Origin of the sequence: Spirochaeta lutea (genome assembly GCF_000758165.1) — a bacterium.
GTDB classification, from domain to species: domain Bacteria; phylum Spirochaetota; class Spirochaetia; order DSM-27196; family Salinispiraceae; genus Spirochaeta_D; species Spirochaeta_D lutea.
The window spans coordinates 23,359-138,701 of record NZ_JNUP01000065.1; the positions used below are offsets into that span (position 1 = coordinate 23,359).

92 protein-coding genes and 1 tRNA gene (1 of these 93 running past the window's edge) are annotated in these 115,343 nt (G+C 55.9%); 45 read left to right on the plus strand and 48 right to left on the minus strand.

All coding sequences use genetic code 11. The features are described from left to right. Window positions 1–798: 798 nt before the first annotated feature. Entirely contained in the window at window positions 799–1,881 is a 1,083-nt protein-coding gene (leuB, locus tag DC28_RS09270; RefSeq protein WP_037547991.1) for a 3-isopropylmalate dehydrogenase, read from the minus strand. Window positions 1,882–2,030: 149 nt separating this feature from the next. On the opposite strand from leuB, the gene tkt reads away from it, so the two are divergent. Further along, a complete protein-coding gene (gene tkt, locus DC28_RS09275) occupies window positions 2,031–4,022 on the plus strand; it encodes a transketolase (protein ID WP_037547992.1) in 1,992 nt (663 codons plus the stop codon). A 5-nt stretch (window positions 4,023–4,027) separates the two neighbouring features. Here the strand turns inward: tkt and DC28_RS15580 are convergent, their stop codons facing one another. From DC28_RS15580 to DC28_RS09290, 3 genes are all read right to left on the minus strand, one after another. Next, on the minus strand, window positions 4,028–4,777 hold the full coding sequence (locus DC28_RS15580) for a histidine phosphatase family protein (RefSeq protein ID WP_052078702.1): 750 nt from the start codon (window positions 4,775–4,777) through the stop codon (window positions 4,028–4,030). Window positions 4,778–5,079: 302 nt separating this feature from the next. Then, window positions 5,080–5,445, minus strand: coding sequence for a hypothetical protein (locus tag DC28_RS09285; protein WP_037547993.1), 366 nt, complete (start codon window positions 5,443–5,445; stop codon window positions 5,080–5,082). A 493-nt stretch (window positions 5,446–5,938) separates the two neighbouring features. Further along, window positions 5,939–7,780, minus strand: coding sequence for a hypothetical protein (locus DC28_RS09290; protein WP_037547994.1), 1,842 nt, complete (start codon window positions 7,778–7,780; stop codon window positions 5,939–5,941). Between the two features lie 199 nt (window positions 7,781–7,979). Between DC28_RS09290 and DC28_RS09295 the strand changes: the two genes are divergently transcribed. Both DC28_RS09295 and DC28_RS09300 read left to right on the plus strand, forming a co-directional pair. Beyond that, window positions 7,980–8,408 carry a putative toxin-antitoxin system toxin component, PIN family gene (locus DC28_RS09295; protein WP_037547995.1) on the plus strand — a complete coding sequence of 143 codons (429 nt, stop codon included), beginning with the start codon at window positions 7,980–7,982 and terminating at the stop codon, window positions 8,406–8,408. Next, the gene (locus DC28_RS09300; RefSeq protein ID WP_037547996.1) at window positions 8,405–8,638 is read left to right on the plus strand and encodes a YlcI/YnfO family protein; all 234 of its coding nucleotides are present in this window, start codon (window positions 8,405–8,407) and stop codon (window positions 8,636–8,638) included. Before DC28_RS09295 ends, DC28_RS09300 begins: the two co-directional genes overlap by 4 nt. A gap of 92 nt (window positions 8,639–8,730) precedes the next feature. On the opposite strand, the gene DC28_RS09305 is transcribed toward DC28_RS09300, so the two are convergent. Continuing rightward, a complete protein-coding gene (locus DC28_RS09305; RefSeq protein ID WP_037547997.1) occupies window positions 8,731–9,447 on the minus strand; it encodes a hypothetical protein in 717 nt (238 codons plus the stop codon). Between the two features lie 303 nt (window positions 9,448–9,750). On the opposite strand from DC28_RS09305, the gene DC28_RS15585 reads away from it, so the two are divergent. Beyond that, window positions 9,751–10,161: a hypothetical protein gene (locus DC28_RS15585; protein WP_052078703.1), complete on the plus strand. Its 411-nt coding sequence runs from the start codon at window positions 9,751–9,753 to the stop codon at window positions 10,159–10,161. A 54-nt stretch (window positions 10,162–10,215) separates the two neighbouring features. On the opposite strand, the gene DC28_RS09315 is transcribed toward DC28_RS15585, so the two are convergent. The 3 genes from DC28_RS09315 to DC28_RS09325 all read right to left on the minus strand — a co-directional run bounded on the left by DC28_RS09315 (window position 10,216) and on the right by DC28_RS09325 (window position 13,411). Next, window positions 10,216–11,511 (minus strand): hypothetical protein, encoded by a 1,296-nt coding sequence (locus tag DC28_RS09315; protein ID WP_037547998.1) that lies wholly within the window; start codon window positions 11,509–11,511, stop codon window positions 10,216–10,218. A gap of 291 nt (window positions 11,512–11,802) precedes the next feature. Beyond that, window positions 11,803–12,279, minus strand: coding sequence for a thioredoxin-dependent thiol peroxidase (gene bcp, locus DC28_RS09320; RefSeq protein WP_156104643.1), 477 nt, complete (start codon window positions 12,277–12,279; stop codon window positions 11,803–11,805). Between the two features lie 55 nt (window positions 12,280–12,334). Then, window positions 12,335–13,411, minus strand: a complete 1,077-nt coding sequence (locus DC28_RS09325) for a M48 family metallopeptidase (protein WP_052078704.1) — start codon at window positions 13,409–13,411, stop codon at window positions 12,335–12,337. A 566-nt stretch (window positions 13,412–13,977) separates the two neighbouring features. Here DC28_RS09325 and DC28_RS09335 point away from each other — a divergent pair. From DC28_RS09335 to DC28_RS15595, 3 genes are read left to right on the plus strand one after another with little or no spacing between them, the layout of a single operon-like run. After that, on the plus strand, window positions 13,978–14,730 hold the full coding sequence (locus DC28_RS09335) for a hypothetical protein (protein WP_156104644.1): 753 nt from the start codon (window positions 13,978–13,980) through the stop codon (window positions 14,728–14,730). Continuing rightward, the gene (locus DC28_RS15590) at window positions 14,720–16,501 is read left to right on the plus strand and encodes a sensor histidine kinase (RefSeq protein WP_052078705.1); all 1,782 of its coding nucleotides are present in this window, start codon (window positions 14,720–14,722) and stop codon (window positions 16,499–16,501) included. Before DC28_RS09335 ends, DC28_RS15590 begins: the two co-directional genes overlap by 11 nt. A 40-nt stretch (window positions 16,502–16,541) precedes the next feature. Further along, the gene (locus DC28_RS15595; RefSeq protein WP_052078706.1) at window positions 16,542–17,417 is read left to right on the plus strand and encodes a diguanylate cyclase; all 876 of its coding nucleotides are present in this window, start codon (window positions 16,542–16,544) and stop codon (window positions 17,415–17,417) included. Here the strand turns inward: DC28_RS15595 and DC28_RS09350 are convergent. Beyond that, window positions 17,392–17,826: a hypothetical protein gene (locus DC28_RS09350; RefSeq protein WP_037548001.1), complete on the minus strand. Its 435-nt coding sequence runs from the start codon at window positions 17,824–17,826 to the stop codon at window positions 17,392–17,394. The two genes, DC28_RS15595 and DC28_RS09350, sit on opposite strands and share 26 nt — an antisense overlap. Beyond that, window positions 17,823–19,061 carry an ROK family transcriptional regulator gene (locus DC28_RS09355; protein ID WP_037548002.1) on the minus strand — a complete coding sequence of 413 codons (1,239 nt, stop codon included), beginning with the start codon at window positions 19,059–19,061 and terminating at the stop codon, window positions 17,823–17,825. The genes DC28_RS09350 and DC28_RS09355 overlap by 4 nt, the downstream gene beginning before the upstream one ends. Window positions 19,062–19,160: 99 nt before the next feature. Between DC28_RS09355 and DC28_RS09360 the strand changes: the two genes are divergently transcribed. From DC28_RS09360 to DC28_RS09395, 8 genes are all read left to right on the plus strand, one after another. Beyond that, window positions 19,161–20,360 carry a diphosphate--fructose-6-phosphate 1-phosphotransferase gene (locus DC28_RS09360; RefSeq protein WP_037548003.1) on the plus strand — a complete coding sequence of 400 codons (1,200 nt, stop codon included), beginning with the start codon at window positions 19,161–19,163 and terminating at the stop codon, window positions 20,358–20,360. Between the two features lie 10 nt (window positions 20,361–20,370). Continuing rightward, window positions 20,371–21,138 carry a PIG-L deacetylase family protein gene (locus DC28_RS09365; RefSeq protein WP_052078707.1) on the plus strand — a complete coding sequence of 256 codons (768 nt, stop codon included), beginning with the start codon at window positions 20,371–20,373 and terminating at the stop codon, window positions 21,136–21,138. 194 nt (window positions 21,139–21,332) lie between these two features. After that, window positions 21,333–22,361 carry an SIS domain-containing protein gene (locus tag DC28_RS09370; protein WP_037548004.1) on the plus strand — a complete coding sequence of 343 codons (1,029 nt, stop codon included), beginning with the start codon at window positions 21,333–21,335 and terminating at the stop codon, window positions 22,359–22,361. Next, window positions 22,345–23,331 carry a carbohydrate-binding family 9-like protein gene (locus tag DC28_RS15600; RefSeq protein WP_052078708.1) on the plus strand — a complete coding sequence of 329 codons (987 nt, stop codon included), beginning with the start codon at window positions 22,345–22,347 and terminating at the stop codon, window positions 23,329–23,331. The genes DC28_RS09370 and DC28_RS15600 overlap by 17 nt, the downstream gene beginning before the upstream one ends. A 258-nt stretch (window positions 23,332–23,589) precedes the next feature. Then, window positions 23,590–24,495, plus strand: a complete 906-nt coding sequence (locus tag DC28_RS09380) for a nucleotidyltransferase family protein (protein ID WP_037548005.1) — start codon at window positions 23,590–23,592, stop codon at window positions 24,493–24,495. Between the two features lie 40 nt (window positions 24,496–24,535). Next, window positions 24,536–25,015: an FKBP-type peptidyl-prolyl cis-trans isomerase gene (locus DC28_RS09385; RefSeq protein ID WP_037548006.1), complete on the plus strand. Its 480-nt coding sequence runs from the start codon at window positions 24,536–24,538 to the stop codon at window positions 25,013–25,015. 266 nt (window positions 25,016–25,281) lie between these two features. Further along, on the plus strand, window positions 25,282–25,920 hold the full coding sequence (locus DC28_RS09390; RefSeq protein WP_052078709.1) for a TetR/AcrR family transcriptional regulator: 639 nt from the start codon (window positions 25,282–25,284) through the stop codon (window positions 25,918–25,920). 13 nt (window positions 25,921–25,933) lie between these two features. Next, on the plus strand, window positions 25,934–26,965 hold the full coding sequence (locus DC28_RS09395; protein WP_052078710.1) for an SDR family NAD(P)-dependent oxidoreductase: 1,032 nt from the start codon (window positions 25,934–25,936) through the stop codon (window positions 26,963–26,965). A 117-nt stretch (window positions 26,966–27,082) separates the two neighbouring features. On the opposite strand, the gene DC28_RS09400 is transcribed toward DC28_RS09395, so the two are convergent. Next, window positions 27,083–29,623, minus strand: coding sequence for a glycogen/starch/alpha-glucan phosphorylase (locus tag DC28_RS09400; protein ID WP_052078711.1), 2,541 nt, complete (start codon window positions 29,621–29,623; stop codon window positions 27,083–27,085). Window positions 29,624–29,952: 329 nt separating this feature from the next. Here DC28_RS09400 and DC28_RS09405 point away from each other — a divergent pair, with 329 nt between their 5' ends. Continuing rightward, on the plus strand, window positions 29,953–31,050 hold the full coding sequence (locus DC28_RS09405) for a hypothetical protein (RefSeq protein WP_156104646.1): 1,098 nt from the start codon (window positions 29,953–29,955) through the stop codon (window positions 31,048–31,050). A gap of 197 nt (window positions 31,051–31,247) precedes the next feature. Here the strand turns inward: DC28_RS09405 and DC28_RS09410 are convergent, their stop codons facing one another. The 9 genes from DC28_RS09410 to DC28_RS09450 all read right to left on the minus strand — a co-directional run bounded on the left by DC28_RS09410 (window position 31,248) and on the right by DC28_RS09450 (window position 42,210). Then, on the minus strand, window positions 31,248–31,778 hold the full coding sequence (locus DC28_RS09410; RefSeq protein WP_037548008.1) for an ATP-binding protein: 531 nt from the start codon (window positions 31,776–31,778) through the stop codon (window positions 31,248–31,250). Between the two features lie 11 nt (window positions 31,779–31,789). Beyond that, complete coding sequence (locus DC28_RS09415) at window positions 31,790–32,134, minus strand: STAS domain-containing protein (protein ID WP_037548009.1); 345 nt, start codon at window positions 32,132–32,134, stop codon at window positions 31,790–31,792. A gap of 18 nt (window positions 32,135–32,152) precedes the next feature. Continuing rightward, window positions 32,153–34,093: a PP2C family protein-serine/threonine phosphatase gene (locus DC28_RS09420; RefSeq protein ID WP_052078712.1), complete on the minus strand. Its 1,941-nt coding sequence runs from the start codon at window positions 34,091–34,093 to the stop codon at window positions 32,153–32,155. An 89-nt stretch (window positions 34,094–34,182) separates the two neighbouring features. Beyond that, window positions 34,183–35,499, minus strand: a complete 1,317-nt coding sequence (locus DC28_RS09425; protein ID WP_037548010.1) for a glycosyltransferase family 4 protein — start codon at window positions 35,497–35,499, stop codon at window positions 34,183–34,185. 8 nt (window positions 35,500–35,507) lie between these two features. Further along, a complete protein-coding gene (locus DC28_RS09430; protein ID WP_052078713.1) occupies window positions 35,508–36,404 on the minus strand; it encodes an HAD family hydrolase in 897 nt (298 codons plus the stop codon). A gap of 44 nt (window positions 36,405–36,448) precedes the next feature. Then, window positions 36,449–38,002, minus strand: coding sequence for a glycosyltransferase family protein (locus DC28_RS09435; RefSeq protein ID WP_037548011.1), 1,554 nt, complete (start codon window positions 38,000–38,002; stop codon window positions 36,449–36,451). Between the two features lie 3 nt (window positions 38,003–38,005). Then, window positions 38,006–39,157 carry a glucosyl-3-phosphoglycerate synthase gene (locus DC28_RS09440; protein WP_238565801.1) on the minus strand — a complete coding sequence of 384 codons (1,152 nt, stop codon included), beginning with the start codon at window positions 39,155–39,157 and terminating at the stop codon, window positions 38,006–38,008. Then, the gene (locus DC28_RS09445) at window positions 39,147–40,355 is read right to left on the minus strand and encodes a M20/M25/M40 family metallo-hydrolase (RefSeq protein ID WP_037548012.1); all 1,209 of its coding nucleotides are present in this window, start codon (window positions 40,353–40,355) and stop codon (window positions 39,147–39,149) included. Before DC28_RS09445 ends, DC28_RS09440 begins: the two co-directional genes overlap by 11 nt. A gap of 16 nt (window positions 40,356–40,371) precedes the next feature. Continuing rightward, entirely contained in the window at window positions 40,372–42,210 is a 1,839-nt protein-coding gene (locus DC28_RS09450; RefSeq protein ID WP_052078714.1) for a sugar phosphorylase, read from the minus strand. A gap of 63 nt (window positions 42,211–42,273) precedes the next feature. On the opposite strand from DC28_RS09450, the gene corA reads away from it, so the two are divergent. From corA to DC28_RS09480, 6 genes are all read left to right on the plus strand, one after another. Further along, window positions 42,274–43,521: a magnesium/cobalt transporter CorA gene (corA, locus tag DC28_RS09455; protein WP_037548013.1), complete on the plus strand. Its 1,248-nt coding sequence runs from the start codon at window positions 42,274–42,276 to the stop codon at window positions 43,519–43,521. A gap of 107 nt (window positions 43,522–43,628) precedes the next feature. Further along, window positions 43,629–44,795: a methionine adenosyltransferase gene (gene metK / locus DC28_RS09460; RefSeq protein WP_037548014.1), complete on the plus strand. Its 1,167-nt coding sequence runs from the start codon at window positions 43,629–43,631 to the stop codon at window positions 44,793–44,795. A 4-nt stretch (window positions 44,796–44,799) separates the two neighbouring features. After that, window positions 44,800–45,861, plus strand: coding sequence for a methylenetetrahydrofolate reductase [NAD(P)H] (gene metF, locus DC28_RS09465; RefSeq protein ID WP_202962968.1), 1,062 nt, complete (start codon window positions 44,800–44,802; stop codon window positions 45,859–45,861). Then, window positions 45,854–47,635 carry a M30 family zinc metallopeptidase gene (locus DC28_RS09470; RefSeq protein ID WP_037548015.1) on the plus strand — a complete coding sequence of 594 codons (1,782 nt, stop codon included), beginning with the start codon at window positions 45,854–45,856 and terminating at the stop codon, window positions 47,633–47,635. The genes metF and DC28_RS09470 overlap by 8 nt, the downstream gene beginning before the upstream one ends. 65 nt (window positions 47,636–47,700) lie before the next feature. Next, window positions 47,701–48,108 carry a hypothetical protein gene (locus tag DC28_RS09475; RefSeq protein WP_037548016.1) on the plus strand — a complete coding sequence of 136 codons (408 nt, stop codon included), beginning with the start codon at window positions 47,701–47,703 and terminating at the stop codon, window positions 48,106–48,108. A gap of 28 nt (window positions 48,109–48,136) precedes the next feature. After that, window positions 48,137–49,744, plus strand: a complete 1,608-nt coding sequence (locus tag DC28_RS09480; RefSeq protein ID WP_052078715.1) for a sugar phosphate nucleotidyltransferase — start codon at window positions 48,137–48,139, stop codon at window positions 49,742–49,744. Window positions 49,745–49,773: 29 nt separating this feature from the next. On the opposite strand, the gene DC28_RS09485 is transcribed toward DC28_RS09480, so the two are convergent. Next, on the minus strand, window positions 49,774–51,717 hold the full coding sequence (locus tag DC28_RS09485; protein WP_037548017.1) for an ATP-binding response regulator: 1,944 nt from the start codon (window positions 51,715–51,717) through the stop codon (window positions 49,774–49,776). Between the two features lie 3 nt (window positions 51,718–51,720). Further along, window positions 51,721–54,069: an RND transporter family protein gene (locus DC28_RS09490; protein ID WP_037548018.1), complete on the minus strand. Its 2,349-nt coding sequence runs from the start codon at window positions 54,067–54,069 to the stop codon at window positions 51,721–51,723. A 210-nt stretch (window positions 54,070–54,279) separates the two neighbouring features. On the opposite strand from DC28_RS09490, the gene DC28_RS09495 reads away from it, so the two are divergent. Continuing rightward, window positions 54,280–56,229, plus strand: a complete 1,950-nt coding sequence (locus tag DC28_RS09495) for a PAS domain S-box protein (protein WP_037548019.1) — start codon at window positions 54,280–54,282, stop codon at window positions 56,227–56,229. A 40-nt stretch (window positions 56,230–56,269) separates the two neighbouring features. After that, window positions 56,270–56,644, plus strand: coding sequence for a response regulator (locus DC28_RS09500; RefSeq protein ID WP_052078716.1), 375 nt, complete (start codon window positions 56,270–56,272; stop codon window positions 56,642–56,644). 85 nt (window positions 56,645–56,729) lie between these two features. On the opposite strand, the gene DC28_RS09505 is transcribed toward DC28_RS09500, so the two are convergent. Both DC28_RS09505 and DC28_RS09510 read right to left on the minus strand, forming a co-directional pair. Beyond that, entirely contained in the window at window positions 56,730–58,187 is a 1,458-nt protein-coding gene (locus tag DC28_RS09505; RefSeq protein ID WP_037548020.1) for a PAS domain S-box protein, read from the minus strand. A 222-nt stretch (window positions 58,188–58,409) separates the two neighbouring features. Further along, window positions 58,410–60,215, minus strand: coding sequence for a methyl-accepting chemotaxis protein (locus tag DC28_RS09510; RefSeq protein WP_052078717.1), 1,806 nt, complete (start codon window positions 60,213–60,215; stop codon window positions 58,410–58,412). 285 nt (window positions 60,216–60,500) lie between these two features. Between DC28_RS09510 and DC28_RS09515 the strand changes: the two genes are divergently transcribed. From DC28_RS09515 to DC28_RS09525, 3 genes are read left to right on the plus strand one after another with little or no spacing between them, the layout of a single operon-like run. Next, window positions 60,501–62,006 carry a tetratricopeptide repeat protein gene (locus DC28_RS09515; protein WP_037548021.1) on the plus strand — a complete coding sequence of 502 codons (1,506 nt, stop codon included), beginning with the start codon at window positions 60,501–60,503 and terminating at the stop codon, window positions 62,004–62,006. Further along, complete coding sequence (locus DC28_RS09520; RefSeq protein WP_052078718.1) at window positions 61,987–62,985, plus strand: DHH family phosphoesterase; 999 nt, start codon at window positions 61,987–61,989, stop codon at window positions 62,983–62,985. The genes DC28_RS09515 and DC28_RS09520 overlap by 20 nt, the downstream gene beginning before the upstream one ends. Beyond that, on the plus strand, window positions 62,966–64,213 hold the full coding sequence (locus DC28_RS09525; protein ID WP_408020232.1) for a TraB/GumN family protein: 1,248 nt from the start codon (window positions 62,966–62,968) through the stop codon (window positions 64,211–64,213). The genes DC28_RS09520 and DC28_RS09525 overlap by 20 nt, the downstream gene beginning before the upstream one ends. Window positions 64,214–64,466: 253 nt before the next feature. On the opposite strand, the gene DC28_RS09530 is transcribed toward DC28_RS09525, so the two are convergent. Together DC28_RS09530 and radA are read right to left on the minus strand one after the other, a co-directional pair. Beyond that, window positions 64,467–64,895: a DUF2721 domain-containing protein gene (locus DC28_RS09530; RefSeq protein ID WP_037548022.1), complete on the minus strand. Its 429-nt coding sequence runs from the start codon at window positions 64,893–64,895 to the stop codon at window positions 64,467–64,469. Window positions 64,896–64,898: 3 nt separating this feature from the next. Beyond that, window positions 64,899–66,353 carry a DNA repair protein RadA gene (radA, locus tag DC28_RS09535; protein WP_037548023.1) on the minus strand — a complete coding sequence of 485 codons (1,455 nt, stop codon included), beginning with the start codon at window positions 66,351–66,353 and terminating at the stop codon, window positions 64,899–64,901. Between the two features lie 47 nt (window positions 66,354–66,400). Between radA and DC28_RS15605 the strand changes: the two genes are divergently transcribed. Then, the gene (locus DC28_RS15605) at window positions 66,401–68,716 is read left to right on the plus strand and encodes an adenylate/guanylate cyclase domain-containing protein (protein ID WP_052078719.1); all 2,316 of its coding nucleotides are present in this window, start codon (window positions 66,401–66,403) and stop codon (window positions 68,714–68,716) included. Window positions 68,717–68,830: 114 nt separating this feature from the next. Here DC28_RS15605 and DC28_RS09545 read toward each other — a convergent pair whose 3' ends face one another. From DC28_RS09545 to DC28_RS09570, 6 genes are all read right to left on the minus strand, one after another. Next, the gene (locus DC28_RS09545) at window positions 68,831–69,373 is read right to left on the minus strand and encodes a hypothetical protein (RefSeq protein WP_037548024.1); all 543 of its coding nucleotides are present in this window, start codon (window positions 69,371–69,373) and stop codon (window positions 68,831–68,833) included. Window positions 69,374–69,388: 15 nt separating this feature from the next. Then, window positions 69,389–70,528 (minus strand): ABC transporter ATP-binding protein, encoded by a 1,140-nt coding sequence (locus tag DC28_RS09550; protein ID WP_037548025.1) that lies wholly within the window; start codon window positions 70,526–70,528, stop codon window positions 69,389–69,391. Continuing rightward, window positions 70,525–71,637, minus strand: coding sequence for an ABC transporter ATP-binding protein (locus DC28_RS09555; protein WP_081942108.1), 1,113 nt, complete (start codon window positions 71,635–71,637; stop codon window positions 70,525–70,527). The genes DC28_RS09550 and DC28_RS09555 overlap by 4 nt, the downstream gene beginning before the upstream one ends. A gap of 9 nt (window positions 71,638–71,646) precedes the next feature. Continuing rightward, the gene (locus DC28_RS15610; protein WP_052078720.1) at window positions 71,647–73,041 is read right to left on the minus strand and encodes an ABC transporter permease; all 1,395 of its coding nucleotides are present in this window, start codon (window positions 73,039–73,041) and stop codon (window positions 71,647–71,649) included. Between the two features lie 12 nt (window positions 73,042–73,053). After that, a complete protein-coding gene (locus DC28_RS09565) occupies window positions 73,054–74,190 on the minus strand; it encodes an ABC transporter permease (RefSeq protein WP_052078721.1) in 1,137 nt (378 codons plus the stop codon). A gap of 143 nt (window positions 74,191–74,333) precedes the next feature. Further along, a complete protein-coding gene (locus tag DC28_RS09570) occupies window positions 74,334–76,175 on the minus strand; it encodes an ABC transporter substrate-binding protein (RefSeq protein ID WP_037548026.1) in 1,842 nt (613 codons plus the stop codon). A gap of 288 nt (window positions 76,176–76,463) precedes the next feature. Between DC28_RS09570 and DC28_RS16850 the strand changes: the two genes are divergently transcribed. Further along, window positions 76,464–76,592 carry a hypothetical protein gene (locus DC28_RS16850; protein WP_280938012.1) on the plus strand — a complete coding sequence of 43 codons (129 nt, stop codon included), beginning with the start codon at window positions 76,464–76,466 and terminating at the stop codon, window positions 76,590–76,592. A gap of 12 nt (window positions 76,593–76,604) precedes the next feature. Here the strand turns inward: DC28_RS16850 and DC28_RS09575 are convergent, their stop codons facing one another. The 5 genes from DC28_RS09575 to DC28_RS09595 form a co-directional block, all read right to left on the minus strand. Beyond that, entirely contained in the window at window positions 76,605–77,645 is a 1,041-nt protein-coding gene (locus tag DC28_RS09575) for a peptidylprolyl isomerase (protein ID WP_408020233.1), read from the minus strand. A gap of 69 nt (window positions 77,646–77,714) precedes the next feature. After that, entirely contained in the window at window positions 77,715–79,553 is a 1,839-nt protein-coding gene (locus DC28_RS15615) for an ATP-binding protein (protein WP_052078722.1), read from the minus strand. A gap of 293 nt (window positions 79,554–79,846) precedes the next feature. Further along, window positions 79,847–81,019 carry a phosphoglycerate dehydrogenase gene (locus tag DC28_RS09585; RefSeq protein WP_342585333.1) on the minus strand — a complete coding sequence of 391 codons (1,173 nt, stop codon included), beginning with the start codon at window positions 81,017–81,019 and terminating at the stop codon, window positions 79,847–79,849. Window positions 81,020–81,164: 145 nt separating this feature from the next. Continuing rightward, a complete protein-coding gene (aspS, locus tag DC28_RS09590) occupies window positions 81,165–82,982 on the minus strand; it encodes an aspartate--tRNA ligase (protein WP_052078723.1) in 1,818 nt (605 codons plus the stop codon). Window positions 82,983–83,068: 86 nt separating this feature from the next. Then, window positions 83,069–83,575 carry a hypothetical protein gene (locus DC28_RS09595; protein ID WP_037548028.1) on the minus strand — a complete coding sequence of 169 codons (507 nt, stop codon included), beginning with the start codon at window positions 83,573–83,575 and terminating at the stop codon, window positions 83,069–83,071. Window positions 83,576–83,615: 40 nt separating this feature from the next. On the opposite strand from DC28_RS09595, the gene rsmI reads away from it, so the two are divergent. The 4 genes from rsmI (at window position 83,616) to DC28_RS15620 (ending at window position 86,886) form a co-directional block, all read left to right on the plus strand. Continuing rightward, complete coding sequence (gene rsmI, locus DC28_RS09600) at window positions 83,616–84,320, plus strand: 16S rRNA (cytidine(1402)-2'-O)-methyltransferase (protein WP_037548335.1); 705 nt, start codon at window positions 83,616–83,618, stop codon at window positions 84,318–84,320. Window positions 84,321–84,370: 50 nt separating this feature from the next. Next, window positions 84,371–84,658 (plus strand): flagellar biosynthesis anti-sigma factor FlgM, encoded by a 288-nt coding sequence (locus DC28_RS09605; RefSeq protein WP_037548029.1) that lies wholly within the window; start codon window positions 84,371–84,373, stop codon window positions 84,656–84,658. A 178-nt stretch (window positions 84,659–84,836) separates the two neighbouring features. Continuing rightward, window positions 84,837–85,961, plus strand: a complete 1,125-nt coding sequence (locus DC28_RS09610) for an iron-containing alcohol dehydrogenase (protein ID WP_037548030.1) — start codon at window positions 84,837–84,839, stop codon at window positions 85,959–85,961. Window positions 85,962–85,974: 13 nt separating this feature from the next. Beyond that, window positions 85,975–86,886 carry a TrmH family RNA methyltransferase gene (locus tag DC28_RS15620; RefSeq protein WP_052078724.1) on the plus strand — a complete coding sequence of 304 codons (912 nt, stop codon included), beginning with the start codon at window positions 85,975–85,977 and terminating at the stop codon, window positions 86,884–86,886. A 60-nt stretch (window positions 86,887–86,946) separates the two neighbouring features. On the opposite strand, the gene DC28_RS09620 is transcribed toward DC28_RS15620, so the two are convergent. From DC28_RS09620 to DC28_RS15625, 4 genes are read right to left on the minus strand one after another with little or no spacing between them, the layout of a single operon-like run. Then, the gene (locus DC28_RS09620) at window positions 86,947–87,363 is read right to left on the minus strand and encodes an OsmC family protein (RefSeq protein ID WP_037548031.1); all 417 of its coding nucleotides are present in this window, start codon (window positions 87,361–87,363) and stop codon (window positions 86,947–86,949) included. Between the two features lie 40 nt (window positions 87,364–87,403). Continuing rightward, on the minus strand, window positions 87,404–87,634 hold the full coding sequence (locus DC28_RS09625; RefSeq protein ID WP_037548032.1) for a glutaredoxin family protein: 231 nt from the start codon (window positions 87,632–87,634) through the stop codon (window positions 87,404–87,406). Between the two features lie 60 nt (window positions 87,635–87,694). After that, window positions 87,695–89,182, minus strand: coding sequence for an HDOD domain-containing protein (locus DC28_RS09630; protein ID WP_037548033.1), 1,488 nt, complete (start codon window positions 89,180–89,182; stop codon window positions 87,695–87,697). A 44-nt stretch (window positions 89,183–89,226) separates the two neighbouring features. Beyond that, window positions 89,227–91,971: a Lon protease family protein gene (locus DC28_RS15625; RefSeq protein WP_081942111.1), complete on the minus strand. Its 2,745-nt coding sequence runs from the start codon at window positions 91,969–91,971 to the stop codon at window positions 89,227–89,229. A gap of 51 nt (window positions 91,972–92,022) precedes the next feature. On the opposite strand from DC28_RS15625, the gene DC28_RS09640 reads away from it, so the two are divergent. From DC28_RS09640 to DC28_RS09650, 3 genes are all read left to right on the plus strand, one after another. Then, window positions 92,023–92,790 (plus strand): Nif3-like dinuclear metal center hexameric protein, encoded by a 768-nt coding sequence (locus DC28_RS09640; protein ID WP_156104647.1) that lies wholly within the window; start codon window positions 92,023–92,025, stop codon window positions 92,788–92,790. 149 nt (window positions 92,791–92,939) lie between these two features. Further along, window positions 92,940–93,494, plus strand: a complete 555-nt coding sequence (gene lspA / locus DC28_RS09645) for a signal peptidase II (protein WP_081942112.1) — start codon at window positions 92,940–92,942, stop codon at window positions 93,492–93,494. Next, complete coding sequence (locus DC28_RS09650) at window positions 93,487–93,774, plus strand: hypothetical protein (protein ID WP_037548034.1); 288 nt, start codon at window positions 93,487–93,489, stop codon at window positions 93,772–93,774. Before lspA ends, DC28_RS09650 begins: the two co-directional genes overlap by 8 nt. A gap of 184 nt (window positions 93,775–93,958) precedes the next feature. Here DC28_RS09650 and DC28_RS09655 read toward each other — a convergent pair whose 3' ends face one another. Next, window positions 93,959–96,814, minus strand: a complete 2,856-nt coding sequence (locus DC28_RS09655; RefSeq protein ID WP_037548035.1) for a M16 family metallopeptidase — start codon at window positions 96,812–96,814, stop codon at window positions 93,959–93,961. 90 nt (window positions 96,815–96,904) lie between these two features. Between DC28_RS09655 and DC28_RS09660 the strand changes: the two genes are divergently transcribed. Next, entirely contained in the window at window positions 96,905–97,630 is a 726-nt protein-coding gene (locus DC28_RS09660; RefSeq protein ID WP_052078726.1) for a TVP38/TMEM64 family protein, read from the plus strand. On the opposite strand, the gene DC28_RS09665 is transcribed toward DC28_RS09660, so the two are convergent. From DC28_RS09665 to DC28_RS09675, 3 genes are all read right to left on the minus strand, one after another. Then, a complete protein-coding gene (locus tag DC28_RS09665; RefSeq protein ID WP_037548036.1) occupies window positions 97,624–99,228 on the minus strand; it encodes a hypothetical protein in 1,605 nt (534 codons plus the stop codon). The genes DC28_RS09660 and DC28_RS09665 overlap by 7 nt on opposite strands. Before the next feature lie 274 nt (window positions 99,229–99,502). Next, window positions 99,503–99,576 (minus strand) — tRNA-Ala (locus DC28_RS09670). Window positions 99,577–99,604: 28 nt separating this feature from the next. Beyond that, window positions 99,605–99,838: a hypothetical protein gene (locus DC28_RS09675; RefSeq protein ID WP_037548037.1), complete on the minus strand. Its 234-nt coding sequence runs from the start codon at window positions 99,836–99,838 to the stop codon at window positions 99,605–99,607. A gap of 96 nt (window positions 99,839–99,934) precedes the next feature. On the opposite strand from DC28_RS09675, the gene DC28_RS09680 reads away from it, so the two are divergent. Genes DC28_RS09680 through DC28_RS09690 form a run of 3 tightly spaced genes read left to right on the plus strand, consistent with a single transcriptional unit; the run spans window position 99,935 to window position 107,170 of the window. Beyond that, complete coding sequence (locus DC28_RS09680) at window positions 99,935–100,261, plus strand: Dabb family protein (RefSeq protein ID WP_037548351.1); 327 nt, start codon at window positions 99,935–99,937, stop codon at window positions 100,259–100,261. A gap of 2 nt (window positions 100,262–100,263) precedes the next feature. Continuing rightward, window positions 100,264–103,365, plus strand: a complete 3,102-nt coding sequence (locus DC28_RS09685) for a PD-(D/E)XK nuclease family protein (RefSeq protein ID WP_037548038.1) — start codon at window positions 100,264–100,266, stop codon at window positions 103,363–103,365. Next, complete coding sequence (locus DC28_RS09690) at window positions 103,352–107,170, plus strand: UvrD-helicase domain-containing protein (protein ID WP_037548039.1); 3,819 nt, start codon at window positions 103,352–103,354, stop codon at window positions 107,168–107,170. Before DC28_RS09685 ends, DC28_RS09690 begins: the two co-directional genes overlap by 14 nt. 42 nt (window positions 107,171–107,212) lie before the next feature. Here the strand turns inward: DC28_RS09690 and DC28_RS09695 are convergent, their stop codons facing one another. Both DC28_RS09695 and DC28_RS09700 read right to left on the minus strand, forming a co-directional pair. Further along, window positions 107,213–108,223, minus strand: a complete 1,011-nt coding sequence (locus DC28_RS09695) for a beta-ketoacyl-ACP synthase III (RefSeq protein WP_037548040.1) — start codon at window positions 108,221–108,223, stop codon at window positions 107,213–107,215. Between the two features lie 19 nt (window positions 108,224–108,242). Further along, window positions 108,243–109,508 carry a hypothetical protein gene (locus DC28_RS09700; RefSeq protein WP_156104648.1) on the minus strand — a complete coding sequence of 422 codons (1,266 nt, stop codon included), beginning with the start codon at window positions 109,506–109,508 and terminating at the stop codon, window positions 108,243–108,245. A gap of 202 nt (window positions 109,509–109,710) precedes the next feature. Here DC28_RS09700 and fabG point away from each other — a divergent pair, with 202 nt between their 5' ends. From fabG to DC28_RS15630, 5 genes are all read left to right on the plus strand, one after another. Further along, on the plus strand, window positions 109,711–110,454 hold the full coding sequence (fabG, locus tag DC28_RS09705) for a 3-oxoacyl-[acyl-carrier-protein] reductase (RefSeq protein ID WP_037548042.1): 744 nt from the start codon (window positions 109,711–109,713) through the stop codon (window positions 110,452–110,454). A gap of 87 nt (window positions 110,455–110,541) precedes the next feature. Continuing rightward, a complete protein-coding gene (gene fabF, locus DC28_RS09710) occupies window positions 110,542–111,786 on the plus strand; it encodes a beta-ketoacyl-ACP synthase II (RefSeq protein ID WP_037548043.1) in 1,245 nt (414 codons plus the stop codon). A 268-nt stretch (window positions 111,787–112,054) separates the two neighbouring features. After that, a complete protein-coding gene (locus DC28_RS09715) occupies window positions 112,055–113,362 on the plus strand; it encodes a ferredoxin reductase family protein (RefSeq protein WP_037548044.1) in 1,308 nt (435 codons plus the stop codon). Between the two features lie 403 nt (window positions 113,363–113,765). Beyond that, complete coding sequence (locus tag DC28_RS09720; RefSeq protein ID WP_052078727.1) at window positions 113,766–114,326, plus strand: DOMON domain-containing protein; 561 nt, start codon at window positions 113,766–113,768, stop codon at window positions 114,324–114,326. Window positions 114,327–114,338: 12 nt separating this feature from the next. Beyond that, a complete protein-coding gene (locus tag DC28_RS15630; RefSeq protein ID WP_081942114.1) occupies window positions 114,339–114,782 on the plus strand; it encodes a DUF3592 domain-containing protein in 444 nt (147 codons plus the stop codon). A 196-nt stretch (window positions 114,783–114,978) separates the two neighbouring features. On the opposite strand, the gene DC28_RS09730 is transcribed toward DC28_RS15630, so the two are convergent. Further along, a protein-coding gene (locus DC28_RS09730; RefSeq protein WP_037548045.1) for a response regulator crosses the window boundary here: on the minus strand, window positions 114,979–115,343 show its 3' portion. It continues 256 nt past the right edge of the window; the window shows 365 of its 621 coding nt (coding positions 257–621); its start codon lies off the right edge, out of view; it ends in the stop codon at window positions 114,979–114,981.

Sequence of the window (115,343 nt, forward strand, 5' to 3'; positions counted from 1 at the left end):
CACCCTGGCGACACCATACCTGGGTTGGTTCCCTGGCTGTGCCACTATATCTAGCGTAGTTTACAATCTTTTGCGCACTACCAAATCCTTAGATCAATATCGACAAAAAACACATAAAGAATGATGGCAAAAAAAACTCTATATTCTTGTGCATATTTGTTAAGAGTATTCTATACCTAATGCAAAGAAGTAAATCAAGCTTTATAGGGGTGGAACAACAAAAATATGGGAAAAAAACCGGGTAAACGAACATCTTGCTTTATAAAACTTGTTATTTTTTGTCTGCATCAAAAACCCGTCAATACTCCAGACCGGCTAGGATTTTGGGTGGCATGAGTTTCCCGTTACGGGTAGTCCCGTGAGTCTCCTGGGTACGGCGAATCCATTCATCGGTACAGGTGTGGCCGCTGCTTGAAACGCAGCAACCCGTTGTACACCTACCGTTACTTTGGGCAAAATGTTTTAAGTATTTGTACAAAATGTTTTAGCTAATGGTACAAAATGTTTCAGCAGGCAAAACATTTCTTTTCAGCTGCTAAAACATTTCGCTACAATAGCTAAAACATTTTGCATAAACTGCTGAACCTGCTACAGAACCACTCGCATTATAAAGAGCGCAACAGATTGCAAACTATCATCTCGGCAACACCGGCTGCAGGCCTGTTACGATCTGGCTGGCCGGTGTATCACCGAAAAGGTCAGGCTGCCCCTCGGGGCCCGGTTTCGCCCCCCGGGGTGCGGGTAACGAAACTGCTATGGCAACCGATCCAGGGGCACAGGTAATAGCTCCCCGGGCGTTTAGCCCAGGGCCCTTACAATGGCATCACCCATTTCCTTGGTATTCACCCGGGTGCATCCCGGGGTCATGATATCTCCGGTCCGAAGCCCCTGGGCAAGTACCGATTCAATGGCTTGGTAGATGGCATCATAGGCCTCACTCAAGCCGAAGCTGTATTTGAGCATCATGCCCGCGGATAGAATCTGAGCGATGGGATTTGCAATTCCCTGACCGGCAATATCCGGCGCACTGCCCCCGGAGGGCTCGTACAGACCGAAACTGCCCTCTGCCAGGCTTGCGCTGGGTAACATTCCCAAGGATCCGGTGATCATGCTGGCTTCATCGCTGAGAATATCACCGAACATATTGCCGCAGAGCAGGACATCGAACTGCCGGGGATTTTTCACCAGCTGCATGGCGGCATTATCAACGTACATATGATTCAGCTCTACATCCGGATAGTCCTTGGCAACCCCGGTTACCACCTCCCGCCAGAGCACCATACTTGCCAGAACATTTGCCTTATCAATGCTGGTTACCTTCTTGTCCCGCAGGCGTGCGGCCTTAAAGGCTACATGGGCGATGCGTTCTATTTCGGGTTTCGTGTAGACCAGGGTATCGAACCCCCGTTCCGCATCCCGACCCTTGGGCTGGCCGAAATAGATGCCTCCGGTAAGCTCTCTGACTACCAGGACATCAAAGCGGTCACCGATCACCTCCGGTTTCAGGGGCGAGGCATCCTTGAGCTGGGGGAAGATGATGGCAGGCCGTAGATTGGCATAGAGGCCGAACAGCTTCCGCAATGGAAGCAGCGCTCCCCGTTCGGGTTGCTCATCCGGGGGAAGGTTCTCCCACTTGGGCCCGCCCACGGACCCAAAAAGAATGGCATCGGCCCAGCGGCAGGTTTCGACGGTGCTGTCGGGCAGCGCTTTGCCCTCTGCATCAATACCTGCACCTCCCACATTCGCCCGGCGTTTTTCCAGGCTCAAGCCGTAACGGGGGGCAACAACATCCAGAATCTTTTCTGCTTCAGCCATCACCTCAGGTCCGATACCGTCCCCGGGGAGAATAGCTATTTTTTTGGTTTTTGTATGTGCATCCATGGCATCACTCTACCCACCGGCTGCCCTTTCTTCAAGGTTGACCCCAGGCTCTTACTCATATGTCTGGTGATTTTCCTGCCTTTCGGATAGAATACCCGCCTGGAAAAACCAAGCACTCCGCATGTATACCATCCGAGGGAGGAACCCATATGAATACCAAGGCCCTGGACGCCGTCGCATTATCCATACGAAGTCTGAGTATGGACGCCATCGAAGCCGCCAAGAGCGGCCATCCCGGATTACCCATGGGTATGGCAGAATTCGGGGCTCTCCTATTCGGGGAGATTCTAACCCACAACCCCCAGGACCCTGCCTGGATGAACCGTGACCGCTTTGTGCTTTCCGCAGGCCATGGTTCCATGTTTCTATACAGCCTGCTGCATCTCAGCGGGTACGATCTTCCTCTCTCGGAAGTCAAACGCTTCCGCCAGGTCGGGAGCCTTACCCCGGGACATCCGGAGTTTGGACACACCGCTGGGGTAGAAACCACCACGGGTCCCCTGGGGCAGGGCTTGGCAAACGCCGTCGGGTTTGCCCTGGGAGAACGCCATTTGGCCGCCCGACTTAATACCCCGGAGTTCCCGGTGATCGACCACTATACCTACGTGCTTGCCGGAGACGGCTGTATGATGGAGGGACTCACCAGTGAGGCAGCCAGCTTTGCGGGCCATCAGGGTCTGGGAAAACTGATTGTCTTCTACGATTCCAACCGGATCTCCATCGAAGGATCCACCGACCTGGCATTTACCGAGGATGTAGCAGGTCGTTACCGGGCCTTCGGATGGCAGGTTCTTGAGGTCAGTGCTTACGATTACCAGGGAATGAGGGATGCTGTTCATCAGGCGAAAAGCCAGGATAGCCAGCCCTCGCTCATTATTTTAACCAGCACCATTGGTAAGGGTGCGCCAACCAAGGCGGGGACAGCCGGCATTCACGGTGCCCCCCTGGGCGCTGAGGAACTCTCCGCGACGAAGAAGGCCCTGGGCATCCCTGAAGATCACCCCTTTTTCATTCATCCCGAGGCTCTGGCCTATTTTAAGGAAAAGGCTTCCGGCTGGGCCCAAGCTCAAAATGCCTGGAATGCCCAACTAGCTGCTTGGAAGAAGGCCCATCCGGAGAACGCTGCCCTGCTGGAGCAGTTAGGCAAGCGGGGACCGGAACTCTTGGACCAGGTAGAGTGGCCGGCCTATAAGCCCGGGGATACCGGGGCAACCCGATCCACCAGTGGAAAAGCCCTGAACGCCCTGGCCAAGGTGTACCCCGGAATCATCGGAGGCAGCGCCGATTTAGCTCCCTCAAACAATACGAACCTCCAGGGCTTCCCGGATATGGACGGCAGCAACCCCGGCGGCCGGAACCTGCATTTCGGGGTCAGGGAACACGCCATGGGGGCCATCAGCAATGGACTGGCACTGTACGGAAATCTACGCCCCTTCTGCGCCACATTTCTGGTATTTACCGACTATATGCGGCCGGCAATGCGTTTGGCGGCCCTTATGAAACTCCCGGTCATCTACATTATGACCCATGACTCCATATTTGTCGGAGAAGACGGCCCCACCCACCAGCCCGTGGAACATCTGGCTGTAGCCCGGGCCATTCCAAACATGGTGGTGCTGCGGCCCGGGGATGGAGATGAAAGTAATCTGGCTTGGATTATGGCCATGGAACGGACCAATGGACCGGTAGTGCTGAGCTTGACCCGGCAGAATCTGCCCGTATATGAAAAACCGGCAGGTTGGGAACAGGATGCCCTCCGGGGTGCCTACATCCTGTACCGGGGAAGCGACAATCCGGATATCTGCCTGGTAGCCACCGGTTCGGAGGTGCATATTGCCCTGGATGCTGCGAAGCGCTATGAATCAGCCAATCCCGGGAAGACCGTCCGGGTGGTCTCCATGATCAGCCGTGAACTCTTTTTATCCCAGGATAAGACCTGGCGTCGGGCCACCGTTCCCCCGAAAAGCAGGGTAATGGTGGTGGAAATCGCCAGTTCCCTGGGCTGGGAGGGGTTTGTTCAGGATCGGGCAGACCTATTTACCCTGGACAGCTTCGGCATCAGCGGACCGGGCAGCGAGGTCGCGGAGCATTTCGGTCTGGATGTTCATAGCCTGGTCCGACGGATGGAAGATCTTTCCTAGAATTCCTAGGGGATCTTATTTATGAGCTTCCATTCGGCGTAAAAGCCCGTGGAAGCTCCGTCCGACTCGGGTAATTCCGTCTGACCGGCACCGGAAGCGGCACCGGAAGCGGTTCCAGCCGAAGAAGGGGCGGCACTCGGCTGAATGGTAAAATGGAAGATCCCGCAGTTTCCTACCCTGATTACGGGCATCCAGCTATCCCAGCCCGAGGCAAGGCTGACCCGAAACAGCCATTGAATCAATCCTCCATGGCTCACGCACAACAGCCGGGCCGGCTCATCCATTTCACCGGCCCTGGCTATAAGGGTATTCCACACCCGTAGCGCCCGGGCCTCCAGTTCGGCGATGGTTTCCGCTCCTTGAACCCCTTCCCAGGAGCGGCGGCTGAATCGCCGCCATGCTTGGGGATCTTCCTCCCGGATTGCGGCTATCGATTTATCCGTGAAAACGCCGGTATCAATCTCCTGTAAATCATCCCAAGATTCCACCTCCTGGCCGGAAATCCCAATCTCCGAGGCAATGATACGGGCGGTTTCCATGGCCCTGCCCAAGGGGCTGGAGTAGATCTGCCGGATATCCTGGCTTGCAAACCACGACCCGGCTGCATGTGCCAGGGTCATGCCCGTTTCGGTCAGGGGGTAGTCGGTCCGGCCTTGAATAATATGATTCCGGTTCCCGAGGGTTTCACCGTGGCGAATAAAAAACAAGTCTACCCGGTGGGTAAGATTGGATATATCAAGATGGGGGTGATTCATAGTCCTTCCTTCCTGCCGAACTCTACCGCAGTTTTCATGAAACTGCCAACCCCAAGATTGTTCTGGCTCTCCACCGCCCAACCGGGCGTGCCCAATCCTGGAGGCGGCACTATTTCTGGGTTGGTCCCCATTGTTGGCGACGAATGGATTACACCGCCCTAACCGGCATAGAGTCCAGGGTGTTGCGCCTCATAGGTGGTTCCGAATCCTGGGGTAGCTCCAGAAATCCATCGGGCGGATTGCCAGCCGGGGCAAAAAAAAAGCTGCCAATTCCTTGGCAGCTAACCGAGTTTGCAATGGTCTTAGTGTTTATACCAAACCTGCTGTTCGTCAGCAAAAATATCGGACACCAGGGTGTTCCCTTCAAAGGTATAGGTAAATGCGCTGGAATCACTCTTCACAAAGAGGGCGTAATACCACCATTCGCCTGCGCCGTTAGAGGCGGAATACTCGGCCTGGCCCCCGAGGGTCCCAAGTATCATAAGTGCTCCAAAGAGAGAATCTTCATTGAATGTTACGGAACCGTCCGCACCAAGTTCAAAGTCCCAAATGGACTCGCTTGATCCCCATCTTCCAACAATGCCCTGATCTATAACACTGCATGATCCCAGAGCGAGAACCGCAGCAACCAGCAAAATCACAACCACGATTTTTCCTCGTGCCTTCATTGTGACCTCCTATTAAGGTAAGACGTAGTGTCAGTCATGATTTTACAACCTTAAATCTACCTTAACAAGAGAAATCTAAATTATTAAACCTAATTGAATTAGTCAGATTAGTCTAACTTTGAGACTGACTTCATCGGAAAAGAGGTAATAGCATCATTAAAATCCTAAGGGATTTTTTAGATGATAACGTTTCAATATATAAAAAATCCATAATGACGTTTTCGAGGGGCTATCTCATGGCAGGATACTGGCGACCCCACACCGACGGGGTCACCTCAAGGTGCCTGTTGCATGGGGGTGGGATTGCATTATTTTCTAAAAGTGCTGGGTACCAAGATAAAACGGGGCTGCAGGTACGCCGGTCAGCTGTCTTCCGGTTCTCCGAACCTCGGACAAGGGGCAGATCTCCCCAGCACTGGGATGCCCGCAAAGCTGTCGGCGCTCTATAGGGGCTGAGGATATCTGCCGCTTAGTCCTAAGTAAGAACCCCCGGCTAAAACCAGATTACGATATCCTCGTCGGGATCATCATCGTAGTATTTGATCATCAGGGTCTGGGAATCCGGGTTGTAGTACCGGCCCTTGCTGTAAACCTCAAAGTCCGGGGCGTTGCGCCAGGTAATGCCGAAGAGCTGCATGCCCGTGAGGGGGTCGACCCGGGGAATCCCATGGATCAGCATGTACTGGGTGCGGTTCCGGGTGGTGGTGGCGGAAAGGGTCAGCTGATTGCCGGAAAACTGTATATCATCCACCTGGGCTATGGTGTACCACCAGCTCCCCGGGCCAAAGTAGGGGTAGAGGCTTTCCATCCGGGGGTAGAAGGGATTCTGCTGGATGAGTGAGTAGATATCCTCGGGGCCCCGGAAGCGTAGGAAGGCGGAGATCTCGCCCCCGGTAATTTCGATTCGTTCGGGCAGGAATCCCTGGCTGTCCCCAAGGTTTAGGATGGACAGTACCATGGTCCGCCCGAGGTTCACCAGCCGGTCGTCATTCAGCTCCCGGCCGGCGGCTTGGAGCATCTTACCGGCCAGCACATTGAGCTGGCTATCGGCAATACCCGGTTCAGACTGGAAGAAGAATCCCTGGTCAATTCGGATGATGTTAGGCAGAACCATTTCTTCGATGAGGGGATAGAAAGCTTCCCGGAACTGGGCAATTTCTGTGGCGGGAAGATCGAAGATGAGCAGGTTGGCAAGCAGGCCCACCGCCTGGGACGGTTCCAGGGCAACGGTATTGATGGTATCGGTCAGATTCTTAAGGTCCGCGTATAAATCGGTGCCGCCATGGAAGGCTGCAAATGAAAATAGTTCGGGAACCAGGAAGACCTCCATGTTTCGTTGGGTAACCAGATTAGCAATCCTTGTCCTCAGGGCTTCAGTGTGGGCCTCTAACCCTGCGGTAACCCGGCGGAGATCTCCTAGGAAAACCGAGGAACGGTAGGTGAGGGCATCAGGATGGGCATCCGCTGCGGTGCGCATGCTGGTGTACACCCGGGTGTAATCGTTTCGCTGCCAGGCTTCTGCAAGCAGACTGATGAGGATTTCCTCATTGAAGGCCGAGTCACCGTTCCGGTGAGACCACATCCCCGTTCCTGCGTTAAACCGGTTGGTTCGCCACCCGAGGTAGGCTGCATCGATGTACTCCTGGATTCCCGCGGAATACGCGCTGGCGCTGACCTGGGGTACCTGGTCCTGGAACCAGAGTTCAAACACATCCTGATTCCCCGCTGCCCTCCGGGTGTACCGGGCCATGAGAGAAGCGGTATCAGCGGCGAAGACCATGGTCTGGGTATCGGTTTGTATGAATGACCGGGGCGGCAGGGAGAGGATGTACTGATCTCCGTTATACCCTACCTCCAGGCCCGGGTAGTTCTCGGTAATCCGGGCATCCGCACCGCGCTGCAGGCGGTAGGGAACCAGTACGCCCCGGTAGGGCTGCTCGGATTCCGGGATGATCGGGTTCAGAATGAACTGATCACCCTCCCCCTCGTAGGTAATTTCCAATTCTATTCCGGCCTCGAAGAGAATGCGGAATCCACCCGGGATGCTTTGGTAGCCCTGGAGATCGTAGTATTGCTGGGCGTCCTGCTGCTGGGTCAGGGCGATGGGGTTCCGATCGTCAAAAACGAACTCCAGGCCCTCCACCCCGATGGTCAGGGTGTCAATGGCCGGTGCCCGATCATCCTCAGCGAGTTCGAATACCCCCTCGAGCTGAATGGGTCCAACAGAGTCGGAGAAGAGGCTGCCTCCGGAGAACTGAATGTAGAGAAGCAGCAGCAGGATGCCTGCATAGAGCAGGGGTAAACCAAGGTAGGTTAGGGGGATTCGACGGTTCATAGCTTTAGAGCATATCAGCAGGGAACCAGAATTGCAATTTCTCCGGGCCCGATCCCGGGGATCATTTCTGTTCGAAGGGTATCCTGGGGACCTCTGAGAGGCCCCGGAATGTACTGAACAGTGAGGTTTTGTGGATCCAATTTCCCTCGAGCTACCAGGTGCATCTTGAAAATTATACGGTATCATATATAATACCTATATGGAGAAGGTTGAAGCAATTCTCGATACCAATGTCCTTTTATCTGGATTAGTGAGTAGAAACGGAAAATCCTTTAAGATTCTCCAGCTTTTAGCGGAAGAGAAATTCAATATTTCAATTTCTGTTCCGGTCATTCTTGAATATGAGGCGATACTCAAAAAGAAACTGAATAGGAAAGTTTATTCAGACCAGGATATTCATGCGATTATTGATTACATCTGCAAAATTGGACGACATATCAAAGTATATTATTTATGGCGACCAATCCTAAAAGATCCATATGATGATCATTTGCTTGAGGTTGCGGTAGCCACAAATGCAAAATGGATCATTACGTACAATGTGAAAGACTTCGAACGGGCCAGTACATTTGGAATTTCAGCTGTGACCCCAAATGAATTCCTTCGAGTGCTTGAGGAGGTAAAATGAGCACGTTGAGTATAAGAATCCCAGATTCACTTCATGCATCAGTGAAACGATTCTCGAAAGAAGATCATGTTTCAATAAATCAATTTATTGCTGCAGCCGTAGCAGAAAAAATTACCGCCCTGGAAACGGAAAATTATCTGAGTGAACGAGCACAGTCTGGCAGCACTGAAAAGTTCAAAGAAATATTAAAAAAGGTTCCCAATATAGAACCAGAACAGCATGATAAATGACCACGTATCAAGCGCTTCGAGACGGACTCGCCTATTGACATGGAGTTTGCTTGATCCGCCTGGCGGCGGGCAAACTCCACGCCAATTACAGCTCACCGCTCAAGCGGTCGTTGGGTAGATTTAGTCCGCCGGGTGGCAGCGGTACTGCTGCTTCGGGAAGAGGAAGTCCCGGAGGACCGGCTTGCGGTTGAGGAGCCTGACCCGGAATTCGATCCCGAGCCGAGGCTTCGGGCGACGCTTACCAAGGCACCGGTGATCTCGGCGAGGTAGTAGCCCAGGAGAAGCATGAAGAAGCTGCTCACTGCACCGAGGATCAATACCAGCATTCCGTTCAAGAAAGGACTGCTGGTTAATCGCAGACCGAAGTACATCATGAAGGGGGCCATAGCGGTAATAAGCCCTATGAGCATGGGGGCGAGCCAAATCGCAAAGGTAGTAATAAGACTGACCGCCAGAAGAATGAACACCACCGTCTCGGTTACGGTCTTCATAAGCAGCACGATAATGGGGGTTGCGCAGTACTCAAGATCCCGGGTTAATCCCAGAATATCCGAGCCCCGGACCCACAGCAGATTCAAGAGCAGGTAAAACAGGGCCAGAAATACGATCTGGGTTAGGATGAGAAACACCACAATCTCCACGGGCGGCTCGCTCCCCCGGATGGTACTCCAGAGATCCACGGAGTATTTGATTAACGGAATCACCGTCAGCAGACTGAGGATGCGGACCAGCCAGCCGTACCCGCGGTTGAACAACCGTCCGTCTTGAACGGTGCGCAAGAACGATGTGAACACCAGAATCTTATTCATGCCTTTCTCCTTAGGTAGTGCGCAAAGGATGGTAAACTACACCGGAAGTAGCGGTGCTACCAGGGGTTCGGCCCCAGGAGTATTGCCGCCTCGGGGCAATGGTACAATCTTCTGTGCACTAAATTCGTAGTAATAGCAGGCGCATTTGCCTTGGGAGCTTCTGTCCCCCGGTAAAGTATAGGTGCCCATACCGCATCCCGTAATTGGCCGATCGGCCAGTGGGTGTGGCCAAAAGACCGCCCTTCCCCCTGGATGAGGCATTAAAATCCCCGAAGGGAAAATAAAGAGTGATATACTGAGGGTATGAAGGAAACACAGGACGTACAGCAGCCCCTCGTAGAGAACAAATCGGTCCGGCAGCGCCCCGATGAGGGCTTCCGGCGGTGGTTCATGAACGACTACTTCGATCTTATCGTGTGGTACCGGGATGTCTCGGGTCCGGTGCAGGGGTTTCAGCTCTGCTACTCCCGCCACCGGGGTGAACGGGCATTTACCTGGCAGAGCGACAGTGCCGCCAGCCATTTTGTCAGTGACGGAACCGACGGCCAGGGAATCAGCCGCCTTGCCACGGGTATTCTGACCGGAGATGCCGGGCCGGTTCCACCGAGGGTACTCTCCCGGCTGGAGGCTGAGCAGGGCGATCTGCCCGATGAGCTCCTGACCCTAATTCTTCAGCATGTAGGTGATTATAACGACCGGCTCTCCCGGAACTGACAGCCAAACCCCGCCCGGGAAGGGGGCTGGTTTCCTCCCTGACCTCCACGACCCCTACTGGCCCGGCAAAAACTCCAGATGCGGCGCAGAAATCAAGAAGCTGCCGGCATCCTCGTTGGGGTAGCTGGTTTCCAAATCCTCACCCTGGGGATCGTACACCTGCTTGCCAATGGCGGCGGGAATAACCTGAATCCGGAGAACCTCATCATCGCCTGCCACCCCGTAGAGGCTGCCCACCAGATTTTCTCCTGTCAGCGTAAGCTTGGTCCAGCCCTCGGGCTGGGTGTAGCCCTCCTTGGGGTTGCCCTGCCAGAGGTCAAAGGTTTTGCTGGCGGACCCGGCGTTGCCCAGGATCTGGAGGGTAATGTACCGGCCGGGGTAGCGGTTTCGGCCGTCCGGGTCCGGGGTAACCACCGGGTCGGGGCGGACGTAGAGGGAAAACTCGTAAGATCCGCTTTGCAGGGGAAAATCCGCTCTCTTGGCATCATCCACCCGGGTCAGGCCGGTTTCCAGACTGTAGGAGAGATCCGCCGACTGGGTTTGCACGATCCGGAAGTTGTCAAAGTGCAGATCCAGGTTCGATGCGGTCTGCTCCAGGGAGAGGTAGCGCATGGTACCGGGGCCCAGGGTGACGGTGTTTGCGGTGTTCCCCGGGTAGAATTGGCCCGCTGTATCAATTGATGGAAATGTCCGGTAGATGGAAAGGTCGCTGTCCGGCTGAACCGAAACGGTAGCGGTGGGGTTGTAGGTGCCTCCGGGGCTATCCCAGAACCCGAAGCTGTAGCTGAATTGATCCCCGGGAAGCCGCATGGAAAAATGGATGGTGAACTCCCTGGCCGGGGTCTGGGCCGAGAAGGTGGACAGATGGTCGGCCAGGTCGATGTAGGCGTAACTGTCCTGGGCTGCTGCTGATTTATGGTGGAGTACCTGGCCGCTGAGCCACCAGAAGCTATCAGTTTCGGGGTTGCCGGCGGTTCCGAATACGAGGTCGGTACCAGGGTCTTCAGTTGACCACTGGACGGGAGGATTGCTGCCGTCCTCGAAGTCGCCGTTGGCCAGCTGGTTCTTGAGTTCCAGACGGTAGACGGCGCCTGAGGCTTCCGGGGGCGCGGCGAGATTCTGGCCGGTTACATCGTCGAAGGCCATGAGGGCGCCGGAGGTTCCGGGTGCTGTGGATTCATGAAGAACCCAGGATTCGGTTGAGAGGTTCTGGGATTCCAGGAGGTTCTGTCCCCGGTAGGCGGAGAAAATATCCAGGGGATCGCCGCAGGTCGTCAGGATCCCTGTTAGAACCGTCAGGATTAAGAGGGGAAGGATGGCTGGCCTTTTCGTATCCTGGGAATTGTTCACCGTACTGCTCCTGGTTCGGGACTAGAATCTTGGGGGTTCTAGTACCCTTCAAGATAACTATAGCACACCCCATGGGCCCCAGCCACATGGTACCGGGATTGATTCAGGAGGGTTACTTAGCGCGTACTATCCGTTGTATCCATACAAGACGGGCTGGATTGCGGGGAGTTTGGGGAAGAAAAAAAGCTGCCTCCCGCGCGCTTCAAGGAGGACCCGATGGTTGAAATCCTAAGAATCGGGTGAATCGCCGCAGGGGCAGCCGTATTACCAACAACGCGATACCGGAGGATGTTACAGGGCAGCTAGTACATCGCTGCCGTGGGTTTCGGTATTAACCCGGCGCCAGATCTTCTTTATTCGTCCCTGGGGATCAATAAGGAAGCTGGACCGAATAACGCCCATGGTTTTTTTACCGTACATATTTTTTTCACCCCAGGCTCCGTACCGGGTCATGACCTCTCCTTGAGGGTCGGACAACAGAGTAAAGGGCAGTTGGTACTTTTCTATGAACCGGCGGTGGCTGGCGGCATCGTCCTTGCTTATGCCCAGGATTACGGTGTCGGTATTTACAAAATCCTGCCAGGTGTCCCGAAGGCTGCACGCCTCCTTGGTACAACCCGGGGTGTCATCCTTGGGGTAGAAATAGACCAGAACGTGTTTTCCCCGGAGTTGTTCTAGGGTGACCAGCTGACCGTCTTGGTCTGCCAGGGTAAAATCCGGTGCTGACTGTCCTTCTTCCAGCCGGACAGGTTGGGGGTTTGCACTCATGATGCACTCCTTACTAATAAGTATAGAATAGGCTCGGCCGGTCTGCCATGGGGGCTTACCGGCCTTGTAGTTTTTTAAAAAAGTCTTCTAGGTTCTTGCCTGCGTCGGAGGCGGATTTTTGAAGCCGTTCGCCTAGATCAGCGGCGGCCTTTGCCAGGGGATCCTTGGAGCGGCGTAATTCTTCCTGGTACGCCTTGCTGGATTCCTCAAAGTCTCGACGCAGCTCTTCAAAGCTCGGCCTGCTGGGCCGACTGGTTTGTTCGCCGGGGTTTGCGGTGTCTTCACCGGCGGTTCGGGAAGCCGAGGCAGTTGAATCCCTTTGAAAATATTCCCCATCCAAGATGCGCTGGTAGGATCCGGAATCGATCCACGTTTTTAGTTCGGACACCCGGATGACCGGGAAGGGATGGGTTTGGCCGATGAGGTTGATGACCTTGTGTATGCTGTCGACCATGGTGCCGGCTGCATCGTAGTCCGCTGCCTGGGCAAGAAATGAGTCGATGTTCATCTGCCCGATCTCGCTGCCCCCGGCAAGCTTCATGAGTACCCGGTATTGGACATTGGGGTCCTGAACGGTGAGCAGTCCCGCCCGGTCTGCGGTGAGTTCGCTTTTTCGGTCCCATTCACGCAGGGCGGCGATGATGGCGTAGAGGGCAAGCTGGCCCACCGGGAGCTGGAGAACCAGGGCGGTGGAATTCACCAGGAGCCAGAGCAGGGTTTTGTATAGGACATGGTTGCTGGCGATGTGGCCCAGTTCATGGCCGATAATGCACAGTAGTTCCTGGTCGTCCATAGCTTGAACGAGGCTGGAGTTCAGGGTAATGAAGGGGCGGTCGACTCCCACTGCACCGGCGTTTAGTACGGGGTTCTGGGTTACATAGACCTCTGGAACGGGGTGGATGTCCAGGGTGCTGCAGGCCTGGATGGTCAGAGCATGGACCCGGGGAAACTGGTCGGGGCTTACCCGGACAGCTGAGGCTAAAAAGAGCTGACGCAGACTGGATTCTCCGGTCAAGCCGACAACAAAGCGGATCACCTCGTTTACTCCCGGTACCGCCCGGAGGGCGTTCAGGGCGGCCCGGTCAGCGGGATGTTCCCAGGTTTTTGGGTCAATGGATGGAAATTCGTTCATACCTTTGAATGTACTACCTGGAGGGGAGGGGGGCAAAGGGGAATTTCTGGAAATCGGCGGCGGTCCCGGGACGGGCGATTCCCGGCGGCGGGTTGATAGACGGCCGGGCTGGAGCTGTCTACGCAAGTTTGTTATCAGACGGCCGGCTTGGACTGAAAGAGGCACGGGTACCGAGGAGTACCGCCCCGACGGCTGGGACGTTCCCCCGGCAGCCAGGTTGGGATGGAAAGAGGCACGGGTACCGAGGAGTACCGCCCCGACGGCCGGCTGGGGCGGTCCCGGCACCGGCTGGCACGGAATGGTGCGGGGTGTACCGTGGAGTACCGCGCCGGGCGACGGCTGGGAGTAACCAATAGGTGAATGCGGGAGTGATGCAAACGCCGTGCGGTCCCCGGCGCCGGCTGGGGCGGTCCCGAGGAGACGGTCTCCCGAAGCCGGGGTCCCTGTCAGAAGTCCGGCTGGGGCGCTATCGGCAGGTTTGTTATCAGGCAGGCGCAACCCCGGGTACTGAGGCCATCTACTCCCGGGGTGGAAATTCCCGGCCCTTTAGTACTATGGTTTCGGATATGAAACAGAAAACATCCATGGCGGGTACGGCGGTACTATCGGGGCTTCTACTGATTTTGATTTTTTCAGGGTGCTCCGCGGAGCAGGGGGTTGCCCTGGGGGTTACCGGGGATGCCAAGTTGAACCTTTCCCTGGAGTTACAGCCCTTTTTCGTGGAGTATCTGCGCGATCTGGCTGCGCCAGGCGCCCACGCCGGGGTGGTATTCGACCCCCAGGCGATTCGGGCCGGCTTCGAGGCCTACCGGGGGGTCCGGGTTCAGGATGTCCGGGTGGAGGATGACCGGCGGCTGACGCTGTCCCTCTCGGTGGTGGATCTGGAGGAGCTCGCTGGTGATGAGCTCGAGCTTCCCGAGCTTCTGAGCTTTCTCCGGAGCTCCCAGACCCCCGGCTCCCAGGTATCCGGGGTAATCTTCCGGATTGACCGCGGGCTCGTACAGGCCCTTCTCGGGGTAACGCCCTTCGCGGATTCCGAATCGATCCGCTACCTGCTGCCCGGGGAGAACCAAATGGTACGGGCAGAGGATTATACCAGCGACCTGGTATGGATCTTTGAGGAATACGAGGAAAGCGCGCTGCTGGAACAGGTGCTCGGGGAATCGGCGGTGGTTCTGGAAATCTCCGTGCCCCGGGATATTACCCGGGTATCCGGCCCGGGGTTGGAGCGTATCGCTCCCCGGCGAGCCCGGTTGCGGCTTCCGGTCATTCCCCTGTTGACCGATGTTGAGCCAGGGACCTACCGTCTTGAGTTCTGACCGAGATCTCTCCCCAAACCGCGAACGCACCCTGGATGAGGGGCTCTCCCGGATGATCCGGCGTTTTGCCGAGACGGGGGGCTCGGTTGACGGGGAAACTGCGGGACCGCGGCAGGCATTGCTGGGGGCCCTGGAGGATACCGGGCGGCTCTGGGCCGGGACCTGGCGGGTCATCTGCGTGGAGGACGGTCTGCTGGTTCAGGCCCTGGGGCTGGATGACCGGCGGCCCATCTTGGCTGGGGGGGCTTCGGAGCAGTCCGGGGAAGAATGTATCCGGGCCATCTGCTGTATCGGGGATAGCGAGACCTCCCCATCCCCGAGCCTGGACGCTGCCCGGCAACGGATCCTTGAACGCTTGGCGGAGGATCCCGTGGCAATTCTGCCCGATACCGGGACCCTGGTTGTCAAGTTAGGGCGCCGGGATGAGCCTATGGGGTTTTTTATTATAGGGGGATTCGAATGCCTGCCCCATCGGGGGGAGCTGCTGCTTCTCCGGATGCTTGGGGAGGTCCTGGGCAGCTTCTTGCAGCGTATCCGGGGTGAATTCGCCGATAGGCAGCACCGGGCCGAGATCCAGCGGGATTTGGCGCGATGGGCCTGCCTGTACCGGATCGCCGGTCTTGCCCGGGGAGATCTGACCGAGCCCCGGGAGTACTTTACCCGGGCTGCGGCCCTCATTCGGGATGGTCTGGCGTATCCCGAAGAAAGTCGAGTGACCCTGCGGATCTGGGACATCCTCTGTGTTTCCCGGGGCAGTTTGGTGGATGAAGCCCGGGAAGACCCAGCGGGTCGGGGTGGCGGAGAGATTGCAATCCCCTTGGGGACCTCGGATGGCGGAGAGGGATTGCTGACGGTGGATCTGCCCCGGGGACTTACAACCCACGACCGTCAGTTGGTGGATGCCGCCGGGGCGGAGCTTTCCCTGGTCATCGAAAACTACCGGCTTCACGGCCAGCGGGATCTCATGGAGATTCAGCTGCGGCATACCCAAAAGATCGAGGCCTTGGGGCGGTTGAGTGCAGGTCTCGCCCATGAAATGAATACCCCCCTGCAGTATATAAGCGATAACCTTACCTTTTTATCTGCCTCCTTCAAGCGGGCGGTGGGGTACCTGGCGGAGCTGCGGCGCCAGATGCCGAGCCGGGGCATTCCGGCTGCCCTGAAGGATCAGATGGAGCTTTCCTACCTTCTCTACGAGGTTCCCCGGGCGATACGCCAGTCCAGAAGCGGGGTTGAGCATCTGAGCTCCCTGGTTTCATCCATGCGGGTGTTTGCCCATCCCGACTCGCGTTCCACCCGGGAGACGAAGCCCGAGGAGCTGGTGCTGAACGCCCTGAATCTATGCCGGTCCCAGGTTCGCCGGGTTGCCCGGATTCACCGGCGGATCGTTCCGGGTCTGCCGGCCATTCGGACCCTGGTGGGGGATGTTACCCAGGTTCTGGTGAACCTGTTGATAAATGCTGCCCAGGCGGTGGAATCACGCAATAAGATTACCGGCAGAACCCGGGGCCTAATCCAGATTACCGTCCGCCGGATTGAGGGGGGGACGGAGTTCAGGATTTCCGATAACGGTTCGGGAATCCCTGAAGATCTTCAAGGCAGGCTCTTCGAGCCCTTTGTGACCACCAAAAAACCCGGCAGCGGAACGGGCCAGGGATTGTCCATTGTCCGGGAGATTGTTGAACATAGGCTGGGGGGTGAACTTTTGTTCTGGTCCCGGCCCGGGGAAGGCTCGGAGTTTGCGGTAATCTTGCCTGATCGGGGGGAATAAGTGTGGAAAATCCGCTGAAATGGGAGTACAGTATAGGGCTATGAATGCCAGAGTGCTGTTCGTAGATGACGATCTGAACCTGTTGGAGAGTTTCTCCAGGAACCTGGGACGATCTTTTCAAGTCGATACTGCCGAGGGTGCGGATGAGGCGCTCCGGTGTCTGTCCCGGAATGGGGAGTACGCCGTATTGGTGGCGGATCAGCGGATGCCCGGGATGGACGGTGTCCGGTTTCTTCAGGAAGCGTCCCAGATTGCCCCCCAAACGGTCCGGCTAATGCTTACCGGGTATGCGGATACCCATACAGCCATTGAGGCGATAAATACCAGTCACGTGTACCAGTTTCTCGAAAAACCCTGTCCCCTGGAACGGCTTCAAGCGGTTCTCCAGGAGGCCATCCAGGTGTACGAAACGAAACGGAACCTGCATCAAGCATCCCTGTCGGACCCCCTGACAGGCTTGTACAACCGGCGGTTTCTGGAACAGCAGATTCACCGCCTGTTATCCCGGTCGAACCGTACCGGGGAGGGCTTCGGGCTCATTTTTATGGATGTAAATAATTTCAAGCAGATAAACGATACCTTCGGTCATGCCCTGGGCGACCTTGTCCTGGCCCGCATGGCGGCGGCCCTTACGGATGAGTGCCGGGAGAGTGATGTGTTGTGCCGCTACGGCGGGGATGAGTTTGTGGTGCTTTTTGATTACAGCAGCTCCCGGGGTGCGGAGCAGTTTTCCCTGCGGCTCCAGGAGGCGGTGGGGACGCTGATTATTCCTGAGGTTTCCGGCTGGCGGTGTTCGGTTTCCGCAGGATGTGCATCCTATCCGGACGACGGCGCAGACTGGGAGGCCCTGATGGATGTGGCTGACCGCCGGATGTACAGTCAGAAAAAATCTATTCTTGACCAGACTCCGGGGTAAACATGGTTCCCGGAATCCGGACCTTCCATCGGCCCTCGGGGTTCTGAACCAAGTACCACACGTCAATTACCCTTCCCATAGAATCCCCGATGGTTACCTCGCGTATACCGGCTGAGTCCGGGGGATCTATCCCCAATACCCTGGCGTCCGGGGGCGGGATGGGAAGGTCCAGGGGCTGTCGGGTGGTTTCCGAGGCCTCGAGCATGGTTTGCAGCAGTTCCAGGTAGGCGGCGGTATAATCCTCTGCATGGGCAGCAGCGGCAGTAAAATCACCCTGAACAAAAGATTCAAGAAAGGCCGTTGCGGTTTTTTCCGCTCCCATGGGGGCGGAGCAGCCGTGAAGGCTTAAGAAGGCCGACAGCAGGATGAGTACCGCCAAGCTTCTGTGTCGGGATTGAAGGATGGTCATGATTCGGCCTCCTGGTCGTAGTGGAGAAGGGCGTGGTCCGCGGCGATTTTTGCGGTACCCAGGGCCATGTTCTGTTTGTAGGCGCTGCTGAACCGGATACGCTTCCGGTAGAAGTCGTAGAGCCCGGGGACAGTGTAGGGTTTCAGGGATTGGGTAACCATGGTATGGAAGGCGGGGCCCATTTCGCCCAGGGGGCCGGTAATAAAGAGGGCCTCGGGGGCCAGAAGGGTGAGCAGGTTCGCGCAGAGCAGGGCCGTTTTATCAGCCATGCCCTCCAGAATTGATTGAGCGGCAGGGAGTTTCTGGGCTACCAGATGGGTCAGGAGTTCATAGGCGTATTCTTGAGTCCAGGGCAGGTCGCCGGTAGACGGGGTGCTGCCCGCGGGTTTTGCCGTCGAATCGGGCCGGAGCGTCTGTAGTTCGGAGAAAAGGGCTTCCCTGCTGATGTAGGCCTCCACGCTGCCCCTGGGTGAACCGGATTTCTGCTTTCCCTGGGGAACCATGATCAGGTTCCCGGGCTCTCCCGCTAAATTTTGGAATCCTTGGTATGCAGTGCCGTTGACGAATATTCCCAATCCGACACCCTCCTCAATAAAGAGGCTCAAAAAATGGTCCAGGTACCGGGCCTGGCCGCAAAACCGTTCAGCCGTGGAGATCGCATGGGAGTCGTTCACCACCACGGTGGGCAGGCTCAGTCGGTTTCGCAGTTCTCCTGCGATGTCAATATCTAATAAGAAGGGCTGATTGTTGGAAAAGATGAGGCGGTGGGTATCCAAATCTACCCGGCCGCTGACGGTAAACCCCAGAGCTAACAGACGCCGGGGATCCTTCCTTTGAATATCCCGGATGGTGCGGCTGATTTGGTCCAGGAAGTCTGCTCGGGTGTCCAGGGAGATTTCCATGAAGAAGCCTTCTTCCAGGTTCAGTGAAAAGTCGGATTTCCGGAAGATGAGCCGGGACCCGATGAACTCTCCTGAGAGCAGGTAGCCGAGGCTGTGTTTCGGGTAAAAGGTGATTTTCCGCCGTCTGCGTTTACCTTCTTTGGTTTCCTGGGCCAGAATATCCTCCGGGTAGTCCTGGGGCGTCCGTTCTTCCAAGACCCCGTCGTTGAGTAAGGGGCGAAGTATTTGGGTAATACTCGCCGGAGAAAGCTGAAAGTGGTTTGATAGTTCCTGGTTGGATAGGGGACCGAGACGGAGGAGTTCGCTGTAAAGTTGACCGGTTCGTCGGATCATAAAGAAACTATACACTAAAAACTACCGCCCTGCAATGTATTAATTTTTAATTTATAAAAATTACTTGTGTAATTCCCAGAGTGGGTGTACTATGAACCCATGAAACATGGAAACCTAGTCATTGGCCAATCCGGGGGACCTACCTCGGTTATAAACAGCTCCCTCGCCGGGGTAATTGAAGCTGCACTGGAGTCAGGCAGTTTCGACCGGGTCTTGGGAATGAATTTCGGTATAGAAGGCCTCATGGAGGAGCGTTTTTTCGATCTGGGCAAACAGGGTCGGGAGGTTATCCGGGGACTGCGTTCTACTCCGGGATCGGCCCTAAGTTCATCCCGGCATAAACTCCAGGAGGAGGATTTCCCGCGGATACTTGAGGTCCTAAAGAAGTATGATATTAGGGTGTTCATGCTCATCGGCGGCAATGACACCATGGATACTGTTCATCGGGTGGAAGCCCATTGCCGGAAGGCAGGCTATGAACTCCGGGGAATAGGCATTCCCAAGACGGTGGACAACGATTTGTTCGGGACCGACCATACCCCGGGATTCGCCAGCGCCGCCCGGTCCAATATATTGAATGTGCGCCAGGGCGGTGTTCTTGCCCGGGATATGCGCAGGGTGGATCAGTTTGTGGTTTACCAGACCATAGGCCGGGATGCCGGGTGGCTGGCTGCGGCTACGGCACTGGCCCGGCAGCAGGAGGGAGACGGCCCGCATCTCATCTACATGCCCGAGCGTCGGTTCACCACGGAGCGGTTCATTGCCGATGCAGAGGCGGCATATGCGGCCCATGGCTGGGTTTCGGTGGTCTGTGGTGAGGGTATAACCTATCCCGACGGGATGCCGGTGAGTGCCAGCAAGACCCAGGACCGGTTCAGCAATACTGAGTTCGGCGCCATGGGGGGGGCTTCGGTGGCCCTTCAGCTGCACCGGATGCTCCGGGAACACTTCGGTTGGCGGGGTGAGTTCCAGATTACCGAGAGCCTGATTATGAGTGACGCCGCCCGCAGGGAGGAGCAGGATGCCCAGGAGGCCTATGAATGCGGACGTAAGGCGGTGAGCCTTGCCCTGGATGGGGTTTCGGGGGTCATGGTGTCCATCCAGCGAGTGTCTGATAATCCATACAGTATCGAGCTGGGAACGGCGGCATTGGAGGATGTGGCTGTGCGTGCTAAGCCCATGCCCGATACCTTTATTAATGAAACGGGGAACTATCCCAGCCAGGCCTTTATCGACTACTGCACGCCCCTGATCAGTGCACTGCCGGAATTCACCCGCCTCGAAGATAAGATGGTATAGGAGACAGGCTATGAGTACAGAATTTGCCCGAAACATTGTTGTGTTTGCCGCTCACCCCGACGATACTGAGATTTTTGTGGCGGGAACCCTGAAGCTGCTCGCCGACCGCGGCTGGAATATTACCGTGTGTACCATGACCGCCGGGGGAATGGGGGGGATTGGAAGCTCCGAGGAAAAAACCATCCGCCTTCGAAAACGGGAGGCCCAGAAGGCTGCCGCACTCTTGGGGGCAGACTACCGGTGTTTGGATGGGCGTGATGGGTACCTGTTTGATACCGAGGCGCTGAGGATCAAAACCATCGATCTGATCCGGGAGAAGAAGGCCGGAGTGGTAATTACCCATTTACCCATGGATTACCACTCGGACCACCGGACCACAGCATCCATTGTGGATGCCGCTGCGATGTTGGCTACCCTGCCTAATGTCCCCAGCCGGTTCGAGCCCTTGGATGTGACCCCGCTGTTTTACCACAGCGCCACCCTGGGGCTGACTGACCCCTTGGGAAATGCCATAGCTGCACCCCATTTTTATGTGGATATAACCTCCGTGGAGGATACGAAGATGGAGATGTTAGCCTGTCACCAAAGTCAGATTGAACTCATGCGGATCATGCATAAAATGGATGATTTTTTCGGAGAGATGAAAAAGCAGGATATTGCCTGGGGCAGGAAAGCCGGGGTTCAGTATGCTGAGGCCTACTGGCAGCACCTGGGTGGCGGGTACCAAAAGCAGCCTCTCTTACAAACCGAGCTGGCCCAGTACCTTATAACCAAGTAGTAAACTCCGGGGCTGCTCCAGGGAGCTCCCCGGGCTAGATAGGTTTTGTAGTGCGCAAAAGGTTGTAAACTACACCGGATGTAGCGGAGCAATCTATAAGTCCACCCATGGGTGGTGCCGCCGGGGTGCAATGGTACAACCTTTTGCGCACTATGAATAGTTTTGCACACGAGAAACAGAATAAGGAGTTGAAGATGAATAATTCAGAACCGCGTTACACTGCCTACAATCTGAGCCGGGAAATGCTGGAAACCCCGGGGGTTGTACGGAGATTCAAGATTGATGGGGTACGGGAAATCGCCGAGGCCGCCAAGGGTTTTTCGGCATTTTTTCTAACCGGTGAAGGTTCCAGTCGAATCTTTCCGGCAAAACGGGCCATGTATCAGAACTTCTCACGTTCGAATCCCCTTTGGATGAGTACCGAGGGATCCACCCAGGCCATGGAATACAATCTGGATCATAGTGCCGTGTTCGGCGCTTCAAACTCCGGAAAAACCAAGGAATTGCTCCGGCTGTTCTACCAGCTGAAAGACCATGGCCACACCGGGTTTTTTGGGGTTACCGCCAACGATGGAACGCCCTTGGTAGAGGTGTCTAAGAAGGCGGTGGTATTGTCCTGCGGTCCCGAACAGGCCGTTGCGGCAACCAAGAGCGTGATGGAACAGGCTCTGGTGTACCACGGCGTGTTTTCTCTGATCCGGGGCGAGGATACCGGGGCATTTGAGGCGGGCTTGAAGGAGCTTGCCGATGCAATGGAGGAGGTGTTGGGCGCTTCCCTGGGGGCTGACAAGTATCAGGGGCTGGTTGAGGGATCCATGATCTATTTTGCCGGCCGGAATAACGGGGTCGCCGAGGAACTGACGCTAAAAACCAACGAAATAACCCGGAAGAAGTCTTCCTTTCTGGAGGGAACCTACGCCGTCCACGGTATTGAAGAGGTCATGCGGGCCGGGGAGGCGCTGGTGCTAGTTGACCCCTTTGAGGCGGAGGAAGAAAAGTTCGAGGAGTGCCTGGTTACCGGCGCCGGAGTAGTTCCGGTAGCCATTTCCCACCGGGAAACCCGGTTCCCAACCATCCGTATACCGAAGATTGCCGACGAGTTCATGCCCTATCTGCAGATGGCAGCGGGATGGAGTCTGCTTCTTGAAGCCGGTTTGGATCTCGGAATTAATCTGGATAAGCCCGAGCGCGCCCGGAAGGTTGGCAATGAGTTTTCGCTCTAGGGCTGCCCGCAGGGACGGTGAGGACCACGGCGAAATGATCCCGGAAACTGTGGATCAGGAAGGTGTGGGACAGACCCGGGAGGGACAGTGGCCGCCCCTGTTGCGGTTGCGGGTTCCCAGGGTGCCGGCTCTGGCGGACCTGGGGAGGGGCCTCGTCGCTGCAGCCGGCGGCCGGGCAGTCATCGATCCGGGGCTGGATCCCCATGGTTCGGCCCTGGGAGATGCTATCAGCCTGGTGTTGGCGGGCCAGGGGTGCCCGGCGCCCATCGCCCAGCGGAATTGGCTCCCTCCCGGGCATACGGGTGTCTCAGGGGTGGGGCAACCGGGGGCAGCCACGCAAGTCCATTCCGGATACCCCGGCGGCTCGCGGATAATCGACCCGGTACAGTGCCAGGCCCTGATGGCCCACGATGGGACGAACCTGTACCTCCAGTACCAGGTCTTGGAACCCGAGATTCGCTGCATTCACGACAAGGATCAGGCGCCGGTCTACCAGGATTCCTGTGTGGAGCTATTCATCAGTCCCGGGGGGAATTACCGGAATTTCGAATTCAACGCTATCGGTAGCTGTCTACACTACATCGGCCCGGACCGGCACAACCGCCGCCCTCTGCCCCCGGAGGTGGTGGGACGGATCCTCCGGATTCCGAGCCGGGGAGCCAGGGCTCAGCACCAGCATCCCGGTGACGGGCCCCACCGCTGGTCCCTCCTGGTTATGATACCTGGAGATGTATTGGGTCTCGATCCCGGCACCGGGACGGTTCCGCGAAGCTCGGAACCAGCCTCGGCTGATTCGGTCCCCCCGACCGGGGAACCAGCTCCGAACCTGTCAGGAACAACCTGGCGCGGAAACCTGTATAAATGCGGCGACAGCCTGGAACAACCCCATTATCTGTCCTGGTCCGCCATCGATACCCCGAAACCGGACTTTCATGTCCCTGAATTTTTCGGAATTATTGATTTTCAATAATCACAGTGCTACTATATAAGAAGGCAAGGCACGCTAACTTGAAGGTTAACGGATTTTTCTAGACCCGCGGACGGACCGTTCGCGGGTTTCTTTTTTTACTCTGGGGTGCATCCTGTCCCTGCCCTGAGCGGACGGTCCTTCCATGGATATTTTCCGGGTGACAATCTCAGAATTAACCCGATTTCGGGTCAGAACAAGTATTCAATACCGGGGTATGCTATACTCCCGGAGCATCAACGGAAATAGAAGGAGAAAACCATGAAACCCGCACTACTTGTCTTGGCCGCCGGAATGGGGAGCCGGTACGGAGGCATAAAGCAGATTGAACCGGTGGGCCCCTCGGGTGAGATCATCCTCGAATACTCAGTATACGACGCCATTCGCGCGGGATTCGACAAGGCGGTTTTTGTTATTCGCCGGGATATTGAACGGGACTTTACCGACCACGTGCTTACGCGATTCGACTCCAAGATACAAACCGAGGTTGTCTTCCAGGATTTGCATGATTTGCCCCGGGAATACACCGTTCCCGAGGGGCGGCAAAAGCCCTGGGGAACCGGTCATGCCGTTTTAAGCGGATCACCCGCCCTCTCTCAGCCCTTTGCGGTAATCAATGCAGACGATTTTTACGGATCCCAGGCCTTCGATGCTGCCGGTCAGTTTTTGTCCCGGGTGGATTCCCATGCCCTGGAGCTCTGTATGGTGGGGTATCGTCTCGATAAAACCGTGAGCGACCACGGAACGGTCTCCAGGGGACTGTGCCAGGTGGACGCCCGGGGATACCTCCAGGACGTGGAGGAGCACACAAAAATTGAAAAGACCCCCGAAGGTATTGTCAGCCATCTGGCCGATGGAACTGCCCAGGAGCTTACCGGTGATGAAACTGTGAGCATGAATCTCTTTGGCTTTACCCCGCCCCTGTTAGATCGGGCCAGGAGCCAATTCAAGGATTTCCTGGACCAGCATGGGAATGATCTGAAGGCCGAGTTTTATATTCCCAAGGTGGTGAATACCCTAATCCATTCCGGTGAGGCACAGCTTTCGGTTCTGCAGACCGACGCCCAGTGGTTTGGCATCACCTACCAAGAAGACCGGCCCCGGGTTATTCAGAGCATCCGTACCCTGGTTGACCAGGGGCGGTACCCAAGTCCGCTTTGGTCCTAGCCGGCTTGCCAAGGTGACGACTTTTCCATACCTTTAGACCATGATCGCAACAACAAATAAACAGGTCACTATTACATATAGCTTTTCCACCGCCGACGGCCGATCCCTGGGCTCCAGCGAGCAGTCCGGCCCCTTCCAGTTTGTTCTCGGCAGGGGCGACATTATTCCCGGTCTCGACCGTCGCCTGGAGGGCGCCAAGGTGGGCGATTCCTTCCATTTCGAGATTCCGGCATCCGAAGCCTACGGAGAATGGCAGGAGGACAAAGAGTTCCGGCTTGATCCCTCGGCCCTCGCCTCTCTGGGAGAAGCAAAGCCGGGAATGCGGGTCACTACCACCATGCAGGGGCAGCCGGTCGAACTCGTCATCACCGCCATTACAGACCAGGAGGTCGTCCTGGACGGGAATCATCCCCTAGCCGGGCATGACATCGTCTTCGATGTTCGGATAGAAGGTGTGGAGGATGCTCCCCTGGAGGATGATCATGGCTGCGGCTGCGGCGGAACCTGCGGCTGCAGCTGATTTTTCCGTCTTTTCTCTAGGCGGTTCACCAGGCCACCGGCCACGGGTGCCAGGATATTCGTGGTTTTACTGTACCAAAATCATTACGTAGTGCGCAAAAGGTTGTAAACGACACCAGATGTAGTGGAGCAACCTGTAAGTCCATCCATGGGTAGTGTCGCCGGGGTGCGATGTTTCAACCTTTTGCCCACTATAAAAGCATTGACTTCCCTGGCTGATGGTAGTAGGTTATCAAAAACAGAACGGTTGTTCTGAAAAGGAGCAGTATGCCGCGTCAACGGGAATTTGATCCCCAGGAGGTATTGTCCCGGGTAATGGTGCTGTTTTGGCAGCGGGGATACCTGGATACATCGATAGACGACATCGTTCGGATTACCGGGGTAAGCCGCTACGGGTTGTATTCCACCTTCGGAGATAAATATGAGTTATTTGTCAAGGCGATGGATTACTATTCCCGCACCACCATCCAGGGGTTGTTAGGTCCCATGGAGGGTCCGGATGGGGGGCGTGAGGAGATTCTACACTACTTCGATAGGCTGCTTGCCGCCCTGGATCGACCCGAAGACCGGCTGGGGTGCCTAATCGGCAACGCTTCGGTTGAGCTGGTGGATGCCGGTGCGGAGGTTTCCCGACGGATTGCCGCACATTTTTCCCGGATGCGCAGGGCATTTGTCCATGCCTTAACTAATGCCATGGCTAAGGAAGAAATCTCCCGATTCTCCGAGGATGGGGGGGCGGCCCTCGGGAAGACCAGCCAGGCGGACTCGGACGATACCAGGGATGTTGAATCCCTGGCCGATTACTTGGTGGGGGTTGCCACGGGGTACCTGGTCTGTATCCGCGGGGGTATTCCTGATGACCAGGTTCGGCGGTTCATCCGGACTGCCCTTGCCTGGTTGTACTAGTGGGGGGGCGCCGATGGGTGAACCATTGTCCCCGACGGTGCTGCCCCTGGGGCCGGTTGCCGGCAGCTTCGCGGGATTCGGTGCAGGGTATGGGCCGTTACGCACTATCCTGGGTGTCGCCGCCATGGAGGGGTACGTGATTTTGCACCCCGTGGGTTTTTTTGCATCAAAACAGAACGAACGTTCTGAAAAAGGAGTTAGTATGGGATTGAGGAAGATCACCCTTGATACACATCAATACGGGCCCTGGGCAATCGTTACCGGGGCATCATCAGGAATCGGTCTGGAGTTTGCCAAGCAGCTTGCGGCCAACGGGATCCACCTAGTGTTGGTAGCCCGGAGAGAGCAGCTGCTTCGGGGAATCAGCCGGGATCTGTCCGCCCGGTGGGGTATAGAGACACGGGTGGTCCCCCTGGATTTGACCCAGCCTGATATGCTGAAGGTACTCGGAGAGGCCGTGGCGGATCTCGACATCGGTCTGGTTGTTTCGAACGCCGGGGGCGGCGGGCCGAGGGAGTTTTTGGAGGAGTCCCTGGAGTCGCTTCGGAGGGTAGTGGAGCTGAACGCCGTGGCGCCTCTTCAATTGGCCCGGTATTTCGGTGAGAGGCTGGTCGCCCGGGGCCGGGGAGGGCTGGTGTTTGTTTCCGCCATGGGCGCCCAGGTCGGGTTGCCGTTTATGGCGAATGAATCGGGGACCAAAGCCTATAACTCGAGCCTTGGGAAGGCCTTGAACTGGGAGTTCCGGGGCAAGGGGGTCCATGTGACGGTGCTCGAACCTGGGCCGACCCAAACCCCCATTGTGGAGGAGTTCGGGTTCACAGCGGAAAATCTGCCCATGAAACCCATGGCGGTGGAAGCCTGCGTAGCCGAGGCCCTTACGGCCCTGAAAAACAATAAACCGTCCATACTCTCCGGGCGGATCAACCGCGCCTTCAATAGACTGCTTCCCCAGGGTCTTCTTCGACGGATTAACGCCGGGATGCTGGGATCGGCTGCCAGGATACGGGCCGGCCGGGTTGCTGATACAGGTTCGGTGTCGGGTTGAGGTTGGTTAGGGGGATTCTCATGTCCGGCTAAAGGATACAAAAAAAAGCTACCGGGGATTTCTTCCCGGTAGCTCAGGGTAGATCCTATTCGTCGGATCCAAGGGGCCGAATCGGCCTTACTTGCGCTTGGTTGCTTCAATAAGGGTTTCTTCGCCCTCGGTATTCAGATCGATGGCGCAGGGCTTCACATCCCAAATGTCCTTGGCATACTCCGCAATGGTTCGGTCGGAACTGAACTTACCGCTGGTGGCGACATTGATGATGGCCTTCCGCACCCAGGTATCCTGATCGGCATACTGGGCAACCACCTTATCCTGGGCGGCTGTGTAGCTGGCGAGATCGGCTAGGTGGAAATAGTTGTCTCCTCCCTCAAAGAGGGTGTGGCGGATGGGTTCGAAGATATTCGGTTCGCCGAAATTAAAGTGTCCGCTGAACAACAGATCCAGGGCATCCTTAATCTCCTGGTTTTCCAGGTAGTATTTGTAGGGATCGTAGGTCGGCCGAAGTTCTTCCACCTCATCAGCGGTTAAACCGAAGATAAAGCAGTTTTCATCCCCGGCTTCTTCACGAATCTCAATATTCGCGCCATCCAGGGTTCCCAGGGTCAGGGCTCCGTTGGCCATGAACTTCATATTCCCCGTGCCGGAGGCTTCGGTTCCGGCGGTGGAAATCTGCTCGGACACATCTGCAGCAGGGATGATTTTTTCCGCCAGGCTTACCCGGTAGTTGGGGAGAAAGTAGACTTGGAGGTACTTGTTCACATCCGGGTCGTTGTTCACCACATTGCTGATGTTGTTAATGAGTTTGATGATCAGCTTGGCCATGGCATACCCGGGAGCAGCCTTTCCCCCGAAGATGAAGGTTCTGGGAAGAAGTCCCTTGGTTTTGCCCGCCTTAATCCTGTTGTAGAGGATGATGATGTGCAGGGCATTGAGCAGCTGGCGCTTGTATTCATGGATCCGTTTAATCTGTACATCGAAGATTCGGTCGGTTTCAATGACCCAGCCGGTTTCCCGCAGAACCTGATCAGCCAGGGCCTGTTTGGCCTGGGCCTTAACCGCGGCAAACTGCTTTCTGAAGGCAGTATCTTCGGCGTAAGGCAGGAGCTTTTTCAGCTCGGCCATGTTGGTAACCCAACCGTTTCCGATGGTGTCGGTGATTAGTTTTGCCAGGGGAGGATTCGCCTTGAGTAGGAAGCGCCGCTGGGTGATGCCGTTTGTCTTGTTATTGAAGCGGTTCGGCCACATCTGGGCGAAGTTGGGAACCAGCCGGCTTTTGAGAAGCTCGGTATGGAGGGCTGCAACCCCGTTGGTGCTATGGCTGCCGACGATGGCGAGGTACGCCATGCGAATCTGCTTTGGATTCCCCTCCTCAATAATGCTCATATCGGCGAGCTTCTGGGTGTTTCCGGGGAATTTGATAGCTACCTGGCTCAGGAAGCGGTGATTGATCTCGTAGATGATCTGAAGATGCCGGGGAAGAAGCTTCTCAAACATGGGAACCGCCCATTTTTCCAGCGCTTCGGGCATGAGGGTATGGTTGGTGTAACCCAGGGTTTTTACGGTTATGTCCCAGGCGGTCTCCCAGGTAAGGCCCTCATGGTCCATGAGGATTCTCATGAGCTCAGCCACCGCAACGCTCGGGTGGGTATCGTTGAGCTGAATAGCCGCCATGGATGGCAGGTCCTTCCATTTTTTTCCCGATTTTTTAAACCGCCGGATGATGTCGGCCAGGGAACAGGCAACGAAGAAGTACTGCTGCTTCAGCCGCAGCTCTTTTCCGAGGTAGAGCTTATCATTTGGGTACAGGACCTTGGTGAGGTTTTCTGCATGAACCTTATCGGCAACGGCCTCAACGTAGTCGCCCTCGTTGAATTCATGGAAGCTAAACTCTTCATTCGCCCTGGCGCTCCAGAGCCGGAGTGTATTAACGGTTTTGCCTCCAAAGCCAACGATGGGTGTGTCGAAGGCAACCCCGATTACCTGGTCGGTATCTACCCACTGGTACACCGTCTGACCCTTGGCGTTTTGCACGGCCTGGACCCGGCCGCCGAAGTTAACCGGTACGCTGACCTCGGGACGTTCGATTTCCCAGGGGTTTCCGTTCCGGAGCCAGTCGTCGGGATGCTCGACCTGATGGCCGTTCTCTACCCCCTGGCGGAATATGCCGTAATCGTAGCGTAGACCGTACCCGAAGGCGGGAAGGTCGAGGGTCGCCAGGGAATCGAGGAAGCAGGCTGCAAGCCGCCCAAGACCCCCATTGCCAAGCCCTGCGTCCACTTCCTGCTCGCGCATTTCCTCGAAGCTGTAACCGAGCTCTTCCATGGCGTCCCGGACTGCCTCTTCAAATCCGGCATTGATGACGTTGTTTCCCATGGCTCGGCCCATCAGAAACTCCAGGGACAGGTAATAGACCCGTTTGACCCCTTTCTCGTGATGGGTACGTTGGGTTTGCAGCCATTGGTTGATTAGGCGGTCGCGCACCGCGTTGGCCAAGGCCATGAACCGATCTTGCTCGGTGGCTGAGTAGCTGTCTACGCCCATGTTGTATTTAAGGTGTTCTGCGAAATCCCACTTGATGGCGTCCTTTGAGTTTCCGCTTCTAATGTTCTTAGGCGGATCGGAAGGCCCCCCAGCCTTCTTTTTTGCTGTAGCCATGATGACTCCTTTGGTGGATTGTGAATGGGAACGTGCTCACCGGGGTGAACACACCATATTTTGATACTATAAAACCGGTTTAGGTCTGTCAAGGAAGGCTGCTTCTTTCATTTCTGTTTCATTGGGTGGGAATTTACATCCATTCCTAGTGCGCAAACGGTTGTAAACTACACCAGATATAGCGGAGCAACCGGGAATTCAACCCCTGGGTAGTGCCGCCGGGGTGAAACGTTACAACCTTTTACGCACTATAAAATCCATTGAAACTTCCTGAAAGGTCAAAACAGAACTGGTAAAATACGGCTCTTTTAGTTACCATAGAGATAATTATGGAGACGAATGTCAATTCACCCATTCAAGGCCCGCTTACCGTCACCCTTCACGACGATGGGGTTGATTATTTCATGCAGAAGGGCCAGCGCTTATTTAAGCAGAATCTCTTCGATGGTACCCAGGCGTATGGGCTAACCTTTCCGAAGAGTGAGGCGAAAGGGCTCCAGCGTATGGCGGTTCTGGGTTACATCAACCGCATCGAACACCCCGTGAGTAACATTGCGTACGAACGTGCGAATCTCATAGACCTTACCAAACTCCTGGGCTACGGAATGCTCTACCGGCAGTTTGATTCCCGGGTGTGGGACATATTACTGAATTCCGATCTAACCAATGCATGGAACCGTCAGTATCCGAAGCTAGCCATCAGTTTTGGGGTTGATACCAGGAAACTGGGGCTGACGCCGGTTCTGCAGGCCAATGAATCCGCAATTACCGCCTTCAAGCAGACAATTCTCAGGGCAATGCAGGGACTGATCATGCAGAACGGGAAGCTCCTGGAAGAGGAAAAGCGGAAGCAGATGTTCCTGGCTATCCGGTTCATCAACATGGTGGATCCCTTCGTATGGCTCTTGCTTACGGTGTTTAACCAGCATCCCTCGGCCAGAAACCTATTAGGGGAGATTCAGCAATTATTGGTGTCCTACCTGACCAAAACCGAGGCTCCGGAATACCTCGCATTGATGCTCATTGAGCTGGTGTTGATTGTCGGGAACATCCAGGCCTCGGGCATCGAGGGTGAGGAAGTGATGGGACACGAGTCGGTCTTTTTGAGCTATGAGATTTCCAGCCGAAAGCGGGAGCAGGGGGAGCGCACCAGGCTTAGGATTACCCTCGCCCAGCAGCAGTCCGATTTTGAAATGCTTCGGGATGAGGTGGAATCGAAAAAACACATCAATCTGCGGGAAAAGAGCCTGGATGCCTTTTTTGAACGAAGCTCGACCAACGATGCCGTTTCAAACCGGGAAATCGGGATGTACTACCTCTCCTATCTGAAGGATGCCTGCCGCCGGATGAATATCAGTTTTGAATCCTTTGTGAATGTTATTCCCGGGTCTAATCAGACCATGATGAATCTTGTGATGACCTTCTAATACCGAGAGTCGGGGGCAGGGCTGCCTCCGGACAGTGGGGATCTCCTCAGCGCTGATGGCACACTAAACGATAGACACTAAACAAGGTTTGGCACAATAGACTCACCGTGGAAAAAAAAGACCGTCTGTCATTGACAGACGGTCACCTCCTTTTGGTGTATGGTCCCCACCGGTGGTACGGTCAGGAATCATAACCATTATACCTCAAGACGTTTTTTGGCGAATTTTTTACCTACTGCTACGGCATTGCACTTCTCATTGTAAACCATGCCTTCATCCCAGTATTCCAGGGCGGCGAACAGGGCGTTTCCGCCGTCATGCTCGTCTGAGCGGGCGGTGCGGTAGCTTACGTAGTTATCCAACTCGTCAAAGTTGCGGGCCTGGAGACAGGCGACGCGCTGGCGGTTGAACTCGTTCCATTTTTCCAGGTCCTTAAAGCCGTCGCCTTCATCCTCTACGATGAGACGGGCTTCGGTTTCGGAGAAAGAGAACCAGACATGAACGGATTTACTTGGATCGTTCCGGTTTCCGTGTTTTACGGCGTTTTTTAGGAGCTCGGAAATCTGCTGCTCCAACAGGTTTATCTCCTGGATCTCGGGGGGCGCTTTCTGTACCACCACCAGAGCAAAGTACCGGATCTGACGCTGGTCAGACGGGAACTTTTTGTAAAACATGTTAGTTTTGTCGAAGAGTTTGTTGTTTTCGTCTACCTTTAATTCTTTGATCATCCGTGATCCCCCTAGTCCATTGACTGTAGTTGTTCGATAGCCTCATCCTCGGTACGAAGGATGGGAAAGTAATCGTCCAGCTTGGTGAGCTCGATTACCTTTTTTACCGATCCGTGAATGTTGGTAAAGAAGATTTTTATTTCCCGTTTTTTGGTTTCTTTAAATATATTCAGCAAAGCACCAATACCGGAACTATCGATATAGGTCACCTCCTGAAAATTCAGAACAATTTTCTTGTGCGCCGATTCAAAAATCTTATTGAAATACAGCTTCAGCTTGTTTGCATGAAATAGGTCGATCTCCTCCTGGAGCTCAACCAACAGTACGCCGTTTTTGGTCTTCAGTTTTACTTCCACTGCTACCACTCCTTCTGCCTAGGCCTTCATGATGATTAACGTTTGGTCATCGTGCTGCTTTGCATTGCCCACAAACCGATCAATATCATCCTTGATGGCGTCAAGTATTTCCTTGGCCTCGCGGTCGACATTGTCACGGAACACTGCCTGCAACCGTTCCTCTTCGTATTGTTCACCCGCAGGGTTCATAGCCTCAATAATACCGTCAGTATATACCATGACTACATCCCCGGGGGCTAATTTTAACACCTTTCGTTCGTATTTGGCATCCCTTTCTAACCCGATGGGAAGTCCGGGAGCATCTATACGCTCGATTTTTTTGCTTTCCCGCCGCAATACCACCAGTGGGTGGTGGCCTGCATTGGAATATTCCATAACCCCGGTTTCAGGGTCGTAGGTCATATAACTTAGGGTGGCGAAACGCTCGATATCGATGCTTCCTGCGATACCGCGGTTAATCCAGGTGAGTACCTTGGATGCATCCTTAGTTCCCGCTGCAACCAGATGTACGATGGTCCGGATCATCACCATTATCAGGGATGCAGGGACACCCTTTCCGGCTACATCGCAGATTACCAGTCCAAGCTTACCGGCCCGGGTAAGGGGGATAATATCGTAATAGTCACCCGATACTCCCTTGGCCGGAATACTGAAGGCAGCAATAGCCTTGCGGATACGCCGGGGGATCCGGGAGGGCAGGAGTTTTTTCTGAATATCTCCGGCGATGTTTACTTCCCGTTCGATTTCCTGTTTTTCCAGTAACTGGCTGTAGTTGTACAGGGAGTCCAAGGTTAGGGATGCGTATTCAGAGAAGATTTTGGTCCGCTCATAGTCCGCCTGGGAGAAGAGGTTCTCCCGCCGCCGGTGAATAATTGACAGGATACCGAAGATTTCCTTGTTTACATGGAGGGGCAGGGCGATGAGAGAGGAAATGTAGAGGGTATCGTCCTTAGTATTGGTTTCCATCAGAGGATCGTCTTTGGTGTTCCTGATGTAGATACCCTGGTCCTTATCGGCAGCCACCCCGATGACGGTATCACCGAATTTAATGGGGGTGCTCTCAAAGTATTTTTCTACACCGGAAAGTTTTGTCTTTACGATGGCAGGAACCGGGAAGGGCGGGGGGTAGTAACCCTGGACGACTCCCAGGGTTAGGGTGTTCTCCCCGGGATCCCGGAGAAACACCGCACCTGCCTCGGCCTCGGTGTGCTGGATTACCGCCCGGACTACGTACTCAATAACCGCTTTAACCTCGATCCGTTCGGTCATGGCCGTACCGATGGTACGCATGAAGTCGAAGAGGGAGTTGATATAGGAACTGTTAAACTCATCCTGTTCGACAAACTGGTTGTGGTAGTAGGCCTGGTATCGGTACATGATGTAGAAGTAGGGAAGGTAGGTAATAGGAATGAATAGGTATCCGGCCACCAGACCTTGGTGACTCGGATCAAAGATGAATAAAAACCGGGAGAAGATCATCAGGGCGAAAATCATGATACGGTTCTCTATGATGAACTCCGCATGGCGGGTATTGTACACCGAGATGTTGTTCATCATCAGTCCCAATGCCCCGGGAAGCAGCATCATTAAAATCACCTCAGTAATAGCGACGATTCCCGCAGCGTTAAACACAATCCCGATGATCTCAATCCCGATGATGATGGGAAGGGCTAAATTCCGGAACAGGGCTGCTGGTTTCGTATTTTCCGCATAGGTTCCCACCCAGTAGGCGAAGATGACCATGATCACCAGGTCTGAGAGGATGAATACAAAATGGTGGGGAAGAAAGAAACTGAGAAGTTCGCGGCCCAGAAGAATAAGAGGTATGATGCGTATCCATTTCCAGGAGGGAACCGAATACTGTTCGGTAATGAGCTGGGTGTATACAAGAAGCCCGAGGGCTATGATGAGCCGTAGCCAAACGGGTGATGAGAAAAATCCTGCGAGGGTGAAAGTCATGTTCATATATCCTAGAGTTTCTTTACCTTTTCCGATTATACACGGCTATGGCGCCCCTGACAAACAAAAAATGGGCTGCCTAAATCGGGTTATTGGTCTTCGCATCCGCCATTGATATCAACGATACCAAACTGCAGTAAGGCGGTGCGGATTTTTTGCTCCAGAATATCGTAGGAAAAGAATTTCCTGGCCAGGGTGAAGTTCTTCTCTACCATTTGTTTCCGTTCCTCAGCGTTTTCCAGGTAGTGGAGAACCTCACTGACCTCCTTGTCGGTAATGTAGGTATCCATCATGACCGCATGGAAGCCCAGGGGCTCGATATCCTGCTGATATATTGAGTATCGGTTTACCATGATGGGTTTCTTAAAGAAAACCGCCTCCAGAAAGGCGTTACCGAAGCCTTCGTAGGTTGAGGGGTAGGTGACAAAGTCTGCGTGGGGATAAATATCCCAGAGGCTGTAGATTTTTTGTCCGTCCGGGGTGGTGCCCCGGGTAGCGCCGATGATTTCGGGCTTAATGATGAGGTCCACACCCATGAGTTCGGCGTAGTCCACGATTCGATGGTAATACTCCTGCCCCTCGTCCCTGCTTTGGTGGCTGATGAGAAGTTTGACATTTTTTATTCCCCGGCGTTTCATGCGGTTCGCCAGTTCCAGGGCGTGTTCAATTCCCTTTCTGGCGATGACCCGGGTGGGTTGAAGCAGCAGGATGTCATCGGGGTTTACCCCTATAGCCTGACGGAAATCCGCTGAATACTCGTCAATGCCAGGAGGTTGACGGGAAAAGTCGAACACATTGGGAATGACAATGGAGCTGAGCCCCCGGCGGTAACTCAGGGCTTTACGGTTCTCGGTGTTAATGACGACGTGAACCATGGTGTGCATCTTCGGGGGGAAGGCCATGGAGATATACTCCGGGACGGAGTTTACTAAAAACCGTGTGCGTTCCCAGTAGAAGTCATGGTGATGGCCGATGCTCGGAATTCCCGTTTCGGCGATTACCTCGGTAATGGCGAGGCCCAGGGGGATGTTCATGGGGATTGCCAGGGCATTTTCCACGATGAGCACGTCAATAGAGAAGGTATTGATGAACTCGTAGAGTTTTGCCTTCAGGAGCTTACGGAGGTTGTGAATCTCGCCGGTGATCTCCTCATTCCGGGAGGTTTGGCCGTAGACCTCGTTTTGGATAGCGGCGATTCGGGGGTGTTCCCAGAAGGCCTCGGGAACCACCATGGTTCTCTGAGGGTCCCAGTCTGAAAGGCCGGCAAAAAAGAAGCTGGTGAATCCGAGTTTATCCATAACGTGGATCCATTTCTCTGTCTCCAAACTGACGCCGTCTGTTCCTTGGAAGCGGGTAGAGATGAATCCGAAGTTTTTAACCGGGCGGTCGAGGCCTTTTGTATACATAGATACTCCTATATTTCGAGGGTTGTGAGTTGTTCCAGGGCGGTTATCCGGCCCCTGGGTGTAAAGTCTTTGCAGCGGGGGTCCTGTTCCCGAAGGCGTAGGCTCCGGGTGTCTCCGGCGAAGAGGACGGTTTGGAATCCGAGTTGAGCGGCTGCCCAGCAGTCCTTAAGCATGTCGTTGCCCACATAGAGGACGTTTTCCGGACCGATGGTACGCAGGCCGTGGCTGGGAAACTCCAGGGTATTCAGGTGGTGCTTGAGGATGCTGTAGAGGTGCAGGCTGGGTTTGCCGTACCCGTGCTGGTAACTGAAGACGAGCAGGTCGGGGTGGAATCCCGCCTCTACCAGCCCTTTGCCGAGAAAGGCCGACAGCATGGCCGGGGTGTAGGATTGGGCATTGCTGACAATGCCCATGGGAATCCCCCTGGATTTGAAAAAGGAAAGGGTCCGGCCCAGTCCGGGCATGGGGCTGACGGGATTGATGACCGACTCGTACTCTGCGGCAAAGAGGTCGAGGTCGTCGGGTACCGGCTGACCCAGGGTTCTAAAAACTTCTCGCCAGATTTCCAGGATGTCTACCTCGGGGTAGTCCTTTCCGTGGGCTTGTTGCCGGCGGTGGTCCCGGATGATGGTCTGCTTCCAGGTACGGATGAGTTCCTGGGGGGGGACGGCCAAGCCGCGGCGATGGAGAAGCTCCGGTAAGGCTGGGGGGTACTCGGTGAGGTTCTCATCAACCGAGATGTCGCCGCTGCCGCTGATGACCAGGGTGCCGTAGATGTCGAATACCACGGCTTGGATGGTGCTGGGATCGATGGCGCTGAGATCCGCTGAGAGTCCCGTGGGAATGGGGGCTATGCGGGGATCGGCCTCAAGGAATTGCTGTTCCAGGGTGCGGTGTCTGCACATACAGTAAAGGGTACTATAGTCCCAACGCCTTGGCAAAAAAAAGATTACATTGCGCTTAGGTATAGGCCTTCGGGGTTGAGGAAGCTGAGCAGCAGGCTGGTTTTGCTTATGCTGTGCTCCAGGTGGTCCTGGAGAACCTGGGAGTAGACCCGGGAAAGCCGGTTCGCGTAGGCCTCGGCGCTGTAGACGGTGGTCACCACCCGGGTATTCTCGGCGACCGCTCCCTGGTGGAGGGGCGGTGCGGACCCGGCCAGGGGCCAGGCGGCCAGCTGGGGATTCAGGGCGAGCAGATGGTCCTTGTCGGCCCGGTTATCCGGGCTGAGTCGGGAAATGATGGCAGCCTGTTCCTCTCTGGGCAGAATAGCAAAATCCAGGGTGCCGTCCTGGACCAGCCTGGACCAGCGGTCCGGGAGGTCCTTGAGAAGCAGCTCCAGGGCCTGGAGGGTGTTCTGTTGATTGTCCGGATTTTTGGCGACAACCTGATAGAAGGCGTGGATGCGCTTTTGGTTTTCCCCGAGCCAATCCTGGCGGACCTTTTCGGTATTGAACCATGAGAGGGGTATCCGGATGGAGGTATACAGATGGGACAGGTTCATTCCCTGGTGCTCGAAGTCCGGGCAGACCATCTCCAGGTACCGTCCGCCGACGGGTTTTTGAATCGTCCAGGGTTCTAGGAAGGCGAATCCGAATCCCTCTTGCACACTGGTTGACAGAAAGGAGTCTGCCTGGGCGACAAGGTCCTCAAAGGCCCACTGTTCTCCTGCTCCCAGCTGGACCGGGGCGTCCAGAGACCTAACCAGATCCTGCCAGAACCGGTAGGTTTGGTTGTCTGCGGGGTTGTTCGGGGGAAGGGTTACTGCCAGGGCGGTATCCTCTAGAATCCGGCTCAGCAGAATGACCTCACCGATGTTTTTCCGGCGAATCGCCCTGACGGGATACAGAATGAGCCGGGATTTTCCCAGGCTTTGGGCCAGTGATCCGGAAGATGAGGATCCCGCCGGAGCAGGGTTGTTTGCCGGTTCTCGGGGTGCCGGCAGGGGCAGGGGGCTAACCTGGTTCGGCAGGCGGTGGAGTCCCGGGGAGGAGAGACCGGCCTGCATGAGGGCTCGGAAGTCCCGGCTGTTGATGACGGCAAAGTGGCAGTCCTGGGGATAGTCCTCGGGGCTGTAGACCTGGGGACGCCCGTCCTCGGCAAAATCGTGGAGCTGGAGCAAAAACCGGTATCCCATGGATTGCAGACGCTGTAAGGCCGGCAGTAAGGCGGTATTTTTCTCCAGGGTAACGTTGTGGGCATGGATGATTACCGGGCTATCAGAGGTTTTCCAAGCCTGGATGGCCCGGTGGATGTCGGTGCTCAGGTTATGGTAACGGCGTTCCTCATCCAGGAGAGAATCCTGGAGGTACACATCGTAGTTGAGGCGTTCCAGGGTTTGAAAGCCTGGAATTCCCTTGGGATTGTGACCCACCAAGCCCAACCAGGGGTATCCCAGGGCGTCTAGGGCCCGGGCCTGTTGCTCCATGACCTTGGTAACACCGCCGGGACGCAGATGGTAGTGCAGCAGGATGATGGAGGGAGTACCGCGGCGCTGTTCCTGCATTCCCTATTCCTCTTCCAGGGTCTGGTGTTTAGCCGGATCCCGGTCTCGGCTCTTCCCGGAAATGGATTTGAAGCTCTTTTCGTGGCCCGGTACACCCTGGGGATAGAATTTTTGGATGTACTCATCAATCCCGAGGATGGGAGGGCGCTCCATGGGCTGCATGATGGTGCTCCGTTTCCGGTATTCCTCATCAACGAGCTGGTGCTGGAGCATGCGCTCGTAGAGATCCATGTTGATTTTAATCAGCCCGAGTTTTTCAATCCGCTGGAGGAAGGTCTGCATGATCCCGAAGGCCATCCGGCCCAGGGCCAGGGTGTTCTGGTTCCGGTGGACCCGTTTATCCAGGTCAACCTGGGCGATGACATCCATACCCCAGCGTTCATAGATATCCAGGAGCATACTGGTTTCGATACCGTAGCCGATGGGGAAGCTGACCTGCTCAAAGATCTCCCGGTAGCCGGCGTATTCCCCGGAGAGGGGCTGGATGATTTGGCTCAGGTTGGGGGTAAAGAGGCTAAATAACGGACGGATGACCAGTTCGGTTACCCGGCCGCCCCCGGTGGGTTTGACCTGGCTGGAGCTGAGGCTTATGGGGCGGTCATAGAAGGCCTTGGAGTATTTAACGTCATCCCTGAGCAGCAGGGGACCCAGGAGACCGTAAACGAAGCGGTGGTGAATATTCTTAATATCGGCGTCGATGTAGACGATGATATCGCCCTTTAGCACGTACAGGGCCTTCCAGAGGTTTTCGCCCTTGCCCTTATAGGCCTCCAGGTTCGGCAGAATCTCGTCCGCTAAAAATACCTCGGCGCCGTAGCTCCGGGCGATCTCCCGGGTTTTATCCGTGGACCCCGAGTCGATAACAACAATCTCGTCCAGCAAGGGGTAGCGGTGCATGAGTTCGCTGCGCATGATGATGATTTCTTTGGCAATGGTCTTTTCTTCGTTCAGAGTGGGAAAGCAGAGGCTTATGCTCAAGCCTTTTTTGCGCTTTGCGTCCACCAGTTTGCCGATGTCATGGAAATCGCTGTGGTGGTAGGTGTTCCTGCGCAGCCAGCTCTTGGGATCTACGGCCTCTGCCGCCGGCTCTTCTTCCAGGGTTCCGTGGGTGCGTTCCATTTCCGGCAGTTCATCCCGTTGTTGTTTATTGCTCATCTGTTACCCCCTTATCAATGGACTGAAGCACCGCCAACAGCTGGGTAACCCCTTGAACCAGGGGCTCGATCTCCGCCGAGGCGTTTTCGGTATGGTAATTCTCGCCATGGGTCAGTCCGATGGTAATAGCAGGAATTTTATGGTTTAGGAAGATGGATAACTCCGATTCGCTGGATTCTATGATGGGTTTTATCTTCAGGGTTTCAAGGATTTCTATGGTATTTTTAACCAGGGGATGGGTGTATTCCAGGCGGGCCGCATCGACCCCTGAAATCTTCTTGATACGCAGGTCCACCAGATACTCATGGGCGATGGAATCAACAATATCCTCGATCTTCCGGGAGATTGCCTGAACCATCTCGTTGCTGGCGCTCTCGATTTCCAGTCCCAGCTCCCCGGTCAGGGCGAGGTCTCCGTGTTTGATCCCACCTTCGATCTTCCCGATGATAATCTGGGTTTGGGGACGCTGGGGCAGGTGGATCTCCAGAATCCGGTTTATGACATCGTTAATAATGAGGATGGCATTGGATCCGTACTTGTTCTCCCATCCTGATTTCATGGGAATTTCGCAGGAAATCTCGTAGCGGCTCATGCTCCGGCTGAAATAGTTGAGCCGTCCCAGTTCGGCTCCCTCCAAAATAATCCCCGCGGCGATGGGCCGCTTCCAGTTGTCCAGGAAGCGTCGGATACTGGAAAGATTTTTCGCGCCGATGGATTCATTCAGGCCCACAATGACGATGTCGCAGTCGAAACGCAGGTCCAGGGCCCGGATCAGCTCCGGAAGGGAAAGAAGAATCCCCAGGCTGATGGAGTTATCGATGATCCCCGGTCCGGAAATCACCTTGTCATCAATGGCCAGGTGGGCCTCCTGCTCGAAGTGGTACACCGTATCCATGTGGGCTGCTACCACAATACAGCGGTCGGTTTCCGCGCTGCCCTTGATTATTCCCACGGGGTTGCCCGAGGCATCCGAGGCAACCTCATCGACTCCGAGTTCGGCCATCCGGTCCAGGAGGGTGCGGGCCCGGAGGTTAACCGCAGACTTTTCAACGTCGTCCTCCTTCATCGCTATGGAAATGGGCGGCACCTGTCCGATAAGGATGGTGTTCGTGAGAATATGTTCCCGTTGCTGGGACACACCCCGCTGGATGTCAGGAATCCTATTCAGTAGGGGCTTGAGCTTTCTGGCTCGTTCCATTTCAACTCTCCTTTGTTCATTGAACCCTCTGGTTTCCCTCGTCCCGGCTGGATAGCCACCGGTATTCCCATGGGCCGAGGGGCATTTCTCCATGGTTTTTTAGGGTGATTCGAATGTCATCCGAAGAGGTGTTTACCCCGAGGACAACCCAGTGTTTGGTATTCGGAATGAACCGTTTGATGACCAGGGCCCGGGGATCATCTACCTCGGGCACCTGGATAGCTGCGGCGGGATGTAGGGCCGGCAGGGTTCTACGGAGGGCCAGCATCTCCTTGTACCCCCGGAATACCCGGGACCGCAGGGTCCGGGGATCGGCAAGTTCCCGTTCCAGATCCTCAAGAAACAGCTTTTCCCGGTTAATGGTCCGGTTTACCCCGGTAATTTCTGGTCCCTGGGTCCAGTTCTCGGACCCTAGCAGGCTGTGGATGTAGATGCCAGGAGTGCCGGGCATGGCCAGGAGGATGGCCTGGCTTGCCAGGAATTTTTGGGCCCGCAGCTCCGTGGGCAGGTTGGGATCCGCCAAGGCGCTGAGGTAGTTGGTATTCAGTTCGTAGGGAATAAGTCCCTGTTTCGTGGATTTATAGCTCACCAGTCCCCCGTGGTCCGAAACGGCCTGGATGAGTTTTTCCCGCTCTTGATCCGAGAGGATGCCATGGGAGGGCAGCATCCCTATGCCGTCATGACTGGCGCAAAAGTTAAAATAGGTGGTGTCCAGGCCGAGGGGGCCCGGGGGGCCTGCCTGGATCGTCCGCGCCCAGCTGCTGAGGTGCCGGGCATCCGCCCGGGTAAAGGCATCCAGGATGAGGGGCGGCAGGCTGAACTGGTAGATCATATGGGCTTCGTCGGTGCCCGTACCGAAATAGCTGAGATTCTCGGCGTGGGGAACATTGGTTTCGGTTATGAGCACAACCCATGGACAAAGCTGGGAGAGTACCTCCCGGAAGAACTTAACAACCTGGTGGGTTTTGGGATGATGGATACTGGGGGTTCCCAGTTCCTTCCAGAGGTAGGCGATGGCATCCAAGCGGATTACCTGGACTCCCTGTTCGATGTAGAACAGGATTGTATCCAGCATTTCAGCGAGGACGCCGGGGTGGGCAAAATTCAAATCCACCTGATCATCGCTGAAGGTTGTCCATACGTGGACGGTCTCATCGGTACCGTTCCTCCGGGCTTTCATGGGGGTCAGCAACGGATGGGCCCGAGGCCGGGCGATGTCCGAGGTGTCGGTATCTTCGGGCAGGGTAATAAACCAGTCCTGGTATTTGGGGTCGCCTGCCAGGAAGCCCTTAAACCATGGACTCTTTGCCGAACAGTGGTTCAGAACCAAATCGGCCATGAGGTGGAAGCGGCTGCCGATCCGGACGATATCCTCCCAGCTCCCCAACCGGGGATTTACCTGTTTGTAGTCTACAATGGAGAAGCCGTCGTCCGAGGTATAGGGAAAGAAGGGCAGGATGTGTATCCCCGAGACGGTATCCGCCAAATGGCGGGTAAAAAAGGCTTCCAGGGCCTCCAAGGGCCGTTCACCCCGGGGGGCCTTGGGCAGAGGGTTGCCCTTTTCGTCGACCCCGCCGCCGACGCCGACCCGGGTAGGGTTTTTTCGGGTTTCCTCATAATCCCGGGCTGATCCGGGCAGGATGCTGTCTCCGTAGCAGATAATGAAGGCATCCCGGTGGTCCAGGGGCAGGCTGCTTCCTAATGAGTCCCCGGGCCCCCCGGCGGAGGTCCCGGTATGCCGGGAGGCTAGGGATTTCAGGGTATGTTCGTGGTTTTTCAGTACGGCCTCAACCTGGGTAATAACCTCAGGCGCCGTATCTTCGTACACAAGTTCAAGATATGTTTGTCCGACCATATACTATAGAATAATCCCATGGTTCGGTCGGGGCAACCCGGGAACAAGAATAAGGAGGAAAGAGTGAAGAAGCGGCGATTCACATCCATCACCGGTTACTACAAGAAGAAGGCCGGCCTCCCTCCCGGCACCCTGGTGCCTGAGACCGGGACGGAGGCCCCGGCCGGGGGATACTCGGGGCCGAGTATCCGGTTGGTGCGGTATTCCCGGGAATCCTGGCAGATCCAGATTGTGGAGCCCTCTGCCCGGGGGGTGGAGGAGGTTATCCAGGCTGTGAAGGCCGCAGATCAGAAGGCTGTGGTCTGGGTGCATATTGCCGGGAATTTACCCGATGTGCTGTTCCAGCATCTGGGCAACGAGCTGGGCATTGATGCCCTGACCCTGGAGGATATCGCCTCCAACCACCAGCGCCCAAAGATCGAGTTTTCACCTGGTCATGCCTATATGGCTTTTGCTGCCATCGGATATAACGGTCAGGAATTTATCAGAGATCAAGGCGATTTTATTCTTGGGAAGGACTACCTGCTCAGTTTTTCCAACGGGTTCGGATTGCCTGCAGGGGTTGCATCTGGGATGGATAGGGGGAATTCCCAGGGAGGCCCGCCGGGGAGGGGGGATTCAGGGTCTGGGGATGTGGATGAGCTGAACCTGGCGGTTCCCTTCGAGGATTGGACCGTTCCGGTACTGGAGCGTATCCAGTCCGGACGGGGGTTTGTGCGCCAGAACGGCCCGGATTACCTCTGTTATGCGATGTTGGATACGGTAGTGGACCGGTATTTCGGGGCTCTGGAGCAATGGGAGCAGGGAAATGAGGAGCTGGAGGACCGGTTGCTGTTCCAAAACCACGGGGGACGTGAAGGATCTGAGGGTTCGGAAATCCAGATTCTGCGGTCCCAGAAGGACGCCATTAACCAGCTGAGACGGATCATCTGGCCTACCCGGGAGGTGCTGACCGAGGTGCTGAAGAACGAGAGTAAGGCATTTTTTCCCACCGCCCAGCGGTTTTTTAAGGATGTCTTCGACCACCTGTTGATTCTCCAGGATATGTTGGAGACCATGCGGGATTCTATGAGCGATTTGATGACCCTGCATCTATCTGTGGTGTCTAACAGGCTGAATCAGATTATGAAGGTGTTGACCATTCTCTCTGCCATTTTTATTCCTATCACCTTCGTGGCGGGGGTGTACGGGATGAACTTCCAGTTCATGCCCGAGCTTAGCCGGCCCTGGGCGTATCCCGTGGTTCTGGGGAGTATGGCAGGCCTTGCCGGGGGACTGGTGGTGTACTTTAAGCGGAAGGGTTGGTTCTGAACCCCGGGGATGGCGGGGCATCGGAATCACCCCAGCCTCCTGGAAACCGTCATATCTCGTTATCCTGTATTGTCGTATGAAATAAACCTCAGTATACTGGTCAAATTATGAATAATCCTAAGTCCTATGTATTTACCTCAGAATCCGTTTCCGAGGGCCATCCGGATAAGGTGGCCGACCAGATAAGCGATGCGGTTCTTGATGCTTGTTTAGAGAAGGATCCGGCCAGCCGGGTTGCCTGCGAGACCTATACGACCACCGGAATGGTGCTTATCGGAGGCGAGATTACCACCGAGACCTACGTGGATATTCAGGAGATTGCTCGGGGGGTGGCCAAGGATGTGGGCTATACCCATGCGGAGTACGGTCTGGATTATGAATCCATGGCGGTGCTCAATGTGATTCATGCCCAGAGCCCGGATATCAGCCAGGGGGTCAGCGGCACCGGATTGTTCAAGGGTGAGCAGGGTGCGGGTGACCAGGGGATGATGTTTGGCTTCGCATGCACCGAGACGCCCCAGCTGATGCCCGCGCCGATTACCTACAGCCACGCCATTTTGTCCCGGGCTGCGGAGTTACGGAAGTCGAGCCAGATCCCCTGGCTGCGCCCGGATAGCAAGAGTCAGGTTTCTATCCGCTACGAGGGCTACACTCCCAGGGCCATTGAGGCTGTGGTGGTGAGCCATCAGCACAACCCCGAGGTGAGCCGGGAAGAGATCGAGAGCACCCTGATCGAACAGGTTATTCGGCCGGTGTTGGAGCCCACGGGGCTTCTTACTCCGGAGACTAAATTCTACATCAATCCAACCGGCAGATTTGTGATCGGTGGGCCCCACGGCGATGCGGGTCTGACGGGCCGGAAGATTATTGTGGATACCTACGGCGGTATGGGGCGCCACGGCGGCGGGGCCTTCAGCGGGAAGGACCCCAGTAAGGTGGACCGCAGCGCGGCCTACATGGGGCGCTATGTGGCCAAGAACATTGTGGCTGCCGGGCTTGCCCAGCGCGCCGAGGTGCAGCTCAGTTACGCCATCGGGGTTCCGTTTCCGATCAGCGTGATGGTGGATACCTTCGGAACCGGTGAGGCTCCCGAGGAGCGGATCGCCCAGGCGGTACGGAAGGTGTTTGATCTGAGTCCTGCCGGGATAATCCGGAGCCTGGATCTCCTGCGGCCCATCTACCGTGCCACCAGCACCTACGGACATTTCGGCCGGGATCAGTTTTCCTGGGAGCAAACCGACAAGGCGGCAGAGTTGACCCGGGCTGTGGGGTAGGGGTATGGCAGAACGAACGGAACAGACTGAAGGTACAGAACGATTAGAAGAGTCAAAATCCCCGGACACCCGGGGCACTTCGGACTCCCGGGGCACTTCGGACTCCCGGGGCACTTCGGACTCCCGGGGAGCTTCGGACTCCCGGGGCGGCCCGGGCCCGGTCCATAAACCCGCAAACATTGTACAGCTCTTCCAAGGCTGCACCGAGGAGGGAAAAACCCCCTTCAGCTTCGAGTTTTTTCCCCCGAAAACCCCGGCAGGCTGGGAGAAGCTCTACGCCACCATTACCCAGCTGCTGCCCCTGCGTCCTGCCTACGTTTCCGTGACCTACGGCGCCGGGGGCGGAACCCGGGACAATACCCATGAGCTGGTTCGGCGGCTGAACGACCAGGGGGTTCCCGTGGTCGCCCACCTAACCTGCGAAGGCAGCAGCGAGCCTGAAATCCGGGAAATCCTGGAAACCTACGATCGGGAGGGGATTCACAACATCCTGGCCCTGAAGGGTGATGTGCCCATGGACCGCCGGACCCCGGGACCGAGTTTCGAGTATGCCGCCGACCTGGTGAGCTACATCCGCCGCCGCTTTCCCCACTTCGGCATCGGCGTAGCAGGCTTTCCCGAGGGACACCCCGACTGCCCCAACCGCCTCCAGGAAATGGATTACCTCAAGGCCAAGGTGGATGCCGGGGCTGACTACGTGGTAACCCAGCTGTTTTTTGACAACCGCGACTTCTACGATTTCCGGGACCGGGCGGAGCTGGCGGGCATCCAGGTGCCCATTATTGCCGGTATTATGCCCATAACCACCCGGAAGGGTATGGCCCGGATGGCCGAGCTCGCCGGGGGAGCCCGGTTCCCTGCCAAGCTGCTCAAGGCTGTCGGCCGGGCGGCAGACGAGCAGGGGGTTGCCCGGGTCGGCGCCCACTGGGCCACGGAGCAGATATCCGACCTTCTGGCAAACCATGTGGCAGGGGTGCATCTATACACCCTCAATACCAGCACATCTTCCCTGGAAATCCTGAAAAACCTGGGTCTGACGAGCTATTCTATTAAAAGCGATGTGTAGAACACCACAGCCCCGGGGAGCTTCCCCGACACCCCTTTCTGGCGGGGTTTTTGCCGGTTTCCTTCTGCTACTCCTGGTGCTGCTGGCCGGCTGTAAGCCTGCCATGGACCCCAGCCGGGTGGAGCCCCTCTCGGCGGACAGCCTGACCTTTACGTACCAGCCCCAAAAAACCACCGAGATCCTTAGCGTAGACCTGGGTTCAACTCCCCGGGACCTCTACCTGGTGTATTCCAACACCTACCCTATAGCCCAGGCCCCTCCCAAGGTTGTTTCTTCTTCTTGGGGTGATTCCCATGCCCCCGCCTCTTCCCGGTCCGGGGAAAACAGCCTGAACTCCGGTCCTCCTTCTCCCGCGCCGAGCCGCCCCCGGGCCATCCGTGGCTTTCCGGGCCAACACGCCTGGCGCCAGGACCACCCCCTTCCTCCCCCCAGGGCTCCCGTTCCCTCCGGGGCCTCAAGCCGGGCGCTGAGCAGGAGCTTTGCGGCTGAATCGGTGGGGACCGCAACCCTGGCCTACACCTCCTATAACGGCAGCAGCATATCCCTGACCCTGCGCCTCCAGAAGGATGTAACCACGGCCTTCGGCACCAAGCGGGTGAACCTCTGGGTAGATGATGCCCAGTGGGACGGCTCCGGGACCGGCCCGGTGAGCCTAGACACCCTGGAGGCCTTACAGGAAGCCTTTCTCCAGGATGGGCAAGATAACGATATCTACGACTGGCTGACGGCCATCTTCGGGGAGGAGTACGGAGGGACAGGGTATGTTGACTATATAGCCCCGCAGGATACCGTTGATATTCTGCTCTTTGATATTGATGGAGATGAACACCCCGTGGTTGGAGACGGCCGTATGGTGGGCTACTATTGGGCCAAGGATCAGCACCTTGATGAAGCTGCATTACGGATATACGGAAGAGAAAGCCACAAACGGGTAATCTTTGTGCTGGATTCCTGGCTTGCCGCCTCCCCCGACCCGTATTGGCAAAAGGAGGTCATCTCCACCCTGGCCCACGAGTTCCAGCACATGATCAACTTTTACCAGCGGTATATTACGCTCGGGCAAGCCGATGCGGTTTGGTTTGACGAGATGCTCGCCATGGCCGCCGAGGATCTGGTGGCCGATAAGCTCGGGGTGAACGGACCCCGGGGAGTGGCCTTCGACGACCCCGGCCCCGGCCCGGCTGAGAATTACAGCGGGCGTCTAATAGACTTTAATACCGCCACGGACGCCCAGGTAACAAAGTGGTGGTCAAATGAGCCAGAAGATTATGAGAACCTTATCCAAGCCTACGGGGTTGCCTATGCCTTCGGTGCCTACCTGGGGCGCAACTACGGGGGAGCGGGGTTCTTTGCGGGATTATACGACCGGAACTCCACAGGTATCCAGGCCATTACCGAGGAGATTCAGGCCTCGGGGTACGGGGAGGTGACCCCGGGAACCCTCCTGGGCCGCTGGGGCGCTGCGGTGGTGCTTTCGGATAGGCTAAGCCCCGGGGAGCTGATCACCTACAACCGGGGAACTAGTTGGAACAGCACCACCCTGGAGGGAATGCAGTACAACCTGGGTTCCATAAACCTGTTCAACTACTACCGGGGTTCGGATTACTGGAATACGGTCACCGGGCCCAATTTGAACAACTATTCTCCCGACAAGAACCTGAAACCCGAGTCAAATACCTACCATAGGATTGCCTCGGGGGTGACGGGCAGGCAGGAGATTACCCTGGAGATTCCAAATCCCCAGTGGACCACCCTTACCCTGGTGGCGAGGTAGGGTCGTGGTGCCTAGGAGGCTGTAACCTTCCGGGGGTTCCGGAGCTTTTTCGCAGGGAGGTAACCATGACGCAGAGGAATGAGGCTTCGGTTCTCCGGTTAGGGGTTCTTCTGGTATTGCTGCTCTCCCTGGGGCTACCTGGGACAGCCGGGGGCGGGGCAGGCCGTAAGGACCGGGAAAAGGCATTGGAATCACCCCGGGATACCTCCAAGGATGAAGAGCTGAAAGATGGTGACCTTGTCCTGGAGGGTGAGCTCCGGGTGGTCCGGGACGGGCCGGGATCGCGGCTCATTCTGGTGCAGGAGCCGGGGGTTTCCTATCTTCTGCCCCGGGAGTGGTGGGATCGGCTCTGGGAGCATCAGGGGCGGCGGATTCGGATTGTGTTGGCTTCCGGGGATCTGCAGCCGCGTCAGCCGGGCAGCCATGGGCCGGGGGTAATTCTGGGGTTGAAATCATGGGTTTTTGTTGAGTAAATCCTATCCCTGATACTATGCTACAGATATGACATCCATAACAAATCTGATCCTTTGCGGCGGGGTGGGGAGCCGGCTTTGGCCCCTGAGCCGAAAGTTGCTGCCTAAGCAGTTCGCCCGTATCTTAGAGGGCCAAACCCTGTTCGAGCGTACCGCCCAGCGGAACGCCCGGTTTAGCCGCCGAGTTCTCATCGCTGCCAACGAACACCAGAGTTTTCTCGCCTACAATCAATTACATAACCTCGGAATCCGGCCGGCCGGAGGCCTTATCGAGCCTATCGGCAGGAATACCGCCCCGGCCATCGCCCTGGCCGCCATGCAGTGCGATCCCGGGGAGATTATTCTGGTAAGCCCTTCGGACCATGTTATTGCCGATGAACAGGCCTACGCCGGGGCTGTGGCTGAGGCGGCGGATCTGGCGGCCCAGGGGTACATCGTGACCTTCGGCATCCGTCCTGAGTATGCTGAAACCGGCTTCGGCTACATCCAGGCGGGTCCGGTTATTGTACCCGAGGACCGGCCCGATGCACGTATAGCGGAGGGCGGTGAATCACCGGACACCGCCGGCGCGAGGGCCGTGCCCGGCGAGGAAACCCAGGGGGGTGATGAGCCCCGGTCTTCGGGAAGCAGGGGTGCCGGGCTGCAGGGCCAGGAGCCGGGAGATCCCGGGAGCAACGGAACGGTTCAGGGCCGACGGGTTGCGGCATTTAAGGAAAAGCCCGATCTGCCCACCGCGGAGGGCTACCTCCGGGACGGTAACTTTTTTTGGAACAGCGGGATGTTTTGTTTTCAGGCCGGGGTATTCCTGAAGGAGCTGGAAACCTATCAGCCCGAGATGTACCGGGCCTGCCGCCGGGCCCTGGAAGGCGCCGGGAAAGCCTCCCTGGAGACCAGGGGATCCGGGGAGGCCGCCCTGACCCCGAGGCTGGAGGATATGCAGGCTATTCCGGCGTTGTCGGTGGATTATGCGGTCATGGAGCAGACCCGCCGGGCAGCGGTGGTCCCCTGTTCCATCGGGTGGAGCGATCTGGGCAGCTTGGATGCCTTGTTTGATTTTCTGGGTGATGAGGCCCGGCAGCGGAATCCCGAGGCTGAAAATGTCTGGAACAGCGATCTGCCTCCGGTAGCCGTGGAATCCCGGGGTAACCTCGTTATTGCCGGAGAGCGCCAGGTCGCTCTTATCGATGTGGAGGATTTGTACGTCATTGAGACCCCCGATGCCCTGTTGGTCGGCCGCCGGGGTTCCAGTCAAAAGGTAAAGGCGGTGGTACAGCATCTTGAAGAGACTGCGCCGCGCTTTACCGAGCGGTTTCCCACGGTGGAGCGCCCCTGGGGACGGTACACCACCCTTCACCAAGGGGAGGGGTACATGGTCCGGCGGATCCAGATAAAACCCGGGGGAAAAACAAGTCTGCAGCGTCACCGCCGCCGGGAGGAACTCTGGACGGTCGCCTCGGGTCAGGCCCGGGTCCGCATTGAGCTGTCGGTTCGCACCTACCAGAAGGGCCAGAGCATCGAGGTGCCCCGGGGGGCGTGGCATCAGCTGGAGAATAGCGGCACCGAGCCCCTAATCATTATTGAAACTCAGATCGGTAATGCTATCTCCGAGGATGATGTAGAACGCCGGGAGGGGTAGCCTTCGGGTACTGCTGGCCCATGCATCTGTTATTCCGGGGGGGTCAGGGTTTTGGCGATCATGGCTTCCAGGCTCTGGCGGCTGATGGGTTTCTGCAGGAAGTCGGTGAAGCCCTGGCTTTTTACCAGATCGTCTCCTTCTTCCTGGGTGATTCCGCTGACCGAAATAATCGGGGTGCTGCGGTGGTTGGGAAGTTCCCGGATTTTTTGCAGGACCTGAGTACCGCTCATGGCATCCAGATAGTTGTCTAAGAGGATCAGGTCGAAGGATTTCTCCTGCAGCACGGAGAGGGCGCCGGCGGAGGTTGCCGCCTCCTGGGTGGTAATCCCCAGAGTTCTGCAGAGCCCGGACAGGATGAACCGGGTAGTCTCGTCGTCATCAATAATCAAAATATGCGCTTTCATGGAATAGTGCTCCTCTTTGAGACCTCCCGGGGGGGTCTGGGGTGTGTTTTCCAGGGGCATGGGGCTGGAAGTTGCTGGGGTATCCGGGGGGTATAGGGGGATTCTAACGCTAAAGGTACTTCCTTGCCGGGGTGTACTGGTCAGGCTGATGGTTCCTCCCATGCTCGCCGTTAGGACTTTCACGATGGACAGGCCCAGACCCATACCTCGGTGGCTATTGCTCTGCCCCGGGGGTGGCTGAGCCGGGCTGGAAGCTGGCTGGTCGGGGGGGGGTGCGGGTTCTCCCGGGCCCTCAGGCTGCCTGGAGGTCTCTGAATCATCCTGAACATAGCGTTCGAAGATTCGGTCCTGCATGTGGGGGGCTATTCCCCTGCCGGTGTCCTGTACCTGGATGATCATCTCCCGGGGCAGTCCGGCTGAGGGCTGAGGGGTGCTGCACCGGATTGTAACCGAGCCTCGGGGGGTGAATTTTACCGCGTTTCCTAACAGGTTAATGAGGATGTGCCGGAGGGCGGTGTCGTTGAGGGTCAGTGTCCGGGGTACCAGGGCCTGGATGTCCATAGACAGTTCCAGGCCTTTTAGACTGCATTGAGCGGTGAAGAGGGATTTTATCTCGTGGAGGAAGTCCCGGATGTCGATGTTCCGGGGCGCGGCTGTGAAGGAACCCTGCTCAATATGGACTGATTCGATGATCTGCCCTAGCTCGGCCGTGAGGGTTTGGCTGGCGTGTTTGATGGTATCCAGGTAGGTCTGCTGCTGAGCGGTGAGGGCTGTTTGGCCCAGGAGTTCCAGGGATCCGGAGATGCCTAACAGGGGGGTTCGCATCTCGTGGGTCATGGTGAGGATGCGCTGTTCTTTTTGGGTATTTGACCGGTCTAAGGCTTCAATACGATGGAGCAGCAGTTCTTCCCGACGGGCAAGGTCGTAGGCCATGACCTGGACTGCGCTGGAGAGGTCCGATAAGGGGTGCCCCTGGGGAAGGGGCGGAACCTCTACGTCGTACTCATTCTTCCAGAGGATGCGGGCCATGGCGGAGAGGATGGCGTTTAAATCACCCTTGGTCTGGGGACGCTCAAGACAGAAGCAATCCTGGGATTCTCCGGGGGGCTGTTCATCTAGAATGGAGGTGATGGTTTCCCGGTAGTCCCGGGCAAGGCGAACCTTGGACGCGATGCCGCCCAGGTAGAGGGATAGCCGCAGAATCTGCTTAACCGGGGAACCCATCCCGAAGAAGTACACCGTGTCCAGTCGGTTTATGATCTGGCTGAGGTTTGTCATTACCTTAAGTCGGTTATGGATGGGGGGATTTTCCAGGCTGCTGTAGTCAAAGCAGGCGTAGAAGGCCTGATCGGTACTGAAGGTCTCGTCCAGGGCATGAAAGATCAGCCTTGTGATGGCTTCGGCATCCTCGGGTTTGGGACAGCCCCAGGGTTGCCAGACCATGATATTGGTACCTACCAGGGATAGGTTGCCCTGGTAATGCTCGTCCGGGGTGCGGTAGTGCCAATGGGGAGGTGAGTACACTGGAAGCCCGCTGACCGGACAGGGCTCGGCATCCTTGAGAATCATAGGCTATTGTAGGCCCACCTTTGGAGATTCCACAATGGAAAATATCCTGGGGAGGATGTATACGGTGACGGTTGTGGCTGCCCAAAGGGCGATGATGCCCGTAATGGCGGCCCAGGAGAGGGGTATGATGCTAGAGAACGCCAGGGGCAGCAGCAATAGGGAGAAGATCAGGGTGGTTTGCAGGATGGGGGTTACCACCCGGTGATCCGAGTCGGGGTGCTTCAAGGCGAGGACCATAAAGATAGCGTCATCGTTGCTTACACCCACCAGGAGGCTCAGGAAGGCGCAGTCGATGAGGGAGAATCCTCTGCCGGAAACCAGGGACACCAGGGTGTAGCTCAGGACCGAGACCAGGACCGAGATTCCGGGCAGGATACCACCCCTGGCACTGCGGGTTATGAGAGCCAGGAGCATAATCATAAGAGCAATCAACAGAGGGATTCCCATGAGAAAGGTCTGGATCACCGCGCTTTGGTAACGGCGTAACTCATAGAAGTACCCCGAGACGCGAACCACGGATTCCGGGGCTGGTCGTACCCTTTGGGTACTGCTCGCCCATGCGTCCGGGGCTGGTTCAGATGGGAGCATGGGTTCAAATTGCGGTGGGTGCTCAGTCTCAAGGCCGGCGGCCTGATAAGCAGCCAGGATGTCTTGGTGGAGGTTGTCCAGGGCATGGTAGGTGCCTGCTTCCTGGGTCGGGGTTAGGTAGAGGCGGAGCAGGGAGTACTGCGGGTCGGTGTAGCGCTGAAGAAGGGCCCCGGCGTCGTTAGAGGCTGCGAGTTCCAGGTTCTCTCCGGCCTCCTCCATGGACTGGGGCAGTCTGTCTTCGATTCCGCGATAGCGTCCGGTAATCCAGGCGAGCAGGGGAATGAGAGAATCACTATGAGAGATTCCGGGATTCGCTTCCAGGGTCTTGGTCAGGGTTTCAAAGGATTGTAAAAACTGTGGCGAGAGAATGCCTCCCTCGGTTTTTGTATCCACGGTCAGCACGATCTCGCCGTTGGATAATCCGGACCGCTGATTCTCAAGGAAGTATTTGTGTACCGGAGAATTCCTGGTGAAGATGGCGTTGGTAATGATCTGCGGTTCGAGACCTAGGGCAGGGAGGTAGGCTATTATGAAGACGCCTCCGGCCATTCCGGCGTAGCAAAGGCCGCGCCGAATCCCTGAGAGCGCCGTTGCCCGGCCGGGGCGGGAGGGCTCGTATCCGTCTGTGGGCCAGGGCAGGATGGCCGGCCGTAGACCTTGTGCAGGCGAGGGAATGGTGTTCAGGATTGCCGGAAACACCAGGGTTGTACCCAGGATGCTCAAGGCTGATGAAATGGCCATAAGAATCCCCAGGCGCTCCAACAATGTGTTACCGGATAGGATCAGGAGTAGCATGGCTGTTCCGGTGGTGAAACCCGAGAGCAGGATGCCCAGGGTATCCAAGGATAGCGCCCTGGTGCGGAGGGTCCTCCGAACTAGGCCCCAAGCCCGGAGCCGGTGAAGTAGAAACGGGCCGGTAATTGCCAGGGAAAAGAAGGGTACGGTCGCTGTTACCGCATTGAGCTCCAGATTCATGAGCTGCATGATCCCCAGGGTCCAGGCTGCGGGCATTACCAGGGCTGCACCCAAGGCTGCAAGGATGCGTTTTCGCCGGGTTACCAGCAATCCCCCCAGAACAGCCAGGGGCAGAGCGAGAAGCATCTTCGTGAGAATATCCTGTTTGAGCTCCGATTCGATGCTATGGGTGTAGTGGTAAAGACTTGTAACCCGGGGCTGGTCGTAACCTTCGGTTACTGCTCGCCCATGCGTCCGGGGCTGGTCGTAACCTTCGGGTACTGCTCGCCCATGCAGCCGGGGCTGGTTTTCTTGGTACGGTTCCGGTGGGAAGAGGCTTAGCAGGTCCTGTCCCTGCTCGGGGCTCAGGTTCATGACACTCCGGAGGTACACCGATTCGCCGTCGATAGATGCAGGGTTTCCCGGTGTACCCTCGGATTCCTTCCCGGCAAATAGCAGCCGGAGGAAGGGGCTGTCCAGGGTTCTTGGGGTAAGTTCTCCAGCAGCCGAATCCCATACCGGAACCTCCGCCAAGGTGTCGCCCTGGAGTATGATGTCGGTGAATTCCAGGGGGTCAAGGATGAGAGCCTGGGGGTCCAGAGCCAGGATGGATTTCCGGATACTGGGGGCAGCCTCCTGAACGGCAGCTTTGGGGATTCTGAAGGAGACAATTGTGGTGTTTTCTTCCGGATTTTCCTGTTCCTCTGTTAACAACTCTGTGCCGACCCGTAACAGCGGAATACGGAATGCTGCAAAGACCGAGAAGGCCAGGGCGATGGTAATAATTACGAGTTGTCCGGATCTTGTCATGACTGGTGGATCATACAACAGAGCTGGCCGAGTGGGCAGCCCTGTACCAAAATTCTGGGGTGAATGGAATGGGATCGAATCTGGGGGGCTTGGCGCGCCGCCGATAGTCGCTATTCGCACGCCGAGCCGGCCTGGGGCGCGATTTTAGTACTAACCAAAATTGGTCATTGCATTGCATTCACCCCAGCCCTGGCTTAACCTGAATGTACCATGCTGGTACTAACCCTGCTTCAAAACATAGCCCTCCTGGTTACCCTTGCAGTGCTCTACGAACAGCTCCTTGAGCTGTTCTCCCAACGTCCGGTGTTAAGCGCGTGGCTCAGCGGCCTGCTCTTCGGGTTGGTGGGAATTATCGGTATGATGACTCCCCTGAACTTTGCACCGGGAATTATTTACGACGGACGGTCCATTATTCTCTTTACCGCCGGCTATGTAGGCGGCCCCTGGGGGGCGGCATTAGCAGGAATCATGACCAGCGTGTACCGGTATTTTTTTGTGGGAGGATCCGGTGCTGCGGTAGGGGTTTTGGTGATTCTGCAGTCCGCTTTTACCGGAGCTGTGTTTTATTCGATCCGTAGAGGTCACAGTTTTTGGGAGCACTGGCCGGGGATTCTTCTGACGGGCTACATAGTCCACATTCCCATGCTGCTTATTCAACTGCTCCTGCCCGATGGGGTGGGATTCCGGGTGCTTCAAGAGGTAGGCCCCATCGTACTCCTCCTGTATCCCGTGGGCCAACTGCTGATCATCAGTCTGTTTTTAAACCGCCGCCGCGCCTTGGAGAACCAGCAGATTCTTCAGGATCAGAGTGAATGGTACCAGCAAATATTTAAGGATTCTGCTATCCCCAGGCTGGTTATCGATCCTGAATCGGGCCGAATAGCGGATATTAACCATGCTGCCGAGGTATTTTACGGGTACACCCGGGAGGAATTCTGTTCCCTGACCATCGGGGATATCAGCATGCACCCCCAGGGGCGGATTAACGACCGCATGTCCCTGGTTGTATCAAAGCTTAACACAGCCTTTGAAATCACCCATAAAACCAAGGACGGCCAGCCCCGGAACGTAACAGTCTTTTCCTCACCGGTGTATGCCCGGGGCAAGACCCTCCTGAACACCATTGTCATTGATACCAGTAAGCTCAAGGAACTGGAGCGGGAGTCCTACATTCTCAGTGAATGCGTGGAGAACGCCGCCATCGGGGTATTCCGAATCGACGATGATACGGGCAAAATTCTCTGGGCGAACCATGAGGCCTGCCGGCGCCTGGGGTATACCAAGGCGGAGCTGCAAACCATGTCCGTCTTTGATATTGATCCCAATTACACCGCAGACACTTGGGCGGATCACCGCAGCGCCATCAAGACCTCGGGGGGCGGGACCGTGGAAACCCAGCACCGTTGTAAGGACGGCAGTACCTACCCCGTAGAAATAACCGTAACCTATTTCACCTACCAGGGTGAAACCCTGTCCTTTAGTTTTGCCAAGGATATTACCCAGCGCAAGCGCTCGGAACAACGGATGCTGGAAACCCTGGAACAGAAGGATGTTCTGATCCAGGAGATACACCACCGGGTGCGGAACAACCTCTCCCTCATCCTCGGGATGATCAACCTGGAGCGTAATCATCTGCCCGACGGGGATCAGCATCCCGGAATTATGACTCGACTAACCGACCGTATTCTTGCCATCGGGCTTATCCACGATCTGGTTTATCAGGATGAAAACCTCTCTAAGATTTCCTTGAATGCCCTCCTCTTGGAGGTAGCCCGAAATCTCCGGGAAAACCACAGCCTGCCGGCGGAGGCCCAACCACGGGTAACCGGGAACGAGGTGGTATTGGACGTAACCCGGGTTATGCCCATCGGACTGATGGTAACCGAGCTGTTCTCCCATTTTTACAGCGCCGTCCACGCCCAGCCTCCGGGTTCCCAGGGGTGCGCACGGGGGATGGAGATTGTTGTTACCCATCACTCCGGGGGGTTCATGAGCGTAGCCTTTAATTCGGACTGCGAGGTTGCCGAACATGCGTGCCGGACCATGCGGGATGACCGGCTGAGTATCGAATTAATGACAGTGCTTGCCCTCCAGGGCAGGTGGGAATATCATTGGAGCACTGCGGGGCATTTACTCGAGATTACCAGTGTGCACCTCTAAAACGGAGCAGTTTTGAGGGGCACCAGTGTTGGAGCATCGTATGAAGGAAACAACGATTTTACTGGTTGAGGACGAGCTGATTATTGCTATGAGCACCAAGATTCAGCTGGAGGCTGCGGGGTATCGGGTATTATTTCCTGTCATGACGGGAGAGGAGGCGGTTTCTCGGGCCCAATCCGATTTGCCCGACCTCATCCTCATGGATCTTCTGCTTAAGGGCCAAACGAACGGCCTGCAAGCAGCCCTGGAGATCCGTAAATTCCACCAGGTTCCCATTCTATTCGTTACCGGCAATCCAGGCATGGTGTCTTCCCGAGATCTTGAAACCTTGGGCGACGCAACCGCCGTTTTGACCAAGCCGGTTAATGCCCAGGCGCTGCTCCAGTCCATCCAGCAGTTCATCCCCCCAGCCTAAGAGCCCTGTCAGGGCAGTTAGGGATGTCTGGACCCTCCGGTATGGTGACGCCAAGACAAGGAGGGGCCGGATTGGATGATACGGTTTAGTCTAGGGGGACGGTTATGGTGGTGATGGTTCCGCCCCGGCAGGTTGTTTCTATAGTACCTCGGATCTGCAGGACGAGGCTCTGGATCAATTGAATACCCAGGCCAGGCGTGGGCAGGGAGGCTTGGGGTGTGTCGAAACCGCAGCCTCGGGAGGCAAGGTCTTCGGGCATTCCGCAGCCGTTATCGGCAATTTCCAGGGTAGCCCCGGAGTACTGCCCGGTGCTGTCCCCATGAGAATCACCCTTCAACACAATGCTAATGTTGCCCGTACCCTCGGGGAAGGCGTGTTTTATGGCGTTGGTCATTAACTCGGTTACAATCAGGCCCAGGGGGGCGGCAATGCTGGTGGGTACGGTGACCGGTTCCAGCAGGCATTTCTTGGTAATTCCCGGGGTAAGGTCGATGATGGGGTGAACCAGGCGGTGCAGGTATTCGTCTAATCGAACCTGATCCACTTGGTCGCGGCTGTAGAGCAGACTGTAGAGCTCGCTCATGGATCGAACCCGGCTTCCGAGATCTTCAAGGATTTTGAGGGCCTCGGGGTTGACGCTTTTCCCGGCTGTCAGGTCGATGAGAGAGGCAATGAGGGAAAAGCTGTTTTTGGCCCGGTGTTGGAGTTCCCTGAGCAGCTCTTTGTTGCGGATTGCGGAGGTTTCCAGGGCTTCCTCGACCTCCCGCCGTTTACTGATGTCATGAACCAGGGAATAGAGAAGCTTGCGGCCTCCGATTCGGATGGGGCCGCTGTACACCTCCACCGGGCAGGCGCCGCCGGTTTTTCGACGGTGTTCGAAGACAAAATAGTTATTCTTATCGGCTGCGGCTCTGGCCATCTCTGTTTCGATCTCGTCCCGGCTGAGGGTGTTTATCTGGTCTATGTTCATGGTGCGAAGCTCATCCTCGGACCAACCGTAGAACCGGGCTGCGGCCGGGTTTGCATCAAAGATGCTTCCGTCCCGGGGATCAATGACTAAAATAACAGCATGGTTGTTCTCAAAGAGGCTGCGGAATTTCTCTTCGCTTTGCTGTAGGGCCTCCTGAGCCTGTTTTTGATCGGTTATGTCCCGGAACTCCGTTACCCGGACCTGTCTGCCGTGGTAGGGAATGTTCTTTGCTTCGATTCGAACTGGGAAGACAGTACCCCGGACTGTTAGCCCCAGGCTTTCGTAGGGTTTGTCAAAGCCTGATGCAATGATGTCCCGTACCCTGGGACGTTCCGACGGAACGATAAGTTCCAAGCCGTCCATGCCGATGAGATGGCTTCGGGAATAGCCAAAGAGGGTTTCCAGAGCAGCGTTACATTCTAGTATTATTCCCTTGTCGTGAATGGCGATTCCCCCGAAGCTGGCCTGCAGGAGGGCTTGGGTGTGGGCTTTGGACTCTGCGAGGTTCTTTGCCATTTCCTGGATAGTTGGTTCATCGTTGGTATGTGATGATTTGGAATAAATATCCTTCATGTAATTGTAGTATAGGGCCGTATCGGGAGAAACACCAGCGTTTCGTGGATAGACCCGGCGATATGTCGGTGAGGAAGAAATTGGTATGTAGTGCGCAAAAGATTGTAAACTACACCAGATATAGTGGCACAGCCCGGGAACCAACCCAGGGATGGTGTCGCCAGGGTGGAAAGTTACAACCCCTTGCGCACTAAAAATTTGTACAAGGTGTCTGGCCTGGGGTTACTCGACCTTGAAGCGATTTACCCCCTGGGTTAAGCGCTGGATGCTTTGCTGGTTTTCCTGGCTGTTGTCGTTGACCTGGTGGATGGCTGTATTGATCTGGTTGGCTCCGGCGGACATTTCCTGCATACCCCCGGTTAGCTCCTGGGTGATGGCGGTGAGACGATGCATCCGCTGTTCCACTGAGGTGCTGGCCTGGTTCATGATTTGGGTTGTGTCCTTGACCTGGGTGGTAATGGCGTTTATCTGGGCAATGGCCTGAAGGACCTCTGATCCGGCGGCGTTCTGTTCATCCATGGCGTTTTTAATGACAGCCTCCTGGTCACGGACCGTCTTGGTGAGTTCAAAGGATTTATCAATGTCTGCCAGGGCCGAGCTGGTGGACTCGGAGGCCGTATCGATCAGGTCCTTTAGGCTGGCCAGGGTCGTGGCGATGGATTTTCCCTGGCTGTTGGATTCTTCAGCGAGCTTCCGGATTTCGCTGGCCACTACGGCGAATCCCCTGCCTGCTTCCCCGGCATGGGCTGCTTCAATTGCGGCGTTCATAGCGAGGAGGTTAGTCTGGCTGGAGATATCTTGAATAACCTTACTAGCCTGGAGCAGGGCTGCGGAGCTCCGGGATATCTCCTGTACCATGGTGTTTACCCGGTCCATTTGCTCGCGTTCAACCTGGGCGGAGTCCATGAGCTGGACCACCGATTCGTTATTGGAAGCTAACACCTGGGCCACTGACCGAATATTCGCGACCATCTCTTCAATGGAGGAGGATGATTGGGAAACATTCGCTGCCTGGGTTTCCGTGAGGGATCCTAATTCCTCAATCTTCGCCAGGAGCCTTGCTGTTTCATCCAGGGTTGCCTTGACCTCCGCATCCTGGGATGCAGCCTTGTCCCGCATACCCTCCACATTCGTCGAGATTTCGTTCATGGCGCTGGCTGTTTCATTCATGTTCACCGCCAGGTTGTCTCCAATCCTGTTCATGGCCAGGGTTTCTTGTTTGATCTGCCGAACCAGATCGCGGATGGTTGAGAAGGTGGTGTTAAACAGCTCAGCCATGCGGCCGACCTCATCGGAGCTGCGGACTGGCAGCTCCTTGGTCAGATCTCCCTGGCCTTGGGCGATGTCCTGGAGCATAGCGGTGGCAGCCCGGATGGGACGCACCAGGCCCCGGCTTACCAATACTCCGCCGAATATGGCAAGTAGGGTACCCGCTACAGAAATAAGAATCAGGAGGATGCGTTTAGAGGCGAGGCTGTCCGCCACATCGTTGATGTAGACACCGGTACCGATAATCCACTGCCAGGGACTAAAGCTCTGCACAAAGGAGAGTTTGGGTTCTATTCTGCCCTGATCATCGTAGTACTGCCATTGGTAGGGAACAAACCCTGATCCTTGGGTGCTTGCGACATCTGCCATCCTCTGGAAGAGGAATACGCCGTCGGGGTCCTGGATACCCGAGACGTCGGTACCGTTGAGATCGGGTCTGAAGGGATGCATGATCATTCGTGGACCGGAGTCGATAATCCAGTAATAATCCTGATCGTTCTCCCCGAAGGTCATCCCTTGGATGACGGACTTGGCGGCCTCTTGGGCGTCCGTGCGGTTGAGGGTTCCCTGCTGTTCCTGGCGGTGGTAAAACTCCAGAACATGGACGGCCACCTCCACCAGGTTCGTGGTGAGCTGTTCGCGATCCTCCATCATGGTTGATCCTAAAACCTGTGAGCTGCTAATTATCAGGACGAGATTTACGAGGAAGAGTAGTCCGGTCACGAGGGTAATTATTTTACCTTGTATGCCTAGTTTCAATGGGTGCCTCCGTGGTTACTTGGTAGCGCCGCCAATGGAAAATGGTACGGTCGTATGCGCGCTACATAATTAATTCTAAGAAAAATACCTAGGCCGCTGCAACTGATTTCTGAAGAGTGGGCGAAACAATGCAGCTGGCGCTATCTGCCTAGGCCGTATCCAACGGGTATTCTCGGTTGCACGGGGCTCAAAATCCCCATGGAGAAACTCCGTGGCATTCTCCGGCACCGGCTTGCCTCATGTTGCTTGACAATCCGGGGGTAGGTGATACTATTCCTGGCTATTATGAAAACGGGAAACCCACGAGCCGGACTGTCGACCAGCCTCGGCCTTATAATTGTCTGCATTCTTTTATTCGGTGTAGTTGCCGGCTGCACCACCCTAACCGAAGAGTCACCGGAGGGTATGCCGATTCCGGAGACCGAGGAGACTGCCGTCTCCGGGGAAGCCTCTGAGGAGGTGCCGGGGGAGGTACCAGGGGAAGCCTCTGAGGAGGACACGCCCGGGGTGGACTGGGAACAGAGATTCATCGAGGCGGTACGGTCCGGGGATATCGACCTGGCATTGACGCTCTACGAGAGTTCAGGTGCCGGGGATCCCTTATTGCTCGGTAGCCTGCTGATGGCCTCCGGAAGGGTGGCCAGGGCGGAGAATATGTTTACCCAGGTAACGGCTCAGGAGGAAGGGGCTGATAGGGTAGAAGCATTGTTTAACCTAGGTATGATCGCCTTGACCCGGAATGATCTGCCCAGGGCCGAAGAGTTTTTCATGGACACGGTGGAGCAGGAACCCGCCCACTCCCAGGCTCTTTCCGGCCTGGGAGTCATTGCCCTGGACCGGGGAAATACCGCCATCGCCATGGACCTCTTTACCCGCAGCCTGGAATCCGATCCGGAGAATGTGCAGGCCCTGCTCGGCCGAGCTCAGCTTTGGATGGAGAGGGAGCAGTTTACCCGGGCTGCAGGGGATTATTCTGCAGCCTTGGCCATTATGCCCGAGGCGGGGGAGGTATACGGTCTGCGGGCCCGTGCCCGGGCGCTGGATGGCGGCTTTTCCGGTGCCTTGGAGGATTATAACCGGGCTGTAAGCCTGGCTCCTGAGAATCCCTGGAACCTGTTGGATAGGGGCCGGTTGCTGCTTCGGGCCGGAAGGTTTGAAGAATCCCTGGAGGACTTTACCGCGCTTCTTGAGATGAACGATGGATTTGATCTTGCCCTGGTGTACCGGGCTCAGGCATTTGATTCTATGGGAAATACCGAAGCAGCCTTAGAGGATTACCGGCGCATTCTGGAGCTTCAGCCCGATTATACCGAGGTTTATGCCCCGGCTGGGGTAGCCTATTTCAAGACAAACCAGTTCGACGAGGCCGGTCGGCTGTTTGTTCGTGCGGCCGAGCAGCCCAATGGACGAAAGGAGCTGCTGCTTCTCGCTGCGCTGTCGGGGTACTACCAGGCCTACCAGGGAGAACAGCGGGATGCCCGGGGGGTACAACAGACGAACCGTCGGCTTGAGGAATGGGCGGCCCGGTTCGACCGTGAGGGGTTGTTTTATGCCATCGTCCGATATTTTCTTTCTCCGGGCTACGATGGGGCGGTAATTCAGGCTGTTCAGGGGCATACAAAACCCTTGGAGAGGGCCCAGGGGCAGGTGTATCTGGGGGCGTTTTTCCTTCTGGAGGGTAAAACCGCCACGGCACTTGCGCTTCTTTCTGAAATAGGGGAGACTGTTCTGGCCGGATTACCCGAGGGGAGACTGGCGCAATGGTTGGTACATGAATACACAAACGAGTAGGTTACAAGATTTAGTCCAGGTACTGGATAAAAAACGCCCGGTGGTGATTCAGGTCCACGATTTTCCGGATCATGATGCAGTCGCCGCGGGCTTTGCCCTGTCACGTCTCCTGGAAAACCGAGATTTCTCTGCGAGTCTCTGTTACTCCGGGAGAATTCAGAGCGCTAGCTTAGAGGAGGCTGTGGAAACCTTCAATATTCCCCTGGTTCCCAGCACATCCCTGGCAATAAATCAGAACACCCAGATTATTTTAGTGGATGGATTCATCGGCAATAAGAACGTCACCGAGCTTGAGGGTTCGGTGGTGGGGCTGATCGACCATCATAATCCCCCGGAAAAGCCGGAATGCCCATTCTTTGATATCCGACCCCACTACGGCTCCTGTTCAACCATGGTGTATGAGTATTTTCAGGAGTCGGGAGATGAGTTGTCCATAGAGGTTGCTACCTCCCTGCTTATGGGGTTGATGATGGATACCGCATTTATGACCCGGGGTGTTACCGAGCACGATATGAAGGCCTTCTCCGAACTGTTTTTTCTTGGAGACTGGGAACGCGGCAGCCGGATGCTAAAAAACAGCCTGTCGCTGATTGACCTAGGCGTATTCCGAGAGGCCATCAACAGCTGTGAGGTAGCCGGCGACTTTGCCTTTGTACCCATTCAGAAGGAGTGCAGCCCGGAGGTTACCGCCCTTACGGCTGATTTTTTCCTGGGCTTGCGGGAAATCCGGTTTGTAGTAGTACTGGTTCCCGACCGGGAGGAATACCGGATCTCCGTACGGAGTGAGGATCTCGAACGCCCCTCGGATGTCATCATCCGCAAGGCCCTGCGGGGTATAGGGTACGGCGGTGGACACGTACACATGGGCGGTGGAAATATACCCCGGGATCTGTTCCCGGGACAACAGACCCTGCGGAACCGATTTTTGGTGGCCCTAGGCATGGAGGAAAAGGAAGCAAGTGGATCAACAAGTGAATGAAACCGAGCCGGTGGAGGCTGTGGAGTCCCCGAATACCTCGGAACCCCAGGACTCCGATACTATAACCCGCGTCAGCCTGGGGGGCCGGGAGTATACAATCATCGGTACCGCGCATATCTCGTCGGAAAGCGTCCGGGAGGTGGATGAGCGCATCCGCGAAGAGAATCCCCACCGGGTTTGTGTGGAACTAGACCAGGGGCGTTACAATGCCTTGGTAAACGGTCAAAACTGGCAGAATCTGGATATATTTAAGGTTATCAAAGAGAAAAAGGCATTTTTACTCCTCGGAAACCTGGTGCTTTCGGCCTCTCAAAAGCGAATGGGCATGGATTTAGGAATCAAACCAGGCCAGGAGATGAAGGCTGCCATCTCTACTGCAGAGGAATTGGGGATACCTGTGAGTCTCTGCGACCGGGAGATTCAAACCACCCTGCGCAGGGCCTGGGGCTTAAGCGGCTTCTGGGGTAAGAATAAGCTCCTGGCGTCCCTCATTGCCGGGGCGTTCTCCACTGAGAAACTGTCCAACGAAGATTTGGAGAAAATGAAGCAGAAAAGTGCTCTGCACGGGATGCTTGAAGAGGTGGCAGAGTATCTACCCTCGGCAAAACGGGTGCTGATCGACGAGAGAGATGAGTACCTTGCTAAGAAGATCTTTGAATCCCCCGGAGAAGCCGAGACCCGAATACTAGCAGTGGTCGGAGCCGGGCATGTTCCGGGAATCCTCCGGCATCTTGAAGCCCTTCACGCCAAGACCCAGACACCTGATGTGTCGGAAATCGATTTTGTCCCCCCGCCCTCCCGGGTGGGGAAGTTGATTCCCTGGATTATTTCGGGGGTGATCATCGGTTTGATAGTCTGGGGATTTATCAGCGGAGGGGTCTCTCAGGGGCTTGAAAACTTCGGTGTGTGGGTGCTGGTGAACGGAGGGCTTGCCGCCCTGGGTGCCCTGGCGGCCTTGGGCCATCCCCTCACAGTGGTGCTGTCCTTTGCTGCTGCGCCGCTTACGAGTCTCAACCCCACCATCGGGGTCGGGTTTGTATCCGCCTTTATTGAGGCCTGGGTGCGTAAACCCCGAGTTCGGGATTTTGAGAGTTTACAAACCGATATCCTTAGTTTTAGGGGATTTTACCGCAACCGCATTACCCGGACGTTGTTGGTGTTTCTCTTTGCCACCCTGGGAAGCGCGGTAGGAACCTTCATCGGAATCCCCCTATTAATCCCCGGGTAAAGGAATGCAGCACCTGGTGCAGGGTGCACCCCTTGATGTTGTAGGAGATACCAAGATACTTATATAGTGCGCAAAAGGTTGTAAACAGCACCAGATATAGCGGTGCAACCTATAAGTCCACCCTTAGGTGGTGTCGCCGGGGTTAAAAGTTACAACCTTTTGCGCACTATCAGATACTTCGAATATGCGCGCACTGCCCTGAGCCCGGCGATAAGGCCGTCCTGGAGCCATCCCGGAGATCCTATTTCCTGGGTTAATCCTCATCCTGGCAGCCTCGGGTACCCGTGCTGCAGTCTTTTTCTAGGTCCTGGAGATGTACCGTTAACGCCTCGGCGGAGATGAAGAGTTCCCGGACCGAGAAGACCAGGCTCGTAGCCATAGCAAGCAGGCTCAGACCGAATACGATCCGTCCCAGGGTTTCCAGGGTTACAAAGAGCAGTACCATGGTAATGACGCAGAGCAGCAGGCTGGTTACACCCAGAATTTGTGTGGATTTAACCAGGGCAATCCGCCGCCGCAGATTGCTGATCTGGGCAAGAACCTTGGCATCGGGGCGGTGATGGTACCGGTCGTAGAGCTCCCGGATGAGGTTTGCCAGGGTGAGAAATCGGTTTGTATAGGCCAGCATGAGGAGGGAGAGGGCGGGGAAGAGAAGCCCCGGGGTCTCGAGGGTTAGTTGCATGGGTTACTCCTTCTTGATTGAAAGGGCCTGTTTCACCGCTTCCTGAATGGTTTTGACTTTTTTAGCGGCACCGGGATCGATACTGTGGATGAACCCCAGGTCCTTCGCGGCGGATACCCGCTGCTTATAGTGGCTGACCGGGCGCAGTTCCCCGGCAAGGCTCACCTCACCCGCCACCGCCAGCTGCCGGCTCAAGGCCTGCCCGGTCCGAGCGGACATAATAGCCAGGGCCAGAGGCAGCTCCACCCCCACCTCCTGAATCCGAATGCCCCCGGACACGTTCACGTAAATATCCTGGTCGCTCAACCGGATGCCCGCATGTTTCTCCAGGACCGCCGCAATCCTGCTTACCCGGCGGGCATCAATTTTATCCGAGTACACCCTGCCGTACCCCGCCTGGACGGGAACGGTCAGAGCCTGGATCTCTACCACCAGGATGCGTGATCCCTCAAAAATGGGAGCAGCCACCACCCCGGGGGGCAGGGGGGTATCCCGTTCCACGAGAAAGACCTTGGAGGGATCGGACAACTCTTCCAGTCCCTGGTCGCCCATGGTAAAGAGTCCCACCTCATCCACGCTCCCAAACCGGTTCTTCTGGGCCCGGAGAAAGCGGATATCGGAACCCGAGTGTTCAAAGAGAATGACCGCATCCACCATGTGTTCGATAACCTTCGGTCCGGCGATGCTGCCCTCTTTGGTAACATGGGCGATGAAAAACACCCCCGCCTGGTGGGACCGCGCCCATTCCGAGAGGGCGAACACCGAGAGTTTCATCTGGTTGACCGTTCCGGGGGCGGAGTCGATGTCCTGGGTAATGAGGGTTTGGATGGAGTCGATGATGATAATTCGGGGCTGGACCTGGTTCAGGACATCCTGAATATACTCTATCTGGGGGTTGCAAAACAGGAGCAGAGAAGCGGTATTCGTAATGCCCAGGCGTTCCGCCCGGAGCTTGAGCTGCTGGGCCCCCTCTTCACCGGAGACATAGAGTACCTGCCCGGCATGCTGGAATGCCCCCGCTGCCTGGAGCATCAGGGTGGATTTTCCGATGCCCGGCTCGCCGCCGATGAGCACGCTGGATCCCTCCATGAGCCCCCCGCCCAACACCCGGTCGAGCTCGCCTATGCCCGAGGCGAGGCGGGCCTGGGCCGGTTTCTGCACCGCCGCGAGACTCACCGGCTCATGAATTCCCTGGCCCTCCTGGTGGACCCCCGGGGCGTCGGTGCTAGGCACATGGGAATCACCCTGCCGGCTCCGGGAAATGTAGCCCCCGGCCCCGGCGAGGCTGCCCGAGGAACCCCGGGAACCCGATCGGCCTCCGGCGAGGGTCCCTCCGGGGGAAACCCGCATCTCCTTGAAGCTGTTCCACTCTCCGCAGCCCGGGCAGCGGCCAAGCCACTTCGGTTCCTCGTGGCCGCATTGTTTACACATGAAAACGTATTGGTTCTTTTTTGCCATATCTTCTTTCTATTGACTTATTTACAGTCTGTCTTTATTGTCGAATAATGGACCACAAGGACTACCGCCTGGCGGCGATCGTATTTACCGACATTGTCGGTTTTAGCCGAATGATGGAGCAGGATGAGTCGGGGACTATCCAGCTCCTGGAATACCACAACCAGCTTATCCGAAGCCGTACCGATGAGTTTAAGGGAAGCATCATTAAGACCATCGGCGATGCCTTCCTGGTGGACTTTACCAACACCGTGAACGCCGTCCGCTTTGCCGTGGCAGTCCAGGGCGATTTAGAACAGTATAACCAGGAACATCCGGAAAAGAAACTCATTCTCCGCATCGGAATCCACCTGGGGGATATTTATTTTTACGAAAACGATGCCCTGGGCGAGGGAATCAATATCGCCAGCCGCCTGCAGTCCCTGTGTAATCCCGGGCGTATCTGCATCAGTCAGGATGTGTACAACCTATCCCGGGGCAAGTTCGACGGCCCCGAGGTCCGGGAGCTCGGCGATGTTAAGCTCAAGAATATTACCCGGGAGATCCGGGCATACGAAATCCTGACTGCCGGTACCGGCGATCCTGTGCCGCACCATGAGTATGCTCCCAAGGCTTCGGATCAGGGTGATTCCAATGCCCGGCCGTCCAAACCCTCCCAGGCAGACAAGTCGTCTGCAGCTACCCCCCAAGGCCCTGCCACCAACCCCGACGGCACCGTGGACGAGGCCAAGCTCAAGGAGCTGGTGATCCTGGAGATCAAACGCGCCGGCCAGCGGCTGACCCCATCCCAGGTCCGAGGGTGGTTCGGTAACGGTCCCCTGCCCGAAGGATTGGATGCGGCCGTTACCATGTTATCCCGAAAGGGGTTTCTTGCCCCGGAATCCCAGAATCCCCGACCCCAGGGCCGCCGCGGAAGCGGTTCCGGGTACGAATACAGTTCCGGATCCCCCGGGGGCAGCGGTGGGCGTCCCTCCTCACCCGGCCAGGGAAGAGCCCAGGACGGGGAATTCGAAGAAGGGATCCGGGAGCTGAAGCGGGCTGCCAAGCTGGTCGGCCGGGAGATTCAGAATGCCTGGCGCGACCGGGACAGCTGGTTCGCCGACGATCCCCGGGGCCGGCGCCACCGCATACCACGGCACCGGGCGGACGGTGAGAACGACCGCCGGGATAAGGAGGTGGAGCGCCAGTGGGACCGGGTGCTGGAAACCACCGGCGATCCCCAGGACGAAGAACAGTACATAATCCAGGAGTACCGGAAGCAGACCGATATTAGTTTGAAGAAGAGCGAGACCGGCCTAAAGGGTCATCTTGCCTCCTACATAGGGGTTAACGGATTGTTAACCTTCATCTGGGCCACCACCACGGCTCCGGGATTTCCCTGGTTCCTGATCCCCGCCGCTGCCTGGGGTATCGGTATGCTCAGTCACATCGGAAGCATCCGCCGGCGGCGCCGGGAGAACGCCGAGCTCAAGGCCCTGCCGGGATTGAACAAGTTTCAGCTTCGCCTGCTCCGGAAACTCCATAAAAACCGAGAACGCTGGGGTGGTCACTTCCTCGGTTCCCTGGGAGCAAGCCTCTTTTTGGCCATGTTAAACCTCATTACATCGCCCATGGTTCCCTGGTCGGTATTTCCCATCGCGGGTATGGCCATTGGGATTTTTACCCACCTGCCGGGATTCAAAAGCAAGGAACACCAATTGCTGGCCGATCTTCGCGATCAGGGGGTTCCGGTACAGATGCTTATGGACCGCAAGGACCGAAAGAAGCTCCTGGGTATGGCCCGGGATATTCCGGAGAACGCCACCCCCCAGGAGGCGGAGGCAGAACGGATGCGGGCTGTTATCCTGGCCCAGCTTGGGTCGTTCAAGGGAAAAAATCCCCTAGGGGATGATTTTGAGGATCTGCTGAACGACTATGTAGATCAGATTCATAGCCTCAGCCAAAAGGACAGGGAAATCGATTCCCTCCTGGGTGATCTCTCTGTCCAGAGTCTGGATAGGGATAAGGCTGAGTTGATAAAACAGAGGGATCAAACCGACCATAAGGCCCTACGCGCCGAATACGAAAAATCCATTACCCAGATCGAGAAGCAGCAGAAGGCCTTTAATGACCTTGAGGCCGAGCGGCGGATGGTGAAGCTCAAGCTGTCGGGTGCTATGAATTCCCTGAGGCAGGTGCAGCTGGAGCTGGTACGCCTGAAGGGAACAGGAAGCCAAGAGCTTCCGGATCTGCGGGAACGATCTGGCCAGCTTAGTAGCTACCTCAGCGATATGCGTTCCGGCTATTCGGAACTGGAAAACAGCGACTTTGCTGAGCTTGAAAAATACCGGGATGAGCTGAAGAATGAAGGTTCTGATTTAGGCTGATTTTCCTCCGGCAGCTACACCCTCGCATGCGAGCCCTGCCTTGGGGTACACCTGCCCAGCATCAACCAAGGGCTGTGTAGCCGATTTCCGGGAGGTTGGTGAGTGAATGGCGGATCATTTTGTTTCGGTAATTTCCAAAGGAATACCCCAGGCGTCGCTGATTTGCCTTCCCAGCTGCTGGGCTTCATGGTAATCGGTGGTTTCGTCCAGAAAAACGAGGCCGGAATCGGCGACCAGGGAGGTTTTGCACAGGTATCTGCCGCCTGAGCGTAGGCCCCGTCCCGGTGCCGTGAGCTGAATGGCTAGAACCTGGAGCACCGGGGTGGTGCCCAATTCATGGTTTGTCCTTCGAAGGGGCAGTGGTCCGAGGCCGTGGGTTGTTTCCAGGGTATTGTCCGGGCCGAGACGGATCTGTTTCTTATACAGGCCTATACCCAGACAGACCAGGGTAAGGGCCAGGTAGAGCAGCGTACCCAAGGGATTCGCTGTTTCTGTAAGCGTATCCGCTCCGGTCCCTAGGGTAAGGGCAGCCAGGGGACCGGATACTAGCAGTACCCCCAGGGCAAAAAAAGTACCACGACGCAGAGGATTGGATTGGAGCTGAAAATCCCCCGAGGCAGTGTATCTGCCCCGGAGGGTCCGGTGAATTGCAATCATAGCGGTCTGTTCCTATCAGCCCTTGGGGGGATTATGGCAGGCGATCAGGTGACCGTTCTGGTTCTTCTCCAAAACCGGGGTTACCTTTGTACAGATGTCGGTCTTGTATAGGCACCGGGGATGGAAGGCACAGCCCGAGGGGGGATTCACCGGGCTCGGCACATCCCCTTCCAGGATAATCTCCTCTGATTGGTAATCCGGATCGGCTACCGGTACGGCGGAAAGCAGACTCTGGGCGTAGGGGTGCCGGGGGTTGGAGTAGAGCTGGGCCGATGAAGCCTTTTCTACGGCCTTCCCCAGGTACATAACCATCACGCGGTCGGAGATAAATTCCACCACCGAAAGATCGTGGGCAACAAACATAAAGGTTAGCCCGAAATCCTCCTGAAGGCTGATCAAGAGGTTTAAGATCTGTGCCTGAATGGATACATCCAGGGCGGATACCGGCTCATCGCAGACGACCACCTCAGGGGTAAGGGCCAGGGCTCTGGCGATGCAGATTCGTTGACGTTGTCCCCCGGAAAATTCATGGGGATAGCGGTTGGCTGCAGCCCGGGGTAAGCCAACCCGGTCCAAGAGCTCCATGACCCATTTGTCCAGGCTCATTCCCTTACTCATACCGAACTCCTTCGGCCCCTCGCCCACGATGTCTTTTACAATCATATGGGGGTTTAGGGATGCCCAGGGATCCTGGAAAATCATCTGCACCGATTTTCGTGCGGCTTTTAGGTGCTTAGGATCCATGGATAGGAGGTCGGTATTGGCTGTAGCGGCATCCGCATCAGCTTTGAGTTTTTTGATCTTAGACTTTAGGTGCCGGGCGGCCGAGGCCGTTCCTTGGGCTGCTTCCAGGGTGCGGAGCTCTGCCTCCAGGGCGATTCTCTGGGTATCCAGGGCGTCTACCTCATCAATAATACGTTGTTTTGGATGGAGATAGATGCGGCCCTCATCCGGTTCATACAGCCTGAGGATGCACCGGCCTACCGTTGTCTTTCCGCAGCCGGACTCTCCCACAACCCCCAGGGTTTCTCCCTTATACAGGTCGAAGGATACATCATCCACCGCCTTGAGGGTAAGGTTGTGGGTGGAGAACGCTCCCGCCTTCACAGGGAAGTACTTTTTCAGCCGTTGTATGGTTATAATTCGTTCGCTCACACCGTGCTCCCTGTTTTGGTATTTTTTTTCTCCCGCCGGTTAACTTCTCGGAGCCAGTTTTTTCCGCCGAGTTTTCCCAGCTCTTCCATACTGGTGATGGTGGCCTGGTCCCGCACCTCATCGCTGTACAAGAAGCATCGTACCTTGCGATTGTTTTCTATCTGAACCAGTTCCGGCTCTGCTTCCCAGCATTTTTTCATTGCCTTGGGGCACCGGGATGCAAACCGGCAGCCCTTGGGGAAGCGTTTGGGATCCGGTAGGGTGCCGGGAATCGTATAGAGGTGGCGCCGTTTGCCCTGGTCGTCCCGCTTGGCCTCGTTCAGCACGGGGATTGAACCCAGGAGGCCCTGGGTGTAGGGATGCAATGCTTTCCGAAAAATATCACGTACCGGGCTGTCTTCTACCACAACACCGGAGTACATCACGATGACCCGCTCGGTAAAACTGGCGATAACCGCCAGGTCATGGGTAATAAACATGGTCGCCATGTTTTTTTCCAGCTGAAGACTGCGCATGAGCCGGAGGATCTGGGCTTGAATGGTGACATCCAAGGCCGTGGTGGGTTCGTCCGCAATGAGGAGCTGGGGCTGGCAGGCCATGGCTATGGCTATCATGACCCGCTGGCGCAGGCCGCCGGATAGCTGGAAGGGATATTCTTTGAGGCGTTCATGGGGATCCGAGATTCCCACCATGGCCAGGAGATGGGCTGCCTCCGCCTCCGCCTCCTTGGGTGACATATCCCGGTGGAGCATGAGAACCTCAGCTATCTGAAATCCTATGGTGAACACCGGATTCAGGCTTGTCATGGGCTCTTGGAATATCATGGAAATGTCGTTGCCCCGGACCTTTCTCATGGCCTCTTGGTTTAGGGAGAGGAGATCTCGTCCCTGAAAATTGATGGATCCTCCAACAATTTTGCCGGGAGGATCGGGAACAAGCCCCATGATAGACATGGAGGTTTGGCTTTTACCGCAACCTGATTCCCCTACAATTCCCAGGGTTTCTCCCTGGGAGATGCTGAAGCTAACCCCGTCAACCGCCCGGACGGCGTATCCCGGGAGGAAGAAATAGGTTCGCAGATCCTGTATATCTAATAGTACATCACTCATAAGTTCCTCTTAATGTTTGCTTTTTGGATCCAAGGCGTCTCTGATCCCATCGCCGAAGAAGTTCCAAGCCAGAATCGACAGGAAGATAAAGAAACCCGGAATGAGGACCCAGGGAAAATCCCGGACCACCCGGAAGTTTCTTCCTACCGCCAGCATGAGTCCCCAGCTCGATTGGGGTTCGCTGATACCCAGTCCCAGCAGACTCAGAGCCGATTCACCCAGGATATAGCCCGGAATGCTCAGGGTAGACTGGATTATTACGTAGGAAAAGGTACTGGGTAATACGTGGCGGAGGATGATTTTAAACTGACTGAGCCCCATGGTTCTGGCGCTGAGTACAAAATCCTCGTTTTTAATGGAGAGTACCTGACCGCGAATGATACGGGCAACGTTCGACCAGCCGATAAAGCTGAGGATCAGCACGATAATCAAATACACCTGAACCGATGATAAATCGCTGGGCAGGGCTGCACGCAGGGCAAATAACAGGTAGAGCTGGGGGATGGAGATCAGTACCTCGGTAAACCGCATAAGAATATTATCAATCCAACCGCCGAAGTACCCGGCAAGACCGCCGATAAGCAGCCCCAAGATGATGGTAATCATTGCTCCAAGAATACCGACGCTCAGAGAAATCCGCGATCCGTGAAGCAGCCGGGAAGCCAGATCCCGTCCGGTGGCGTCGGTTCCTATGGGAAAGTAGCCCCCGGTTTCCGAACCGAAGAGGTGGGTCCGGGTAGGAATTCCGAAGAAACTGTAGATGATTCCTTGGTTGAAGAACCGGAGAAAGTTTTTGTTCCCCTTGGCTAACAATATCTGCCGCGGGATCTGTTGTCCCCCTTCGGTGGTTGACGGGCCGAGATCTACTAACCGCCTGGCATCCGGATCCGGATCATGTTCCAGATCCTGAAGCGCCTCCCGGAGGATGGAAACCGCCGGGTCCGAGGTTCCAAGGCGGTATTGGCGCGTTACAGCCAGGAGCACAGAGGAGGCCCGGCGGGCTTGGCTATCCTCGTCAGCCACCACCCGGAGGCCGTTAACCCCCACTCGGGATTCTCGGGATATGGCCCGGATGGTATGTTCGGGCACGGGTTCATAGGTGCGCAGGGCAATGTTGGTTATCTTGTACTCATACGTAAAGGGTTTGAACTGCCGCCCTTGGGGACCATCGTACATGAGCTGAATATCCGAGGGTTGGTGATAGGGCTTGGTTTTATCTCCCCAAGTCATGGTGTAGGGTGAAATAAAATCCGCGAAAAGCGCGCCTAAATACAGTACCAGAAGGATAACCAAGCCGATCTTGCCTAGGCTGTGTTTCCGGAACCGGCGGATGTAGTGTGACCAGAGGGATTCGGGTTTTTCTGTAATGCCCTCTCGGAGCAAAGTTTCGTTGGTTGTGCTCATAGCTGTTACTCCTTAGGCGATTCTGACCCGGGGGTCAACCACGGCAAGCAGGATATCGGCGATGAGGTTTCCGACAACCAGCAGCACCGAACTGTACAGAAGACTGCCTACTACCAGATACAGGTCCTGACTCGTGATGGCCGATAGAATCAGGCTGCCCAAACCGGGCCAGGATAGAACGACCTCGGTCAGCGCCGCACCGGACATAACGTTGGCAATCTGAAATCCCAGGATGGTTATCATGGGATTGATGGCGTTCCGCAGGGCATGTCGGTATACTACGACCCGTTCACTCTGCCCCTTGGCCCGGGCGGTTACGATGTATTGCTGGTTCATTATGTCCAGCATATTTGCCCGCATGATCCTGGTAAGGGTTGCCATACCAGCGGTACCCAAGACTATTACCGGGAGTATCATGTGCCGTGCTACATCGAAAAATCTCCCCACGGCACTGAGACTCCCATGGTCTATACTCATCATTCCCGCGATAGGAAGCCATGTGCCCGGAGGGGTGGATGTAGTGGTAATGACGTACTGGAGTAGAAAGGCCAGGAAGAAGTTCGGTATAGCAAGACCGAAGAAGGCAAACACAGAAATTACCTGGTCCTGCCATTTATACTGTTTTGTCGCTGCGATTATTCCCATGGGGATGCTCATGCCCCAGGAAAAAATGAGGGCAGTCATGCTCAGCAGGATGGTGTTGAAGGCCCGTTGGCTCACCAGAGCAAATACCGGCGCCCGGAAGGTAATGGATAAGCCGAAGTTTCCCCGGATGGCGTTCCAGAGATAGAGAACGAACTGAATAAACCAGTGTTGATCCAAACCGAATTGTCTGCGGAAGGTTTCTAGATCGCCCTGGTTCATATCGGGCCGCAGCTGCATCTGGGTGAACATATCCCCGGGTGCTAACTGGATGAGCAGGAATCCGATAGCCAGAACGGCTAACACGATGGGTATCATATGTAGGAGCCGCCTGAGGATAAACCGGAGCATGGCTTGGCTTATCCACAGAAGCCGGACCAACCAAAACAGAATTTCGGTAATAACGATTGCCCCTAGCCAGGATGTGCCCGTGGCAATGAGGAACACCGCAAACAGTACATCCAGGATAAAGGTCAGACGCCAGTCGATACGATTCAGTATATTCATAGATCGTCCTTATAAAACATGAGGTCGGAAGCAGCCTGAGGCAGCGCTTCCGGTTTTACCTGGAGAGCCCGGACGCATGGTGTCCAGCGGGTTGTCCAGGTAAAACCGCCGGCCCCGAAGGGCCGGCGTAGTAATGCAGATTCTTATTTTACATAGAGTCGGGCGGTAAGACCTTCCCAGTCATAATCTTCTGTGGGGTGTGGTTTTACGTTACCCAGTTTGCTGTTGTAGGCCTCCAGCACGAGCAGGTTGTAGGTGTACACCCAGGGCAGCTCATCGGCCCAGATCCGCTGGATCTTTTCGTAACCGCTGATGCGCTGAGCTTCTTGTACGGTGTTATTGGCCTCAATCCATGCCTCATCCACGGCCTTTTCCCAGTCGCGCCGGGGACTTTCCTGGTTCGGCTCGATCATGTGCAGGTTCCCGTAGGAGGGATACACATTGGCGCCGGATATGGGGTCGATGGAACCGGTAAGTCCGATAAGAATCAGGTTCCAGTCATAGGTTTCGGTAAGCTGGCCTACCAGAACATTGAAGTCGATGGGACGGAAATTCAACCGGATTCCCACATCTGCAGCTTCCTGGGCGATGGCCGTACCGATGGCTTCCCGGGTTCTGTTGCCGGAGTTGGTAATGAATTCCAGGGATATGGTATTCCCGTCGGGATCTTCCCTCCAGCCGTCCCCATCTCTATCGGTGTAGCCAATTTCGTCCAAGAGTTCGGCAGCCCGGATGGGATCATAGTGGGGGGCCGCATCGTCAACCCCATCCCAGTAGTAGGGACTAAACCGGGGAACGAAGCTGTATTGGGGATACCCGAAACCGAATTCAATGTTGTTGATCAAGGATTCCCGGTCAATCAGGTGAGCGATGGCGGTCCGGAAGGTTTTGTTGGAGAGCCAGGTCAACTGGGGCTCGGAGATTCCCAAATCATCGGGTCCTTCAATGGGATTCTGATTGAAGGTAATGAAGTTGGTTGCGGTAGCCGGGCCGACCTCGTAGATATTAAAGCCTACCTGATCCTTAGCGTCTACCAGGGTGGAGTAGTCCTGACCACGGGCAACGTAGAAGTCTGTCTGTCCGGAGATGAACTGCTGAAGCTGGGTATCCTGATCGGGGGTATAGATGTATACCATTTCGTTCAGGTAGGGCAGTCGGGTGCCGTTGGCATCCTTCTCCCAGTAGAGGGGGTTCGGTTTGAAGGTGGTCCGCTGAGCGGGAACATGTTCGGAGATAACCCAGGGGCCTGAGCTTGGAATCTCAGTGGGATCCGAATCAACACCCCAAAGGGTGTTTACCGCGTCGGCACCGCCCTCATCGTAGAGGGGGCCAACGATGTGCATGGGCAGGCTGTATACGTTGAGCATATTCATGACACCGGCGTATACGGTGTCCAGGGTTACCTTCAGGGTATACTCATCGATGAGTTCCCATTTGGAAGGAACACCATTTACCGTTAGAGAATCCCGGGTGGAAGTCTGAATATTTTCATCGTAGATAATCTTATTTACGGTTTCTACCCAGTCCCGGGCGGTAACGGGTTCTCCGTCGGACCATTGCATACCGCGGCGAACCTTTACGGTGATGGACTTCTGATCATCCGAGAAGGTCCAGCTTTCAGCTGCTGCGCCCTCCCATTCCAGAGTCATCTGATTTCTCCGGGTCAGGGGCGTAAACAGCCGTTCGGTAACATCCGTTGAGCTGGTTTCTTCTGCCAGGGCGAAGTTGAAGGTCTTGGGTCCAGCGCCAAGCTGGGAAATTACAAGCCGTCCACCTTTTTTTCCGATTTCCCATCCCTCATGGACGGGTATGGTAAGCCCGGGTGCGACGGGCTGACGTGTCTGGGCAACTTCCTCCCTGGGTGCCTCCTCAGCTACTTCCTCGGTCTGGGTGGGACCTTGGGGTGCGGGTTCTGAGGAACCGCCTGCAAATACAGGGGTCAGAACCATGAGCGCAATAAGCGCGAAAAGGAAAAACCTATTCATCATAGCCTCCTTTGAATTGTCTATCTATTCACTGTATTACGATCCAGGCGTTCCTGCAATATTTTTGGATAGAAAATTTACCATTGTGTTAGAAATGAAAAAAGAGACTACAAAAACGTAAGAAAACGCCCGGACTAAGGCATCCGGGCGTTCGAGGATCTTCCGCATCAGACGCTTATGCAAGAGTTTTCCAAAATTGCGAAACAGTTTTGGAAAACGGGGCGGCGGGCAAGCCCGCCAGCTGTCCTGCGTTGCTTCGCAACTTCGGACAACTGACGGGTATCCACCATGTCTCGGTCAAGCCTGCTGCTTGCCCAAGCCGCTGCGGATACCCACCGCCCCGTTGTAGGAGTGCCGGCTGCCCATGTCCTGGGGTACCGGCGCTATGTGGAAGACGGCTCATTCAGGGATGAATGAGCCGCGGCGATATTACTCGACAATATCCAGGAGTTCGATCTCAAAGTAGAGGTATGCTCCCGGTGGGATGACCCCGCCTGCTCCCTGATCGCCGTAGGCGAACTCCGGGGGAAGAACGAAGATACGTTTCTCGCCGACCTTCATCTGGGGCACCATGATGTCCCAGCCGGGGATCAGCCGTCCTACTCCGATGGGGAATTCTGCTGGGCCGCGCTGCTGGCTGGTGTCGAATACTCGGCCGTCTAAAAAGGCCCCGGTGTAATGAACGCGGACAGTCTGGCCGGGGTCTGGAGAGCTGCCGCTTCCTTCCTGGGTGATCTTGTAGCGGATACCGTTGGAATCCACCTGGGCATCGGGAATAATGGCTTCGGCACGTTTACGGTCCGCCTCCTGCTGTTCCTGCTGGTAGGCTGCCTGGCGCTCCGCAGCATTTTGAAGTTCCTGATCGAATAGCTCCTGGGTAACCTGGAAGTTTTCGGCCGCCTCGCCCTTCCGGATAATCTCCAGGGTATTGATGGAATCGCCCTGTTCAATGGCGTTTACGACATCCATGCCTTCCACTACGCGGCCGAAAACGGAGTGTTTGTCATCCAGCCAGGGAGTCGGCACATGGGTTATAAAGAACTGAGATCCGTTGGTATTCGGACCGGAATTCGCCATAGAGAGAATTCCCGGCTGGTCATGGCGGAGCTGGCTGTGGAACTCATCGGGAAACCGGTAGCCCGGTCCGCCAGTTCCATTTCCCTTGGGGTCTCCCCCTTGGATCATGAAGTCGTCGATGACCCGGTGAAAGGTGAGTCCGTCATAGAAGGGCTGCCCCTTTTTGGCATCCGTATCGAGGGATCCTTCGGCGAGCCCCACAAAATTCATAACGGTAACGGGGGTTTTTTCGAATTCCAGTGAGAGCAGGATGTCTCCCTTGGTTGTATCCATTCTTGCATATAGGCCGTCTGGATGTTGTGACATATCAAAGCCTCCTTCCGCGCATCCCAGCACGGTTGTTGCGAGGAGGAAGATGGCTGCATGTATTGCCAACCGCCATCCTTTCCGGATGTTTATCATTCTTATGTCTCCTCTAGTATGAAAATAGTGCGGGCAGTCTACCATAGGGGGATGGGGGGTTCAAGTTTCATTTCTGCGGTAATGCCGCGCCTCGGCAAGCAATTGACGGACACCTTCTATGCGGATGGGTTTTTGAAGGACCCCCTGGATGGCTGATAGGCCTGGATCGTCCTTGGTATTGAACTGGCTCGGATCGTGGCCCGAGAGAAGGTAGAGCAGGGCCGGGGACCGTTTGAGGAGGGTTTCGAGGGTTCGGATTTCTTGGGCTGTCTCAACCCCCGAATATCCGGGCATTTGGTAGTCAATGATGGCGAGGTCGATGGGCTGCTGTTTGAAGATATCCACGGCCTCTCTGCCGGAAGCCGCAACATAGGGGGTAGCTCCGTAGCGGGTGACCATCCGTTCCAGTATCCGCCGGTTGCCGGGATTATCGTCCACGATGAGGACCCGGAGAATGGATTGGCTTTCCAGGTCGAAGAGTTCGGTCTGGTTTGAGCCGGCGAGGTGCTGCAAGGATGCGGTTTGTTCGCCTAGGGGCAGATACACGGTAAACACCGAGCCGGTTCCGGGGGTGCTGGAAACGGTGATGCTGCCTCCTAAAAGCTGAACCAGTTCTTTGGTGATTGCGAGGCCTAAACCGGTGCCGCTGGGGGTGCTGCGCTGCTGACGGGCATGGGAATCACCATAAAATTGAGAATACTTTTCGAAGATTTGACTCAATTGCTCGGGTGGGATTCCCGGTCCGGTGTCGCTGATCCGGAAGGAGAGGGTGGGCTCTGGGAAGTCGGCTGAGACGGGCTCCCGGTGGATTTCCAGGGCGACCTGACCCCGGTGGGTGAATTTGACGCCGTTTCCCATGAGGTTGAAGAGGATTTGCATCAGGCGGCCTTGGTCCCCGGTGATGAAGCGTGGGACTCTGGGATGAATCCGTGCGGATACCTGGATATCCGCTCCCGAGGCTGAGTGGGAGACGGTTTGGAGGACCAGATCGATGGTTTTTTTGAGGTCGAAGGATCGGGATTCGGGGATGAGTTTTCCTGCTTCTATCTTCGAGAGGTCCAGGATGTTGTTTATCAGGGTAAGGAGGGCCTCGGCGTTGTTTTGAATGCCCTGGGCGTATTCATGCTGGTCTTGGGTGGGTTTGGATTCGATGATCAGTCCGGCCATTCCCAGAATACCGTTCAGGGGGGTTCGCAGCTCGTGGCTCATTCCGGCGAAGAATTCCTGTTGGGATGTTTTCGTTTTTTCAAGTCGGTCCCGCTGGCGGCGGAGCATGTTTTGGTATCCCAGGACCCGGAGGTATCGCATACGGTTGGAATCGATGAGGGAGGCGATGATCAGTCCCTGGAGGGCCAGGATGGCGCAGGAGAAGACAAAGAGGAATATCCACTGGGGCTCCCGGGGAAGTTGCTCACTCCGGGAGAGGTAGGAGAGCACCAGTCCGAAGGATAGGCCCCCGGTTATCCCTGCCGTGATGCTCAAGGATGATCGGAGGAGCAGGCTTGGTAAAAGGAGAAAGGGGGGAATAAACAGGTACAGGATGATGAGCCGGGGGATTTCGGCAGGCAGCAATAGCCCGAGGCTGGCAATGAGTATGATGTCTATGCTGAGAAAGGGATGAAAGAGGCTTCCCGGGAATTCACGGTTTTTACGGTGACGCAAATAGCAGATGATGGGCATGATGGGCAGGTAGATCAGCATGCCGAGGGCGTAGATGATCCGTTGGGTTGTATACGGATCGGGCAGGGGTAGACGGCGGTACCAGAATACTAGCTCATAGAGGAACAGCCCGGCAAAAATGAGGAGTCTGACACGCTGCATCCGTAATTCTGATTTTCGCCTGTCGTCGGGATCCAGGACGTTGCTGTTGGAAAGAAACCGGCGGATACGGGAGTTCATGGTGTAAGTGTAGCCTAGTGGACAAAACAATGTAACATGTTCCTTGGACGCACTAGGCAATGGGTCGGGCAGGTTAACAAACCCAGTCGTGGTAGGCCCTGTCGTCCCAGACCGCGGCCCAAAAAAGGCCCCCGGTCTCTGAGAACCGGGGGCTGATACTGGGTATCTTGAAGGGGTATATAGTGCGCAAAAGCTTGTAACATTGCACCTCGGAGACACAACCCATGGGTGGGATTATAAACTGCTCCGCTATATCTGATGTCGTTTACAACCTTTTGCGCACAATGGAAGGGTTAGCGGGTAAGCACCCGGGTCATGAGAATGCCCTCGATGGAGCGGATTCTCCCCAGCGCGGCATCGCTGATGGTCCCGTCCAGGTCGATGATGTTATATGCAACCTCGCCCCTATGTTTATTGATCATATCGGCGATGTTGATGCTTTCCTCGGCGAGGATGGTGGTAATCTGTCCGACCATGTTGGGGATGTTCTTGTTGGCGATGAGAAGCCGGGTATTTCCGGTGAAATCCATCTGGCAGTCGGGGAAGTTTACGGAGTTTTTGATGTTTCCGGTCTCAAGGAACATCGCAAGCTCCTGAGCGGCCATGATGGCACAGTTTTCCTCTGCCTCGGGGGTTGATGCGCCAAGGTGAGGGATGGGTATGACCCCGTCCACACCGAGTAGTTCGTCGGATGGGAAATCGGTGACATAGGCTGAAACCTTGCCGGCTTCTATGGCCCGGATGACAGCCTGGTTATCGACGAGTTCGCCCCTGGCAAAGTTCAGAAGGCGTAATCCGCTTTTTGCCTTGTTCAGAAGGGCGTCGTTTACCATGTGTTTGGTAGAGTCCAAGAGGGGAACGTGGATGGTGAGAAAATCCGCATCGGCAATGCAGGCCTCGAGGCTGTTTGCCCGTTTTACGGCCCGGCTCAAACCCCATGCGCTCTCTACGCTGATGTAGGGGTCAAATCCGTAGACCTCCATACCCAGGGCTACAGCTGCATTGGCTACCATGACGCCGATAGCTCCCAGGCCGACTACGGCCAGACGCTTTCCGAGAATCTCGGGGCCGGCGAAATTCTTTTTTCCCTTTTCGACCAACTTACCCACCTCGGCGCCTTTTCCTTTGAGGGTTTGGCTCCAGGTTATGGAATCGTGGATCTTTCTGCTGGAGATGAGCATGCCGGTGAGCACCAGTTCTTTTACTGAATTGGCGTTTGCCCCGGGGGTGTTAAATACAACAATTCCCTTCTGGGTGCAGACATCCAGGGGAATATTGTTCACCCCTGCGCCTGCACGCGCCACCGCTTTCAGGCTCTCGGACATTTCCATGTCATGCATCTTGAATGAGCGCAGGATAATACCGTCCGGATCCGTGGCATCGCTGCTGATCTGGTAGCGATCCTTGGGTAACAGGGATAGTCCCTTATCGCTTATCTCGTTGAGTGTTTGGATGGTGTACATCATCGTCTCCTTTTTATTGTTCCTCTTTATTGTTACCCCCCTTCCGGATGGTTCGCACCGTCAGGGGGGCTGTGGATTCTTGGGTTGCGCACCCCGGGGCCTGATGAAGGGCTGTATCCAGGGCAGCAGCTTCCGGGATTGTCGGGCCCTAGTCGGCCGCCCCGGTATTGTCGGGATCGGTGTTTCCCTGGGCGCGTAAGACGCCGGGAAGAAACTGCAGGCCCAATTCTTGGAGCTGTCCTGGCTCCACGGGACTGGGGCTTTCGTCCATGGGGCTGAGCCCGGCTGAGTTTTTAGGAAAGGCCATGACCTCCCGGATGGTTGATTCTCCGGTCATGATCATGAGGAGGCGGTCCAGGCCTGGGGCAATTCCGCCGTGGGGAGGTGCGCCGTACTGGAAGGCATCCAGGAGGAATCCGAATCTCTGTTTTGCTTCTTCTTCGGGAAAGCCCACAATATTAAAGATACGCTGCTGCAGCTGTGGATCGTGAATACGGATAGAGCCCGAGGCCAGCTCGTAGCCGTTGCAAACCAGGTCGTAGAGGTTTCCCTTCACGCTCCCCGGGTCGGATTCCATGGTTTCGAGATACTGGGCTTGGGGCATGGTGAACATATGGTGGGCTGCATCCCATTTTTCTTCATCCTCGTTCCATTCAAAGAGGGGAAAATCCACAATCCAGGCGAAACGGAAGCTGCCCTGTTCGGCAAGCCCTAGGTCCTTTCCGAGCCGGGTACGGACCGCTCCCAGAGCGGTGTTGGCCACTGTTTTTTTATCTGCCACGAACAGAACCAGGTCGCCGGATTGGGCGCCGAGTTTGCTGCGGATTTCTGAAGCCTTGGATGTGAAGAACTTTGCAATCCCCCCGTCCAAACCGTCATCGGTTACCTTTAGCCAGGCAAGCCCCTTGGCATGGTAGGTCTTTGCTACATCCTCGAGGTCTGAGATCTGTTTCCGGCTGTATTCTGCTTTGCCGGGCACCACCAGGGCCCGGATGGCGCCGCCCCGTTCCAGAACCCCGGAGAAGACCTTGAAATCGGTATCCTGTCCCATGAAGGCAGCGTCTTTCATCTCGAGGTCGAAGCGCAGATCCGGCTTATCCGAACCGAAGCGGTCCATGGCCTCTTCATAGGGCAGTCGCTGGAAGGGCAGGGGCAAATCCAGGCCCATGGTATTCTTAAAAATATGCGCCATGAGGCCCTCTACCAGGGCAAAGACATCCTCCTGGTCGACGAAGCTCATTTCCATATCAATCTGGGTGTGTTCGGGTTGACGGTCGCCCCGGGGGTCTTCGTCCCGGAAGCAATGGGCTAGTTGAAAGTACTTATCGAAACCTGAGACCATCAGAATCTGTTTAAAGAGCTGGGGACTCTGGGGAAGGGCGTAGAACCGTCCCTTGCTGATCCGGCTGGGAACCAAAAAGTCCCGGGCCCCCTCGGGGGTGGAGCGGATCATGGTGGGGGTTTCTATCTCCAGGAATCCCTGGTTGGTGAGGTATTCCCGGGTCCTAAACATGACCTGGCTTCGGAGGGAGATCTTCTTCTGCATGGAGCCGGTCCGAAGGTCCAGGTAGCGGTATTTGAGCCGCAGATCTTCATTGGTTTGGGCCTTCTCGTCGATCATGAAGGGCAGGGTAGCGCATCGGGACAGGATGGTAATATGTTCCGCGATGACCTCAATGCCTCCGGTGTTCATTTCGGAGTTGACCATGGAATCCGGTCTGGCCTGAACGGTTCCGGTAACGGCAATACAGTATTCAAATTTCAATTCTTCGGCAGTCTCCCGGAGCTGGGGAGCCGCGTGTTCATCCACTACAACCTGGGTAATTCCGTAGCGGTCCCGGAGATTAATGAAGATAACTCCGCCGTGGTCACGGTGGCGGTGAACCCATCCATTGAGTACAACCTGCTTCCCTGCATCCTCAGTCCGAAGCTGACCGCAGGTAACAGTACGTTTATGTGCTTCCATGGGCCAACAATAGCACTTGCACCATTGGAACTTCAAGGGCAGGAGTCATCACAAAAACTAACCTGGGGGTTCTTTTTTAGGGTGATTTACAGGCCCGACCGACAACGGGTACAGCCCAAGACATGGAGATGGGGCTTTTTCCCCTCCTGCTCGAACATTCTGGCCACCACATAATCGGTTTTTCTGAGGACAGCCTTACACGCCGGACATCTGCGGTCCGGGGTTGCTTTTCCAAAGGGAATAATCTCCGCCCGGCTTTCCTCCGGTCCAAGGTCGGCGGGTCCGGAGCGTTCATCACAGTAGGGACAGCCGTAGATATGCACCAGGCTGTCCTGGATACCCATGGCAGCCTTGGTGCCCTGGGTTGACTTTTTTTTGGGTGACGGGGCGGTAAAGACCTTCATGCGGACCTTTTCTCCGGGTTTCAGCAGGGATTTACAGAGCGGACAGGGTCGGAGAACCTTAAAATTCTGCCGGGACATATCAGCCATGGCATCCGCTAATTGGGTGAAGTTTCTCCCGCCCAAGCGGATAATACTTGCAATGAGGATGATTATTAGGATTCCCAAAAGGATGATGACGGTGTATTCCATGCGGCTTTTCCCTCGCGTAAAAATACCCTACACTGGGTTCATGGCGCAACTCTTTATTGTGGGAACACCCATTGGAAATCTTGGAGATATAACCATCCGTGCCCTGGAGGTACTTCGCTCGGTGGATATCATAGCCGCGGAAGACACCCGGCACAGTCTACGGCTGTTGAATCACTATACCATCTCAAAACCCATGATCAGCTGCCATGGCCATAACGAAGACAGAAGCGCCCAGCGCATCATCCAGGAATTGGAGCAAGGCCGCAGCATTGCCTATGTGAGCGACGCAGGAACCCCGGGTATCAGCGACCCCGGCACCGTTCTGGTCCGCCGGGTACGGCAGGCAGGATTCCCGGTGGTACCCATACCCGGGGCGAGCGCCCTGACGAGTATTGCATCGGTCAGCGGATTTTCCGGAAGGCGGCTCATTTTTGACGGATTCCTGTCGCCAAAGGCCGGGCGGAGAAAAAAACAGCTACAGGAACTTCTGAATACGGGCGACAATTGTATTATCTACGAATCGCCCTTTAGGATCGTAAAGCTCCTGGGTGATTTAGCGGATTTGGATCCCGAACGGCCGGTTGTCATCGGCCGGGAGCTTACAAAAAGTTTCGAGGAGATTCTCGGTGCTACCGCCCGGGAGGCCTTTGAAGATTTTGCCAGCCGTAGTACAATAAAGGGTGAGTTTGCACTGGTTATATCCGGTTCAAGCCCTTCGGTTGAGGATGGGAACGAAAACGCTTAACTTTTGCCTAGTAGTTGCCGATAGTGTTAGTGAGAAAGGAAGGATGTAGAATGAGTATCGAGCGTCTTGGTCCATTAGATCCCATATCTACGTACAACAAAAACCAGAAGACTCAACGGGTACAGCGGGAGAACCAATCCGATTCGGTGTCGGTTTCCAACGAGGCCCGTACGAAGGCTGAGCTCTTAAAGCTTGACCGGGCGGTGCGCGAGGCCGATGATATCCGGGCTGACAAGGTTGACGAGATAAAAAAGAAACTCCAGGATCCTTCCTATATTGATGAAAAGATGATCGACGAGGTGGCTGACCGCTTACTGGAACTCTTCGGTATCGAGTAACCCCGACAGCAGAATGATTCGACAAGTTGTTCGTGAATGCGTACAATACAAAGGAGGCCCTGAGCCTCCTTTTTTCATATGGCAGTCATACCGGCAACCGGCAAGACCCTGTTGCGCCGGTGTTCCGTTTTTGTTTCTAAGAAATGGTATTGGTACCCAGCAAGGAGGCAGTTGATTCATGTCCTTTTCTACCCTCGAATTACCTGCAGGCATTGTATTCGGCACAGACGCCCTCCTGAGTGCCGGTCCCCGAGCGGCCGCCCGGGGGAATAGGGCTGTCATCGTTACCGAGCCGGCCATGCAGACCGAGGATCACCTCCAGCGTCTTCGGGAGATTCTCGATGAATCCGGGGTTGATTCCATCGTGTACAGCGAGTTGCCCCCGGGGGTAAGTACCGTGGCGGGGGAGGAGGCGGCGTCCCTGATTACCGCAAGCAAACCCCAGACCGTTATCGGGTTGGGGGGCATGCGGGTACTCGCAGTGGCGCGGTATGCCGCCGAGCAGGCCTTTTTCGGCCGGTCCCGAGGGGGAGGCTCCGGGGGCAGGTACATTGAAATCCCCACATCCTGTAGAAATCACTTTATGTTCAGAAACGAATCGGTCCTCACCGATGCCAATAGCGGTTTGCCCCGGATTTTTCCCCTGACCAGGGGGCTGGTAAGCGGGGTGATCGTTGATCCAAGCCTCACCCAAAGTCTATCCAATAAGTATTTCGCCGTCGCCCTCCTGGACATTTTGCTGGCGAGCATTGAGGGGTATCTGTCCGAGGATGCTGATTTTTTAGCTGAAATACACCTGACTGCTGCTATTGAGAAGCTCTACCAATCCCTTTCCATTTACGTACGGATGGCTGACGACTCCCGGGCACGGCTGAGGGGCAGCGAGGCCGGGATGCTTTCGGCCCTGGGGCTCGGGCGGGCCGGCCAGGGTCCCGGGGGGGCTCTGAGTTATGTGATCAATAGCCGGCATAAGGTTCCTAAATCCTGGGTCAGCGCCGTGTTACTTCCCCATATAGTGGACCTTTATCAGGAGAGCGAAGCCCCCAGGGTCGCGAGGATTGCCGGTTGTCTTGGCGAGGATGTGATAGGCAGGCCTGTTGAGGAGGTCGCTCCCCTGGCCTCCGGGGCTCTGCGCCGTATCCTCGGACAACTGAACATTCCCACCCGTCTCAGAGACCTTAACCTTTCCCTGGGAGATCTGGGCGAGGACTGCGCCTTTGCCATGGATCTGCCCTACCTCAAGACAGCCCCCTTCCGGTTGAGTGAGGCAGAGCTCTACGAATTGGCAAAATCGGCCTTTTGACCGGCGAATCGGTATGATTTCTCCCCGAAAATTCCTAACCCTCGACGATGAACACCAACTGCGTAAGCTCCGTAAAATTCTCCTGGAACTGCGGTCTGCCGCCCGAGGGGCCGGGCTCGACGGGGTGTATGCCCGCCAGGCATCAGTGGTCCTGGAAGCCGGCCGGGCGGGGGCCCCGGGGGCAATCGCCGACCTGGATGAAATTCTCGCGGCTTGCCTCCGGGCCTTGCAAACCCCCCATGAATCCGGAGCTCGGGTATCCCGGCTCTGTCACCAGGGGGTGTTAAGCCTAGAAGCCGCCCTGGGGGTGCCCCTGGGGGAATGGGATCTGGATAGTCCGGATACCATCGGGGCGGATGCAGACCCAGTACCTGATCCCAGGTACTATCCCGGGCACACCCGGGTCGGCCCGGAAACCCGTTCACCCGGGGAAACGGGGCAGCCCATCAGCACCTCCGAGGGGAATGCCGGGTCCCGGGAACCGGAGATACAGGTGTACCTGGAGGATCTGCGGAGCCCCTTCAACGTGGGTAGTATTTTCAGGACCTGCGATGCCATGGGGGTATCCCGGGTGCTGCTCAGCCCCCGTTGCCCCCAGCCGGGCACGAAGCGGGTTGATCGTTCCAGTATGGGCAGTGTGGATTGGATTCCCTGGAGGGTACTTGCCCCGGAAGATATCCCGAGCTACTGCCGGGATGAGGAGCTTTCGGTTCTGGTGCTTGAAACCGGGGGGACGGACTACACCAGGACGGTGCTGCCTCCCCGGTGCCTGGTTATTCTCGGCTCGGAGGAGCTGGGGGTTTCCCCCGGGTGTGCTGCCTTGGGACCGGTGGTAAGTATCGGTATGTCGGGCCGCAAGGGGTCCCTGAATGTCGGGGTGAGCTTCGGCATCGTAGCCTCCCGGTGGCGGGAATGCCGGTCCTAGGCCGTCCCAGGAGCGGGTGGTTCTTCTCGCCCAGCTCCGGGAAGCAGGTCTGTCCGGGAGCTAGGGATTCATGAGTAATTCATGCTTCAGGGTTGCTGTCTTTTTTAGGGTGGCCGCCACGGCGCAGTATTTCCCGAGGCTCAGCTCGATAGCGGTTTCAATCTTATCCTCATTCAGCTGATCCCCGGTAAAACGATAACGCACCAGGATATCCGTGTAGACCTTGGGATGCTCGTCAGCCTGCTTTGCCTCAATCTCAATGGAAAAACTATCAAAGGGGATCCTCATTTTTCCCAACATCGAAACCACATCCATCCCGGTACAACCCGCCAGGGCGGTAAGCATGAGGGCCTTCGGTTTCGGACCGTACCCGGCCCCGCCAAATTGTTCATCGGCATCCACCGGAATGGTGGCATCCTCTATTGTAAGGTCAAAGGCCATGGCCTTCTTCCATTGGGCGGTAACAAATTTTTGCATATGCAGATCTCCTTATTGTAGGGTGATTTTAATGCCGGGGTTATCGCTTCAAGGCGCGTTCAACCTCGGGCTGGTTAAATCCCACAAGTATCTTCCCGTGAATATCAATAACCGGAACCCCCATTTGGCCTGACTTTCGAACCATCTCGTCGGCTCTCCGAGGATCCCTAGAAACATCGTACTCGGTAAAGGGGACGCGGTTTTCCTTGAAATACCGCTTCGCCTTGTGGCAAAACGAACAGCTTGGGGTAGTATACATGGTAATAGACATATGAACCTCCGTATATATAAAAAAATATATACAACAGCTGTTCTTGTCAAGCCGGGGCGTTCATTCCTGATGGCTGGAGGTTTCGTGTTCGAAGGCAGTATCCAGCTTTTCCTTGATGAGAAGCAGATGTCCCTCCCCTGCCACATTGAAGCGCCGTAAGACCGTGGGGTTCAGCTCTTCCAGGGATAGATTCTCCGTCTCGTAGTTTGCCAGGCTGTTGGCCATGTAGATCACATCAATCATCTCCCGGTAGCGCCGGGGAGCCTGGGTCGGGTCGTGGTGAAATCTGATGGCCGAAACCAGGTTGTCCGGGAAGTTCCATTTTTCCGCGATTCGTGCTCCGATTTCGGCGTGGTTCAGTCCTGCGCTTATATCCTCCAGGAACTGGGGTTCGATATTCCGCTCCTCACAGAATTTTCGAATATTTGTGAGCAGATCCGGGTGAACCGAGGAGAAAATGATCTTCCCCATATCGTGGAGAATGCCGCCCACATACACGTCATCCAGGATGTCTTTCCGCTTGAGAATGTTTTTTGCCAGGTTGTAGGCAAAGAAGGCGGTCTTATGGGAATGCAGCCAGAGTCCCCGGGTTTCGGCGGTTTCATCGCCAAGGATTTTTTGGGTACCGTAGGAGTAGAGCAGATTTTTTAGGCCCCGAAGGCCCACGAGCTTAACGGCTTCGGCGATATTGTCTACCCGCTTGGGAAGCATGAAGGCCGCGCTGTTAACCAGTTTAAGAAGGTCGGCGGTCAATGCGGGATCAACGGCGATGGAGCGGGCAATGTCGTTCATTTCCACCTCGGGGTCGCTGAGTTGACGCTGCAGGGTGGCGACATTTTCTGGAAACTGAGGAATATGCTCCAGCTTTTCTGCCAGGAGATTGGATATTTCGTGGAGGTGATCCAGATGAACCTTTGCCATGGGAATGGAGAGGCGCGCAACGGTCTCTCCGTTCTCGGTGTCAATGTCGAAGGATTCCTCCGACAGCCCCATCTTCCGGAGCATGAGGATCATAATGACGATTCCCAGCCCGGCACCCTCGGAATCATCCAATACCATGGAGAAGGCCTCCTCCAGGCTGTCGTAGGCCCTGGCGCGGGCAATGCGGTCGTAGACCCGCATCTGCTCCTTCTTGGTTATGGATGTATTATTGGCAATGTAAATGTTCAGGATGTCTGATTTTTGGTGGAAGACTATCTTAATATACAAGCCGGCCTTTTTTTGAAGTTCCAGGTAGTGGGAGATATTGTTCAGGGTTTCTTCCTTGAAGGTCTGCATACCCTTTTGGTAGTCTTCGTTGTTCAGTAAATCCAGGTTCTTCTCTTGAAAGTACACCCGTTTGGTGTTGGCCTTCTTGGCATTAACCGCCAGCTCTCGCAGGCAATAGTACAGGGGATCTTTCAAATCGCCCTGACCTATCTCTTTTAGAAATCCGTCCAGGATCTGTTCAAGCTGGGCTTCCAGCTCGGATGGCAGGGTGTAGGTCTTGATCGTAACCGGGATTGAGTTTCTGACTGCGAGTTTTATTTTTTCAGGGTCAATGGTCATCACATTCCGCCTTCTTTGGAGCCTTAGGTCTAGAGTATACTAGATTACTGCGAATCATGCTCCTTAGAAATTCGAGACATGGCCCGTAATTTTTTTTCTACGATGCCATTGACCGTACCCTGTTGGAATACTCCCTTCTGGGTTCGATTGCCTGCGGGCATCCCGGTAAGTATTTCGATGCCCTGGTTCACATTGGAAATAGCCCAGATATGAAACCGGCCTTCTTGTACGGCCTGATTTAATTCGGCGTTGAGGATGAGGGACTCGATGTTTTGTGCGGGGATGATTACCCCCTGGCTTCCGGTAAGACCGTGTTGTTTACAAACCTGGTAGAAGCCCTCTATTTTTTCGATGACCCCCCCTACCGGCTGGATATCCCCCATCTGGTTAACCGATCCGGTTACTGCAATGTCCTGACGCAGGGGGATGGATCCGATGGCAGAGAGCAGGGCGTATATTTCGGTGGAGCTCGCGCTGTCGCCGTCAACTTCAACGTAGCTTTGCTCAAAACAGAGTCGGGCGGTCATAGAAAAGGGAAAGCTCTTGGCGTAGGTGGCATGAATGTAGCTTTCAACGATGTAGGTTCCCTTGTCGTGGATCTCTCCCGAGAGGCCGGCCTCCCGTTCCACGTTGATGATTCCGTCGGTGCCCGGTGCTGCCTGGGCCGTGATGACCGTGGGTCGGCCGAAACTGTAGTATCCCCGGTCCAGTACGGCAAGGCCATTGACCCGGCCTATAGCGGTTCCCTCCAGGAGCATGAGCAGTTCCCCGGTCCGGATCTGTTCATCGATTTTCTCCTCGGGTAAATTCAGGAGAAACGCCCGGGCCTCCAGAGCCTTATTGATGGCTTGGCGGGTGATAGTGGACAAGGGAATCTTCCCCGCCCAGTAGTTCGCCTCCCGTAGTATATCGGCTATCTGGCTGAACTGGGTGGAAAGCTTTGATCGTAGTTCCGCCAGGCGGACGCCGTATTCCAGAAGGGCGGCGACACCTGAGCTATCCACGGGCAGCAGGGATTCTTCCCGTTGAATCATCCGGATAAAGTGGATGTACTCCCGGGTGGTAGAGTTGTTGCGGTCCATGATGTAGTCGAATTCCGCCGGAACCTTGAAGAGCTTCTGGAAATCCTCATCCTGCATGTAAAGCAGGTCATAGAGCATATCATTGCCCAGAATAACAACCTTTAGGTTGAGGGGGATGGGCTGGGGTTTCAGGTTGGACCCCCCGTGGCCGTAGGGGTTGGGGCTGGTACGCATCTCCAAGAAACAGTTTTGCAGGGCCCGTTTGAGGCTTATATAGGTTTCTTCTTCCATGAGCAGGTCTTCAGCCTGGAGGATCAGGTAGCCCCCGTTGGCACGGAGAAGGCTGCCGGGACGTAGGCTCAGGTACCCGGGGCGTTCGGTCTGGGTGGTCCCCGGGGTTTGGCTTGTTTCGCTGGGAGTATCAATGCTTCCGAATAGTTTTGTAAAATCCGGATAGGTTTCAAAAATGATGGGCGGTTTGGTGGTTTTGCTATGATCCACCAGGATGTTTACATCGTAGCGGAGCAGTTCGTCCGGTAGAGCGGTTAGGCTGGCCGGCAGTCCGGTTATCCGGTAGGGGTGGGACTTGCCTTGGGAGGACGGGGAGGTCCCCGGTTTTCGGGTAGAGGCTCGGGCATTCTCGGAACCCGGGGTATGTTCAGATTCGCCATGACCCGGGGCCCCACTGCCGGGATTGCTTTGTGCCTGGGGGGAGGTTCGGGCCATGAAATCTCTCCGGTCCCGGGCCTGCTGGCCTGGCCGTCCCGGTTTGTTTCGTTCCGTGCTTCGAGGGGATTTAGCCGAGGTGCCGGCGGACGGCTCTTCAGAGGGATCATCCGAGCCTGGTGCGTCGCCTGGTTGATTCGTTCGGGACGGGTCGTCAAGAAAAATGGGGAGTTGTTCGATGATATCCTGTCCTAGCTGCTCCAGGTGTTCCTCCATGGAGGGGTAGGGAAAGTCCTTTCCCAGGGAACTTAGGCGCTGGTGGACCTCCGGGGCTATGGATTCCCGGTGGAGTTCCAGGAGGTACTGCTCGGTTCTGCGGCGGTTTCGTTGGATAGAGGTGAAAAGCTGTTTCATTTCTTCCATGAACTGGGAGTATTTTTCCCTGAGATCCTGGTACTGATTCTGTTCAAGCTCTCCGGCGGAGACCATTTGGTGCAGATCCTGGATATTGGTCAGGTTATCGTTTACCACCGCAGCTAGATCGGCTTTTTCCTCGTTATTCTCTTCTATTTGTACGATCTTGAATCCTTCCTGTTGCAGGCGGTCTTCAAAATTGAAGAGGAGTTGGTTCTCCTGGCTTTCTGTTTTGGTGAGAAACTCCTCTTTGGCATGCTGGAAGGAGGATCGGTGCTGGATTTCTTGGGCGAGGGCCTGGATGTCCAGGATGGTTTTCCGGATGGCGCTCCTGAACCGCGAGGCCTCTCCAGCTGGCATGATGAGCACCCGGGGGCTGTCTTCCTGGGAGAAATTATGGACGTAGGCGATATCCCGGAGCTGCTCCTTCTGCAGGTCCTGTTTCCCCAGGATATGCTGAATAGCGGTCCGCTTTCCTGTTCCAGCCGGGCCGGTAGCAAAAATGTTGTATCCCTTGGAGGGGATGGCCAGAGCCATCTCAATAGCCTGGATCGCTCTATCCTGGCCGATAACCCCGAAGGTCTCATGATCCTCCGGGAGCTCCGGGAGCTCGGATTCCTGAATTGTAAAAATTACCCGTTCTGGGGTGAGTTTGCAGTGTTGTTCGGCGGTATTCTTTTTGGTCACACCTTGAATGTACCCAAGAACCGGGGAAATTTCTATGGTATACTGCGAATCATGGGAATACTGATTGAAGAGTTTGATACGTGGGCGCGGGGCCACTTGTCAATTGATGAGATGGCCGGGATCGACAATAGCATAAACGGTATACAGGTTAGCTGCGGACAACGGGAGATTACCCGGGCTGCCTTTGCCGTGGATGCCTGTTTGGAAACCTTCACCCGGGCCGCCGACTGGGGTGCCCAGCTGTTATTTGTACATCACGGCCTGTTCTGGGGGCGTGAACAGCCCTTGGTGGGAACCCACTATCGCCGGATTCATGCATTGATGAAGGAGGATATTGCCCTGTATGCGGCCCATCTACCCCTGGATGCCCACCCTGAGTTGGGGAACAACGCAGGGATGTGCCAGGTTCTCGGACTTCAGGAACGGGAACCCTTCGGCAGCTACCATGGTGTTAAAATTGGGTACAAGGGCCTGCTACCCGAAGCCCGGACGGTAGAACAGGTGGTTCAGCAGCTCTTCGGGGATCCTGGCCAGGCCATCGCAGTGCTGCCCTTCGGACCCTCGAAGGTTCGGTCCCTGGGAATCATCTCCGGCGGGGCACCCTTTGAGGTGGACCAGGCTATTGATGAGGGGCTGGATCTCTTTATTACCGGTGATGCAAACCATGTGGTATACCACCGTTGTCTTGAAGCCGGCATTAATGTAATCTTTGCCGGACACTATGCGACCGAGGTTTTCGGTCCCAAATTGATGATGCAGCGGGCGGAGGCGGAGCTTGGTCTCGAGGTCCGGTTTATCCATGTACCCACCGGGCTATAGGAATTTGCTGTAGAACCTACCTAGTGCGCAAACGGTTGTACCATTGTACCCCGGCAGCACCACCCATGGACGGAATTCTGGGGTGATAGACTATACCTGGTGCCGATTACAACCCTTTACGCACTACATAAAACGTAAGGATGTGAAGAATGTTGAACGAAAATCATCTAGGAAAACGGATGATCCCCCTGCTTTTAAGTGCGGGATTAATTCTGGCTGATCAATTATCGAAGTTATGGATCTTATCCTCTATTCCCCTGAATACCGTGGGGCACCAGGTAGGGGGAGGCGATTTTTTACGGATCATCCACGTCCGGAACCTGGGTATGGCCTTCAGTCTCGGGGCGGGCATGCCCGATTGGCTGCGGGTCGTGGTATTCATTGTGATACCCCTCTCCATGCTCATTGCTCTGGGTTTTTATCTGGTGCTGAGCCGGGAGCCCAGCACCTTTCAGCGGTGGATCCTGGCGGGGATTATCGGCGGCGGTCTGGGGAATCAGATTGACCGAATTTTCCGACCCCTCGGGGTTGTTGACTTTATCGATGTGAAGTTTTACGGCTTATTCGGGTTGGAACGGTGGCCGACCTTTAATATTGCAGATTCCACCGTGGTGATTTGTGCCATTTTACTGGGGCTGAACCTGCTTTTCGGGCTCGGCGAAGGGAAGAAACACGAAAAGGAACTGGGAGGTATCCGTGAATAAAAAGGTTAATTCGGTATTATTTGTATTAGGCGCCACTGTGGTGAACATCCTGCTCATGCTTATTCTGTTCATCGGTACCTTCGTGCTCTACGGTAGATTTCTGGCTCCCTTGGTAGATCCGTCGGTCTCGCAGTTTATTGTGATTTTTCTGTTTTTTGCATCCATTATTTTGACCTATGTTCTCTATAACGTTCTTGTAAACAAGCTTGCAGATAAGATTGACTTTGATACCTACTTTGATCCTATCGTTAAGCCCCGCAAACGGAACAAGGAAAAATAGAGGACGGCCCTCCTGAGGGGCAGCCAATACTGCCACCCATGGATGGTGTCGCCGAGGTGCAATGCTACAAGCTTTCGCACACTAGATAAAAAAGCAGGCCCCGGGAATGAACCCGGGGCCTTTTTTAAGTACTGCCGGATAGGGATAAACGTGGTATCCGGCAAGAGCCTAGAGACCGGTGGTCCTAGGGTTTCTGCTGCTCGGGCAACAGGGTGACTGAGAAGGATGTATCTTGGTCAAAGATCTCTGCGGCCAGGGTTTGGATGTCCTGGGCGGTGAGGGCTTGGACGCGGTCTGTAAGCTGGGCCGGGGTAAGGATTGGGGATCCCGTGCGGACCGACTGCTCCATTTGGCTGAGCCAGAATGAGTTTTCTACATCCTGGTTTTCCAGGCCACGTATAAGTACCTGCCGGACGGTGGTGAGTTCTTCACTGCTGGGACCCGACTTCGCCAACCCTGCGAGGATTTCGGTGATAGCCTGGAATAGTTCTTCCCGGCGGCTGGGTTCGAAGCCGGTGCTTACGGTGAACCAGGTATCCGGGTAGGGCACGGGCTGATGACCGGTTGATACGCTTACCCCGTAGGAGGCACTTTTATCCTCCCTGATCTCCTTGCGCAAGCGGATGGAGGCTGTCTCCTTCAGCGCCTCCAGGGCGAGCTGCTGGGTCCGGGATAACGGGATATCCTGATTATAGGCGATAAACATAAGCCCCTTATCCTCGATGCCGCGGTACAGGAGGGAATGTTCGTCTGCAGCAGCCCGGATTCCCAGATCCCGGGCGTTCTCGCTACGGTCCTTCCCCGGGGGCAGGCTCGCGAGGTAGGTTTCAGCCAGAGGCCGGAGCTGATCCGGCGTCAGATCGCCGGCGAAGATCAGGGTGAAGTCCCCGGGGTTGTAAAATCGTTCTTGGAATAGACTCAAGGCCCTCTGGGGCTCAACCATTGCAAGGGTTTCGAGACTCAGGGGTTCGCCCCGGGGATGACTGTCAGCGAAGAGCCGGTTGATCTCATCGGAGAATATCGTTTGGGGATCCTTGTCCCGGTTTTCAATGTTGGTTCTCAGGCGGCTGAGGATGGACTGAATTCCGCCTGGCTCGGATCTGACCTGGGAAAGCTGGAGATGTATGAGCTGAATAAATTCCTCGAGATGGGCATTACGGGTAGTGCCCGAAAGGCCCTCAAAATAATCTCCCAGGTAGGGCTGGAGGGAGATTGCTTTGTCGGCCAGGTAGGTTTCCAGGGCGCTGTAGCTGAAATCCGCCAGGCCGCTTTCCGCGAGAAGGGTGGGCGCCAACAAGGCAGTCCAATAATCCTCCTCGGACACCAGGCTGAGTCCCCCCGGACTGAGGGCGGTGAAGAGGACTTCTCCGGGTGTTTCTGTGGAGGGACGAAGGAGGACGGTCATACCGTTGCTGAGTTCCCATGTCAGAATCCCGGTTTCCTGGTTCAGCTCCTCGTTTACAATGCTTCCTGCTTGCGGAGGGACGGGGATGAGGGTGTCCAGAGTTTCCAGGGAAGTTGCTGTCTGTACCAGATCCGCCCGCTGGTTCACCAGGGCTTCCAACTGGCTCGTATCAACCTGGGGATCAGCCTCGGATAGGGAGAGTAGCAGCCGGTAATGTTCCAGGGAGAGCAGCTGGGAGGCATGGGCATTGAAATCACCCAAAGAAATAGATGCAAGGGTCTCAAGCTGGGTCTGGAGCTGCTTCTCGGGACCCAGGTAGGGGCTGTTGGTGAGGAAATGCTGGGTGAATTGTCCAACGATTTGGCCGGATTCGGTGCGGCCTGCCTGCTCCAAGGCTGCCTCAAGGTCAGCCTGGATCCTGGATTTAGCCCGCTGAAACTCCGCCTGGTCTATGCCCTGCAGTTCTAGGTAAGCCGTTTCCTGGAGAAGTGCCGAGAGGGCTCGGGTGAGGTCCCCACCCTGGGCGATGGCCAGGTATGAGACGAGATTGCTTCCCCGGGTCAGCTGCTGGGTGGCAAAATTAGCTCCCAGGAATGGGGGCTCGGAACTTCGGGCCGCTTCGCTCAGCCGGAAGGAAAGGGCGGTGGCTGTGAGGCTGTTGAGCAGCTCCTGGCGTGCCAGGGTTGGGTAATCCTGGGTGTCGGGGGTTTTTTGATACCCGTAGAGCTCCACAATATCGTAGGGAAATTCCGGATCTCCCCATTGGAAGCTTTTTATGCCTTGGTACGGGGGCTGGACGGGATCCTTCCAGGCTTGGGCAGGAGAATCGGCTTGGGCCTGGAGTTCCTCCTCGGTCCAGGTATCTTGGAATGCGGTGATGATTTGATCTTCCATGGTATCGGGTTCAATACTCCCGACGATGGATACCGCCATTCTTGTGGGGATGTACCAGGTGTCATAGAAGGATGTTAGTTCTTCGGCACTCACCCCTTGGATGACTTCGGGGATTCCGATGGGAAGACGGCGGGCGAATTTACTGTTCTCCAGGACCGCGGGTAGGAGGAAGTCTGCTCGCCGTCCCTGGGCGTTCTGCCCTAGGCGCCATTCTTCCATGATGACGCCCCGCTCCTTTTCGACCTCCTGGGGGTCAAAACTCAACCCGTTCATCCAATCCTCCAGGACCTGGAGGGTGGTGGTGAGGATTTCGGGATCGTCGCCGGGGATTTCCAGGATGTATACGGTTTGCTGAAATCCCGTGAAGGCGTTTACCCCGTCTCCAAAGGCCATACCAATGGATTCGAAATAGTCTACCAGGGCTTGTTGGGAAAAGTTCCGGGTGCCGTTGAAGGCCATGTGTTCTACAAAATGCGCAATCCCGCGCTGGGATTCGTCTTCTTGAACAGCTCCGGCATCTACTGCAAGCTGGAGGAATATCCGGTTTTCTGGATGTTCGTTGGGATAGAGGTAGTAGGTTAATCCATTTTCTAACACTCCGGTTACGGCTGATTCCGGAAGTGCTGCTGGTTCCTGAGTTTGCTGCTCAGGGGGGGTGATTCCCTGCTCCGAAGTTACGCACCCGGTCAGAAGGACGAGTGCTCCGAGTAGCAGGGTGATGATGGTTGATAACGGTTTCATAGTGCTCCTCATTGTTTTTGGCATTTGGCTGTATGGAGATTTCCCCCATATCCTAACTGTTTGTTGTACTCATGTGCTATAGTAATATTCATGAATGATGAAAAGAAACCCGGGGTTTCCCATAGGGGAGCTCGGATAGTAAAGGGCCTCGCGTTCCCGGTCATATTGTTGGGGATAACAGTGGTGGGGATTGTTCATCGGGAGACCCTGTTCTCCGTGTTCACCGACCAACAGGCTATGGAGGAAATCCTGGTGAAGGCAGGCTGGCAGGCGCCCTTCCTGTACATGGCCGTTCAGATTATCCAGGTGTTTGTCTTTATTGTACCCGGAGATGTGGTGCAGTTTGCCGGGGGCTACCTGTTCGGGGTGTTCGGCGGGATGGCCTACTCGTTGTTAGGCATCCTCATCGGGTCGGGGATTAATTTTTTATTGGCCCGGTGGTTGGGACGGGCCTTTGTAGAGAGCCTGTTTAATCCTCAGGCTGTTCAGCGATTCGAAACGATTCTGGCCAGTCCCCGGGCGCAGACGGGCTTTTTCCTTCTCTTCCTTATTCCCGGACTGCCGGGAAAGGATCTTCTCTGTTACGTGGCGGGAATTTCTAAACTGAGATTCGGCATGTTTCTCCTTATCTCCATGGCAGCCCGGCTGCCGGGGATTCTCGGATCCAGCATCATGGGAGGCGCTGTGTCCGGCGGACAGTACGGTATCGCCATAGCAGCGCTAGCGCTGGCTGTGCTGCTGTTCGGCTTCGGGTTTATCTACCGAAAAAAAATCCACCAATGGATCGAGATGCGTATCCATAAATCGGATCAATAGCCGTCGGACATGGAGCGATTCATATCTTTTTTAGCCAGTTCAGCATAGACGAATCCGCGGTTTTTAAGGACGTCCCGGACCTCCTGGGGGAAGGGCATGTAGCGCCAGAATATATCCCGGGTCTCCCGGGCTAGTTTCTGGGTTCCCTCGGATTCTTTGGAGATCCAGAGGATGTAGTCCTGGATGAACTGATCCTTAACATCTCCTTTGAGTTTATTATCGCTGAACCACTGGTAGTACCAACCTGTCAGGCCTTCTTCCATCCAGTAATGCTGGGCTTTTTCCTTGGCGACCTGCCACCGCAGGTCCCCTAGGGCGGCAATGACGGCTGTCCTGAGATCCTTGGGATACATAGGTATGGCTAGCCGTCCCCGGCTGGTGGCACGGTTGAATCGTTCGAAGGGTTCCCAGCAGATTCCGTAATCTCCGTAACAGGGGATGAGGATAATATTTGGGACTATGCGGTTGGTCTGTTGTTTGAAGGTGCGCAAGAAGAGGCCGGGGTCCAGGTATTCTACCTCGGCGATGGTATTCAGCACCTGCTCCCGGGTGCCGGTGTCCCGGATACTGCCGTGGTAGTACTGTTTGTATAGGATGGGGAAGTGGTTACCCTGTCGTCCGACGCAGAGTTTTGCCATCTGCCGGAGGGTATTCATCTCCTCCTCGGAGGCCTTGGCGTCGGCGGTGGCCTGGGCAGAATCATCGCCCTCCTGTTCCTCCAGGACGGCTAACTGTTCCTGGATACTGATGAATTCGTTCTGGGCGATTCCCAGCTTCCGGTTGAGGTTGCTCAGCTGCCGGAGCAGGGAGTTAATTTCGGAGAAACTGGCGCGTTGGGGCTCTGTGTAGGGCTGGATGATGGCGTCATGGCCGGGCAGGCTGTCATGGTAGGTGATGCGCCGAGCGGAGTCCATGAGGGAGCCCTCGTGGGCTTTTATCTCTTCCGTGAGATTCTGAAGCAGCTGGGTTTGGGCTTCGAAGCGGCCCCGGGCCTTTTCGAGTTGGGCGTTGATCTGCCGCACCTGGTTTTTCGAAGGGGTCTTGGTCTCATCGGTGGCGGAGGGGGTAACCCTGCCGTAGGACACCTCTTTAAGCCATTCATCCTGGTAAAAAATCGGTTCGCCGCTGGTATTTTTATCGGGGATCTGACTGATAAGTTTGCGTTGCTCGGGACTTATGGCCGTGGGCAGTAGGATGGCAAATCGCAGTAGCATTTTTTTAGGTTCAGGGAATTGCCGGGTACTGACCTTCCCGGCGATACTCCGGTAGAGATCCCATACGCCGGGTACCAGGCGTCCCCGGTGCACTGACCGGTCCTGAGGATCCGTGGCCTTGAGGAATGCGCCTAGGAGCTGATGGACCCGTTTAGAGATGTCCCCCTCGCCGGTGAGGAGGTCCTGATAGTAGGTTTGGGTAAAAACCGGTCTTGGTTCGCCCAGTACGGTTTCCATTTTTTTGAAGGTGGTCCCGGGTTTGGTGCTGGTATCCTGGGATGAATCCTCGGAAAAGAGGTCGGAAAAATCCGGTGCATCCTCTTCGCCAACGGTTTGTTTGAGTACGTCCTCAAAGAGATTATCAAGATCCGATATATCGCTCATGGGGACAAGTATAAAAGTATCCGGATGGGTATTCAATGCTGGATTTCGATGGACCGCTCTGGAGATGGTTCTGGCGGGTAACCGGTATATAGTGTGCAAAAGGTTGTAATTTTGCAACCCGGCGACACCACCCATGGGTTGAATTATTGGTTGCTCCGCTATATCTGGTGTAGTTTACAACCTTTTGCGCACTATCTAACCGGTAGAATCACCCGGGGATAAAAAAACACCGGCGAATGGGCCGGTGTTTTTTCCATAAGAGCTTCAGGATAACTGGAGGTAATGGGACTTGAACCCATGGCCTCTTGCATGCCATGCAAGCGCTCTAGCCAACTGAGCTATACCCCCAAAAAGGTTGTTGTACTATGCCCGGTTATCAAGCGCTTGTCAATACGGGTTCGTGGATTTCCTCGAGATACCCAGTGCGGATGCAGGATTCGAAGAGTTCCTTGGTGAGGGTCTCTTCGGACTCGCTGGTGCCGTAGGGGGTGGTGCTGACCATAAGAATGGTGTAGCTGGAGCGGTTTTCACCGAGGATGGATATGGTGGTTTCAACCCCTGCCATGCCCTGTACTCTGAATTGCCGTCCGGTATGATGGGTGTTTTTCATGACTTCCTCCCGTTACCCTTTGTATCGGAGGTTTGTACCGGGGGCTGTACGGTTTTTTATGTTTATGATTCTCCGTAAGCTGTGTACAATATGCCCATGATTACTCATATCGTAATGTGGAAGACAGCCGGAAAGAATCCGGCGGAGAAGCAGGCTGCAGCCCGGACCATCAAGGAGGCATTGGAATCCCTGCCAGGAAGGGTTCCGGGAATTGAGTTTCTTGATGTCGGACTGGATGAAACACAGGGTCCGAGTTCCTTTGATGTGGTGCTGACTACCAGGTTTAGGTCCTGGGAGGATTTGCAGAATTACCGGGTGCATCCCGAACATGTTGCCGTGGGAGATGTGGTGGCAGCCCATACCGAGGACCGCGCTGTGGTGGATTATGCCGGCGGGTCAGCGGATTATAGCTCCGGGGAGTAGGAGTGATTCGTGAAACGGCCGAGAGGATTCTGAGCTTTTGGGAGGAGAAACCCAACGGGGTGGTGGTATTCCCATCCCAGGTTGGGGTGGATTATTGGGCCAGGGCGCTGATCTCTCGGTTTGGCATGGGTACGGTGCGGCTGGACCGGGTGGTTTCCTGGGACCATTTCAAGGAAGAGGTGTTCCGGGGAGATCAGAGCCGGAGACCGGCGAATATGCTTGTCCGGTCGTTGTTTGCCGAGTCCTTTCTGGCCGAAAACGCCCGGAATCCCCAACTGTCCCGGGTGCTGCCCCGGGAGTACGCCCAGGATTACCAGGGGTTCGTGCAAACCCTGGTGCGGATGGTGCCCGGGCTGGGACTCCTGTTCAGCACAGGGAGGATGGGTGATAGATCTCGGGAACTCGCCCGGGCTATCCGTGAAACCACCGACCCGGGGCTCTGGGCTGATTGGCAGCTGCTCTACCGGCGATACGCCCAGTTTCTGGCTGATCATCAGTACTACGAACCCCGGTGGCTTTCTACCCGCAACCCCGAGTGCATATTTGATTATCTGATTGTTTTTCCCCAGGTTCTGGAGGATTGGGCGGAGTATCAGGGCCATCTTGAAGGGCATCCGCGGATTGCGATCTGGGATGACAAAGAGTACCCAGCCAAGGGTCCCTCCCCGGGAGGGGATGGAATCTCCTTGGAGGTTTTCCCGAATCTGGCCGAAGAGGTTGGCGCGGTGCTCGATGGGGTTGAGCAGGCTCTGGAGGCCGGTACTGCCCCTGAGGAGATGGTTCTGTCTTTGGCCGGGTATGAATCAGCCCTGGACGAGGTCATGCGGGAGGCTGAGCGCCGCGGGCTGCCGCTGCGGCCCCGGCGGGGGAAGAGTCTCTCCGGATTTCCCGGTCCCGGGCTATTCACCCTACTCGCTCAGTGGGTGTGGTCCCAGGGTAGTCTGGAGGCAACCCAGGCCCTTCTTAAACACGCCCAGATTCCCTGGCTGAGGCCAGAGCTGGGTGACCGATTGCTCGCCCTGGGGGTGCAGGCGGGGCTGGGGCTCACGGATTTTGAGGGCTGGTCCTGGGCAGTGAGCCGGTTACCCTTGTATACCCCAGAAGAGATTGAATCCGGACTACCCCGGGAGATTCAGGACTGGCTGAACCGGCTGCGAAGAGCCGTCCAAGGGCTTACCGGCGCGGGGAGTTTCGCCAAGGTCCAGGAGCATCTGGAGGGGTTCCTTCGGGGTTTTATTGATTCTCAGGGTTGGAGCGCCATTGCGGAGGCCGCCCTTCAACGGAGCCGGGAGGTATTGAACGACCTATCCAGGACGGAGGCGGAGCTAGGCCTGCATGTTCCCGGGCCGTTCCGGTTCTGGCTGGCACGGCTTGAGACGGCGGTATACGTGCCCCAGGATGATCAGGGGGGCATATCGGTGTACCCCTATAGGGTGGCCGCGGGGGTTCCCGGAGAATTTCACTGTATCATGAATATGAACCAGGAGGATGTAACGGTAACCACCGGCGGGTTGGATTTTCTTCGGGAGGACCAGATCCGGCTGGTAGAGGGTACCTTGTACAGGAATCTGACCGAGGATTTTTTGCATCTCTACCAGCAATCGGGGCGGCGGGTCAGGATTACCTGTTCCCGGGAAAATCACCAGGGCCACCGGCTTCCGGCGGGTATGTTCATTGCCCAGGATCGGATTAGCAACACAACCTGGGGTAGCACCAGCCTGATGGATCGTACGGTGTATGAACCGGAGTACCGGGGGGTGGAGCGGTGGAAACACATGCAAATCCCCCTGAATCCCCTCAGCCCCGCCCCCAGGGCAACCCTCCATGGGCGGCTGACCCAGGACAGGGTTGATGCGGGGGCTGGTGGGGTGTTTTGGGTGTCCAATGCCCAGCTGGAGCTCTTCGGCCAGTGTCCCCTGGCATATCTCATTCGATACGGCCTGGGGGTTGATCAGGATGACTGGGCGGCTGAGGTTGAGAGCCCGCGCATCGAAGGCATGCTCTACCATCAGGTCTTTGAGGAGTTTTTTGACTGGTTGCGCCGGGAGGATCACGGCATTATCGATGCTGGGCGACTAGAATCCCATTACCTTCCCAAGGTAACGGCCCTGGCCCGGGAGGTACTGAGAGGCGGCATGGCACCGGGGCTGGCTCGGTTGCTGGAGCAGGCATTTCTCCAGACCTGTCAGGAGGTGCTTACCCAGGATGTGCTACGCTTTGACCGCTTCCGGGTTGCCCAACCCGAGGCTGAGTGGAAGCGGCTGACCTCCCTTGGGATTGTCGATGATCGCCTCGCCCTGGGGCTTTCCGGTAGGATAGACGCGGTATTGCTTCATCCCAAAACCGGGCAGGCTGTGGTGGTGGATTATAAGCGCAGCGTAAACGGGTACACCATGGGAAAGATCAAGGGTAGCCTCCTGGAGGATGCCGTCCCCGGGGGCTCACCGGGGGATGGTAGCCCAGGGGATGGTACCCCGGCGGGGGCAGATGAATCCGGCAATTTCGGCAATGCAGACGGCTCCGGGGAATCCGAGGGGAGTATGCAGCTGCCCTTGTACGCTCTCCTGGTTGCTCCCCCGGAGGAATTGGTTCAGCCCAGGGGGGTGGTGAGCCCCCGGGTCTACCGCAGCAAGAGTGACGGGGATCAGGATGCAATAAAGGATGTCTGCGCCCTGGTGTACCTGGGTTTCCGGGGGGACAAGCGCTACCGGCTGGTGTACGACCGGTATCCCGGGGACGGTCAGGCCACCATCCCCGTACTGGAGGATGAAAAATCCCCCTTTACCGGCAAGAAAGCCAACCAGCCCCTGGCGGGGCCGAAGGAGCTCGGGGTGCTGCAGGCGTACATTCTATCCCGCCTCGGTGATTTGCAAACCCGGATTGATAGGGGTGATTTTACTCCCAGCCGGGAAGGTGATTGCGGGGCGTGCAGGTTCAGGGGCGTTTGCCGGACCCGGTTCGGTTTGCAGTACGGCGCTGATCCGAGGCCGGGTCATACATCCGGCAGATCCGGCGTACCCGCCCCAGCACAGAATTCGCCTGGAACCAGTACCACGCCCAGGGGTGTACCGGGCAACGAGGGGGACCAGAATGAGCCGGTTTAATGACGATCAGATGGCAGCGGTGCAGCTTCGACGGAACGGGGTTTGTGCAGCCGGTGCTGGGGCTGGTAAGACGACGGTGCTGACCGAGCGCTTTTTAACCCTCCTTGCCCAGGAAGGGGTAGGGGTGGATCAAATATTGACCCTGACCTTCACAAGAAAAGCAAGCCAGGAAATGTACGAACGGATCTATCGCCAGCTCTCCAAGCGGAAGGATGAACATCCCGCATGGATGAAGGGATTTTTGGAGTTCGAACGGGGGCAGATCAGCACCCTGGATAGCTTTTGTACCCAGATAGTCCGTTCCGGTGCGCCGCGCTTTGGAATCCCTTCAAGTTTTACCGTGGATGAGGGGCGGCTGTTGAGTCTGGTTCACCAGGCGGTGCAGGGGTTTCTGTTGCATAACGGTGATGATCCGGTGATGCATAGGTGGGTTCAGGCCTTCGGTGTTCAGGGGGTAATCGACCAGGTTTTACAGCCCCTGGGAATGGAGCTGACCGTACCCGGGAATCTCGTATCCTCGGTGCCGGCGGCGGCAGAGGAAGATCTCCAGGCATTGGAAACCCAGTTGATCGGGTCCATTGACAGAATGGCGGAACAGGCCCGGGAGGCACGGAAGCTCCTGGAGCAGGGATACGAGGATCTAATCGCCCAAAACCCGGCGAAGGCGAAAAAACCCCCTGCTAATCTCCTGGAGAACATGGATTTTCTAGGTCAGATGGAGCAGTGGGAGGGAGCTGTATTGTTCCGGGACTGTCTTGAACCGGATTTTAGCTGGCCCGAGGTTCCCAAACCGGTGATGCGCCGGACGGGGTTTCCCGAGAGCCTTACGGCCGGTATTAAGGTCTACCGTGAGATTTGGGACAGTTACAAGGCTCTGCCGGGGATCATCCGGGTGCTGGTAAATAGAGGGGACCTGATTCATGTATCGGGGCTGTTGGAGGATCTGCGCCAGGAGATTGTGGCCCAGAAGCGTGCCCAGGGGATTTTGTCCTTCTCAGACCTCACTATTCTATCCATCGCCATCCTCCAGGAGGATACCGACCTGGCTGATTTTTACCGCCGGCGGTTTCGCTACATCATGATCGATGAGTTCCAGGATAACAACGACCTGCAGCGGAGGCTGTTATTTCTCCTGGCTGCTGAGCCCGGCTTTTCCGAGGACCGCATTCCCCGGGGTGACGAGATCCGTCAGGATGTCCTCTTTTTTGTGGGGGATGAAAAGCAGTCCATCTACCAGTTCAGGGGCGCGGATGTCCGGGTATTCAAACAGCTGAAGGAGGAGCTCGCCGGCGGCCAGATTATGCTTGGTACAAACTACCGCAGCCATCCTCAGTTGATCCGGTATTTTAATACCCTGTTCTCCCGGGTGTTTTCCCACCATCCCATGATGGACCCGGCCTACCAGGCCTTTGAGGCAGAGTTCCGTCCGATCCAATCCCGGCCGGATACCGATCAGGCGCCGCCTGGGCTGCTGGAGTTCTGGCTTCAGCCGGATTATCGATCATTTCCGGGGCCGGGTAGGGATTCCAGTGACGATCCCAGTGACGATCCCAGTGACGGTTCGGACGGAAGCGCCGAACCCCTATCGCCCGGGGAAACCGAGGCCCTGGCGGTCGCCAGAAGGATCACCCGGCTGATCCAGGAGAAAACCCCGGTTTGGGACAGGGATTTGCAGACCCTGCGACCGGTCCGATACGAGGATATCGGTATTCTGTACAAGTCCGGTTCCCGGCAGATGGACCTGGAACGGATGCTCAGGTATCACGGCATTCCCTACCGGCTTAAGCAGGTTCGGTCTCTGTTTCTGGATGCCCTGGCCCACGATTTCTACGCCATGCTTCAGCTGGTGGTGTATCCCACCGACACCGAGGCCTGGGCAGGCGCGTCCCGCAGCCCGTTTCTGAATCTATCCTACCAGGGCTTGGATGAACTCCTGGAATGGGTCCGGGCTCAAAAGCACATCCGGCCCCGTCAGCTCCTTTCCCAGGACACCCAACACGCCGCCATTCCCGAATTCTCCCAACCGGCCGACCGGCACAACTGGCAGAGCTTCCAGGCACTCTACGCCAGCCTTCTGGAAGCCGCAGACCTCAAGGAACCCGGCACCCTCGGGGACATCCTCTGGATTCAGGGCGGCTACAAGGGATTAGTCTGCAGCTCCCCGGGAAACCAGGTATTCCTGGAGCACTTTGATTTCTTCCGTGCCTATCTCCAGGCCCAGGCGGACCGACCCCTGGCGATAATTTTGAAGGATATCCGAAGCAACCTCGGCAGGTTTGAAAAAATCGACGAGCTGCCGGTACTGCTTCCCCAGGCCAGGGGAGTTTCCATCATGAGCGTTCATGCCAGCAAAGGCCTGGAATTCCCCGTGGTCATCCTCACCAACACCGGGGGAGGGAGTATGTCCGACCGGGCCGCCAGCCAGGCGGGTATTGTGACCAGGGACGGGGAAAACCGCCCCCGGCTTCTGCTCAACGGCGGATTTACCCAGGGCCAGGCGGAACGCAATCCCCATATTGAGGCCCTGGCCCGGCAGAAAACCTTTCAGGATGCCGCCGAACTGCGCAGGCTCTTCTACGTTGCCTGTACCCGTGCGGAGCACCATCTGTTCATCTTCGGTACTCACAATAGCCAAAACAAGGCCGGTCTTACCCAGGAAGAGTATTGGAGCGATCAAAACAACCAGAATCCCCGGCAGCCCAAGACCTTTTTAGCCCTCCTGTCCTGGGCCTACTTTGCCCGGGATGAATGGCCCTGGAAGCGTCAGGATACCGAGACCCCGCTGGAGGACCTAATTCCCCAGCAGTATAGGTTTTCAGACGGTTTGGTCTTCCATCGGATCGATCAGGTGACCCGTGAACAGTGGCAGAGGTACCGGCGGGATCTGTCGGCGTTTGTTTCTCAAGGTGATTCCAATGCCCTGGCATCCCGCATCCGTCGGTGGCAAACAAACCCGGCAGTGCGGACCACCACGGATATTCAGCAGAGTCTACGAAGCTCCTTCCCCGGGGATGACGCCGAGGATCTCCGGGACACCATTCTATCGCCCTGGGCCGAAGCGTCCCCCGTCCAGTCGAGCAGCCTTGGGGCCGGTAACACCAAGGATCGCCGGGAGGAACAGCAGTCCTGGGAGGGGGCTCAGATTGTAGGCAGTCTCAGCCACTGGTGCATTGAGGTTGGGATACGGACTGTCGTGGATAGTTTGGGACGTCTTGTACATCCGGGAATGTCGGGTGATTCCTTCATTGAGCGGACGGGCTTCACCTACGAACCCCCCGGCGAGCAGGATCTCATCCCCCGGTCCCTTGCCAGGGCATTACAGCAGTCCCGGGATCCAGAAGCGCTCTGGGAGGAGGGGTTGACCCTGGCTCGGAGATTTTTTGACGGCACCTTCTGGCAGGGGTTGGGACGACGCTCCGGAGTATATCTCTACCCGGAGCTTCCAGTGCTCTTTGCCGACCCCGGAACCGGTGAGGACCGGTCTACCCGCCGCCGGGAATCTCAAGGCCAATCGACCGACCCCGGGGCCGGCGGGGTAACCACGGTGAAGGGGTTTGTCCGGGGGATTATAGACTTGGTGGTGGATCTGCCGGATCAGCGGTTGGTGGTGGATTTTAAAACGGACCACCACCTGGTTCCGGAGCATTACCGGGTTCAGCTTGCCCTGTACTCCCAGGCTGCCCGTAATCTCCGGCTGCCGGGTTATCCGGACCGGGGAGGGAGCCGGGGTCTGCCCGGGGAGTCGGTCTCCCTGGGTGCCCGGCTCATCTCCCTGCGAAGCGGGGAGGTGTTTCCCCTGGACTGAGGTCCGGGGAGGCCGGATCTTGTTCTTCCGGGGGATCGGTTCTTAGAACACCAGGAGATTGCCCCCGTAGGTTAGCCCGGAGCCGAATCCTATGGTCAGGACTGTTTGGCCGCGCGTTAGAATCCCTTTAGAAATCATCTCGTCCAGAGCAATGGGAATGCTGGCGGCGCTGGTATTGGCGAAGCGGTCCATGTTCATGAAGAACTTTTCCTCCGGCCAGCCGGTGCGCTTACAGCTGGCTTCTATAATCCGGCGGTTTGCCTGGTGGGGGACTACGTGATCGATCTGGTCGAAGGTCAGGCCGTTAATCTCCAGGAGTTCTTTGATGGTGTCGATGATCGCCTGGACTGCAAAAATGTAGACCTGCCGCCCATTCATGGAAAGGTACAGCTCCTCTTCCGGGGTTTCGCCGGGCACGAAGGCCTTGCGGGTGCCCCCTGCCTTGCGGAGGAGATGCTCCACCCCGCTTCCCCGGGATCCCAGAACCGACCGCATGATCCGGGAGCTCGAGCCCTCGGGGCTGGGGCTGACCAGGGCGGCGCCTGCCCCGTCGCCGAAGAGTACGCAGGTGGACCGGTCCTTCCAGTTTACGATTTTACTGTACACCTCCGCGCCGATTACCAGGACGTTCCGAGCCGATCCTGATTCGACGTAATTCCGGGCGGTTTCCAAGGCATAAATGAATCCTGAGCAGGCGGCAACCATGTCCACCGCTCCGGCCTTTTCTATCCCAAGGCGGTCCTGAACAACGCAGGCCGTGGAGGGTAGGCCGATATAGTCGGGGGTCGAGGTTGCTAATAGGATCAGGTCTATGTCCTGGGGGTCGATGGCTTGACCGTCCGGGGATAACAGTGTTCCGCGTTCCAGAGCCGCCCGGGCCGCGTGGACGCCCAGATCGCTGGCGGCTTGTTCGGGCTCTGCAATTCGCCGTTCTCTGATGCCCGTGTGGCTGAAAATCCACTCATCCGAGGTGTCTACCACCTTGGCGAGGTCGTTGTTCGTCATTATCCGCCGGGGCAGATATGCGCCTAAACTTCTAATATAGGCATTCACTGTATGCTCCTTACCGTGCTTACTTCATGTCGGAGAGAATATTACTCCGGTTTTCCGCGTATTTCCGAATGAAGGTCTGGAAATCCTCTATGCGGATATCGCTGCTTATTGGACCGGGGAAGGTTTCTTTTGCTTGGTCAAAATTTTCTGCTGTAACGAAATGAGGAATCGGTGTTGCACCATGAAGGCGGTTTAGCCTCTGCAGGATGATGAACGCATCGGCCATATCTCCAAAGTACAGGGTTCCCTGTTCGTCTTCTCCGAAGCCGTACGCATAAATTGTATCGGTTATTTCTACCTCTGCAAAGGCGGTGCCCGAAACCGGTACGGCAACTGGCAGGTCAGGTATGGTGGCATCGGATAGAAGAATGTCCAAGGCCGCATCAACGGTGCCTTCGGCGGGATATTGACTGCGATTCTGGGTGTTGTTGGTGGGCCAGGGTGAATGGAAGGTTATATGCGCCACATCTCGGTATCCCCGGCGGTGGAGAATCCGGGCAAACTGGTACTGGTCAGGGTACCCAAGACCCTCCATCTGTTCGGTGTACATCCTCAGATCAACCTCCGGCATGGCCTGTTCCCGGGTGGTGTACGCCAAAACCGTTGAATCCGGATGATCTTCCAGGTACCCTGTCAGGGTGTCGGCCATAGCCAGGTCGGGTATGCCCGGTTCTAGGATCGTTCTGACCTTGGCTGGATCCTTCATGTCATCTTCGGAGGAAATTTCTGAGTAGTTCTGGCGGATGTTCAAGCCCAGGATCCGGAAGGATTGGGCCCTGGCGCTCTCCCTCTGGCGTACTACCCAGCCTGCTTTAAGAACCTCCAGGTATTCTTGGTATCCCCAGAGGGGCAGCCGGTTAAAAAGAAGCTCCTTGGCCTTCTCCTGGTCAAACTCCGGAGCGGATAGCAGGGCATCGATGGCGTCTTGATCCTCGGCGAGGAGAAAATACACACCCAAGACATCGGCTCCACCCTGATCCACCGCCTGGGGTAGGGTCTGGGCAAGGAAAAGAGGTTCCTCTTTCAGGCCGCCGAGTTCGCTGAGGTAGACTACATCATGGGTTTGCAATGCATCTATGAGGAAGTCCTGGGCGTTTTCTCCCCTGGTCCGGATTACCCGGGCATACTCCTGGGCGTTCTCAGGCTTCACCCCTGGTCGGAATACGCTGGGAGGGGTGAACCATCCGAAGGGATCAATAAAGACCAGGGCGGCAAAGATGATGAGTCCGATGACCGTCAGCCGATATTTGCTATTGCTCTTGGGTTGTGTCGGAGTTTTTTCCATGGCCAGTACTATATACTGGTTGTGGGGCTTGAATCCACCCGGAAATAATGTAATTATTGAATCAAATTCAGGAATACGCCTTCCCACGGGACAATCTTAGGGTGTATGGTCTGAAGGGTAAAAAAAAGCAGCTTGGTATGAAAATGTTTTTTTCTCCCAGCTGCCAAAGTTACCGTAAAATCTCCACCAAGAGGAGCTTACCATGATGTTACAAGGAAAAACCGCGGTTGTTACCGGGGGATCACGGGGTATCGGACGAGAAATCGTCCTGTCGTTTTTGCACCAGGGCGCAAGTATTTACTACTTGGACCTCCAGGAGGGGGAATACCTCGGGGAGTACCAGAAGCTTGCCCAGGAGCACGGTGCCCAGGCCTTCTTCAAAGAGGCCAATGTTGCCGATGAAGAGCGGGTAAACCAGGTGTTTGATGAGATAGCCAAAGAGGCCGGCAGCATCGATATTCTGGTGAATAACGCCGGTATTACCCGGGACACCCTGATATTCCGGATGAAAACCGAAGACTGGAAGTCGGTACTGGATGTGAATCTGTCCAGCGCCTTTTACTGCAGCCGGGCGGTGAGCCGTCAGATGATCAAACAGCGGGGCGGTTCGATTATTAATGTGGCTTCCATCGTCGGGGTGATTGGAAACGCCGGTCAAACCAATTACTCGGCATCCAAGGCAGGCCTCATCGGTCTGACCAAGAGTCTTGCCCGGGAGGTTGCAAGCCGGGGTGTACGGGTGAATGCCGTTGCTCCCGGATTTATCGTTACGCCCATGACGGATAAGCTGAACGAAGAGCAAAAAGGGGCGCTGTATTCCCAGATTCCCCTGGGAAGGTTGGGAGATCCCGAAGAGGTCGCGAAGGTGATTCTCTTTCTCGCCTCCGACCTGTCCAGCTATGTAACCGGTGAGGTGCTAAAGATTACCGGCGGATTGGGAATGTAATAGCTACGAGGCCATTCCGGTCCGGAGGGAACTGCCAAGAACCCTCCCGGACCGGGGTGGTATTTTTTATTGCTGTGGAGGCACTGTATGGCACGACGGGTTGTTATCACCGGCATGGGCACGGTGAATCCCCTGGCTCATAACACCGATGATTTCTGGCAGGCAATTAAGGCCGGGAAGAGCGGTATTGGGCCCATTACGAAGTTTGACACCACCAATCACGCCACGAAAATTGCTGGGGAGATCAAGAATTTTGATGTGCGAAACTATCTTGATCGGACCGAGGCCCGGAAGATGGAGGCCTTTTCCCATTATGCAGTGGTTAGCGCCCTGGAAGCCTGGCGGGATTCGGGATTAACCGACGGGGATGTGGATCCTATTAAGGTTGGAGTGATTCTCGGTGTCGGTTTCGGGGGATTTGAAACCCTGGAAAGCGCCTACAAGAGCCTGATGGATAAGGGACCCGGCCGGGTTCCTCCTATGACGATTCCGAAACTGATTTCGAATATCGGACCCGGGAATATCGCCATAACCTTAAACGCCCAAGGCCCCAGTTACTCCCTTGCTACCGCCTGTGCGTCGGGTACGGATGCCATAGGACATAGTCTTCGGTCCATACAAGACGGGGTTACCGATGTGGTAATTACCGGCGGGGTAGAGGCCGTCATCACGACACTGGGGATTGCATCCTTCAATGTCATTCATGCCCTGTCTACCCGGTACAATGATACCCCGGAAAAGGCCAGCAGACCCTTTGATAAGGATCGTGACGGGTTTGTCATGGGAGAAGGATCCGGCATTTTGATTCTGGAGGAGCTGGAACATGCCAGGGCACGGGGTGCTAGAATCTACGCCGAGGTTGTGGGTGTGGGGGCTACCACGGATGCGAACCACCTGACTGCACCCCATCCCGAGGGTAGGGGGGCGATTCAGGCTATGCAGATGGCGCTGAACACAGCAGGGGTCTCGCCCCAACAGGTGGATTATATCAATGCCCACGGAACATCGACGCCCATCAACGATCCGGTGGAGACCAAGGCAATAAAGGCGGTCTTTCAGGACCACGCCTACTCCCTGAAGGTGAGTTCAACCAAATCCATGACCGGCCATTGCATCGGGGCTGCAGGGGCCATCGAGGCCATCATTTGTGCGAAGTCCATTGAGGATCAGTTTTTCCCGCCCACCATCAACCTGGATAATCCCGATCCGGACTGCGATTTAGACTACGTCCCTCACCGGGGATACCACGGGCCCATCGAATATGCTATGTCCAACAGTTTGGGCTTCGGCGGACATAACGGTGTACTGTTATTGAGGAAGTTCCGGGATTAAGAACCATGCGAGCTTTTACGCACGAGGGAGGGAGTTCGGCTGCTGTCAGGATGTTCTGGGGGCGGCCGGATAGTATGTGCGAAGTACCCTGTAGGGTGCACCGGGCATGGTGGGACTGTGGAACAGCAAGCCCGGGGTGAAGGCCGTGTCCATGGCACTTGCAATAGACTTATGCAATTGGCCCTTAGAATCACCGTAAAAACCTAGGCAGGTCATCCGGCAGCCTAGGCTTTTTTTTATTATACTAGTCAGCATCGGAGGTGGCAGAATGAAGCGATCCATTATTACCCTGGTTCTTGCCGGTTTGCTAGTCTTGGCGGCTGCGTCGCTGTTCTTGGATAGCCAGGGGAATTTTTCCCTGCTCTATGAAGGGAAACGGCTCATGGGACTTTTTGCCATGGTGCTACTCACCTTCCAGGTGTTTCTGGCCTCCCGACTGCCGCTTCTGGAGCGAGGATTCGGTCAGGATCGGCTGCTTGGCTACCATCGGCTGGTGGGAATCGGGGTACTGGTTACCGCCCTCATTCACGGCGTTTTTGATATTATCTTCCAGCTGAGCGTCTACGGAAGTTTAATGCTCTATTTTCCCGGCGATCTTCCTAAGTTACTGGGAAGTTTCACCCTGGTGCTGTTGCTCTTGGTAGCCATTCCGGCACTTCTGCGGGGTTCCATTGCGATTTCCTATGATTCGTGGCGGAGAATTCACCGGATCGGTTTTTTCTTGGTGCCCCTGATGCTCATTCATAGTTTGGTACTTGGGACAACCATTCGGTACCAGCCTCTGGCTCTGGCCCTCTGGATCGGTTGCGCTGGCTTGTACGGGGTTTCTCTCGGATATCGGTTGGTTATCCAGATTCGGAAAAACCGCGATCCCTACCTGGTGGAATCTGTTCACCGGGAGACCCACGATGTAGTGAGTATCCGTGCGGCAGGCAAGCGCAAGGACTTCCTCCCCGGGCAATTTATGCTGGTTCAGATTAAAAAGGCCGGCAAAAAGAGCCCGGTTCACCCTTTTACTATCAGTGCCCCTCCATCTTCTGAGGAGCTGCGTTTTTCAGTGAAGGCTATCGGTGATTTCTCCGGAGAGGATATTCCCGATCTCACTGTTGGTGATGAGCTGGTTCTCGAGGGGCCCTACGGCTGGTTCAGCCATGTGAGGTTTCCCTTGTCCGCCCCGCTGCTGTTCATTGCCGGGGGAATCGGTATTACACCCTTTCTGAGTATGCTGGCTTTCTTGGCTGAGCATGATCCTGATCGCCGTGTCATGCTGGTGTGGGGAAACAAAGAACCGAAGGATGCGGGGTTCCAGGATGAGTTAGTGCGCTATAAATCTTCCATGCGGGCCCTGTCCGTGTTGCATGTATTTTCTCATTCTACAGATAATCATGAGGTCTTGTCCGATCCCTGGGTTTCAGGTTTTGTGACCACTGAACTTTTAAACACCCGGCTTACCGATTTGGACTCATGGGGTGTAATGCTCTGCGGCCCCCCGGTGATGATGAAGAAACTGGTTCCTGATCTTTTGGCTGCCGGGGTGGAAAAAAAGAACCTCTTATATGAGCGCTTTGATTTTTAAAAGGATTCCGTAGTGCGCAAAAGGTTGTAAACGACACCAGATATAGGGGAGCATCCCATAAGTCCACCCATGGGTGGTGTCCCCGGGGTACAATGTTACAACCTTTTGCGCACGATGAAAGGATTCTGATCCGCGAAGGATTGTGACGGTTCCCCTCCGCGACACCGCATCTGGGACCAAAAGCGCTATCAGTGACCGGGACTGCATGTGACCGGGGCCGACCGCCGCGGAGTGGTACCAGAACACAAAGGGTAGTGCTTAATAAAGATTTGGGTTGAACCCCCGGGTAAAGCGTATTATTTTTGTCAGAAATACAAGAAGCCGGTGGAGGAAGATGGGTGTTGCCATGCCTTAGGCATTGGGGGCGCATGGTTTCTGGCACCGGCGGAACAAGGATGGTGCTATGAACCGAAAGGGATTACTGTTTATTCTTACACTTAGCCTAATACCGGCATCGCTCAGCTTCGGACAGACGGGCCTCGGGGCGGCGGCCTCCCAGGCTGAGATTACCGCCCAGGGTTACGACTATTTCAGCTCCCAGGGATATAACCTTGGCATTAAGGTTCAGGGGGAAGCTTTACAGGTGTACATGAGCGCCCCGACTACAGGCTGGCTGGCTGTGGGATTTAATCCCTCCCGGAGGATGAGAGACGCAAACATTACCATAGGGTATGCGAAAGACGGCGAGCTTACGATTCGTGATGATTACGGCATTGCGGATACCATGCATGGTCCTGATACCGCCCGGGGGGGCAGTGATGATGTTACCCTCCTGGCAGGGGGTGAGGCCGCCGGACGCACATGGTTCGAGTTTCAGATTCCCCTGGACTCCGGGGATTCCATGGACAGGGCCTTGGAACGGGGAAAAACCTACCCGGTTATTTGGGCCTTCGGTCCGAATAACCGAGATGATTTCCGGACGGTTCATGGCCGGCGGGGTTCATTCAGAATTACTATACCCTAATAGGAGGTTGTATTGACGTTATCACGGTTGTTCTCAAGAATTTTTTATGTTCTCGGTATCGTGCTTATCGGTGTCGGGGGGGCAGTACTTGTTCAGAAGCTGGTTTTTCAATCCAGCAGTGTGCAGACCATGGGTCTCGTGGTGGATGTGCGGGTGGTTCAGAACCAGGTACTGTTTATGGACGATGGCACAGGCTTTCATTACTATCCCACGGTGGAATTCTCCGCCAATGACGGCCGGGCCTACCGCTTCGAATCCCCTGCCGGGGTAACCTCGGTTTCCTATGAAAAGGGGCAGGAGGTGCCGGTGTTGTACCGTACCCAAGATCCCGGTGATGCTATGATCGCCACAACCTGGGGACTCTACGGTCTGCCGATTATTTTCGGAGGTACTGGGGTATTGTTTGTTCTCTTCGGTTTGGTGGCCCAGCGTGGCTTTGATAAAAAGAAGTACTGAGGCTAGGCTGCCGGAGAAACGACGAGGATGCAAGGTTGCAATAAAAAAGGCCCTGATTGCTGATACACAGCATCGGGCCTTTTTCTTACTTTGTTAATTACTCCCGTATTGAGCTGGTTACGCCGCGGGATGGTACGGCTCGTTGGTGATGGATCGTGGTAGATATGACCTACCAAATTCCAATCAGACTTTGAGATTAGCGTTTTTTAGCGCTGTTGTTCCGCTCTTCTACAATCTCTTCAATTTTGTTTGAAAGAGCCTGAATATCGATGGGTTTTGCCATAAACGCATCTGCACCTGCTTCGGTAATGGCTGCCTCTGTGGATGCATCTCCAGAAATACCGACAATTACCGGCTGGGCAATTCCCGTATCATCACGAAGAGATTTACAGAGCCGTACGCCGTCCACCCCGGGAAGATCCACATCTAGAATGATGAGATGAGGCTTCTTCTCAGCGCTGAGCTTACCGGCCTCAAATCCGTCGAAGGCTTGGTAAATGGTATAATCTTCGTTGATTATTTCCAAGCCCTTCTTGATGCTGTCATTCAGTTCCCGCTCGT

Bases quoted from the DNA above. Each gene is read 5' to 3' on its own strand.
- leuB (WP_037547991.1), bottom strand. From the start codon at position 1,881: ATGGATGCACATACAAAAACCAAAAAAATAGCTATTCTCCCCGGGGAC.
- tkt (WP_037547992.1), top strand. From the start codon at position 2,031: ATGAATACCAAGGCCCTGGACGCCGTCGCATTATCCATACGAAGTCTG.
- DC28_RS15580 (WP_052078702.1), bottom strand. From the start codon at position 4,777: ATGAATCACCCCCATCTTGATATATCCAATCTTACCCACCGGGTAGAC.
- DC28_RS09285 (WP_037547993.1), bottom strand. From the start codon at position 5,445: ATGAAGGCACGAGGAAAAATCGTGGTTGTGATTTTGCTGGTTGCTGCG.
- DC28_RS09290 (WP_037547994.1), bottom strand. From the start codon at position 7,780: ATGAACCGTCGAATCCCCCTAACCTACCTTGGTTTACCCCTGCTCTAT.
- DC28_RS09295 (WP_037547995.1), top strand. From the start codon at position 7,980: ATGGAGAAGGTTGAAGCAATTCTCGATACCAATGTCCTTTTATCTGGA.
- DC28_RS09300 (WP_037547996.1), top strand. From the start codon at position 8,405: ATGAGCACGTTGAGTATAAGAATCCCAGATTCACTTCATGCATCAGTG.
- DC28_RS09305 (WP_037547997.1), bottom strand. From the start codon at position 9,447: ATGAATAAGATTCTGGTGTTCACATCGTTCTTGCGCACCGTTCAAGAC.
- DC28_RS15585 (WP_052078703.1), top strand. From the start codon at position 9,751: ATGAAGGAAACACAGGACGTACAGCAGCCCCTCGTAGAGAACAAATCG.
- bcp (WP_156104643.1), bottom strand. From the start codon at position 12,279: ATGAGTGCAAACCCCCAACCTGTCCGGCTGGAAGAAGGACAGTCAGCA.
- DC28_RS09325 (WP_052078704.1), bottom strand. From the start codon at position 13,411: ATGAACGAATTTCCATCCATTGACCCAAAAACCTGGGAACATCCCGCT.
- DC28_RS09335 (WP_156104644.1), top strand. From the start codon at position 13,978: ATGAAACAGAAAACATCCATGGCGGGTACGGCGGTACTATCGGGGCTT.
- DC28_RS15595 (WP_052078706.1), top strand. From the start codon at position 16,542: ATGAATGCCAGAGTGCTGTTCGTAGATGACGATCTGAACCTGTTGGAG.
- DC28_RS09350 (WP_037548001.1), bottom strand. From the start codon at position 17,826: ATGACCATCCTTCAATCCCGACACAGAAGCTTGGCGGTACTCATCCTG.
- DC28_RS09355 (WP_037548002.1), bottom strand. From the start codon at position 19,061: ATGATCCGACGAACCGGTCAACTTTACAGCGAACTCCTCCGTCTCGGT.
- DC28_RS09360 (WP_037548003.1), top strand. From the start codon at position 19,161: ATGAAACATGGAAACCTAGTCATTGGCCAATCCGGGGGACCTACCTCG.
- DC28_RS09365 (WP_052078707.1), top strand. From the start codon at position 20,371: ATGAGTACAGAATTTGCCCGAAACATTGTTGTGTTTGCCGCTCACCCC.
- DC28_RS09370 (WP_037548004.1), top strand. From the start codon at position 21,333: ATGAATAATTCAGAACCGCGTTACACTGCCTACAATCTGAGCCGGGAA.
- DC28_RS15600 (WP_052078708.1), top strand. From the start codon at position 22,345: ATGAGTTTTCGCTCTAGGGCTGCCCGCAGGGACGGTGAGGACCACGGC.
- DC28_RS09380 (WP_037548005.1), top strand. From the start codon at position 23,590: ATGAAACCCGCACTACTTGTCTTGGCCGCCGGAATGGGGAGCCGGTAC.
- DC28_RS09385 (WP_037548006.1), top strand. From the start codon at position 24,536: ATGATCGCAACAACAAATAAACAGGTCACTATTACATATAGCTTTTCC.
- DC28_RS09390 (WP_052078709.1), top strand. From the start codon at position 25,282: ATGCCGCGTCAACGGGAATTTGATCCCCAGGAGGTATTGTCCCGGGTA.
- DC28_RS09395 (WP_052078710.1), top strand. From the start codon at position 25,934: ATGGGTGAACCATTGTCCCCGACGGTGCTGCCCCTGGGGCCGGTTGCC.
- DC28_RS09400 (WP_052078711.1), bottom strand. From the start codon at position 29,623: ATGGCTACAGCAAAAAAGAAGGCTGGGGGGCCTTCCGATCCGCCTAAG.
- DC28_RS09405 (WP_156104646.1), top strand. From the start codon at position 29,953: ATGGAGACGAATGTCAATTCACCCATTCAAGGCCCGCTTACCGTCACC.
- DC28_RS09410 (WP_037548008.1), bottom strand. From the start codon at position 31,778: ATGATCAAAGAATTAAAGGTAGACGAAAACAACAAACTCTTCGACAAA.
- DC28_RS09420 (WP_052078712.1), bottom strand. From the start codon at position 34,093: ATGACTTTCACCCTCGCAGGATTTTTCTCATCACCCGTTTGGCTACGG.
- DC28_RS09425 (WP_037548010.1), bottom strand. From the start codon at position 35,499: ATGTATACAAAAGGCCTCGACCGCCCGGTTAAAAACTTCGGATTCATC.
- DC28_RS09430 (WP_052078713.1), bottom strand. From the start codon at position 36,404: ATGTGCAGACACCGCACCCTGGAACAGCAATTCCTTGAGGCCGATCCC.
- DC28_RS09435 (WP_037548011.1), bottom strand. From the start codon at position 38,002: ATGCAGGAACAGCGCCGCGGTACTCCCTCCATCATCCTGCTGCACTAC.
- DC28_RS09440 (WP_238565801.1), bottom strand. From the start codon at position 39,157: ATGAGCAATAAACAACAACGGGATGAACTGCCGGAAATGGAACGCACC.
- DC28_RS09445 (WP_037548012.1), bottom strand. From the start codon at position 40,355: ATGGAACGAGCCAGAAAGCTCAAGCCCCTACTGAATAGGATTCCTGAC.
- DC28_RS09450 (WP_052078714.1), bottom strand. From the start codon at position 42,210: ATGGTCGGACAAACATATCTTGAACTTGTGTACGAAGATACGGCGCCT.
- metK (WP_037548014.1), top strand. From the start codon at position 43,629: ATGAATAATCCTAAGTCCTATGTATTTACCTCAGAATCCGTTTCCGAG.
- metF (WP_202962968.1), top strand. From the start codon at position 44,800: ATGGCAGAACGAACGGAACAGACTGAAGGTACAGAACGATTAGAAGAG.
- DC28_RS09470 (WP_037548015.1), top strand. From the start codon at position 45,854: ATGTGTAGAACACCACAGCCCCGGGGAGCTTCCCCGACACCCCTTTCT.
- DC28_RS09475 (WP_037548016.1), top strand. From the start codon at position 47,701: ATGACGCAGAGGAATGAGGCTTCGGTTCTCCGGTTAGGGGTTCTTCTG.
- DC28_RS09480 (WP_052078715.1), top strand. From the start codon at position 48,137: ATGACATCCATAACAAATCTGATCCTTTGCGGCGGGGTGGGGAGCCGG.
- DC28_RS09485 (WP_037548017.1), bottom strand. From the start codon at position 51,717: ATGATTCTCAAGGATGCCGAGCCCTGTCCGGTCAGCGGGCTTCCAGTG.
- DC28_RS09490 (WP_037548018.1), bottom strand. From the start codon at position 54,069: ATGACAAGATCCGGACAACTCGTAATTATTACCATCGCCCTGGCCTTC.
- DC28_RS09495 (WP_037548019.1), top strand. From the start codon at position 54,280: ATGCTGGTACTAACCCTGCTTCAAAACATAGCCCTCCTGGTTACCCTT.
- DC28_RS09500 (WP_052078716.1), top strand. From the start codon at position 56,270: ATGAAGGAAACAACGATTTTACTGGTTGAGGACGAGCTGATTATTGCT.
- DC28_RS09505 (WP_037548020.1), bottom strand. From the start codon at position 58,187: ATGAAGGATATTTATTCCAAATCATCACATACCAACGATGAACCAACT.
- DC28_RS09515 (WP_037548021.1), top strand. From the start codon at position 60,501: ATGAAAACGGGAAACCCACGAGCCGGACTGTCGACCAGCCTCGGCCTT.
- DC28_RS09520 (WP_052078718.1), top strand. From the start codon at position 61,987: ATGAATACACAAACGAGTAGGTTACAAGATTTAGTCCAGGTACTGGAT.
- DC28_RS09530 (WP_037548022.1), bottom strand. From the start codon at position 64,895: ATGCAACTAACCCTCGAGACCCCGGGGCTTCTCTTCCCCGCCCTCTCC.
- radA (WP_037548023.1), bottom strand. From the start codon at position 66,353: ATGGCAAAAAAGAACCAATACGTTTTCATGTGTAAACAATGCGGCCAC.
- DC28_RS15605 (WP_052078719.1), top strand. From the start codon at position 66,401: ATGGACCACAAGGACTACCGCCTGGCGGCGATCGTATTTACCGACATT.
- DC28_RS09545 (WP_037548024.1), bottom strand. From the start codon at position 69,373: ATGATTGCAATTCACCGGACCCTCCGGGGCAGATACACTGCCTCGGGG.
- DC28_RS09555 (WP_081942108.1), bottom strand. From the start codon at position 71,637: ATGAGTGATGTACTATTAGATATACAGGATCTGCGAACCTATTTCTTC.
- DC28_RS15610 (WP_052078720.1), bottom strand. From the start codon at position 73,041: ATGAGCACAACCAACGAAACTTTGCTCCGAGAGGGCATTACAGAAAAA.
- DC28_RS09565 (WP_052078721.1), bottom strand. From the start codon at position 74,190: ATGAATATACTGAATCGTATCGACTGGCGTCTGACCTTTATCCTGGAT.
- DC28_RS09570 (WP_037548026.1), bottom strand. From the start codon at position 76,175: ATGAATAGGTTTTTCCTTTTCGCGCTTATTGCGCTCATGGTTCTGACC.
- DC28_RS16850 (WP_280938012.1), top strand. From the start codon at position 76,464: ATGTCTCGGTCAAGCCTGCTGCTTGCCCAAGCCGCTGCGGATACCCAC.
- DC28_RS15615 (WP_052078722.1), bottom strand. From the start codon at position 79,553: ATGAACTCCCGTATCCGCCGGTTTCTTTCCAACAGCAACGTCCTGGAT.
- DC28_RS09585 (WP_342585333.1), bottom strand. From the start codon at position 81,019: ATGATGTACACCATCCAAACACTCAACGAGATAAGCGATAAGGGACTA.
- aspS (WP_052078723.1), bottom strand. From the start codon at position 82,982: ATGGAAGCACATAAACGTACTGTTACCTGCGGTCAGCTTCGGACTGAG.
- DC28_RS09595 (WP_037548028.1), bottom strand. From the start codon at position 83,575: ATGGAATACACCGTCATCATCCTTTTGGGAATCCTAATAATCATCCTC.
- rsmI (WP_037548335.1), top strand. From the start codon at position 83,616: ATGGCGCAACTCTTTATTGTGGGAACACCCATTGGAAATCTTGGAGAT.
- DC28_RS09605 (WP_037548029.1), top strand. From the start codon at position 84,371: ATGAGTATCGAGCGTCTTGGTCCATTAGATCCCATATCTACGTACAAC.
- DC28_RS09610 (WP_037548030.1), top strand. From the start codon at position 84,837: ATGTCCTTTTCTACCCTCGAATTACCTGCAGGCATTGTATTCGGCACA.
- DC28_RS15620 (WP_052078724.1), top strand. From the start codon at position 85,975: ATGATTTCTCCCCGAAAATTCCTAACCCTCGACGATGAACACCAACTG.
- DC28_RS09620 (WP_037548031.1), bottom strand. From the start codon at position 87,363: ATGCAAAAATTTGTTACCGCCCAATGGAAGAAGGCCATGGCCTTTGAC.
- DC28_RS09625 (WP_037548032.1), bottom strand. From the start codon at position 87,634: ATGTCTATTACCATGTATACTACCCCAAGCTGTTCGTTTTGCCACAAG.
- DC28_RS09630 (WP_037548033.1), bottom strand. From the start codon at position 89,182: ATGACCATTGACCCTGAAAAAATAAAACTCGCAGTCAGAAACTCAATC.
- DC28_RS09640 (WP_156104647.1), top strand. From the start codon at position 92,023: ATGGGAATACTGATTGAAGAGTTTGATACGTGGGCGCGGGGCCACTTG.
- lspA (WP_081942112.1), top strand. From the start codon at position 92,940: ATGTTGAACGAAAATCATCTAGGAAAACGGATGATCCCCCTGCTTTTA.
- DC28_RS09655 (WP_037548035.1), bottom strand. From the start codon at position 96,814: ATGAAACCGTTATCAACCATCATCACCCTGCTACTCGGAGCACTCGTC.
- DC28_RS09660 (WP_052078726.1), top strand. From the start codon at position 96,905: ATGAATGATGAAAAGAAACCCGGGGTTTCCCATAGGGGAGCTCGGATA.
- DC28_RS09665 (WP_037548036.1), bottom strand. From the start codon at position 99,228: ATGAGCGATATATCGGATCTTGATAATCTCTTTGAGGACGTACTCAAA.
- DC28_RS09675 (WP_037548037.1), bottom strand. From the start codon at position 99,838: ATGAAAAACACCCATCATACCGGACGGCAATTCAGAGTACAGGGCATG.
- DC28_RS09680 (WP_037548351.1), top strand. From the start codon at position 99,935: ATGATTACTCATATCGTAATGTGGAAGACAGCCGGAAAGAATCCGGCG.
- DC28_RS09690 (WP_037548039.1), top strand. From the start codon at position 103,352: ATGAGCCGGTTTAATGACGATCAGATGGCAGCGGTGCAGCTTCGACGG.
- DC28_RS09700 (WP_156104648.1), bottom strand. From the start codon at position 109,508: ATGGAAAAAACTCCGACACAACCCAAGAGCAATAGCAAATATCGGCTG.
- fabG (WP_037548042.1), top strand. From the start codon at position 109,711: ATGATGTTACAAGGAAAAACCGCGGTTGTTACCGGGGGATCACGGGGT.
- fabF (WP_037548043.1), top strand. From the start codon at position 110,542: ATGGCACGACGGGTTGTTATCACCGGCATGGGCACGGTGAATCCCCTG.
- DC28_RS09715 (WP_037548044.1), top strand. From the start codon at position 112,055: ATGAAGCGATCCATTATTACCCTGGTTCTTGCCGGTTTGCTAGTCTTG.
- DC28_RS09720 (WP_052078727.1), top strand. From the start codon at position 113,766: ATGAACCGAAAGGGATTACTGTTTATTCTTACACTTAGCCTAATACCG.